Genomic DNA, 114653 nt, shown 5'->3' on the forward strand with positions numbered 1-114653 from the left:
GTTCCGTCGTGACGACCGCGGTGACCGTGGTGGTTTCCGGCGTGACGACAACCGCGGTGAGCGCGGCGGCTTCGGCCGGCGTGACGACAGTCGCGGTGGCGACCGCGGTGGGTTCCGTGGCCGGGACGACCGGGGCGGGCGACCCGGTGGTTTCCACGGGCGTGACGACCGGCACGGCGGTGGTGGCCGATTCCGCGAGGAGCGGGACCGGGACCGCGAGCCGATCAAGCGCCTGCCGATCCCCGAGGAGGTCACGGGCGACGAGATCGACAAGGACGTACGGCAGGAGCTGCAAAGCCTGCCCAAGACGCTCGCGGAGGACGTCGCCAGGAACCTGGTGATGGTCGCGCGGCTGCTCGACGAGGACCCGGAGGCGGCGTACGGCTACTCCAAGGTGGCCCTGCGTCTGGCGTCCCGCGTCGCCGCCGTACGGGAGGCGGGCGGGTTCGCCGCGTACGCCAACCAGAAGTACAGCGAGGCGCTGGCCGAGTTCCGGGCCGCGCGGCGGATGACCGGCTCTGTCGAGCTGTGGCCGGTGATGGCCGACTGCGAGCGCGGGCTCGGCCGGCCGGAGAAGGCGCTGGACATGGCGGGCGCCCCCGAGGTGCACAAGCTGGACAAGGCCGGTCAGGTCGAGATGCGGCTCGTCGCGGCCGGCGCCCGGCGGGACATGGGGCAACTGGAGGCGGCCATCGTGACGCTGCAGAGCCCCGAGCTGGCCTCCAACTCCGTGCAGCCCTGGACCCCCCGTCTGCGGTACGCCTACGCCGACGCGCTGCTGGCCGCCGGCCGGGAACGGGAGGCGCGGGAGTGGTTCGCCAAGGCCGTGGAGTCCGACCGGGACGGCAGCACGGACGCCTCCGACCGGCTCGCCGAGCTGGACGGCGTGGAGTTCATGGACGCCCTTGACGAGCATGAGGGTGACAGCGACGTAGCGAGCTCTTCCGCCGACGACGCGGACGAGAACGAGAACGAGAAGGCCGACGCCGACGGCGAGGGCGAGAAGGACTGACGTCCGTCACATGACGACGAAGGGGCGGGACCGGCACACGGTCCCGCCCCTTCGTCGTGCCGTGTCACAGGTCCAGCGCGCGCAGTACCAGGCCCGAGGCCGGCTTCGGGCCGAAGGACGTCGACTTGCGGGGCATCGTGACGCCCTGCTGGGCCAGCTCGCGGACGACCTCCTCGCGGACCGGGTGCATCAGTACGGCCGTACCGCCGTCGCGTTCCGCCTTCGCGACGGTCGCCGCCGTGTCGTGGATGTAGGAGATGTGGGCGGCGGAGTCGTCCGGGACGTGCCAGACGTGGGCGAGGAGCGTGGCGTGCAGGACCGTGGCGTCCAGGGTGCGCCAGGCCTCGGGCCGGTCGGTGGGGACCGTGCGTGCCAGCAGGCCGGGGTCCGGCCGGTCGACGAGGTGGAACGCGCCGTCACCGGCGAGCAGGAAGGCGTTGCTCGCCTCGGCTTCCCTCGCAAGGGCGTCCATGGAATCTGCCAGCGGCGTGTCGAGACGGCGGACACGGAAGTGGCCGTCCAGGGCGGACACGGCGTCGCGCACCGGGAGGTCGTGCAGCAGACGGTGGATGGCGCGGACACGCAGTGGGTAGCGGGCCGTGTCGACCAGGAGGACGAGGCCGTGGTCCCAGGGGCTGGGGGAGGGGTGCTCCGTGCGGAGCGTGCGGTAGGTCGCCCAGCGGTGGTGGCCGTCGGCGATGAGGGCCTGGTGCCGGGCCAGCTCGGACCGGACGCGGTCCAGCTCGGCGGGGTCGGTCACCGACCACAGGCGGTGGCGGAAGCCGTCCTCCGTGGTCGTCGCGAGAAGCGGCGGCCGCTCGGCGGTGCGTTCCACGAGAGTGCTCGTGGCCGTCGTGGCGCCGTCGCCGCGGTAGGTGAGGAGCAGGGGTTCGAGGTTCGCCGAGGTGGCACGCATGAGCGCCGCGCGGTCGGCGACGACGTGCGGCATGACGTCCTCGTGCGGCAGGACGACCTGCTCCGAGGGGTCCGACACGCGCAGGGCGCCGATGATGCCGCGTTGCAGCATGCCCGCGCCGTCGCGTTGTTCGTAGACGTACAGACCCGGTTCGGGATCGGCGGTCAGGACGCCCTCGGCCATCCAGCGCCGCAGGGTGCGGGCGGCCTGGTCGTTGCGCGCCTCGGGCGTGGCGGCCTGGGGCAGGATCAGACGGACGATGTTGTGCGGGTCGGCCGACTCGAGGTGGAGCAGGCCGTCGGGGCGGACCACGACGTCGTAGGGCGGGGACGTCACGGCGGCCAGGCCGCCAACCCGGTCCGGGTCGTAGCGGAGGCCTCGGAACGGGGTGAGTTCCAGGCCCCGGCGCGCCGTTGCTTCCGGGTGACCTGCAGTGTTCATCCCGGCATCGTACGTGTGTCAGTGGCATGGGGGATGATCGGGGGAAAGCCGTCGAACGAGGAGCGATGCCACATGAGCCGGAGCGTCAGGACGAGGCCCGAGGGCAGTGGGCGGGGCCTGAGCGAGGCGTACGACACGGCGCTGCTCGACCTGGACGGCGTGGTGTACGCCGGGGGAAAGGCGATCGCTCACGCGGTCGACTCGCTCACCACGGCACACGCGGGCGGCATGCGTCTGGCGTACGTCACGAACAACGCGCTCCGGACTCCCGAAACGGTGGCCGAGCACCTGACCGAGCTGGGCATACCGACGGGTGCCGACGACGTCATCACGTCGGCGCAGGCGGTGGCCCGGCTGATCGCCGAGCAGGTGCCGTCGGGCGCGCGGGTGCTGGTGATCGGCGGCGACGGGCTGCGGGTGGCGCTGCGCGAGCGCGGCCTGGAGCCGGTGGAGTCGGCGGAGGACGATCCGGCGGCGGTGGTGCAGGGGTTCGGCGGGCCGGAGCTGCCGTGGGGGCGATTCGCGGAGGCCTGTTACGCGATCGCGCGCGGCGTGCCCTGGTACGCCTCCAACACCGACCTGACGATCCCGGGCGCCCGGGGCATCGCACCGGGCAACGGGGCGGCGGTGGAGGTCGTACGGATCGCCACCGGCGCCGATCCGCAGGTCGCGGGGAAGCCGTTGCCTCCCATGCACCGCGAGACGATCCTGCGGACCGGCGCGCAGCGGCCGTTGGTGGTGGGCGACCGGCTGGACACGGACATCGAGGGCGCGTTCAACGGGGAGGTCGACTCGCTGCTCGTCCTGACCGGCGTGACCGACGGGGCACAGCTGCTGGCGGCGCCGCCGCGGCACCGGCCGACGTATGTCGACGCCGATCTGCGCGGGTTGCTCACCGCGCAACCGGAGGTCACGGGTGAAGGGGACGGGAGCGGAGGATTCCGCTGCGGCGGCTGGAAGGCCACGGCGGGCGAGGAGCGGCTGGAGCTGGAGGGAGACGGCGCGGCGCTCGACGGCCTGCGTGCGCTGTGCGCGGCGGCCTGGACGGCGGGCGGGGAGGCAGGGTGCGAGCTGGACCCGGGGAAGGCGTTGGCGCGACTGGGATTGTGAGCCACCGTGCGGGGAAGGTGCCCTGCCGCGGGCGGAGCGAGAGACGACCCCGAGGGCGCCCTCAGGACGTCGCCAGGGCGCCCCTAGGACATCCCCCAGGGCGTCCTTGGGACTGGGAAGATCCTTGGGATCGTGATCGATTGGCAGGGTAGGCTAACCTAACCGGGTGTTGGTCGACAGTCCCCCCGAACAGCGCGCGGAGACCGCCCCCGCGCCGCCCCCGAAGCGCCGCGTCCTACGTGCCGTCGGGCTGCCCGTCGCCGCGGCTGCCCTGGTGCTCATCGCGTTGACGAGCATCGCGATCGGCGCGAAGGACCTGTCTCTGGCACAGGTCTGGCACGGCCTGTTCCACGACTCGGGCACGTACGGCGACATCGTGGTGGGCGAGCGGCTGTCGCGGACCGTGCTCGGTCTGCTCGCCGGTGCCGCGCTCGGTCTCGCGGGAGCCGTGCTGCAGGCGCTCACCCGCAACCCGCTGGCCGATCCCGGGCTGCTCGGCATCAACGCGGGTGCCTCGGCGGCGGTCGTCACGGCCATCAGCTTCTTCGGCGTCACCTCGCTGACCGGGTACGTGTGGTTCGCCTTCGCGGGCGCGGCGGGGGTCGGCGCGCTGGTCTGGTTCCTGGGCGGCAGCCGGGGGGCCACGCCGGTACGGCTGGTGCTGGCTGGCACCGCGATCAGTGCCGCGCTCTTCGGCTACCTCCAGGCCGTGATGATCATGGACGACGCGGCGCTGGGCAGGATGCGTTTCTGGACGGTGGGGTCGCTCTCGTCGGCGACGAACGGCACCATCAAGGAGGTGCTCCCGTTCTTCGTGGCGGGCACTGTCCTGGCCCTCGCGCTCTCCCGGCCGCTGAACGCCATGGAGATGGGCGACGACACCGCCAGGGCGCTCGGCGCCAACCTGAACCGCACCCGGGCGCTGTCCATGCTCGCCGCGACCGTGCTGTGCGGGGCCGCGACCGCCGCCTGCGGGCCGATCGTGTTCGTCGGGCTGATGGTGCCGCACATCGTCCGCTCCTTCACCGGACCCGACATGCGCTGGATCCTGCCGTACGCGGCGATCCTGTCGCCCGTGCTGCTGCTGGGCGCGGACGTCCTCGGCCGGATCGTCGCCCGGCCCTCGGAGCTCCAGGTCGGCATCGTCACCGCGGTCCTGGGCGGGCCGGTCTTCATCTATCTCGTACGACGGCGGAGGACGGCCCAGCTGTGAAGAACGGGAAAACCGGGAAGGCCGTGAAGGCCACCCGAGCCGTGCGGAGCCCGGGCGGGCTCTCGTTCCGCCTCGACATCCGGACCGTGGCCGTCGTCGTCCTGCTGCTGGCCGTCGCGCTCGCCGCGAGCGTGGTGCTGATCGGCACCGGCGACTTCCCGATACGGGCAGGCGATGTGCTGAAGACCCTGGTCGGCGAGGGCAACGCGGGTCAGGAGTTCATCGTCAACGAACTGCGGCTGCCGCGGGTCCTGGTCGGACTGCTGGTCGGCGCCGCGCTCGGGGTGGGCGGTGCGCTGTTCCAGGCCATCTCGCGCAACCCGCTCGGCAGTCCGGACGTGCTCGGCCTCGGGCAGGGCGCGACGGCCGGCGCCCTCACGATGATCGTCCTGTTCTCCGGCAGCTCGGCCCAGGTCACCGTCGGTGCCCTCGTGGGCGGCCTGGTGACCGGCCTCGCCATCTATCTGCTCGCCTGGAAGCGAGGCGTGCACGGTTACCGACTGGTCCTGGTCGGTATCGGTATGTCCGCGATCGTCACGGCGGTCAACGGTTACCTGCTCACCCGGGCCGACATCGTCGACGCCTCCCGCGCCGTCGTGTGGATGACCGGTTCCCTCAACGGCCGCGACTGGGACCACGTCTGGCCCCTGCTCGCGCTGTGCGCCGTGCTCGTTCCGCTCGTTCTCACCAACGGGCGGGCGCTGCGGATGATGGAGATGGGCGACGACATCTCGTACGCCCTCGGAGTACGTGTCGAGCGCGTGCGGGCGCTGCTCATGGTGGCCGCCGTGCTGCTCACCGCCGCCGCCACGGCCGCCGCGGGGCCGGTCAGCTTCGTCGCGCTCACCGCGCCGCAGCTCGCCCGGCGCCTGACCCGTTCGCCGGGTCCCAACCTGCTGCCGTCCCTCTGCATGGGCGCCGCCCTGCTGGTCAGCGCCGACTGGATCTCGCAGCGGGCCTTCGGCGCCGACCAGTTGCCCGTCGGTGTGGTCACCGGCGTCCTCGGCGGCGTCTACCTGCTGTGGCTGCTGGTCACCGAGCGGAAGGCGGGCCGGATATGAGCGCCGGAACGGGTGTCCGCAGCGGGCTGAACAACCAAAGGAGCAACGTGAACCGCCTGACCGCCGAGAACGTCACCCTCGCCTACGACCAGCGTGTCATCGCGGAGAAGCTGTCGGTGGAGATACCCGACAACTCCTTCACCGTGATCGTCGGCCCGAACGCGTGCGGCAAGTCCACCCTGCTGCGGGCCCTGTCGCGGATGCTCAAGCCCACCCATGGCCGCGTGCTGCTGGACGGGTCGGTCATCCAGTCGATGCCCGCCAAGCATGTCGCGCGGACCCTGGGCCTGCTGCCGCAGTCGTCCATCGCGCCCGACGGCATCACCGTCGGCGACCTCGTCGGCCGGGGCCGCTACCCGCACCAGGGGATCCTGCGCCAGTGGTCGACCGAGGACGAGCGGGTCGTCCAGGAGTCGATGGCCCAGACCGGCATCTCCGACCTGGCCGAGCGCTACGTCGACGAGCTCTCCGGCGGTCAGCGCCAGCGCGTGTGGATCGCCATGGCGCTCGCCCAGCAGACCCCGCTGCTGCTGCTCGACGAGCCGACGACGTACCTGGACATCCAGCACCAGATCGACGTCCTCGACCTGTGCGCGGAACTCCACGAGGAGCAGGGCCGCACGCTCGTGGCCGTCCTGCACGACCTCAACCACGCCGCCCGCTACGCCACTCACCTCATCGCCCTGCGCGACGGCGAGATCATCGCCGAGGGCGCGCCGAAGGACATCGTCACGGCCGGACTCGTCGAGCGCGTCTTCGGGCTGCGCTGCCAGGTCATCGACGACCCGGAGACGGGTACGCCGCTGGTGGTGCCGGCCGCGCGCAAGGCACGGGGCGCGGGCGACTCCCGGCTCGAGAAAGCGGGCCGGCAGGCGGGTGAGAAGGTGTCGGCTACAGAAGCTTCCTGAGGCGGAAAAGGTCACGCAGGCCCGCCTCCAGCTTCACCCGGCCCGAACCCCAGGCCTTGGCGAAGTTCAGCTCGCCGTCGACCAGGGCCACCAGATCGTCGCCGGTCATCGCCAGCCTGATCTCGGCCTTCTCGCGCGGCGGCCCCTCGAGGGTCTCGCGTACGTCGATGCGGCCGTCCGCCATGCGTCCGGCGAAGGTCACGTCCAGGTCGGTGATGTGACAGCTCACCGAGCGGTCCAGCTCGGTGGCCGACCGCGCGTCCCCTTCGGCACCCCGCATGTTGTCCGAGAGCTTTTCGAGTGCGGCGCGGCACTCCTCAGTCGTCGCCATCGGGACCGACCGTACCCCAGCCGTACGCGGTAGCGTCGGGGCATGAGCGACCCCGTACCGGAGCCCCAGGAGGCACAGGAGGCGCGCCCGGCGTACGAGCCAGCCGCGCCCGCCCCCCTGGGCGTTCCACGCGCCCCCACCGGAAACGCCGAGGTGGACGCCCGGCTGGCGCGGCTGGCAGACGCCGACCACCTGGCCACGGACGGACATGTCGAGGTGTACGAGGATGTACACCGGGGGCTGCGTGACGCGCTCACCGCGCTCGACGCCCGCCCGGGACCTCCGGGGCCCCCACGACCCCTCGAAAACAGGAGCTGAACCGAACGTGGCAGGAGTCGCACGTCGCCGTCTCGACGCGGAGCTGGTCCGCCGCAAGCTGGCGCGTTCGCGTGAGCACGCCAGCCAGCTGATCGCCGCCGGGCGGGTCGCCGTCGGCAAGACCGTCGCGACCAAGCCCGCCACGCAGGTGGAGACCGCCGCCGCGATCGTCGTGACCACCGACGACAGCGACCCCGACTACGTCTCGCGCGGCGGCCACAAGCTGGCCGGCGCCCTGGCGGCGTTCGTCCCGCAGGGGCTCGTCGTCGAGGGGCGCCGGGCGCTGGACGCCGGCGCCTCCACCGGAGGTTTCACCGACGTACTGCTGCGGTCGGGCGCCGCGCACGTCGTGGCCGTCGACGTCGGATACGGACAACTCGCCTGGTCTCTCCAGCAGGATGAACGCGTCACCGTCAAGGACCGTACGAACGTACGCGAACTGACGCCGGAAGCGATCGACGGGGAGCCCGTGGACCTTGTCGTGGGGGATCTGTCCTTCATCCCGCTAGGACTGGTACTGCCCGCGCTGGTGCGGTGCGCACGGCCGGACGCCGATCTGGTGATGATGGTGAAGCCGCAGTTCGAGGTGGGCAAGGAGCGGCTGGGCAGCGGGGGAGTGGTACGCAGCGCGCAGCTGCGGGCCGAGGCCGTGCGGACAGTCGCCCAGAAGGCCTGGGAGCTGGGACTCGGAGTGGCGGGGGTCACCGCCAGTCCGCTGCCCGGTCCCTCCGGGAACGTCGAGTATTTTCTGTGGCTGCGGGCCGGCGCCGACGTACTGGACCCGGCCGACGTTGACCGTGCAGTGGCGGAGGGGCCGAGTTGACACAGAACCGAGAGCGTACTGTTTTCCTGCTCGCCCACACCGGGCGTCCCGCGGCCATCCGCAGCGCGGAGCTCGTGGTCAAGGGGCTGCTGCTCGCCGGGATCGGCGTGCGCGTCCTGGAGGCCGAGGCACGTGATCTGCCGCTGCCCGACGAGGTGGAGCTGGCCGGGGAGGCCACCACGCAGTGCCTCGACGGGTGCGAGCTGCTCATCGTGCTCGGCGGTGACGGGACGCTGCTGCGCGGCGCGGAGTTCGCCCGCGCCTCCGGGGTCCCGATGCTCGGCGTCAACCTCGGCCGGGTCGGTTTCCTCGCGGAGGCCGAGCGCGACGACCTCGACAAGGTCGTCGACCGGGTGGTGAACCGGGCGTACGAGGTCGAGGAGCGGATGACCGTCGACGTCGCCGTGCACCGCAACGGCGACATCGTGCACACCGACTGGGCGCTGAACGAGGCCGCCGTGCAGAAGGCCGGTGCCGAGAAGCTGCTCGAGGTCGTGCTGGAGATCGACGGCCGGCCGGTGACGGGATTCGGCTGCGACGGCATCGTGCTGTCGACGCCGACCGGGTCGACGGCGTACGCCTTCTCGGCCGGGGGGCCGGTGGTGTGGCCCGAGGTCGAGGCGCTGCTGATGGTGCCGATCAGCGCGCACGCGCTGTTCGCGAAGCCGCTGGTGACCTCGCCGGACTCGGTGCTCGCGGTGGAGGTGCTGCCGCACATTCCGCCGGGGGTGCTGTGGTGCGACGGGCGGCGGACGGTGGAGCTGCCGCCGGGGGCGCGGGTGGAGGTACGGCGGGGGGCGGTGCCGGTGCGGTTGGCGCGGCTGCACCACGCGTCGTTCACGGACCGGCTGGTGGCCAAGTTCGCGTTGCCGGTGTCCGGGTGGCGGGGGGCGCCGCACTAGCGGACTCGATGGGGTGGTTCGGTACCTCGCGGGCCGCGGGTGCGTCGTGGCTGGTCGCGCCCCGCGGCGCAGCCGCCATCAGCACAGTCCCGCACCCCTGAGGGCGTGCGCTCCCCGGGTGACACAGGCGGCCTGTGTGCGCTTCCCCGCTCGGACCTCGTATGGTCGTGTCCGTGCTTGAGGAGATGCGGATACGGTCGCTCGGAGTCATCGACGACGCCGTGGTCGAGCTGTCGCCCGGGTTCACCGCTGTCACCGGTGAGACGGGTGCCGGCAAGACGATGGTGGTCACCAGCCTGGGCCTGCTGCTGGGCGGACGCGCGGACGCGGCGCTCGTGCGGATCGGGGCGAAGAACGCGGTCGTCGAGGGACGGATCGCCGTGCCCGGGGACGCCGCGGTCGCCGTCCGGGCCGAGGAGGCCGGGGCCGAGCTGGACGACGGGGTGCTGCTGATCAGCCGTACCGTTTCCGCCGAGGGGCGGTCGCGCGCGCACCTGGGCGGGCGGTCGGTGCCCGTGGGGGTACTCGCCGAGCTGGCCGACGAACTGGTGGCCGTGCACGGGCAGACCGACCAGCAGGGCCTGCTCAAACTGTCCCGGCAGCGGCAGGCGCTGGACCGGTACGCGGGTGACGCGGTCGCCGGTCCGCTCGCCAAGTACGCCGGGGCCTACCGGCGGCTGCGGGCCGTCGCCACGGAGCTGGACGAGATCACCACGCGCGCGCGTGAGCGGGCCCAGGAGGCCGATCTGCTGCGCTACGGCCTCGACGAGGTCTCGGCGGTCGAGCCGCGCCCCGGCGAGGACGCCGAGCTGGCGGAGGAGGCGGAGCGGCTGGGCCACGCCGAGGCGCTCGCCTCGGCGGCCACGGCCGCTCACGCCGCCCTGGCGGGCAATCCGGAGGACCCCGAGAGCGTGGACGCGGCGACGCTCGTCGCGGGCGCTCAGCGGGCCCTGGACGCCGTGCGGTCGCACGACCCGGCGCTGGCCGCGCTCGCCGAGCGGATCGGCGAGGTCGGGATCCTGCTGCGCGACGTGGCCGGGGAGCTGGCGGGGTACGCCGACGACCTGGACGCCGACCCGCTGCGACTCTCGGCGGTCGAGGAGCGCCGGGCCGCGCTCACCGCGCTGACGCGGAAGTACGGCGAGGACGTCAGCGCCGTACTGAGCTGGGCCGAGCGGAGCGCCGCGCGGGTGACCGAGCTGGACGGCGACGACGAGCGGATCGGTGAGCTGACCGCCGAGCGGGACGCGCTCAGGGCGGAGCTGGGCGGGCTGGCGCAGGCACTGACGGACGCGCGCACGGAGGCTGCGGAGCGGTTCGCCGCCGCGGTGACCGCCGAGCTGGCCTCGCTCGCGATGCCCCACGCGCGCGTGTCGTTCGCGATCCGGCAGGCCGAGGATCCGGAGGGCGTGGAGGTCGGTGGACGCACGGTCGCGTACGGGCCGTCGGGCGCCGACGAGGTCGAGCTGCTGCTCGCCCCGCATCCGGGCACGCCGGCGCGACCGATCGCCAAGGGTGCGTCCGGCGGTGAGCTGTCGCGCGTGATGCTGGCCGTGGAGGTCGTGTTCGCGGGTACGGACCCGGTGCCGACGTACCTCTTCGACGAGGTCGACGCGGGTGTCGGCGGCAAGGCGGCGGTGGAGATCGGGCGGCGCCTGGCGCGGCTCGCGAAGAGCGCGCAGGTCGTGGTCGTCACGCATCTTCCGCAGGTGGCCGCGTTCGCCGACCGGCAGCTGCTGGTGGAGAAGACGAGCGACGGGTCGGTCACCCGGTCCGGCGTGAAGGTGCTGGAGGGCGAGGAACGGATCCGGGAGCTGTCCCGGATGCTGGCCGGCCAGGAGGACTCGGAGACGGCCCGGGCCCACGCGGAGGAACTGCTCGAGACGGCCAGGGCGGACGCGTAGGGGTCCGGTCCGGCCACGACACGGTGGCCGGAGCGGAACCGCCCGGCCCACCGGAACCGCCGCCCGGGCGGGCGCGACGCCGCGACGTTCGGTGCCGCCCCAGGTGCTCCGTGCGGGCCAGGCGCTTCGTGGGGGTCAGGTGCTCCGCGCGGCCCTTCGGCCGCCGACCAGGACGGCGGGGGCCCAGGCTGCTTGCGCGTGCCGGCGGCTCGGCGCTCCGCGGCGGGCCGCGATCGGTGGGCCCAGCGGGTTCCTCGGCGGTGCGGTGCCGTGCGGGCGTCCGGTGTAATGCCGTGCGGGCGTTCGGGGGAGGGCACTCGCCGGGGTCCCGTAGGGTGGCCCGATGATCGAGCGCGCCCGACGGACCGGCACCTCCTTCGTCCTCGCCGCCGCCCTCGCGCGGACCGGCCTGACCGCGCTGCGCGCCACGGCGCCGGGCCGCCGGGACCGCTGGGAGCGCGAGAACCAAGCCGGACGGACCGTGGACCTCTGCGCCGGACCCGCGTGCGCCGTGGCGGTGGCGGTGGGGACGGCGCGGGTACGGCCCGCCGCCGGCTTCGCCGTGCTCGCCGCCGGTGTCTGCGGGGCCTACGACGACGCGGTGGGCGCCGGGGATCCCCGGCGCGGGTTCCGGGCGCATCTGTCGGCACTGCGCAACGGTGAGGTCACCAGCGGGGCGGTGAAGCTGCTCGGCATCTCCGCGGCCGGGCTCGCCGCCGGCGCGGTGCTGAAGGAACGGCCGCTGGACAAGGTGCTCGCGGGCGTCGTCATCGCCGGGGCCGCGCATCTCGTCAACCTCGTGGACGTACGCCCGGGTCGGGCGGGTGTGTCGGTCCTCGCGCTCGGGGCTCCGGGGCTGCTGCGCGGGGGCCCCGGAGCGGAGGCGGCGGCCGCCGCCATGGGGTCCGCGTCGGCCGTACTGCCCGACGACCTCGCCGGGCGCACGATGCTCGGTGACACGGGAGCGCACGCACTGGGCGCGGCCCTCGGCGTCGCGGTGGTGGCCGGGAACGGCCGGGTGGGGCTCGCCGCGCACACTGTGGCACTCGTGGCCGCGGCGGTGTACGGGGAGAAGGTGAGCGAGGCGGCACGATCACTCGTGTGAGTGAACTGGCCCTGTCCCGTTGCCCGACGGCCCCCTTTCGTGAGGGTCATCGTTCCCGGAACACCCGTACGGCCTGGCATCCTTGACGGAGCAGCACGCCGGAAACCGCGCGGCGCGCCCTCTCCGCACCATCCTTCTGTACGTTCTTCGTGACCGTCCCCCGCCGAACCAGGAGTCCCCGGCCACGTGACCCCCGTGAGCAGCCACTCGCCGCACGGCCAGTCGCCGCTGCGCACCGTACAGGTGCTGGGCGGCGGCAACGCCGGCAGCAGCGCGCACGTGCGCTCCCTGGCCGCGGGGCTCGTCGCACGGGGCGTGAAGGTGACGGTGTGCGCCCCCTCCGATGCGGAACGCACCTACGACTTCACGGGTGCCGGAGCAGGCCACGTGCACGTGCCGCGCAGCAGTGATCCCGTCTCCGTGGCCGCGCTGCGCGCGGTGTGCACGGACGCCGACCTGGTGCACGCGCACGGGCTGCACGCCTCCTTCCGCGCCGCGCTGGCCCTCGGCGGACGGCGGGTCCGCACTCCGCTCGTCGTCACCTGGCACGACCGGGTCCACGCCGAAGGAGCGCGCGCCCAACTGCTGCGCGTGCTGGAGCGACGGGTGATGAAGGCCGCCACCGTGGTGCTCGGCGCCACCTCCGAACTGGTCGACCGGGCACGGCGGACCGGCGCGCGGGACGCCCGGCTCGGCCCCGTCGCGCTCCCCGCCCGACCGTGCCGACCGGCCGAGCCCGACGACCCGGACCCGCGCCGCCCCAAGATCCGGGCCGAACTCGGCGCCATCGCCCGCCCGTTGCTGATCTCGGTCGGTTCCCTGGAGCGGCACCGGGGGTACGACGTCCTGCTCGACGCCGCGCGCGCGTGGCGCCGCCTCGACCCGGTCCCCCTGGTCGTCGTCGCCGGGGAGGGCCCCCTGCGCGGGGAGTTGCAGCGACGGATCGAGGACGAGGAGCTGCCGGTGGTGCTCATCGGCAGCCGTGACGACATCACCGACCTGCTGGGGGCGGCCGACCTGGCCCTGCTGCCCGCTCGCCGGGAGGCGCGCTCCGTCCTCGCCCAGGAGGCCCTGCACGCACGCGTGCCGCTCGTCGCGAGCGAGGTGGGCGGCGTTCCCGAACTCGTCGGCGGCGCCGCCGAACTGGTCCCGCCGGGGGACGCGGAGGCACTCGCCGACGCCGTCGTCCGGCTGCTCGACGACCCCGGACGGCGCGACAGGCTGCGGGACGAGGGCGTACGGCAGGCGGCCACCTGGCCGACCGAGGACGAGACCGTCGCCCAGGTCCTCAGTGTCTACGACGAGTTGACGCAGCCCACGCCGCTGCTCTGAGCGCGCTGCTCCGGCGTGCTCTTCTCACGGCACGTGGCGGCGCGCCCGCAGGGCCAGGCTCAACGCCAGGACGGTCTGCGGATCGTCGAGATCCGTGCCCAGCAACTCCCCGATCCTCGCCAGCCGGTTGTACAGCGTCTGCCGGTTGAGGTGGAGTTCGCGCGCCGTCTCCGCCTTGCGGCCCGCGTGCGCCAGATACGTCTGGAGGGTGGGGAGCAGAGAGGGCTTGGAGCGGTGGTCGTGGTCGCGCAGGGGGCCGATCGCCCGGTCCACGAAGGCCGCGAGATCCGGATGGTCGCGCAGCCGCCACAGCAGCAGGTCGATGTCGAGACGCCGGGCGTCGTACCAGGGCCGGTCGGTGAGGCCCTGGGCCGCGGTCGCCGTCTCCGCCGCGTGTCTGAGGCCCGCCGACGCCGCCGCCCAGCCGCCGGCCACCCCGACGACCACGACGGGCGGCTGCGCCCCCGGCTGTCGCATGCCGGCCCGCTCCGCGCCCGCCCGCAGTGCCGCCGCGACCCGGTCCGCGACCGCGGCCCGCTCCGACTCCGTACGCAGGCCCAGCAAGAGCGGCACCCGCCCCTCCACCGGCCGTACGCCCAGCAGGACGGGCACCCCGACCGACGCGAGCTCCTCGGCGACCGCGCGCGCCAGCACCGCCCAGCCGCCGCCGGCGGGGGACAGGGCGTCACCGAGGCGCATCACCACGGGGAGCAGCGGGCTGCCGCCCGGCTTGAAGCCCAGGACGCGGGCCTGCGCCGGGGCGTCCTGCGCCGTGATCCGGCCCTCGGCGAGATCGGTGAGGAAGTCGCCGCGCCCACGCGCCGCCAGTTCCTCCTCCTGCCGTGCCTGCATCAGCACCACGGCGAGGATGCCGGCCGCCCGCTCCGCCGCCATCCGGTGCACCGGCGCGAGCGGGGACCGTACGGGCAGCAGGACGAGCCGTGCGCGTACCGACCCGGCGCCCGGGCCGCCGCCGGGCACGTCCACCAGGACCGAGCCCGCCGGCGGCGGGGCGTCCTTGTGCGGGCCGCGCAGCCCTTCCCACACCTGGAGCGGGTCCGCGCCCTGGGGGCCGGAGCCGGCGGCGTACAGCAGGCGGCCGTCGGTGGTCTCCAGGAAGACCGGGTTGTCGCCGAAGTCGGCCAGGATGCCGAGCACCTGGGGCACCCCGCCGCCGCCGAGGAGAGCCTCCGTGCAGCGGCGGTGCACCTCCTCGGCCCGCTGGAGCAGCGCGTAGTGGCCGTTGACGATCTCGGTGTGGATCTCCTCGGTGACCGTCACGAACGGCACCTCGCGGTGCAGCTGGACCAGGGGCAGTCCGGCCGCGCGGGCCGTGTCCACGAGGGCCGCGGGAAGTCTCGCGAAACGCGGGCCGAGTTCCATGACGAGGGCCGCGATGCCGCGCTCGGCGAGGGTGCGGACGAACGCGCGCTGTTCGGCGGGGCGGGTGCCGAGGCCGTAGCCCGTGGTGAGGAGGAGTTCGCCGCCCTTGAGGAGGGAGGCGATGTTGGGGACCTCGCCGGCGTGCACCCAGCGCACGGTGCGGTGCAGGCGGTCGGCGCCGGCGAGGATCTCCGGCAGGCCGCTGCGGAGGCCGGGGAGCTCCAGGGCGCGCTGCACGGTGATCCCCGAGGGTGGGGGTGCGCTGGGGGTGGTCATGCAGCGGACGGTACCCGCGGGGTGGGGGCGGGGGGGGGGGGGGGGGGGGGGCGCCCCCCCCCCCCCCCCCCCCCCCCCCCGTCGGCCGCGAGGAGTCAGCGCAGGAAGGGGTCCACCGCGATCGCCAGGAACAGCACCGACACGTAGGTGATCGACCAGTGGAAGAGCCGCATCTCCTTGAGCTTGCCGCCCGTCACCTCGGCCTTGGCGCGGTTCTGCAGCCCGTGCGCCTCCCACAGCCACATGCCGCCGGCCGCCAGGGCGACCGCCGTGTAGAACCAGCCGGTGTAGCCCAGCGGCTGCAGCAGCAGCGACACGGCGACCATCACCCAGCTGTAGATGACGATCTGGCGGGCGACGACCTTGTTGGAGGCGATGACCGGGAGCATCGGCACGCCGACGCGCGCGTAGTCCTCCTTGACCTTCATGGACAGCGGCCAGTAGTGCGGCGGCGTCCAGAAGAACATCACCCCGAACAGGATGACCGGCGCCCAGGACATCGAGTTGGTCACGGCCGACCAGCCGATGAGCACCGGCAGGCAGCCGGCGATACCGCCCCAGACGATGTTCTGCGAGGTGCGGCGCTTGAGGATCATCGTGTAGACGACCACATAGAAGAGGAGAGCGCCGAGCGAGAGCCAGGCCGACAGCCAGTTGACGGTGAGACCGAACAGCAGGGTCGAGACGACGGCCAGGGTGATGCCGAAGACGAGGCACTCGACCGGACTGACCATGCCGGTCACCAGCGGGCGCTGCGAGGTCCGGTCCATCAGCGCGTCGATGTCGCGGTCGATGTACATGTTCAGCGCGTTGGCGCCGCCGGCGGACAGGTAACCGCCGACACAGGTCAGCAGCACCAGCTTCAGATCGGGAACACCTTGTTCGGCGAGGAACATCACCGGAACGGTGGTGATCAGCAAAAGCTCGATGATCCGCGGCTTGGTCAACGCCACGAACGCCTTGACACGGGCCCCGAACGGCCGGTGACTCGGGCTCTGGTTCGTCCCGATAACCCCCGCAGGACGGGATTCAACGGCCGTCACGCACACCCCTGACAGAGACATCCCAGCAAGCCCGACCGTGTGAAGTGGCGGTAAAGGCTCGCGCGTACCACGCCACTTTAGACGTTGCCCGTACTTCGGCCTTCGTGGGGGTGGGGTCGTGTTGGGAGAGGTGCTCCGACGTGCGTTCGGGGAGTCGATTGAGCAGTCAGATGAGCGGCTCCGTATTCACTTGCCGAATGCGGTTTCGCCCAGTCGGGAGGCGGATCGACAAGAGTCCCGGCAGTCTTGTTTCCAGCGGAAAAACGCACGTACTTACGGGGGTAGGCTCGGCCATGGCCGGCCGACTCACGGACGCGCCGGCAGCCGGTGGGCGCAGCACGCGCACCGGCATCCGACATGTGGAGAGGAGCCCTGACTCAGGGTGAGCACCAAGCCGACCACCACAGACCTCGAGTGGACCGAACTGGACCAGCGGGCCGTGGACACCGCCCGCGTCCTGGCCGCCGATGCCGTACAGAAGGTTGGCAACGGCCATCCGGGTACGGCGATGAGCCTGGCGCCCGCCGCCTACACCCTCTTCCAGAAGGTGATGCGGCACGACCCCGCCGACGCGAACTGGGTCGGACGCGACCGTTTCGTGCTGTCCGCCGGCCATTCGTCCCTGACTCTCTACACCCAGCTCTACCTGGCCGGCTTCGGTCTGGAGCTGGCGGACCTCGAGTCCTTCCGCACGTGGGGCTCCAAGACCCCCGGGCACCCGGAGTACGGCCACACCACGGGCGTGGAGACGACGACCGGCCCGCTGGGCCAGGGTGTCGCCAACGCGGTGGGCATGGCGATGGCCGCCCGCTACGAGCGCGGCCTGTTCGACCCGGAGGCCGCCGAGGGCGAGTCCCCGTTCGACCACTTCGTCTACTGCGTCGCCGGTGACGGCTGCCTCCAGGAGGGCATCTCCGCCGAGGCCTCCTCCCTCGCGGGCCACCAGAAGCTCGGCAACCTGGTCCTGCTGTGGGACGACAACCACATCTCCATCGAGGGCGACACCGAGACCGCCGTCTCCGAGGACACCTGCAAGCGGTACGAGGCGTACGGCTGGCACGTGCAGCGCGTCGCCCCGAAGCCGGACGGCGACCTGGACCCGAACGCGCTCTACGACGCGATCGAGGCGGCGAAGAAGGTCACGGACAAGCCGTCCTTCATCGCCATGCGCTCGATCATCGCCTGGCCCGCCCCGAACGCGCAGAACACCGAGGCCGCGCACGGCTCGGCGCTCGGCGACGACGAGGTCGCGGCGACCAAGCGGGTCCTGGGCTTCGACCCGGAGAAGACCTTCGAGGTCTCCGACGAGGTCATCGGCCACACCCGCAAGGCTCTGGAGAAGGGCCGGGCGGCCCGCGCCGTGTGGGAGAAGACCTTCCAGCAGTGGCGGGACAACCACCCCGACCGCGCCGCCGAGTACGAGCGCGTCGCCAGGGGCGAGCTGCCCAAGGGCTGGGAGGAGAAGATCCCGGTCTTCGAGACGGGCAAGGGTGTCGCCACCCGTGCCGCGTCCGGCAAGATCCTCCAGGCGCTCGGCGCGGTCGTCCCGGAGCTGTGGGGCGGCTCGGCCGACCTGGCCGGCTCGAACAACACGACGATCGACAAGACGTCGTCCTTCCTCCCGGCGGACAACCCGCTGCCGGAGGCGGACCCGTACGGCCGCACGATTCACTTCGGCATCCGCGAGCACGCGATGGCCGCCGAGATGAACGGCATCGCGCTGCACGGCAACACCCGCGTCTACGGCGGCACCTTCCTGGTGTTCTCCGACTACATGCGCAACGCGGTGCGGCTGTCGGCGCTGATGCACCTGCCGGTGACGTACGTGTGGACGCACGACTCCATCGGTCTGGGCGAGGACGGCCCGACCCACCAGCCCGTCGAGCACCTCGCCTCGCTGCGCGCCATCCCGGGCCTGAACGTGGTCCGCCCGGCGGACGCCAACGAGACGGCCATCGCCTGGCGCGAGATCCTCGGGCGCTGGACGAAGGAGTTCGGCAAGGGCCAGCCGCACGGTCTGGCGCTGACCCGCCAGGGCGTGCCGACGTACGAGGCCAACGAGGACGCGGCCAAGGGCGGCTACGTCCTGTTCGAGGCCGACGGCGGCGACGCCGAGGTCGTCCTGATCGCCACCGGCTCCGAGGTGCACGTCGCCGTCGAGGCGCGCGAGCGGCTCCAGGCCGACGGCGTGCCGACGCGTGTGGTGTCCATGCCGTGCGTCGAGTGGTTCGAGCAGCAGGACCAGGGGTACCGGGACAGCGTCCTGCCCCCGTCCGTGAGGGCCCGTGTCGCGGTGGAGGCCGGGATCGGTCTCACCTGGCACAAGTACGTCGGGGACGCCGGCCGCATCGTTTCCCTGGAGCACTTCGGTGCCTCGGCGGACGGCAAGGTGCTCTTCCGCGAGTTCGGCTTCACCGCCGAGAACGTCGCATCCGCCGCCCGGGAATCGCTGACCGCAGCTCAGCGCTGACGCTCGTACACGACACGTAGGAGATGCATTTTCCATGACAGACGCACTCAAGCGCCTCTCCGATGAAGGCGTCGCGATCTGGCTGGACGACCTGTCGCGCAAGCGCATCACGTCCGGCAACCTCGCCGAGCTGATCGACCAGCAGCACGTCGTGGGCGTCACCACCAACCCGTCGATCTTCCAGAAGGCGATCTCGCAGGGCGACGGCTACGACCAGCAGCTCTCCGACCTCGCCTTCCGCAAGGTCACGGTCGAAGAGGCGATCCGCATGATCACCACGGCGGACGTCCGCGACGCCGCCGACATCCTGCGCCCCGTCTTCGACGCCACCGGCGGCAAGGACGGCCGGGTCTCCATCGAGGTGGACCCGCGTCTCGCGCACAACACCAAGGCGACGGTCGCCGAGGCCAAGCAGCTGGCCTGGCTGGTGGACCGGCCCAACACGCTGATCAAGATCCCGGCGACCGAGGCCGGTATCCCGGCGATCGCCGAGACCATCCGCCTGGGCATCAGCGTCAACGTCACGCTGATCTTCTCGCTGGAGCGCTACCGCCTGGTCATGGACGCCTTCCTGACCGGTCTGGAGAAGGCCAGGGAGCGCGGCCTGGACCTCTCCGAGATCCACTCGGTGGCGTCCTTCTTCGTGTCCCGCGTGGACACCGAGATCGACAAGCGCATCGACGCGCTCGGCACCGACGCCGCCAAGGCGCTGCGCGGCAAGGCCGCCGTCGCCAACGCCCGCCTCGCCTACCAGGCGTACGAGGAGATCTTCTCCTCCGACCGCTGGAACGCCCTGGAGAAGGCCGGCGCCAACAAGCAGCGTCCGCTGTGGGCCTCCACCGGTGTGAAGGACAAGGCGTACAGCGACACCATGTACGTCACCGACCTGGTCGCGCCGAACACGGTCAACACCATGCCGGAGGCGACGCTGTTCGCCACCGAGGACCACGGCGAGATCACCGGCGACACGGTCGCCGGCACCTACGAGCAGGCCCGCGCCGACCTCGACGCGGTCGAGAAGCTCGGGATCGGCTACGACGAGGTGGTCCGGCTGCTGGAGAAGGAGGGCGTCGACAAGTTCGAGGACTCCTGGACGGACCTGCTGAAGTCGACCGAGGCGGAGCTGAAGCGCCTCGCCCCCTCGGAGGGCTAAGACATTGTCAAGCAGCAACCCGCTGCGTGACCCCGCAGACCGACGGCTCCCGCGTATCGCGGGGCCGTCGGGTCTGGTCATTTTCGGCGTCACCGGTGACCTCTCCCGCAAGAAGCTCATGCCCGCCGTGTACGACCTCGCCAACCGGGGTCTGCTGCCGCCGGGCTTCTCTCTTGTCGGCTTCGCCCGCCGCGACTGGGAGCACGAGGACTTCGCCCAGGTCGTGCACGACGCCGTCAAGGAACACTCCCGTACGCCGTTCCGCGAGGAGGTCTGGCAGCAGCTCATCCAGGGGATGCGCTTCGTCCAGGGCACCTTCGACGACGACGACGCCTTCGAACGGCTGCGCGGCACCATCGAGGAGCTGGACAAGGCGCAGGGTACGGGCGGCAACTTCGCCTTCTACCTCTCGGTGCCGCCGAAGTCCTTCCCCGTGGTCATCAAGCAGCTGAAGAAGCACGGCCTCGCCGACCAGTCGAGCGGCTCCTGGCGCCGCGCGGTGATCGAGAAGCCGTTCGGCCACGACCTGAGGTCGGCCGAGGAACTCAACCGGATCGTCCACGAGGTCTTCGCCCCGGACCAGGTCTTCCGCATCGACCACTACCTGGGCAAGGAGACCGTCCAGAACATCCTGGCGCTGCGCTTCGCCAACACGATGTTCGAGCCGATCTGGAACCGCTCCTACGTCGACCACATACAGGTGACGATGGCCGAGGACATCGGCATCGGCGGCCGGGCCGGCTACTACGACGGCATCGGCGCCGCCCGTGACGTCATCCAGAACCACCTGCTCCAGCTGCTCGCGCTGACCGCCATGGAGGAGCCCGCCTCCTTCGACGCGGACGCGCTGGCCGCGGAGAAGACCAAGGTGCTCGGCGCGGTCCGCCTCCCCAAGGACCTGGGCCGGGACACCGTGCGCGGCCAGTACGCGGCCGGGTGGCAGGGCGGCGCGAAGGCCGTCGGCTACCTCGAAGAGGACGGCATCGACCCGAAGTCGAAGACCGACACCTACGCCGCGATCAAGGTGGGCATCGACAACCGCCGCTGGGCGGGTGTCCCCTTCTACCTGCGCACCGGCAAGCGCCTCGGCCGCCGCGTCACCGAGATCGCGGTCGTCTTCCAGCGGGCCCCGCACTCCCCCTTCGACTCCACGGCCACCGAGGAACTCGGCTCGAACGCGATCGTCATCCGCGTCCAGCCCGACGAGGGCGTCACCGTCCGCTTCGGCTCCAAGGTGCCGGGCACGTCGATGGAGATCCGGGACGTGTCCATGGACTTCGCCTACGGCGAGTCCTTCACGGAGTCCAGCCCCGAGGCGTACGAGCGCCTCATCCTGGACGTGCTGCTCGGCGACGCCAACCTCTTCCCGCGCACCGAGGAGGTCGAGCTGTCCTGGAAGATCCTCGACCCGATCGAGGAGTACTGGGACGAGCACGGCACCCCGGCCCAGTACGCGGCCGGCACCTGGGGACCCGTCGAGGCGGACCACATGCTCGAGCGAGACGGACGGAGCTGGCGCCGGCCATGAAGACAGACCTCACGGACACCACGGCCAGCAAGATCAACAAGGCGCTGGTGCTGGGACGCCGGGCCATCGGCACCCCGGCCATCGGCATGGTGCTCACCCTGGTCATCGTCACCGACGAGGAGAACGCCTACGACGCGCTGAAGGCCGCGAGCGACGCCGCGCACGAGCACCCCTCGCGCACGCTCGTGGTCATCAAGCGCGTCTCGCGCTCGCCCCGGGACCGTACGAAGTCCCGGCTGGACGCCGAGGTACGCCTCGGCGCCGACGCGGGCACCGGCGAGACGATCGTGCTGCGGCTGTACGGCGACGTCGTCGACCACGCCCAGTCGGTGGTCCTGCCGCTGCTGCTGCCGGACGCGCCGGTGGTGGTGTGGTGGCCGGTGAACGCGCCGCTGAACCCGGCCGGGGACCCGCTGGGCGCGCTGGCCCAGCGCAGGGTCACCGACACCTACGCCTGCGAGGAGCCGGTACGGGAGCTGGCCGCTCGCGCCGACGCCTACGCGCCGGGCGACACCGACCTGTCCTGGACCCGCATCACGCCGTGGCGCTCGATGCTGGCCGCGGCCCTGGACCAGGTCGACTGCAAGGTGCAGGCGGTCGAGGTGGAGGGCGAGGAGTACAACCCGAGCTGCGAGCTGCTCGCGATGTGGCTCGCGGACCGGCTGGGCGTCCCGGTGCAGCGCTCGGCGTCGAGCGGCCCGGGTCTGACGGCGGTCCGCATGGAGACCGACTGCGGCCCCGTCGTCCTGGACCGGGCCGACGGCTCGCTGGCGAACCTGTCCATCCAGGGCCAGCCGGCCCGCGCGGTGGCGCTCAAGCGCCGCGAGACGGCCGAACTGATCGCGGAGGAGCTGCGGCGCCTCGACCCGGACGACACGTACGCCTCGGCGCTGCGGTACGGGGTGAACCGGCTGAACGCGCCGGATTCCCCGGACGCGCCGGCCAAAGGGAACTCCTCCGGTGGCGGGGCCGTCGCGGCTCCCGTCGAAACGGCTGCGAAGGCTCCCGCGAAGGACGCGGCGCAGGAGAAGACACCGGTGAGGAAGGCGGCGGCCAAGTGAGCACTCCCCAGCTGGTCGTGCACCGCGACAAGGAGCTGATGGCCGAGGCCGCGGCGGCCCGGCTGATCACGAGGATCGTGGACGCGCAGGCCTCCCGGGGCAGCGCGTCCGTGGTCCTGACCGGTGGCCGCAACGGCAACGGCCTGCTCGCGGCGCTCGCCGGGTCCCCGGCCCGGGACGCGATCGACTGGACCCGCCTGGACCTGTGGTGGGGCGACGAGCGCTTCCTGCCCGAGGGCGACCCGGAGCGCAACGTCACCCAGGCGCGCGAGGCGCTGCTCGACTCGGTGCCGCTGGACCCGGAGCGGGTGCACGCGATGCCGGCGTCGGACGGCCCGCACGGCTCGGACGTGGAGGCGGCGGCCGCCGCGTACGCGCGGGAGCTGGCCGAGGCGTCCGTTCCCGAGAACCACGCCGCGGTGCCGTCCTTCGACGTCCTGCTGCTGGGCGTCGGCCCGGACACGCACGTGGCGTCGCTCTTCCCGGAGCTGCCCGCGGTCCGCGAGACGGACCGTACGGTGGTCGGCGTCCGCGGCGCGCCCAAGCCGCCGCCGACCCGGGTGACGCTCACCCTCCCGGCGATCCGCGCCGCCCGCGAGGTGTGGCTCCTGGCGGCCGGCGAGGACAAGGCGGAGGCGGCGGCCATCGCGCTGTCGGGCGCGGGCGAGATCCAGGCACCGGCGGCGGGGGCACAGGGCCGCGCCCGGACCCTGTGGCTGCTGGACTCGGCGGCGGCTTCGCAGCTGCCGCGTTCGCTGTATCCGCCGGCGTCGGCCTGACCGGTCCATGGCGGCGGCCTGACCGGGACGTGGCGTCGGCCTGACCGGGACGTGGCGTCGGCCTGACCGGGACGTGGCGTCGGCCTGATCGGCCCGTGGGACGGGAGAGGGGCGGGGCGGTGGGGGCTTGTCGCCCCTGCCGCCCCGCCCCTCTCCCGTCGCTCACTCCCGCCCGCGCAGCTCCCGGTAGGCGGCGACGAGCGCCCGCGTGGAGGCGTCCAGGCCGGGGACCTCGGCGCCGTCGGTGAGGGCGGGTTCGACGCGCTTGGCGAGGACCTTGCCCAGTTCGACGCCCCACTGGTCGAAGGAGTCGATGTTCCACACCGCGCCCTGGACGAACACCTTGTGCTCGTAGAGGGCGACGAGCTGTCCGAGCACCGACGGGGTCAGCTCTCGGGCGAGGATCGTGGTCGTCGGGTGATCGCCCTTGAACGTCTTGTGCGGGACCAGCTCCTCCGGGACTCCCTCGGCCCGCACCTCGTCCGGCGTCTTGCCGAAGGCGAGCGCCTGGGTCTGCGCGAAGAAGTTGGCCATCAGCAGGTCGTGCTGGGCCTTCAGCTCGTCACTCAGCTCGGCCACCGGCCGGGCGAAGCCGATGAAGTCCGCCGGGATGAGCTTGGTGCCCTGGTGGATCAACTGGTAATACGCGTGCTGCCCGTTGGTGCCGGGTGTGCCCCAGACCACGGGGCCGGTCTGCCAGTCGACCTCGCGCCCGTCGCGGTCGACGTACTTGCCGTTGGACTCCATGTCGAGCTGCTGGAGGTACGCGGTGAACCTCGACAGGTAGTGCGAGTACGGCAGCACCGCGTGCGACTGGGCGCCCAGGAAGTTGCCGTACCAGATGCCCAGCAGACCCATCAGCAGCGGGACGTTGGACTCGGCGGGGGCGGTGCGGAAGTGCTCGTCGACGAGGTGGAAGCCGTCCAGCATCTCCCGGAAGCGGTCCGGGCCGATGGCGATCATCAGGGCCAGGCCGATCGCCGAGTCGTACGAGTAGCGACCGCCGACCCAGTCCCAGAACTCGAACATGTTGGCCGTGTCGATGCCGAAGGCGGCGACCTTCTCCGCGTTCGTCGACAGGGCGACGAAGTGCTTGGCGACGGCCTTCTCGTCACCGAGGGCGTTCAGCAGCCAGGTCCGGGCGGAAGTGGCGTTGGTGACCGTCTCGATGGTGGTGAAGGTCTTGGAGGCGATGACGAACAGCGTCTCGGCCGGATCCAGGCCGTGGGTGGCCTCGTGCAGGTCGGCGCCGTCGACATTGGAGACGAAACGGACCGTCAACTCGCGGTCGGTGAAGGCGCGCAGCGCCTCGTAGGCCATGGCGGGGCCCAGGTCGGAGCCGCCGATGCCGATGTTGACGACGTTCCTGATGCGTTTGCCGGTGTGGCCCTGCCACTGTCCGGAGCGGACGCGCTCGGCGAAGCCGGTCATCTTGTCGAGCACCGCGTGCACCTTGGGCACGACGTTCTCGCCGTCGACCTCGATCACCGCGTCGCGCGGGGCGCGCAGCGCGGTGTGCAGCACCGCCCGGTCCTCGGTGGTGTTGATCTTCTCGCCCCGGAACATGGCGTCGCGCAGGGGGAAGACCTCGGTGGCGGCGGCCAGTTCGCGCAGCAGCCGCAGCGTCTCGTCGGTGACGAGGTGCTTGGAGTAGTCGACGTACAGGTCTCCCACCCGGAGCGTGCGGCCGGTGCCGCGACCCGGGTCGGCGGCGAACAGCTCGCGCAGCCGCACCTCGCCGAGCTCCTCTCGGTGCTTGGCCAGCGCGGTCCATTCGGCCATCTGGTTGAGCCTCGTACGGCCGTCTTCGTTCATGTCGGACTTCAGCCTTCTTCCTTAGGTGTCCCAGCTGTCCCGGCTGTTCCAACCTAATTGATCAGCGCTGAGGAAGACCGAGGCGGCCTGGAGGAGGCTGAACTAGATCTCGCCCCGCAGTTTGGCGAGCGCCTCGGCGAGGATGGCCTCGCCGTCCGCGTCGCTGCGACGCTCGCGCACGTACGCGAGGTGGGTCTTGTAGGGCTCGGTGCGCGGCGGGTCCGGTGGATTGTCCCGGTCCTGCCCGGCGGGAAAGCCGCAGCGCGTGCAGTCCCAGGTGTCCGGGACCTGTGCGTCGCTCGCGAAGCTCGGCTGCGTCTCGTGTCCGTTGGAGCACCAGAAGGCGATGCGCAGACGCGGCGCGGACTCGCCACGCTCGGCCTCGCCCATCGGCCCCGCCCCGACCCGGCTTCCCCGGATCGCGTTGCCACTTGCCACGGTCGTAACTCCCTGCGTGATGGTGCCGCAAAGCGAGTCGGCGTTCGCTTCGCTGCGAGCGCCTCAGTCTACGTAAGGCCCAACGCGCGTCCAGTGGTTGGAGTTACAAGCTCCACTGCTCAGACGCAAGCCCCATGATAGGCGGCGCCGTGGGGCGCGTACCGAACATGGGGCTTTACGTGCTGAAGTGCGGGGTGTGTCAGTTGTTCGCCTTCATCAGAAGGCCGAGCACCATGATGCACGCGAACCAGAGCAGACCGACCACGACGGTGATCCGGTCGAGGTTGCGCTCGGCGACCGAGGAGCCGCCGACGGACGACTGCATGCCGCCACCGAACATGTCGGAGAGGCCGCCGCCCTTCCCCTTGTGCATCAGCACCAGCAGCATCAGCAGCAGGCTGAAGACGATCAGGGCGATCGAGAACCCCAAAACCACGGCTGGACCAACTTCCTCGGATTCGGATGAACGACGGGGGCACGGTGACAGTGGGCCACCATGCCCCCGCAAGGGTACGACGTATCGCCGCTAGCGCATACTCACTGGTCGACCTGCTGGTCGATCTCCGTGTCGGGCTACTGGTCGCGGAAGCGGACGATCTTGACGAACTCGTCCGAGTCCAGCGAGGCGCCGCCGACCAGCGCGCCGTCGATGTCGGCCTGCGACATGATCTCGGCGACGTTGCCGGACTTGACCGAGCCGCCGTACTGGATGCGGACCTTGTCGGCCAGCTCCTGCGAGTACAGGTCGGCGAGCTTGCCGCGGACGGCCGCGCAGACCTCCTGGGCGTCCTCGGCGCCGCAGACCTTGCCGGTGCCGATGGCCCACACGGGCTCGTAGGCGATCACGACGGTCTCGGCCTGCTCGGCGGGGACGTCCTTCAGGCCGCCCTCGACCTGGGCGAGGGTGTGGGCGACGTGGTTGCCCGCCTCACGGACGTCCAGCTCCTCGCCGACGCACAGGATCGGGGTCAGGCCGTGCTTGTAGGCGGCCTTGACCTTGGCGTTCACCAGTTCGTCGGTCTCGGCGTGGTACTGCCGGCGCTCGGAGTGGCCGATCGCGACGTAGGCGCAGCGCAGCTTGGCCAGCATCGGGCCGGAGATCTCGCCGGTGTAGGCGCCGCCGTCGTGGGCGGAGATGTCCTGGGCGCCGTACTTGATCTTCAACTTGTCGTGCTCGACCAGGGTCTGCACCGAGCGCAGGTCGGTGAAGGGGACGAGGACGGCGACCTCGACGGCGTCGTAGTCCTTGTCCGCCAGGGCGAAGGCGAGCTTCTGGACTTGGGCGATGGCCTCGAGGTGGTTGAGGTTCATCTTCCAGTTGCCCGCCATCAGCGGCGTGCGGGTGGTCATCGGGGTCAGTCCTCCAGTGCGGCGAGGCCGGGGAGCGTCTTGCCCTCGAGGTATTCGAGGGAGGCGCCGCCGCCGGTCGAGATGTGGCCGAATGCGTTCTCGTCGAAGCCGAGGGTGCGGACGGCCGCGGCGGAGTCGCCACCGCCGACCACGGTGAAGCCGTCGGTGTCGACGAGGGCCTGGGCGACCGCCTTGGTGCCCTCGGCGTAGTCGGGGTGCTCGAAGACGCCCATGGGGCCGTTCCAGAAGACGGTGGCGGCGTCGGCGAGCTTCGATGCGTACAGCTTGCGGGTCTCCGGACCGATGTCCAGACCCTCCTGGTCGGCCGGGATGGCGTCCGCGGCGACGGTGGCGGGGTTGGCCGGGGCCTTGGTCTTCAGGTCCGGGAACTCCGGCGCGACCAGGACGTCGACGGGAAGGACCAGCTCGACGCCGTTCTTCTCCGCGCGCTCCATGTACTCCTTCACGGTCGGGACCTGGTCCTCCTGGAGGAGGGAGATGCCGACCTCGTGGCCCTGGGCCTTGAGGAAGGTGTACGCCATGCCGCCGCCGATGAGGAGCCGGTCGGCCCTGCCGAGCAGCTGGTCGATGACGGCGAGCTTGTCGGAGACCTTGGCGCCGCCGAGGGCGACGACGTAGGGGCGCTTGACGTCGTCGGTGAGCTTCCTCAGGACGCCGACCTCGGTGGCGATGAGGTGGCCGGCGTAGTGCGGAAGCCTCTTCGGCAGGTCGAAGACCGAGGCGTGCTTGCGGTGCACGGCCCCGAAGCCGTCGCCGACGTAGACGTCCGCGAGGCCGGCCAGCTTGTCGGCGAAGGCGGCGCGCTCGGTGTCGTCCTTGCTGGTCTCGCCCGCGTTGAAGCGCAGGTTCTCGATGACCGCGACCCGGCCGTCGGCGAGGCCGGCCACCGTGGACTCGGCGGCGGTGCCGACCGTGTCCTCGGCGAAGGCGACGCCGGCGCCGAGCAGTTCACCGAGGCGGGCGGCGGCCGGGGCGAGGGAGAAGACCGGGTCCGGGGCGCCCTTGGGGCGGCCCAGGTGCGAGGCGACGATCACGCGCGCGCCCGCGTCGGCCAGGGCCTTGACGGTGGGCACCACGGCGCGGATGCGGCCGTCGTCGGTGATGGTGGTGCCGTCCAGCGGCACGTTCAGGTCGGCGCGGACGAAGACGCGCTTGCCCGCGACGCCTTCGGAGAGCAGTTCGTCGATCGTCTTCATGCAGAGAGCTCCTGGGTTCTCGTGATCGCTCGTGATCCTACGAGGGCTGGTCGCTGCGGACGCGACGCAGGGCTCGGGCAGCGCGGCCTTGCGCTGCCCGAGCCCTGCCACCGCATCGCGGTGCCTGCTGAGTCCGAGTCGATCAGAGCTGGTTGCCGATGAAGACCGTGAGGTCGACGAGGCGGTTCGAGTAGCCCCACTCGTTGTCGTACCAGCCGATGACCTTCACGCTCTTGCCGTCCTGGACCATGGTCAGGGACGAGTCGAAGGTGCAGGACGCCGGGGCGTTGACGATGTCCGAGGAGACGATCGCGTCCTCGGTGTACTCCAGGATGCCCTTGAGCTCGCCCTCGGCGGCCTTCTGGAAGGCGGCGTTGACCTCTTCCTTGGTGACCTCGCGGCTGAGCTCCAGGACGAGGTCGGTGACCGAGCCGGTCGGGACCGGGACGCGCATCGCCATGCCGTCCAGCTTGCCCTTGAGCTGCGGGAGGACCAGCGCGGTGGCCTTGGCGGCACCCGTGGTGGTCGGGATGATGTTCTCCGCGGCGGCACGGGCGCGGCGCAGGTCCTTGTGCGGGAAGTCCAGGATGCGCTGGTCGTTCGTGTACGCGTGCACCGTCGTCATCAGGCCCTTGACGATGCCGAAGTTCTCGTCGAGGACCTTGGCCATCGGCGCCACGCAGTTGGTGGTGCAGGAGGCGTTGGAGATGACGTGGTGGTTCGCCGGGTCGTACGAGTCCTGGTTGACGCCCATCACGATGGTGACGTCCTCGTCCTTGGCCGGAGCCGAGATGAGGACCTTCTTGGCACCGCCGGCGATGTGCTTCTCGGCGTCGGCCTTCTTCGTGAAGATGCCGGTCGACTCGATGACGATATCGACACCCAGCTCGCCCCACGGGATGTCCGCGGGGTTGCGCTCGGCGAGGACCTTGACGGTCTTGTCACCGACGGTGATGGTGTCCTCGGTGTGCGAGACCTCCTGCTTGAGGCGGCCGAGGATGGTGTCGTACTTCAGCAGATGTGCGGTGGTCGCGGTGTCACCCAGGTCGTTGACAGCCACGATCTCGATGTCTGCACCCTGCTCCAGCAGCGCGCGGAAGTAGTTACGACCGATGCGGCCAAAGCCGTTGATGCCTACGCGGATCGTCACGAACCGATCTCCTCGTTGGTACGCCGGCCCGATGTGCCGGCGAGCTGTATTTGGGATGTCCCCGACCACCTCCGACCCTACCTCTCCGAGGCGTCGGGGGTGACATCGAGACGCCCCATACCCGGCAGGGCGGTCCGTACCCGCCAGTAGGGGTACGGACCGCCCTGGAACACGGGGACCGGTCACCCGATTTGGCTACACCGTGTCAGTCCCCGGCAGGCCCGGATTCACTCGTCCAGGGCACGCAGCGCCTGCCGGAGCAGAGCCGCCCGGGCGGCCGGCTCGGTCAGGTGCTCCAGGCCGAAGCCCAGCAGGACCGTGTCGTCCGTGGTGACCGCGCCGTACGTCCGGAACAGGGTCCCGGTGCGGGTCCAGTCCTTCAGTACGGCGGGGCTGCCCTCGGGCGGCCCGGAGACCCGCCAGGCGCCGAGCGCGGTCTCGAAGCCCTCGGTCGCGGTCGCCGTACCGCCGACGACCAGCGACGCCTCGTCGGCGAGGACGCCGCGTCCGCCGCTGCCGGGGTCGGTGACGTAGGCGATCGACACCTCGACGGACTTCCCGGCGTAGGCGCTCAGGTCGAACTCGGCCTGCCGCCAGCCCCCGGAGGAGCCGGTGAGGCTGTTCCACCGCCCGCTCGTCCCGGTCGCGGCGCAGCCGCCGTCGGACAGGGTCAGGTAGTGCTCCAGCCAGGGGTGTTCGCCCAGGTAGAACCCGGCCGCGCACTCCGCGGGCACGGCCGTGCCGGTGGCGCCGCCCGTCTCGGGGAGCGTGGTCCAGTCGTCGGCGCCGGGGGTGTGCGCCTCGACCAGGACGTGGTCGTAGCCGCGCTCGGTGTCCCACAGCAGCTGGGTGCGGAGCGTGGGCCGGTCGGCGGCGCCGACGCCGGTGAGGTCGACCGTGCGGGTGAGCCGCTTGTACGCGTCGTCGGTGTGGACGGCGGCGGCCATCCACTCCCCCGCGTACGGCCCGTACGGATTGACCGTCCCCGGGAACTCGCCGGCGCCCGCGCTCGCGAACTGCGGGTAGCTGCCGGCGGGCAGCTGGTCCGAGGTGACGCTGTAGGTGCCGGCGGCGTCCAGCGGGTTGCCGGGGGCGTCGCCGAGCGCGCCGGTGGTCCCGTCGAGCTTGCCGGACCCGGTGAATCCGGTGGCCCCGGGGGTCGACGTACGGGTGTAGGCGCCCAGGTAGTACTGGCTGAAGTCGTCGGACATGGTGCCGCCGCCGAGGTCGACGCTGCCGCCGGCCCGCTCGCCCGCCTCGATCAGCCGGCCGCCCTCGTTGAGGAAGGCGCGCAGCTGGAGCTGGGTGGCGTTGCCGGGCACCGCGGCACCGGTGTGGTGGACGACCGTGTGGAAGTGGCCGAGGACGCCGAGCGCGTCGGGCGTGCCCTGGGTGGCGACGTCCCAGACGGCCGCGCGCCTGCCGTTGGCCTCGAGGGCGTCCACGTACGTCTGTGCCTGCGTGGCCTTGGCGCCCTCCTCGGCGACGACGAGGACGTCCGCGCGGGGCCGCTCGGCGATCGTGTACGTGAAGTGCTCGCTCTCGGTCCGCCTGCCCTGCTTCGTCTCGCCGCTGAACCAGACCTCGACCCGGTCACCGCGGTCGCCGTCCTTGACCTTGGCGCGGTACTCGTCGAAGTAGAGGTTGTCCTCGCCGCCGTACGTCTCACCGCCCCGCCAGGGCCGCAGCTTCATGTCGTGGACGCGTCCGCCGTTGACGCGGTACTTCAGCTCCTTGTCCCGCACCGACTCGCGTACGACGACGGAGACCTCCTGGTCGGCGCCTCGTGAGTAGGAGGTGGTGAAGGGGGCCGGGGTGAAGTCGGCGGCCTCCAGGCCGACCGCGGAGGACGGCCGGTCGGGGTGGGCGGCGCTCTCGGCGACGGAGAGCGCGAAGGGGATGTTCTTCGCGAACTCCCGCTGGATCAGTTTCTCGTCGTCGGGGAAGTTGAAGCCCGACCGGCAGTCGCGCGGGTCCCACTCGTCGTCGGGGTCCTGCTCGGAGATGGTCTGGCAGGTCGACATCTCCGGGGTGAACATCGCCATGCCGTTGACGTTGGCCGCGTGGCCGTCCGCCTCGCCGTTGGTGGTGTACAGCTCCGAGGAGACCTGGGGGTGGTAGCCGGGGATCGCGGAGTTGTCGGGGGTGCCGGCGAGCGCCTCGTACAGGACGTCGTCCGGGGTGTCCGTGGCCACCTGCCAGCCGACCCCGTAGAGGAGGAGTTCGGCGGCGGAGTGGTAGTTGATGCCGTACGTGAAGCCGATCCGCTTCTGGAGGGCGTCCAGGGCCTTGGTCTCGGGCTCGGAGTTCGGACCGGCGCCCCGGTAGGTCTGGCTGGTGGGGTTGGGGGACGAGCCCTCGTCGTCGTAGCCCCACTTGTAGGCGAAGTTGCGGTTGAGGTCGACGCCGTCGCCGGTGCCGATGGCGCCGTCACCGTTGTTGTCGCGCAGGTTCTTGCGCCACAGGCGGTTGTCGGTGTTCTCGAACGTGTAGTCGTAGCCGTCGGGGTTGGCCGACAGGAGGAACCACAGTTCGGTGGAGTCGACCAGCTTCTTGATCCGCCGGTCCTCGTCGTACTTGTCCAGGTAGTGGTGCATCAGCCGCCGGGTCATCTCCGGGGTGATCCACTCGCGCGCGTGCTGGTTGGACATGTAGAGGACGGCGGGCTTGGAGCCGTCCTTCGACTTCTTCGCGTGCCCGGTCATCTTGAGCGCGAGGATGTCCTGGCCGTTCACCGTCTTGCCGATGGAGACGACCTTGGTGAGGCGGGGGTTCTCCCGCGCGGTGCGGAGGATCTCCTCCTTGAGGCCGCCGCTGCCGCTGTACGGGCGGAAGACGCCGTCGGCGGCGCTCTTCACGCGTTTCTCGGCCCGGGTGGAGAGGGTGTGCTCGGTGAGGTCGAGTCCCTGTTTCTCCAGTTTCCCGGCCTGCTGGTCGGTGAGGTAGCCCTCGACGGTGGCCGTGCCCTTGTCGGGGACCCGCTCACCGAGTTCGTGGCCGTCCTGGCCGGCGGCCAGCAGCAGGGGTACCTGCTCCTGGGTCACGTCGGTGCGGAAGACCTTCACCTCGTCGGCGTCCGCGGTGGCGGAGCCGGCGGGCTGTGCCTGGGCGATGGGTGCGAAGCTCGCTCCGCCGATCAGGAGCGCGCCGACGGCGAGGATCGATCTCGCTCTTCGTCTCATGAACCCCCCTAGGAGAGGCCTGTCCGACAGGCCTGGGTTCGCCACAGCAGCGAACAGATGCCAGGCTCATGACAGCTCATGATCGAGTCAAGAGCGCCGCAAGGACACGCGAAAGCCGGTGCCGGTCACCCAAGTGGGCGCCCGCACCGGCTTGTTACGGCCCTTGTGCGACGGGCCGGCGCGGCGTTCGGCCGACTGACGGGACCGGCAGGCGGGACCGCAGGCGGGGCGGGCGGAGGAGGCCGGCCGGCCGGGCCGACCGACGGGGCCGGCCGATGGGGGCAGCCGACGGGGTCAGCCGACGAGGTTGTCCTCCAGCTCCTCGCTGAGGTTGGCGTCCGTGCCGGGGATGCCGAGGTCCGAGGCCCGCTTGTCGGCCATGGCCAGCAGACGGCGGATACGGCCCGCGACGGCGTCCTTGGTCAGCGGCGGGTCGGCGAGGGCGCCCAGCTCCTCCAGGGATGCCTGCTTGTGCTCCATGCGGAGCCGGCCCGCGGCGGCGAGGTGCTCGGGCACGTCGTCGGCGAGGATCTCCAGGGCACGCTGGACCCGGGCACCGGCGGCGACGGCCGCGCGGGCCGAGCGGCGCAGGTTGGCGTCGTCGAAGTTGGCCAGCCGGTTGGCGGTGGCACGGACCTCCCGCCGCAGCCGCCGCTCCTCCCAGGCCAGCACCGCGTCGTGGGCGCCGAGCCGGGTGAGCAGGGCGCCGATCGCGTCGCCGTCACGGACGACGACGCGGTCCACACCGCGCACCTCGCGCGCCTTGGCCGGGATCGACAGCCGGCGGGCGGCGCCGACCAGCGCGAGCGCCGCCTCGGGGCCCGGGCAGGTCACCTCCAGGGAGGAGGAGCGGCCCGGCTCGGTGAGGGAGCCGTGCGCCAGGAAGGCCCCGCGCCAGGCCGCCTCCGCGTCGCAGGTGGCCCCCGAGACCACCTGCGGCGGCAGGCCGCGGATCGGGCGGCCCCGGCCGTCCACCAGGCCGGTCTGGCGGGCGAGCTGGTCACCTCCCGCGACCACCCGGACGACGAAGCGCGAGCCGCGGCGCAGCCCGCCCGGCGCCATCACGATCAGCTCGGAACTGTGGCCGAAGATCTCCAGGATGTCCTGCTTGAGCCGCCGGGCCGCCCTCGCGACGTCCAGCTCCGCCTCGATCACAATGCGCCCGCTCACCAGGTGGAGGCCGCCGGCGAACCGCAGAAGGGCGGAGACCTCCGCCTTTCTGCAGCAGGTCCGGGTGACGGGGAGCCGGGAGATCTCATCCTTCACCGCTGCCGTCATCGCCATGGGCCGATCCTTCCATGCATCCGAAAAATACGGTCGTACGCGGCGGCCAGCAGCTCCGGGTCGTGCCTCGGGGTCCCGTCGGTCCGGGCGACCGGAGCCAGTTCGACCGCGGCGCCGAACCGTTTCGCGGCGTCGGCGAGCGAGTCACGGTCGGGCACGGCGGCCTCGTCGGCCAGCACCACGTCCAGGGCGAGTTTAGGGGCGTGTCGTCCCAAAACCTCCAAATGACGCTGCGGGGAGAAGCCCTCGGTTTCTCCGGGTTGCGGAGCGAGGTTCAGGGAGAGCACCCGGCGGGCCTTCGTCTCGACGAGCGCGTCCAGCAGATCGGGCACGAGCAGGTGCGGAATGACCGAGGAGAACCAGGAGCCGGGGCCGAGCACCACCCAGTCCGCGTCCAGGACGGCCTCGACCGCCTCGGGGACGGCGGGCGGGTCGTTCGGCACCAGGTGCACGGACTGCACCTCGCCGGGCGTGAGCGCCACGGTCGCCTGCCCGCGCACGGTGTCCACCTCGTCGGGCCGGTCCGGGTCGTGCCCCCTGACCAGAGCCTGGAGCTCCAGCGGCACGGCGGACATGGGCAGCACGCGCCCGTGCGCGCCGAGCAGCTTGCCCACCAGGTCGAGGGCCTGGACGTGGTCCCCGAGCTGCTCCCACAGGGCGACGATCAGCAGATTGCCGACCGCGTGTTCGTGCAGGTCGCCCTGGGACTGGAAGCGGTGCTGGATGACGCGGGCCCAGGTCTGGCCCCAGTCGTCGTCGCCGCACAGCGCGGCCAGCGCCTTGCGCAGGTCGCCGGGCGGCAGGACGCCCAGCTCGTCGCGCAGGCGCCCGCTGGAGCCGCCGTCGTCGGCCACGGTGACGACGGCGGTGAGGTCGCCGGTGATCCGGCGCAGTGCGGCGAGCGAGGCGGACAGGCCCATGCCGCCGCCGAGGGCGACGACCTTGGGCTGGGTGCCCCGGCGGCGCGGCTTGCCGCCGCGCGCCTGTTCGGGCCGGACGGCGCGGGCCTCGGCGGGTCTGCCGCCGCGCCCCTCGGGCACCACCCGGCGCAGCCTGCTCAGCCGCGGAGTACGTCCTGTCATTCCCGTCCCATGTCCCGGTGGACGACCACCGTCTCCACGCCCTCGGCGACGAGCCGGGCGGCGAGCCTCTCCGACATGGCCACGGACCGGTGCTTGCCGCCGGTGCAGCCGACGGCGACGGTCACATAGCGCTTGCCCTCCCGACGGTAGCCCGCGGCGATCATCTGGAGCAGCTCGGTGTAGCGGTCGAGGAACTCCTTGGCCCCGGGCTGGTTGAGGACGTACGAGGACACCTCCTCGTTCAGGCCGGTGAACGGGCGCAGCTCCGGGACCCAGTGCGGGTTGGGCAGGAAGCGCATGTCCACGACCAGGTCGGCGTCGACCGGGAGGCCGTACTTGAAGCCGAAGGACATGACAGTGGCCCGCAGCTCGGGCTCCTCCTCGCCGGCGAACTGGGCGTCCATCTTGGCGCGCAGCTCGTGCACGTTGAGACTGGACGTGTCGATCACCAGGTCGGCGTCGCCGCGCAGCTCGCGCAGCAGCTCCCGCTCAGCCGCTATGCCGTCGACGATGCGGCCGTCGCCCTGGAGGGGGTGCGGGCGGCGCACCGACTCGAAGCGCCGTACCAGTGCGTCGTCGGAGGACTCCAGGAAGACGATCCGCCGGGTGACCCCGCGGGCGTCGAGGTCGGCGAGGGATTCGCGCAGGTTGTCGAAGAAGCGCCGGCCGCGGACGTCGACGACGACCGCGATCCGCGCCACGTTGCCCTGCGAGCGGGCGCCGAGCTCCACCATGGTGGGGATCAGCGCGGGCGGAAGGTTGTCGACGACGAACCAGCCCAGGTCCTCCAGACACTTGGCGGCCGTCGAGCGGCCGGCCCCGGACATGCCGGAGATGATCACCAGCTCGGGGATGGCCGCCTCGTGCGCCCCGGCTGTTTCCTTGCCCGTACTCACCTGTGCTCCGTTGTCCTGGCGTCGTTCGGAAGCGGCCGTCTGCCGGCCCGCCTCGTCCTCGCCGGTCGTGCCGTGGGCCTGTTCTCGCCCCGCTGTGGGCTGTGTCGCGTGCTCGGTCATCTCTCCTGCCCCCGTCGTTCGTCCGGGGTGCCCGCGGACACGGGCTCCCCCGGGGCATCCGCCGTCGTCCCGGGTGCCCCGTCCTCGTCATCCATGATCTCTCCGGTCGCCGTGTTCACGGCGGGCGCGGCCGGGGTGGCCCGGGCGAGCGCCACGGCCACGGTCTCGGCCGTCTTGCGGCCTATGCCGGGCACCTCGCAGATCTGGTCGATCGTCGCGGACCGCAGTCTCTTCACCGAACCGAAGTGCTTGATCAGTGCCTGCTTGCGGGTCTCCCCCAGGCCGGGCACGTCGTCCAGCGGACTGGAGCGGAAGCGCTTGGCGCGCTTGGCGCGCTGGTAGGTGATCGCGAAGCGGTGCGCCTCGTCGCGGACCCGCTGCAGCAGGTACAGGCCCTCGCTGGTGCGGGGCAGGACGACCGGGTCGTCCTCGCGGGGCAGCCAGACCTCCTCCAGGCGCTTGGCGAGTCCGCAGACGGCGATGTCGTCGATGCCCAGCTCGTCCAGGGCCCGCTGGGCCGCCGCGACCTGCGGCTGTCCGCCGTCGACGACGACGAGCTGTGGCGGGTAGGCGAAGCGCTTGGGACGGCCGTCGTCGTCCTTCAGCGCCGGGCCGTCCGTGAGCTGCTCGTCTCCGCCCGCTTCCGTCCCGTCCGTCCCGTCCTCCCCGTCGGCCCACTCGCCGGTCTTCTCCTTCTCGGCGAGGTAGCGGCGGAAGCGGCGGGTGATGACCTCGTGCATGGAACGGACGTCGTCCTGTCCGGCGAAGCCCTTGATCTGGAAACGCCGGTATTCGCTCTTCCGGGCCAGTCCGTCCTCGAAGACCACCATGGAGGCCACGACGTCGTCGCCCTGGAGGTGCGAGATGTCGTAGCACTCGATCCTGAGCGGGGCGCTGTCCAGGCCGAGGGCGTCGGCGACCTCCTCCAGCGCGCGCGAGCGCGTCGTCAGGTCGGAGGCGCGCTTGGTCTTGTGCAGGACGAGCGCCTGCTGGGCGTTGCGCTGCACGGTCTCCATCAGCGCCTTCTTGTCGCCGCGCTGCGGGATGCGCAGCGACACGCCCGACCCCCGGCGCTCCGTCAGCCACTGCTGGACCGGCTCCACCGGGTCGGGCAGGGCGGGGACCAGGACCTCCTTGGGGACGGCGTCCCCGGTCTCCTCGCCGTACAGCTGCTGGAGGGCGTGCTCGACGAGGGCGCCGGTGGTGATCTCCTCCACCTTGTCCGTGACCCAGCCGCGCTGGCCGCGCACGCGTCCGCCGCGCACGTGGAAGATCTGGACGGCCGCCTCCAGCTCGTCCTCGGCGACCGCGATCAGGTCGGCGTCGGTCGCGTCGGCGAGCACGACCGCGCTCTTCTCCATGGCCTTCTTGAGGGCCCCGATGTCGTCGCGCAGGCGCGCCGCCCGCTCGTACTCCATGTCCTCGGCCGCCTCGGCCATCTGCCGTTCCAGGCGGCGCAGGTAGGCGCCGGTACGCCCGGCCATGAAGTCGCAGAACTCGTCGGCCAGGTCCCGGTGGTCGTCCGGGGAGATGCGCCCGACGCAGGGCGCCGAGCACTTGCCGATGTAGCCGAGCAGGCAGGGGCGGCCGGTACGGGCGGCGTTCTTGAAGACGCCGGCGGAGCAGGTGCGCACCGGGAAGACGCGCAGCAGGAGGTCGACCGTGTCGCGGATCGCCCAGGCGTGTCCGTACGGCCCGAAGTACCGCACGCCCTTCTTCTTGTGGCCGCGCATCACCTGTACGCGCGGGAACTCCTCGTTCATCGTCACCGCGAGGTAGGGATAGCTCTTGTCGTCGCGGTACTTCACGTTGAACCGGGGGTCGTACTCCTTGATCCAGGAGTACTCCAGCTGTAGTGCCTCGACCTCCGTGGACACCACGGTCCACTCCACGGACGCGGCCGTGGTGACCATGGTGCGGGTGCGGGGGTGGAGGTTCGCCAGGTCCTGGAAGTAGTTGGCCAGGCGCTGGCGCAGGCTCTTCGCCTTTCCGACGTAGATCACCCTGCGGTGCTCGTCGCGGAACCTGTACACCCCCGGGGAGTCCGGGATCTCTCCCGGCCTGGGGCGGTAGCTGGAGGGGTCGGCCATGACTCACACCCTACTGGCGGGGACCGACACTCCGGCGGGCTGTGGACGACGGGCCGGCGACCCTGTGGACAACCCGTCACGGGGGCAGGTGGACGACCGGTCGCACGAGCCGGTGGACGACCGCCCGCAGGGGCCGGGGAGAGACGGTCCGGGGCCGGTCGGTCACGCGGGGTGCCCTCGGGGCGGTGGACCGGTGCGTTCTCGGCCAGGAGCGCGTCACGGTCGGGCTTCAGGTGTTGTCGGGACTTGGTCAACACGCTTCAATGCGGGGGAACTCGGGGCCATGAAGCGCGGCGTTCGGATGTGAAGACCCCTGCGCCGCGACCGGGGGCGGCTCCGGTTGATCCGCGTCGAACGGTCTGACCAGCCGTCGTGAACTTCACAGAAAGGCCCCCTGCATGCCGCACGCCACACAACCCCTGGACGTCGCCACCGCGGAACTCGACTCGGTCCTGCGCGGTGGCCCCTTCCACGTGGCCCTGCGCGCCGCGATCGCGGCGCGCGGACTGCCACTGCAGCGCGTGCAGCACCATCTGTCACGCCACGGTGTGAAGGTGGGCGTCACGAGCCTGAGCTACTGGCAGCAGGGCGCCCGGCGTCCCCAGCGCCCGGAGTCGCTGCGGGCCGTACGGGCACTGGAGGAGATACTCCAGCTGCCCGAGGAGTCGCTGATACGTCTGCTCGCGGAGGCCGACGAGGGCACCGCGGTCCGACCGCCCGCGGCCCGCTCCTATCGCGCCCACGTGGCGGCCTCGGGCGTCCTGGACAGGCTCCTGGCCGAGCTGGACCACCCGTCGTCGGACGGCGGGGTGCACACCCTCGGTCACCACGAGCGGGTCCGGATCGGGCCGCGCCGCGAGCTCGCGGGCCGCGAGTCGCACCACATCGTCCGCGCCCACCGCGACGGCGTCGACCGCTTCGTCGCCGTCCACCGAGGTGACGCGGGATGCGCTCCCGCGCGGATGGCCGTCCACGCGTTGGAGAACTGCCGCACGGGGCGCGTCCGCACCCACGACGACACCGGCGTGCTCGTGACCGAGCTGCTCTTCGACACGCGTCTGCGGGCCGGGGACACCCACCTCTTCCGCTACGGCGTCGAGGACGGCACGGCGGGGGCGTCGCACGAGTACGTCCGGGGGTTCGGTTCGGCGGGCGGGCAGTACGCGCTCCAGGTGCGGTTCGACTCCGCCGCCCTGCCGGCGCGCTGCCACCGGTTCACGCAGCACTCGCCGGCGGCACCGCGCGGCGGCCGGCAGGAGCTGACCCTCAGCGGGCAGCACCACTCGGTACACCTGGTGGAGCCGCGGGTGCGGTCGGGAATGCTGGGGATCGGGTGGGACTGGGACTGAACGGGCGGCCTAGGCCGAAGAGCGGGGCCGGCCGGTCAGGTTCCTGGGCTCGCGACGATCCGGCCCTGCTTCACCTCGACCGGCAGTTCGATGAGCGGCACGGTGGCGGGGGCGCGCAGTGCCTCGCCGGTCCGGGCGTCGAACTCGCTGCCGTGACAGGAGCAGACGAGCTTCGTCCCCTCCAGCTTCTTGATGGGGCACCCCGCGTGCGTGCAGACCGTGCTGAACGCCTTCAGGGCGCCCTCGTCGTCCCGGCTGACCACCACGTTCTGGTCCCGGTAGAGCTTGGTCGCGCCCTTGGCGACCTCGCCGTCCGTTCCCAGGTCGACGGGTGCGGTCGGCCTGGCCGGCGCGGCGCCGTCGTCACCCGGTGAGCAGGCGGCCAGACCGAGTCCGGCGACGGGTGTGAGGGCCGCCGAGCGCAGGACGGTACGGCGGCTCGGAACGGGGCGGCCGGGCATGGGGACTCCACTGTTCAGGGGGCGTGCGGGGCGACGATATCCGGCGCTCGCGGGCGGCCGGCGGGGTGGGTGTCGGGTCTGTCGCCGAGGGGGAGAACGCGACGGGACGGACGTAGGCGTTTGCCCGAGCGTTTACGTCCCCCTCCCGATGGGATACGGTCCCCGCCAGTGCCCGCGAACCGATGCGGGGCAGTGCGCGGCAGCAGGCGCCCAGGCCGTCCGGCTGCCGCTGGAACGCCTCGCCGGACCGGCCGGCGCGGACCGCGCGGCTGCCCTGCGCCTTCGTTCACCGCACGCCCCCGGCGGCTGCCCGAGCAGGCCCGGCAACCGGAGCAGCCCCAGCAAACCCCGCACAGGCATGCGAAAGGACCCTCCCGTGATCGTCGTCGCCGGTGAGGCACTGATCGACCTGGTACCGCAGGGCACGGGTGCCCTGGCCGCGCTGCGGCCGGCGCTCGGCGGCGGTCCGTACAACACGGCCGTCGCCCTGGGCCGCCTCGGCTCCCCCGCCGCCTTCTGCTCCCGGGTGTCGCACGACGCCTTCGGTGAGGCGCTGCTCGACCGGCTGAGTGAGGCCGGTGTGGACGTCTCGCCGGTGCAGCGCGGGGCCGAGCCGACGACACTCGCCGTGGCCTCGGTGGACGCGGACGGCTCGGCCGCTTACTCCTTCTACGTGGACGGGACCGCGGACCGGCTGTTCTCGTTGCCCGCCACGCTGCCGTCCCGCACCCGGGCGGTCTCCTTCGGGACCTGCTCCATGGTGCTGGAGCCGGGTGCGAGCGCGTACGAGGAGCTGCTGCGCGAGACGGCGGCGCGGGGGGTGTTCACGGCGCTGGACCCCAACATCCGGGCCGGGCTGATCCCGGAGCCGGACGCCTACCGGGCCCGGTTCCGGAGCTGGCTGCCGTCGGTGTCGCTGCTGAAGCTGTCCGCCGAGGACGCCGAGTGGCTCGGTGGCACGCCCCGGGAGTGGCTGGCGGCAGGACCGGCGGCGGTCGTGGTCACCCGGGGTGGGGCGGGGCTGACGGCGTACACCCGTGAGGGGGGCGAGTACGCGGTGCCGGGCGAGGCGGTCGACGTGGTGGACACGATCGGCGCGGGTGACACGGTGAACGCGGCGCTGTTGCACGGCCTCGCGGTACGGGACGCCCTCGGTCACGATGCGGTCGCCGCTCTGGGGGCGGAGGGCTGGGCTGAGCTGCTGGGCTTCGCCGCCCGGGCCGCGGCGGTCACCTGTTCGCGGGCGGGCGCGGAGCCGCCGTACGCCCACGAGGTCGCCTTCTGAACACCGACGTCGGCTGAGAACGAACGGCTGAACGCCGGCGGCGTCGGCTCCGGCCTGGGTGGTCGGTCTGCCGTCCGTACGGCCCCCGGGCCGTACGGGCGTACGGGACGACGGCCGACGCGCCGGGCCCCAGGGATGATCCCGTGGGGCCCGGCGCGGCTCCGTTTCAGGCCTTGCTCGTCCGCGCCGTCTTCTTCGCGGCGGGCTTGGTGGCCTTCTTTGCCGTCTTCGTGGCGGTCTTCTTCGCGGCCGTGCCGGTGACCGCCTTGGTGGCGGTCTTCTTGGCGGTGGCCTTGGCCGCCACCGTCTTCGCCGCCTTGCGCGGGGTCTTCACCGTGGCCGCCTCGCTGATCCGGTCGGCGCCGAGGACGTCCTGAAGGAACTTGCCGGTGTGGCTGGCGGGGACCCCCGCCACCTGCTCGGGCGTGCCCTCCGCGACCACCAGGCCACCGCCGGCACCGCCCTCGGGGCCCATGTCGACGACCCAGTCGGCGGTCTTGATCACGTCGAGGTTGTGCTCGATGACGATGACCGTGTTGCCCTTGTCGACCAGGCCGGACAGGACGGTCAGCAGCTTGCTGATGTCCTCGAAGTGCAGACCGGTGGTCGGCTCGTCCAGGACGTAGACCGTGCGCCCGGTGGAGCGGCGCTGAAGCTCGCTGGCGAGCTTGACGCGCTGGGCCTCGCCGCCGGACAGGGTGGTCGCGGACTGGCCGAGCCGTACGTAGCCGAGGCCGACGTCCTTCAGCGTCTTCATGTGCCGGGAGATGGCGGGGACCGCCTCGAAGAAGTCGGTCGCCTCCTCGATCGGCATGTCCAGGACGTCGGCGATGGACTTGCCCTTGTAGTGGACCTCCAGGGTCTCCCGGTTGTACCGGGCGCCGTGGCAGACCTCGCACGGGACGTAGACGTCCGGGAGGAAGTTCATCTCGATCTTGATCGTGCCGTCGCCCGCGCAGTTCTCGCAGCGGCCGCCCTTGACGTTGAAGGAGAACCGGCCGGGCATGTAGCCGCGGACCTTCGCCTCGGTCGTCTCGGCGAACAGCTTGCGGACGTGGTCGAAGACGCCGGTGTACGTCGCCGGGTTCGACCGCGGGGTGCGGCCGATGGGCGACTGGTCGACGTGGACGACCTTGTCGACGAGGTCGTCGCCGTCCACGCGCGTGTGGCGGCCGGGCACGCTCCGGGCGCCGTTCAGCTCGCGCGCCAGGTGCGTGTACAGGATGTCGTTGACCAGGGTCGACTTGCCGGAGCCGGAGACGCCGGTGACGGCCGTGAAGACGCCCAGCGGGAAGGACACGTCGATGTCCTGGAGGTTGTTCTCGCGCGCGCCGTGCACGGTGAGCTGCCGGGAGGGGTCGCGCGGGCGCCGGATGTCGGGCAGCGGGATGGCCTTCTTGCCGGACAGGTACAGGCCGGTCTGCGACTCGGCGTTGTCGAGCAGCTCCTTGAGGGAGCCGCTGTGCACCACCTTGCCGCCGTGCTCGCCGGCACCGGGGCCGATGTCGACGATCCAGTCGGCGACCTTGATGGTGTCCTCGTCGTGCTCGACGACGATGAGGGTGTTGCCCATGTCGCGGAGCCGGACGAGTGTCTCGATCAGCCGGTGGTTGTCGCGCTGGTGCAGGCCGATGGACGGCTCGTCGAGCACGTACAGCACGCCGACGAGTCCGGAGCCGATCTGGGTGGCCAGGCGGATGCGCTGGGCCTCGCCGCCGGAGAGGGTGCCGGCCGCGCGGTTCAGCGAGAGGTAGTCCAGGCCGACGTCGACCAGGAACCGCAGCCGCTCGTTGACCTCCTTCAGCACGCGCTCGGCGATCTTCTTGTCGCGGGCGCTGAGCTTCAGCTCGCCCAGGAAGTCCGCGCAGTCGCTGATGGACATCGCCGAGACCTCGGCGATCGACTTGCCCATGACGGTGACCGCGAGGACGAGCGGCTTCAGCCGCGTGCCCTCACAGGTGGGGCAGGGCACCTCGCGCATGTAGCCCTCGAAGCGCTCGCGGCTGGCGTCGCTCTCGGCCTCGCTGTGCCGGCGCTTGACGAAGGGGATCGCGCCCTCGAAGGCCGTGGTGTACCGACGCTCGCGTCCGTACCGGTTGCGGTAGCGGACCTCGACCTGGGTCTTGTGGCCGTACAGCAGGGCCTTGCGGGCGCGCAGCGGCAGGCCGGCGAAGGGGATGTCCGTCCTGAAGCCCAGGGCGTCCGCGAGGGCACCGATGAGGCGGCCGAAGTAGTCCTTGGTGTGCCCGTGCGACCAGGGGTGGATGGCGCCCTCGTCGAGGGACTTGTCCTCGTCGGGGACGATCAGCTCCGGGTCGACCTCCATGCGGGTGCCGATGCCGGAGCAGTCGGGGCAGGCGCCGAAGGGCGAGTTGAAGGAGAAGGAGCGGGGCTCCAGCTCCTCGAAGGACAGGTCGTCGTACGGGCAGTACAGGTGCTCCGAGTACATGCGCTCGCGCTCGGGGTCGTCCTCGGGGAGGTCGACGAAGTCGAGCACGACCATCCCGCCGGACAGGCCGAGGGCGGTCTCCACGGAGTCGGTGAGGCGGCGCTTGGCGGAGTCCTTCACCGTGAGGCGGTCGACGACCACCTCGATGGTGTGCTTCTCCTGCTTCTTCAGCGTGGGCGGGGTGGACAGCTGGATGGTCTCGCCGTCCACCCGCGCGCGGGAGTAGCCCTTGGTCTGGAGGTCGGCGAAGAGGTCGACGAACTCGCCCTTGCGCTCGCGCACCAGCGGCGACAGCACCTGGAAGCGGCTGCCCTCCGGCAGCTCCAGGACCTTGTCGACGATGGCCTGCGGCGACTGGCGCGTGATCGGCCGGGCGCACTGGGGGCAGTGCGGCTTGCCGATGCGGGCGAAGAGCAGGCGCAGGTAGTCGTAGACCTCGGTGATGGTGCCGACCGTGGAGCGCGGGTTGCGCGAGGTCGACTTCTGGTCGATGGAGACCGCCGGGGAGAGGCCCTCGATGAAGTCGACGTCCGGCTTGTCCATCTGGCCGAGGAACTGCCGGGCGTAGGACGAGAGCGACTCCACGTAGCGCCGCTGGCCCTCGGCGAAGATGGTGTCGAAGGCCAGGGAGGACTTGCCCGACCCGGACAGGCCCGTGAAGACGATGAGCGAGTCACGAGGCAGGTCGAGCGAGACGTTCTTCAGGTTGTGCTCGCGCGCGCCACGGACGATGAGACGGTCGGCCACGCCGGTCCGCACCTTTCTTGAGAGAAGTGACAGGGGCGAGGCCCCCGTCTTTCTCAGACTAGGGGGAGCCACTGACAACGCCGGTCGGATTCACCGGTTGTCAACAAACCCCGACTCCCCAGCATGCCCGACGCCGCGTCCGACCATATAGCACGCGCATTCGATTTACGGGCGTCGTCCGCCACCTTCACCCGAAGGTGTGACGCGGTCTAGGGTCGGCACCATGATTGATCACGCGCGTGACCTGGCCTCTGTACGTGACGCGACCGAGCGGCTGCTCAGCGCGGTCGGGAAACTGGACAACGCGTCCGTGACGGAGTCGTCACGGCTTCCCGGCTGGACGCGCGGCCACGTCCTCGCCCACCTCGCCCGCAACGCGGACGCCCTCGTGAACGTCTTCGAGGGACGCCCCATGTACGTCTCCGGCGAGGCCCGGGACGCCGACATCGAGCGGGACGCCCCGCGCCCACTGGACGCCCAGCTCGCCGACGTGCGCGAGAGCGCGGCCCGGTTGCAGGACGCCTGGGCCGTGCCCGGGGACTGGTCGCGCACGGTGGAGCTGCGCAACGGGATCACCGACGCGGCCTCGCGAGTACCGTTCCGGCGATGGGTTGAGGTGGAGCTGCACCACGTGGACCTGGGCATCGGATACGAGCTGGAGGACCTTCCGGCGGAGTTCACGGAGCGGGAGAGCGAATTCCTGGCCGCCCGGTTCGCCGGGCACCCCGATGTGCCGCCCACCCGGCTCACGGACGGCACGCGCGCGTGGAGCACGGGCCGGGAGGCGAGCGCCCCGGAGGTGACCGTCACCGGTCGCCCGGCCGACCTGCTCGGCTGGCTCGCCGGGCGACGCGAGGGGACCGCACTGTCGGCACAGGGCGGCCCGCTGCCGTCGCTGCCGCCGCTGTAGCCCGGGGACGGCGGTCTGCGGACCCGCCAACCCCCTAGGCTGGCGGTCATGACGTACAGCGGAGAGGTGCGGGTCGGCGGCCCCGCCGACGTGCACGAGCTCAAGGACCTGATGATCACCAAGGTCGCGGTCGGCCCGATGGACAACAACGCCTACCTGCTGCGCTGCCGGGCCACCGACGAGCAGCTGCTGATCGACGCCGCCAACGAGGCGCACTCGCTGCTCGGCACGATCGGTGACGGCGGCATCGCGTCCGTCGTCACCACCCACCGGCACGGTGACCACTGGCAGGCGCTCGCCGACGTCGTCGCGGCCACCGGCGCCCGCACCTACGCGGGCCGGCACGACGCCGAGGGCATCCCCGTGCCCACCGACGTCCTCGTCGACGACGGCGACACCATCCGGGTGGGGCAGGTGGAGCTCACCGCGCGCCACCTGGTCGGGCACACGCCGGGCTCCATCGCCCTGGTGTACGACGACCCGCACGGGCACCCCCATGTGTTCACCGGGGACTGTCTCTTCCCGGGCGGTGTGGGCAACACACACGACGACCCGGAGGCGTTCGCGAGCCTGCTCCACGACGTGGAGACCAGGGTCTTCGACGTACTCCCGGACGAGACATGGGTGTATCCGGGCCACGGCAGCGACACCACGCTCGGCGCGGAACGGCCGCACCTGCCGGAGTGGCGCGCACGCGGCTGGTGAACGCCGGGCGCACGCCGCACGCGCGCCAGGACCCGGGCGCACACCGCCCGCGTCCTGGCGCGCGCCCCGTGTGAGGGGTTCGCACACACCGGTGCGCGCTGCCGCACGTACGCCCGGCGCGGTCATTTGGGCGCGGCCCCGCGCGGGACGACGGTTCCTGGGCGGCCCGGGCCGCCGGCCCTCCGGCACCCCCCCCTCGGCCGGCGGCCCCGGCTTCTCAGGCCCGGGCCCGTCCCTCCCCGGCCAGCGCCGCGATCCGCTCCACCCCGAACACGTACCCCTGCACTCCGCATCCGGCGATGACGCCGTCGGCGCGCTGCGACACGTAGGAGTGGTGCCGGAACGACTCCCGCTGGTGGATGTTGGAGATGTGGACCTCCACCACCGGCAGCCCGTCGCAGGTGTTGAGCGCGTCGAGGACGGCGACGGAGGTGTGCGAGTAGGCGGCGGGGTTGATCACGATCCCGCAGTGGTTCAGCCGGGCCTCGTGGATCCAGTCGACGAGTTCCCCCTCGTGGTTGGACTGCCGGAAGTCCACCGTGCCACCGTGTGCCGCCGCCGCCTTGGCGCAGAGGGTCTCGACGTCGGCGAGGGTGTCGGAGCCGTAGATCTCCGGCTGACGCTGACCCAGCAGGTTCAGGTTGGGGCCGTTGAGGATCATGATCGGGGCGTTGGCCAGGTTGCGGGGCACGGTTCCTCCGGTCCGTTCGGGGCGCGGCGGCCGTTGCGCGTCCGCCGCTCGGACCCCGGTTTATCACGGTGCGCCGGCCACCCGGCCGGCCGTACCCTCCCGCCATGACTCCGATCACGTACCCGTCCAAGCCCTCGCCCGGCGACCGTGTCGCGGTGATATCCCCCTCCGCCGGGCTGCCGGGACTCTTCCCGCTCCCCTTCGAGTTGGGCCTGGAGCGGCTGCGCGAGGAGTTCGGGCTGGAGCCGGTGGAGTATCCGGCCACCCGGAGGATGGGGTCGACGCCCGCCGAGCGGGCCGCCGACATCCACGCGGCCTTCGCCGACCCCGGGATCAGGGCCGTGATCGCGTCGATCGGCGGCGACGACCAGATCACCGTGCTGCCGCTGCTGGACCGGGAGCTGATCCGGGCCAGCCCGAAGCCGTTCTTCGGCATGAGCGACAACACCAACCTGCTCGCCTACCTGCGCAACACGGGCATCGTCGGCTACCACGGCGCGAGCGTGATGGTGGAGCTGGGGCGTCCCGTCGCCATGCACCCGCAGACCGCCGACTCCCTGCGCGCGGCGCTGTTCACCTCGGGCCCGTACGAGCTGCGGCCCGCCGAACGCTGGAACGACGTCGACCGCGACTGGGCCGACCCGGCGACCTTCGACGAGGAGCCCGGGAGCCGGCCCGGGTCGGGCTGGTCCTGGGTGAACGCCGACCGGGTGGTCGAGGGACGGACTTGGGGCGGCTGTCTGGAGATCCTCGCCGGGCTGCTGATGGCCGACGTCGAGATCGCGCGCGACCCGGCGCAGTACGACGGTGACGTGCTGATTCTGGAGACCTCCGAGGAGATGCCGAGCGCGCAGGAGGTCTTCCGCACCCTGCGCACCATGGGCGAGCGCGGGCTGCTGGGCCGCTTCTCCGCGTTGCTGATGGCCCGCGCGAAGACGTGGTCCTTCGAGCGCCCCACCAGCCCCGAGGAGGGCGCCCGGTACGCGGCGGAGCAGCGCGAGGCGGTCCTTCGGGCGATGCGGGCCTACGCTCCCGGGGCCACGATCGTCTTCGACGTGGACTTCGGTCACACCGATCCGCAGGTGGTCCTCCCGTACGGGGGCACCGTACGGGTCGACGGACCCTCCCGGCGCGTCACCGTCACGTACTGACGCTCCCGCGCGCCTACGGGTTGACGGCGAGTTCCAGATACGCCGCGAACAGCACCAGGTGGACGCCTCCCTGCAGGGGCGTGGCGCGGCCCGGCACAACCGTCAGTGAGGCCACCACCACGGTCAGGGCGAGCAGCACCATGTGGGTGGAGCCGAGGCCGAGGACCAGCGGTCCGGAGAGCCACACGGAGGCCAGGGCGACCGCCGGGATGGTCAGGCCGATGCTGGCCATCGCCGAGCCGAGCGCGAGGTTCAGGCTGGTCTGGACACGGTCGCGGCGCGCGGTGCGCACGGCGGCGATGGTCTCGGGGAGCAGGACCAGCAGGGCGATGATGACGCCGACGACGGCGTGCGGCAGCCCGGCGCCCGCCACTCCGTCCTCGATGGTGGGCGAGACCCCCTTCGCCAGTCCGACCACACCGATCAGGGCGAGGGCGAGCAGTCCCAGGCTGATCAGGGCGGTGCGGGCGGACGGCGCGTGGGCGTGGTCCTCGGCGGTGATCACTTCGCCCTGGCGGGTGATCGGGAGGAAGTAGTCGCGGTGCCGCACCGTGAGGGTCGCGATGAACAGACCGTAGAGGACCAGCGAGGAGAGCGCGGCGAAGGTCAGCTGGACGGTGGAGAACTCCGGGCCGGGCGCGCTGGTGGTGAACGTCGGCAGCACCAGGCTGAGCGTGGCCAGCGTCGCGACCGTCGCGAGGGCCGCGCCGGTGCCCTCCGGGTTGAACACCGCGGTGCCGTGCCGCAGGGAGGCGACCAGCAGACTGAGGCCGACCACGCCGTTGCAGGTGATCATCACGGCCGCGAAGACGGTGTCCCTGGCCAGCGTCGCGCTCTTGTCGCCGCCGTCCGCCATGAGGGTCACGATGAGCGCGACCTCGATGACCGTGACGGCGACGGCGAGGACCAGGGAGCCGAAGGGTTCCCCGACCCGGTGGGCGACCACCTCGGCGTGGTGCACGGCGGCCAGTACGGCCATCGCGAGGACGATCGTCAACAGCGCGACGACCGCGCCGGGCAGATCACGGCCCCAGGTCAAGGCCAGCAGCACGACCGCGGCCACGGGCGTGACGGTCGTCCACTGTGTGATGAGCGTCCCGGGACGAGTGACCATGCGGAGATCGTCGCAGAGGGCGATGGGCCCCGCATTCTCTGTCACACCGGCCGTAGAACGCGTTCACTTTCGCCATGGAGCGTACGCGGGGAGCGGCGGGCGGCTCTCTTCGCCGCCCGCCGCTCCCTGTGGTCTGTCACGTCGACCTGGAGGTCGTACGCGGTCAGGCTTCGATGCTGTCCTTCGGAGCGTCGTCGTCCTTGATGGCCGCCGCTTCGGCCTCGGCCTGCTTCTTGGAGGCGCGGAGGCTGGTGATCGTGGTGACGATCAGGACGCCGCAGATCACACCGAGCGAGACCGGGATGCTGATCTCGGGGACGTGGACACCGGACTCGTGCAGGGCGTGCAGCACCAGCTTGACGCCGATGAAGCCCAGGATGACCGACAGGCCGTAGGAGAGGTGCACCAGCTTCCTCAGCAGACCGCCGAGGAGGAAGTACAGCTGTCGCAGACCCATCAGGGCGAACGCGTTGGCCGTGAACACGATGTACGGGTCCTGGGTCAGGCCGAAGATCGCCGGGATGGAGTCGAGGGCGAAGAGCACGTCGGTGGTGCCGATCGCGAGCATCACGACCAGCATCGGGGTCATGATGCGCTTGCCGTTCTCCTCGATCCACAGCTTGGTGCCGTGGTATCGGTCGGCGACGCCGAAGCGGCGCTCGGCTGCCTTGAGCAGCTTGTTCTCCTCGAACTCCTCGTCGTCCTCGTCGGCCCGCGCCTCCTGGATGAGCTTCCAGGCGGTGTAGATGAGGAAGGCCCCGAAGATGTAGAAGACCCAGGAGAAGTTGGCGATGATCGCGGCGCCCGCCGCGATGAAGATGGTCCTGAGGACCAGGGCCACGAGGACACCCACCAGGAGCACTCGCTGCTGGTACTGCGTGGGCACCGCGAACTTCGCCATGATCAGGATGAAGACGAAGAGGTTGTCCACGCTCAGGGACTTCTCGGTGATGTAGCCCGCGAAGAACTCGCCGCCGGGCTGGCCGCCACCGAAGACCAGCAGGCCTACTCCGAAGAGGCCCGCCAGGGCGATCCAGACGGCCGTCCAGATCCCGGCTTCCTTGATCGATACGTCGTGCGGCTTGCGGCCGATGAAGAAATCGGCGCCGATCAGGGCAGCGAGGCCCACGACGGTCAGGACCCACAGGGTCACAGAAACTTCCACTACTACGCCTCCGGCAGTACGTCACACGGCAAATGTCAGCGTCGTCGCTGCCGGAGGTCTCTTCCACCCGGGTCCGGGACGCGTGACGCGTTCGGATTCCGCGGGCCGACGCCCCGGGATCTGGCCTGATCCGTATTGACGGGGACGCCGCACAGACAGGGAGTACTCCCCTCCGTATGGACGACAGTACCCCATTCCCCAAGGGATGGTAAAGAGATTCGCAAATTACGCTCAAAAGCGCAGGTCGGAGATGGTCACCGCTTCCCCGGACGGCGGGCTGCCGCGACCTGGGCGAGCACCTGCTGAAGCACCTGGCTGCCGGGCGGCACGAGCGGGGGCTCGTACGTCCAGGCATGCCCGACCCACGGGTCGGCGAGGTGGTCGTCGGCCACCGGCGTCAGCCGGAGCAGCGAGCGCCACAGGGGGTCGAGCAGCGGCCCGTACCCGGCGGACTCCTCACGGTCGGCGACCATCATCAGGTGCACGCCCACGGCCGGCCCCTCGTCGGCGAGGTAGCGCAGCTGGTTCACCGCGCGGTCGTCGAAGCCGTGCGGGAAGTCGTTGACGATCAGGAGCTGCTGGGACGTGTCGAGACCGGGCGGGAGCGCGTCGGGAGCGCCTCCGCGCAACGCCATCTGCACCAGGTCGACGCGCTGGGTGAGGCGGGCGAGTACGTCCGCCGTCCCGGCGGCCCCCAGCGCGGGCGGGGCCGCGAGCACACCGCTGTGCACCAGTGGTGCCAGTCCCCGCGTGCCCGATCCGGCCGGATCGATGACATGCACGGTGAACTCGCCCGCCGGATGGACGGCGAGCAGCCTGGCCGCGTGCGCGACCGCGGTCTCCAGGCCCAGCCGCCGCACCTCGTGGGAGTCGGTGAACGAGCCGTCGAGCGAGGTGGAACGCCCGCTGTCGATCCACAGGCCGCGCTCCAGCGGCAGCCTGGCCAGCAGCGGGATGCTGATGCGGGGCGACTCGGGCAGATGGAGATCGCCCAGCCGCAGGGCCATGGGGGTCTCCATGGGCACGCGGTAGGCGTGCCAGACGGGGTTGTCCCAGCGCGCGCAGGCCGCCGGCAGGGCCGGCTCGACCACGTCCGCCTCGGCGGCGAGCTGAGCGACGTCCCGGTCCAGGACCTCCTGGGCCTGGGAGACGAGCTGGGCGTGCCGGGCGCGCGCGGCCTCCCGGGCGGCGTCGCCCTGGCCGCCGATCCGGCTGCGCGGGTCGGACAGGACCTGGTCGAGTTCCTTCTCCATGCGCGAGTCGGCGAAGTCGACGGCGCTCCGGTAGGCGGCCGTGGTGCGCGCCAGGTCCTCGAACATGCCCCACACCTGGTTGTAGAGCCGCTCCTCCATGGACCAGCCGGTGGCATCGCCCGCGACCGGCCGGGCGGGCTGCCCGGGTGCGGCCGGAGGCGCGGTCGGCGGGGGCGGAGGCGGAGCGGCGTTCCGCCGGCGTGGGTGGCTGTAGTCGATCGGGCCGCTGCCGGCGGGCGCGGACGGCTGCCCGGTGGTGCCGGAGCCCTCCGGTCCGCCGGGGTACGGCTGCGGCGTGCCGTGCTGCCCCGGGGCTCCGGGCGCGCGCGGGTCGGAGCCGCCCTGCGGGTCGTACGGGGACGCCGGGGGTACGGGGTCGGTGGCGCCCTGAGGTGCGGCGGCGCCGTGGTCCGGACCGTGCGCCGGGGCGGCGGTCTGCCGGGAGCGGTTGCCGTCGGGCGTACGGGCCCCTGGAGCCGGGGGCGCCGGCAGGGAACGGGCCAGGCCGCCTGCCACCGCCTCCTGGATGTTCCCGGCGAGCTGGTGGGCCTGGGGCAGGTTCTGGTCGGTGAGGAGCTCGGCGAGGCCGCCCGCGTAGCCCTGGCCGACGGCGCGCACCTTCCAGTCGCCCTGGCGCCGGTAGAGCTCCAGAGCGACGACTGCGGACTCGGCCTCCAGACCGGTGATGGTGTAGCTGGCGACCTCGCTGCCGTCGAGGCCGGTGACGGCGACGAAGGGGGCGGGGACAGCCCCGAAACGGGCCGGCCCCTGCCCTCCGGCGGGCAGGGCGAGCAGCACACTGACGCGGTGCACGGCGTCCGGCACGGCTTCCAGGTCCACCGCGAGGCGGTGCTCGGCGGCTGCCTGTCGGGAGACCTCCAGCCCCGGCAGGATGGGTGTGCCCGGGTGGGCCACCCATGCGGCGCCGTGGACCTCGCCGTTCTCGTCGCCGAGTGTGGCTCCGGCCACGATCGGCGTGCCGGCCGAGACCCGGATCTCGAGACGGGCCCGGGGAAGCGGGTGGTTCTGTCCCCGCGTGAGCTCGGCCGTCATCGCCTTTCCCCCTGTGTCACTCGTGCGTCACTCGTGATGTGCCGTGCGGTGCCCGTCCGGCCTGCTCCCGGGACCGGCCGGTCGGTGGCGGTCCGCTACAGGACCGGCAGGATCGCCGGCATCAGGTCCTGGAAGGTACGGCCGTTGGCGGGGGAGCCGATGGCGGTCATCGACCAGCCCTGGCCCACCCGGTGCACCTTCGCCATGATCTGGGCCGTGTAGGCGCCACCGCCGGCCAGCGTGTAGCGGGCGAGCTCGTCGCCGTTGGTCTCGTCGACCAGGCGGCAGAAGGCGTTCTGCACCTCCTGGAAGGTCTGGCCGGTGAAGGAGTTCACGGTGAAGACGATCTGGTCGATGTGGACCGGGACACGCTGCAGGTCGACGAGGATCGCCTCGTCGTCACCGCCCTGACCGACACCGCCGACGAGGTTGTCACCGGTGTGGCGCACCGAGCCGTCGTCGCTCACCAGGTGGCGGAAGAAGACGACGTCGACCGGCTGCTTGTCCGCGAACAGGACGGCCGAGGCGTCCAGGTCGACCTCGCGGGTGCGCGAGCCGAACAGGCCGCGCCGGGGAGCCGCCTGCCAGCCGAGGCCCATGCGCACCGACGTCAGGCTGCCGCCGTCGTTCTTCTGCAGACTGATGGCCTGACCCTTGGTCATGTTGACGGTCACGCGCTGATCCCCTCTTCGGACTGTCCCCTGTTGCCGCGGTCCCCGCGGTTGACCAGAACCCTACGCAGGGGCACTGACAGCGCCCCACCCCGGTCCGCACTTTGTGTCGTTCTTGCAACACAGCGCGTGCTCGGGCGGGCCGTCAGGCCAGGCCGGCCTCCTTCATCTGACGCAGTTCCTTCTTCATCTCGGAGACCTCGTCACGCAGCCGGGCCGCGATCTCGAACTGGAGGTCCGCGGCGGCCGTCCGCATACGGGTGGTGAGGTCCTCGATCTGTTCGGCGAGCTCCGCCGCGGGGCGGTCGGTCACCGCCGTCTCCTTCGCCCTGCCCTTGGCCGCCCTCGTCCCGGCCGCCGCCCGGCCGCCGAGGGCGGGCACCGGAGCCTTGGCGCCCTTGCCGTCCGGCGACTGGCGGTAGCCCGAGCCGAGCAGCCGCTCGGTGTCGACGTCCTCGCGGGCGATCTGGGCCACGATGTCGTTGATCTTCTTGCGGAGCGGCTGCGGATCGACGCCGTTCGCCTTGTTGTACGCGACCTGCTTCTCGCGGCGGCGGTTGGTCTCGTCGATCGCCCTCTCCATCGCCGGCGTGATCTGGTCGGCGTACATGTGGACCTGCCCGGAGACATTGCGCGCCGCGCGGCCGATGGTCTGGATCAGGGAGGTGCCGGAGCGCAGGAAGCCCTGCTTGTCGGCGTCGAGGATCGCCACCAGGGAGACCTCCGGCAGGTCGAGGCCCTCCCTGAGCAGGTTGATGCCGACCAGGACGTCGTACTCGCCGGCCCGCAGCTCACGCAGGAGTTCGACGCGGCGCAGGGTGTCGACGTCGCTGTGCAGGTAGCGGACCTGGATGCCGAGCTCGAGGAAGTAGTCGGTGAGGTCCTCGGCCATCTTCTTGGTGAGGGTGGTGACCAGGACGCGCTCGTCCTTCTCGGTCCGCTTGCGGATCTCGTGCACCAGGTCGTCGATCTGGCCCTCGGTGGGCTTGACGACGACCTCCGGGTCGACGAGGCCGGTGGGGCGGATGATCTGCTCCACGGCGCCGTCCGAACGGGAGAGCTCGTAGGCGCCCGGGGTCGCCGACAGGTACACGGTCTGCCCGATGCGTCCCTGGAACTCCTCCCACTTCAGCGGGCGGTTGTCCAGCGCGGAGGGCAGCCGGAAGCCGTGGTCGACGAGGGTCCGCTTGCGCGAGGCGTCCCCCTCGTACATGGCGCCGATCTGCGGCACGGTGACGTGCGATTCGTCGATGACGAGCAGGAAGTCGTCCGGGAAGTAGTCCAGCAGGGTGTTCGGCGGGGAGCCGGGCAGGCGGCCGTCGAAGTGCATGGAGTAGTTCTCCACGCCGGAGCAGGAGCCGATCTGGCGGAGCATCTCGAGGTCGTACGTCGTGCGCATCCGCAGTCGCTGGGCCTCCAGGAGCTTGCCCTGCTGCTCCAGCTCGGTCAGGCGCTCCGCCAGCTCCTTCTCGATGTCGCCCACGGCCCGCTCCAGGCGCTCGGGGCCCGCGACGTAGTGGGAGGCGGGGAAGACGTACAGCTGCTGGTCGTCGCTGATAATCTCGCCGGTGACCGGGTGCAGCGTCGACAGGGCCTCGATCTCGTCACCGAACATCTCGATGCGGACCGCGAGCTCCTCGTAGACCGGGAAGATCTCGATGGTGTCGCCGCGCACCCGGAAGGTGCCGCGGGCGAAGGCCATGTCGTTGCGCGTGTACTGGATGTCCACGAAGCGGCGCAGCAGCTCGTCCCGGTCGTGCTCCTCGCCCACCCGGAGCGGGACCATGCGGTCCACGTACTCCTGCGGGGTGCCGAGGCCGTAGATGCAGGAGACGGAGGCGACCACGACGACGTCACGGCGGGTGAGCAGTGAGTTGGTCGCCGAGTGGCGCAGGCGCTCCACCTCCTCGTTGATCGAGGAGTCCTTCTCGATGTAGGTGTCCGACTGCGGGACGTACGCCTCGGGCTGGTAGTAGTCGTAGTACGAGACGAAGTACTCGACGGCGTTGTTCGGCAGCAGCTCGCGGAACTCGTTGGCCAGCTGGGCGGCCAGTGTCTTGTTCGGCGCCATCACGAGGGTGGGGCGCTGGAGCTTCTCGATCATCCACGCGGTGGTGGCGGACTTGCCGGTGCCGGTCGCGCCGAGCAGGACGACGTCCTTCTCGCCTGCTTCGACACGCCGGGCGAGCTCGGCGATGGCCGCCGGCTGGTCGCCGTTCGGCTGGTAGGGGCTGACGACCTCGAAGGGCGCCACCGTGCGTTCGATCTGGGAAACGGGCCGCATGGGTTCCACCGTACGACCCCGCACTGACAACGGGCCCGGATCAGCGGTTCTGCGGGGTGCGGGAGCGCCGGTGGACGAGGGGGCGGCGCGTGTGGTGCCCGGGGTGGTGCACCGGGTGGCGGACCGCGCGCGGGGCCTCGGTGTGGGCGGGGACGCCCGGCTTCCGCTCGACGGGGACTGTGGCGGGCTGCCCCATGACCATCAGCGGGTCGAACATGACCACCACTCCGGCCAGGAGCAGGAAGGCGAGGGGGCCGATCAGCATGGGGGCGAGCAGTTCGGCGGGAGAGCCCCCGGTGGAGGGGTCGGCGGTGCCGTGGAGGTGGACCTCGATGGCTGCCATGCCCGTGTAGTGCATGCCGGTGACCGCCAGCCCCATGACCAGGCTGGCGCCCACGCTCCACAGGAAACCGCGGACCTGTCCGGCCGCCCACAGCGCGGCGGTGGCGGCGGCCATGGCTATGACGACGGACACGGCGACGGTGAACGTGTTGTACGTCAGCTGCCCGTCCAGGCGCATTCCGGCCATGCCCAGGTAGTGCATCGAGGCGATGCCCAGGCCGGTGATGGTGCCGCCGGTGAACAGGGCCGTCCCCCGCGCGCCCCGGTAGCCGACGATGAAGATCCCGATGCCCACCATGACGATGGCGACGGCCAGGCTGGCGAAGGTCATCAGCCAGTCGTAGCGGACCGGCGTGTGTTCGATCGTGAACCCCATCATCGCGATGAAGTGCATGGTCCAGATGCCGGAGCCGATCGCCGCCGAGCCGAGGGCGAGCCACCCTGGGCGCCAGGAGCGGGTGACCCGCATGGACCTGGTGGTGCAGCGCAGCCCGAGGGCACCGCCGAGGCAGGCCATGAGATAGGCCACCAGCGGTGTGACGAGTCCGTAGTTGAATCCCTCGACCGTGCCTTGCATGTGCGGCTGCCCTTCCGCTTCCTTACGCCCCGGTTACGTCCCGGAATTTGCTGGTGTGCACCCCCTACCAGAACCGCGTGAACGGTCAGGGTCGAGGCAGAGAGTATGACTCCCACCGGAATGGTCGAACGATTCTCCGGCAAAGAATCACGGGTTTGCCCCACTTGTGCGGTCCCGGTGAGCGGAGTTGAGCAACTCCATTAAGCCTGTGGTCATTCTGCACCCCTCTTCTGTTGACTCTCTGGTGTCACAGTGGTGCTGTCCGTGATCGATCGACGCGAGGAGTACGCATGCACGTGCGCGCAGTTGCCGTCACGACCACCGCACTTCTGGGAGTCGCCCTGCTCGCTCCGCTCTCGCACGCCCGGGACACCCGGAGCGGCGACGACGGGCCCTCGGTCGTCGCCCACAGGGGCGCTTCCGGGTACGCGCCGGAGAACACGCTGGCCGCCGTCGACAAGGCGGCCGAGCTGGGCATCCGCTGGGTGGAGAACGACGTCCAGCGCACCAGGGACGGCGAACTCGTCGTCCTCCACGACGACAGCCTGCGCCGTACGACGAACGTGGAGGAGGTCTTTCCCGACCGGTCGCCCTGGAAGGTGAAGGACTTCACCGCCGCGGAGGTCGCGCGGCTGGACGCGGGGAGCTGGTTCGGTTCCGAGTACGCGGGCGCGCGCGTGCCGACACTGGAGCAGTACGTGGACCGCGTGGAGCACAACCACCAGAAGCTGCTGCTGGAGCTGAAGAACCCCCGGCTGTACCCGGGCATCGAGCAGCAGACCCTCAAGGTCCTCGCCAACGAGGGCTGGCTCGACCGGCGGCATGTGGCGGCCCGGCTGGTCGTGCAGAGTTTCAGCGCGGACAGTGTCCGTACCGTCCACGAGCTCGAGCCGGCCGTGAGGACCGGGTTCCTCGGCGCGCCTCCCGTGTCGGACCTGCCCGAGTACGCCGAGTTCACCGACCAGATCAACCCGTCGTACGGTTCCCTCTCCAGGAGCTACGTCTCCTCGGTCCACGCCTTCACGGGACCGCACGGCAGGCCGCTGGAGGTCTTCACCTGGACCGTCGACTCGGCTGACACCGCCCGGCGGGCCGCCGGGTACGACGTCGACGGCATCATCACCAACAAGCCCGACGTGGTGCGGGAGGCCGTGGAGGAGGACGGGGACCGGGAGGAGGAGCACGCCGGCCGGTGACCCGTTGTCAGTGGCCGGCCGTACCGTGGGCGCATGGACAGCCATGGGGAGTACGAACAGCGGGTGGTGTGGACCGTCGTCGGCACCGGCATCGGTCCGCTGCTGCTGGCCGCCACCCGCGACGGTCTGGTCAACGTCGTGTTCCACGCCACCGACGCCGCGCGCGACAAGGCGCTCGAAGGGCTCGCGGCCCGGCTCGGCACGGAGCCCGTCGAGGCGCCCGGCTCCCCTCTGCTGACCGAGGCGATACGGCAGGTGGAGGCGTACTTCGCGGGCGGCCGGCGTGACTTCGACCTGCCGCTGGACTGGTCGCTGATCTCCGGCTTCAACCGGCAGGTGCTGCGCGAGCTGGCATCGGGCGTCCCCTACGGCTCGGTCGTCGGCTACGGCGACCTCGCCGTCCGGGTCGGCCGGCCGGGCGCCGCCCAGGCGGTGGGCATGGCCATGGGGGCCAATCCGCTGCCGGTCGTCGTGCCGTGCCACCGGGTGGTGGAGAGCGACGGCGGCATCGGCGGGTTCGGGGGCGGTCTGGACACCAAGCGGCGGCTGCTCGCCCTGGAGGGCGTGCTGCCCGAGCCATTGTTCTGAGGGGCCGGCCGCACGCGTCGGCCGGGCGGCCGCGTGTGCCGAGTGGCGGGGCGGCCGGGCGGTGCCGGGCAGCGGGGCGGCCTCGTGCGGCGGGTGCCCGGGCGGTGCCGGGCCGGGCTACTCGTAGTGCCGTGCCTCGAAGATGTTTCCGTCCGGGTCGCCGAAGTAGAAGCTGCGCCGGGCCGCGCCGCGGGCGCCGTAGGCGTCGTACGAGAGTTCCGAGACCGGAACCGACTGCTCCTCCAGGCGGGTGCGCAGTGCCTCGAAGTCGTGCCGTGACAGTGACACGCAGACGTGGTTGACGGGATGGCCCGCGCTGCCGTCGGCGCCGGGGACCACTCGCATGCGTTCCGCCATGGAGTGCGGTGCGAGGTCGAGAATGGTCTCCTCGTTGAGGCGCACGGAGGGGAAGCTCACGGTCCCCGCGGCGTACTCGGTGACCCGCAGGGGCTCCAGTCCCAGGGTCTTCTCGTAGAAGCCGGCCGCGGCGACCGGGTCGCGCACCCAGAGGACGACATGGTCGAGACGTGTCGTGTTGTCCGTCATGGCTGCCAGCCTCGTGCCCTCCCCGCAGCTCCGCAAGAGTCCGGCAGGGACTCGGCGAGGGTTTGGCCCGGTCCCCCGCCCGCCAGGGATGAGGGAGGACCGACGGACAGGAGGCAGGCCCGTGATGCTGATGGTGTCGGAAGAGGTACGGGCGGCGATCGACGCGCGTCACCCCGTGGTGGCGCTGGAGTCCACGATCATCGCGCACGGGCTGCCGCGCCCGCGCAATCTGCTGGTGGCACGGGAGCTGGAGGAGACGGTGCGGCGGGAGGGCGCCGTACCGGCGACCATCGCCGTGCTGGACGGACGACCCCATGTCGGCCTGGACAAGGAGCAGCTGGAGCGGGTCGCGAACGAGGACGGCATCCGCAAGCTGGGCCACCGCGACCTGCCGCTCGCGGTGGCCGCCGGCGCGAGCGGCGCGACCACCGTGTCGGCCACCGCCCTGCTGGCGGCCCTGGCGGGCGTACGGGTGTTCGCGACCGGCGGGCTCGGTGGCGTGCACCGCGAGTGGACGGTGACGCAGGACGAGTCGGCGGATCCGGGCCTGCTGGCACGCACCCGGATCACGGTCGTCTGCGCGGGCGTGAAGTCCATCCTGGACGTGCCGGCGACCCTGCAACGGCTGGAGACCCTGGGCGTCGCGGTGGCCGGTTACGGTACGGACCGCTTCCCCGGCTTCTACCTGTCCGACTCGGGCCATCCGGTGGACTGGACGCTGGACACCCCGGAGCAGGTGGCGACGGTCATGCGGGCGCAGGACGCGCTCGGTGGGCCGCGGTCCGCCCTCGTGGTCGCCAACCCCGTCCCCGAGGAGGAGCAGCTCGACCCCGCGCTGCACGGGCGGGTGCTCGCCGACGCGCTGCACGCGTGCGAGGAGGAGCGGGTCACGGGCCAGGCGGTCACCCCGTTCCTGCTCGACTACCTGGTACGGCACACCGACGGTGCCTCGCTGAGCGCCAACCTGGCGGCCGTGCGCGGGAACGTGCGGCTGGCGGCGCGCGTGGCGGCGGCCTGGACCGGGGCGTGACCGCGGAGCCGGGCGGCGCGCTGCTGGTCGTCGGGGATGTCGTCACGGACGTCGTCGCCCGGCACCGGGGACCGCTGGCCGCCGGCACGGACACGGCCGCCTCGATCCGCCGGCTGCCCGGCGGGGCGGGTGCCAACGTGGCCTGCTGGGCCGCCTACGGAGGGTGCGGTGACGTACGGATGCTGGGGCGGGTCGGCGCCGACGCGGCGGCCTGGCACGAGCGGGAGCTGGCCGCCCATGGCGTGCGTCCTGTCCTGGTCGTCGACCCGGAGGCGCCGACGGGGACGGTGATCTGCCTGGTCGACACGGGTGACTCGGCCGAGCGGACGTTCCTGACGGACAGCGGGGCGTCGCTGCGGATCGGGCCCGGCGACTGGTCGGACGGGCTGCTGGACGGTGTGGCCCGGCTGCACCTGTCGGGCTACCTCCTGTTCTCGGAGCCGAGCCGCGCTCTGGTGCCGGTCGCCCTGGCGGCGGCACGCGCGCGTGGAGTGCCGGTCAGCCTGGACCCGGCGTCGGCGGGTTTCCTCACCGGGCTGGGCGTCGGCCGTTTCCTGGACCTGGTCGCGGGAGTGGACGTCCTGCTGCCCAGCCGTGACGAGGCGTGCCTGCTCACCGGGTTGCCCGACCCCGCGGACGCGGCGGCGAAACTGAGCCGGCACGTCCCGCTGGTGATCGCCAAGCAGGGCGCGGAGGGTGCCTTGGTGGCCCGGTCCGGCGCCGTGTGCGCGCGTGTCCCCGCCGCTCCGGCGTCGCCGCGGGACAGTACGGGCGCCGGTGACGCCTTCACCGGCGCGTTCCTCGCCGCGCTGCTCGCGGGCGCGGGGCCCGAGGAGGCGGCGGCCGCGGGGTGCGGGGCGGGAGCGAGGGCGGTCGAACGGGTGGGCGGGAGACCTCCACGGGCGGCTGTCTGACGGCCGGCCGGCGGCCGACCGGGCAGGTGGGCGCGTGGGAGGGGGCATGGACGACGACACGGCAGGCCCCTCCTCTACGGCTTGCGCCCCCACGCCGAGATCATCGGAGCCGTCGCGAGGTCCATGCCGCCGGACGCGACGTTCGCCAGGTGGCGGTCGATGTCCTCGTGCGTGGCCGCCCCGGCGCCGACCAGCTGGTCGCGGACCTGACGGACCGTCGCGGACTCCAGTGCGGCGCACGCGGATGAGGTGACCGGGAAGTAGGCGTCGGCCTCCACCCGGCGCAGTCCGGCCTCCCGGAGCAGACGCGGGAGCCGGCGGCCGTAGGAGAGATCGGCGCCCCGGTGGGCCAGCAGCTGGCGGAGGCCGTGCCGCAGCCGGTTCGCCAACTGCTGTTCGGGGCCGTGCTCGTCGGGGCAGAGCAGGGGCTGCAGCGCGGGATCGGCGTCCTCGACCAGGAGGCGGCCACCCGGTCGCAGGGACCGGACCATCGACCTCAGCGCCCGTTCCCGGTCCGGCACGTGGACGAGCACGAGCCGGGCGTGCACCAGGTCGAAGCCCTCCCCCGGCGGTTCCTCCGCGCCCACGTCGTGCACGCGCACCTCGACCGGGTGCCGGCCGGCCGGAGCGACCCGCGAGGTGTCGATGTCAGTCGCGAGCACCCTGCCGGTCCGCCCCACCGTCTTGGCCAGCCAGGACACCACCGAGGTGCCTCCGGCACCGACCTCCCAGCAGCGCCAGCCGGGTCCGACGCCGAGCGCCTTGAGGTACCGGAACGTCGTGGGGTCGAAGAGGGTGGCGAAGGCGTCGAAGCGCTCCGCCGCCTCGGCCCGCCGGTTGTCGAGGAGGTATCCGTCGGTTCGCGTCATACGCGGATCATCCCAGTTGTCCGGCTTGCCCGAAGTGGTCGACGCTCCGGCGCGCGACGTTGCCGCGGAGACGGCCGGGAACCGCGCCGGCGATACGGCCACGGCTCGTCCGTACGCATGACAGCCGTCGGACAGCCGTCTGACAGCCACGGCCAGCGGACAGCCGTCTGACAGCCGTCGCCCGCGTCAGCGACCGGCCGGGTCGCGCACGCGGGGGCAGCGGTGGGCGAAGGAGCCGCCCGCCGGGCGCGTCAGCCGTTCCACGCGGGATGCCGTGGATCGTCGGCGCGCACCAGGACGTCCGCGGTACCCAAGGGATCGCTCTCCTCCTCGTAGCGGTCGAAGGCGGGGAGGGTCCAGTGCTCGGCCTCGGGGGTGCGGCGGCGCAGTGCTCCGGAGCCGAGGACGACGTGGACGCTCAGGTCGAGGGGGAACCAGTGGCGCAGCAGGAAGGGACCGTGCAGCAGCAGCGCACCGCCGGGCGGGAGGTGGACGTAGGCGCTGCGGGTGGCACGGTCGGTGACCGGGTCCCACAGGTCGGGCAGGACGCGCCCGTCGCCACCCGGCCCGAGGGGGTCGAAGACCTCGCGCCACAGGGCGCCGGTGTCGTGCCAGCCGTTGTAGTAGGACTCGGCGTCCTGATGCCCGTACTCGAGGCGGAGGGAGGCGGGGCGCAGGAAGCCCTCCGTCCCGACGACGAGGGAGGGCCGGCCGCGGACGCTCAGCGCGGCGGAGACCCGGTCCGCGAGGTCGCCGGGGCGGGCGGCCGGGGCACCGTCGAAGGCGACGCGCGGCCAGGCACCGCCGTCGGCGGGTTCGAGGTCGAGCAGGCGATCGGCGAGCAGGTCGCCGAGCCGGTCCCAGGTGATCGCTTTCAGTCGCACCCGCCCATCATGCGTCAGCCGCCGGCCCGCCCGCCTGGACGCTCGCGTATGCGCTCGCGCCCATCGGCCATGGTCACCGTGCCCGTACGGAGGTTGACTTGGAGTGATCGAGGGCCGACGGTGCCGAGCGGGCATCGAAGCGACGGGTGGGAGCTGACACGATGATCGACGGACCGTACTTCGTGCTGACGGTGCTGGGAGTGCTCGGGACCGGACTGACGGCGGGCGTCTTCTGCGCGTTCTCGACCTTCGTCATGCGAGGGCTCGCGGCGCTGCCGCCCGCGCAGGGGGTCGCCGCGATGAACGCGGTCAACACCGCCGCGGTGCGGCCGGCCTTCATGCTCGTGTTCCTCGGGACGTCGGTGGTGGCCGCGGTGATCGCCGTGGTGACGTTCGTACGGTGGCCGCAGGGGGCCGCGGTGGAGCTGCTGCTGGGCAGCGCGCTGTTCCTGTCCGGGTCGTTCGGGGTGACCGCTGCCGCCAACGTGCCGCGCAACTCCGCGCTGCTCCGGCTGGATCCCGGCTCCGCGGAGGCGGCCGTGCACTGGTCCTCGTACGTGCGCGAGTGGACGGCGTGGAACCACGTCCGCACGGCTGCCTCGGCCGCGGCGGCGGTGGCGTACGTGCTGGCCCTCGCCTGAGCGTGCGGACGGCGTCGCGGTCCTGGCGCGGTGGGCGAGAGGCGGGCCCGCCGACCGGGACGGGGTGAGCGGCGGGCCGTCCGGCGCCCCGTCAACGGCTCACGGTTTACGGGCCACCGCCCCGTACCCCGGAATGACCCCGTCCTCCTGCCCGGCGACCGGCTCGCCCAGTTCCGGGTGCCACAGGTGGGGCACCTGGACGCCGGGCTCGACCAGGTCGAGGCCGGTGAAGAAGCGGGCGAACTCCTCGCGTGAGCGCAGGGCCAGGGTGACACCGGCGGCCCTGAGCTTCTCGGTGGCCGCCCGCGACTCCTCGGGAGTGAAGTCGGCCGTCGCGTGGGTCATCACCAGATGGCTGCCACACGGCAGCGCCGACAGCAGCCGGCCGACCAGGTCGTGCGCACCGTCCTCGTCGGAGACGAAGTGCAGCAGCGCGACCAGGGACAGCGCGACGGGCCGGTCGAAGTCCAGGATCTTCCTGGCACCGTCCAGGATGGCGTCCGGGTCCCTGACGTCGGCCTGGAGGTACTCGGTCGCCCCCTCGGGAGTTCCCCGCAACAGGGCCGCCGCGTGGGCCAGCACGATGGGGTCGTTGTCGCAGTAGACGACGCGGACGTCGGGCGCGGTCTCCTGGGCGACCTGGTGGAGGTTGGGCTCGGTCGGGATGCCGGTACCGACGTCCAGGAACTGCCGTACGCCCCGGCCCGCGAGCCAGCGGGTGGCGCGGTGCATGAAGGCGCGGTTGACCCGCGCCATCACCGGCACCCTCGGGTCGAGGGTGAGCATCTGCCGGCCCATCGCCTCGTCGACCGGGTAGTTGTCCTTGCCACCGAGATACCAGTCGTACATCCGCGCGGGGTGCGGCCTACTCGTGTCGATCTCGGCGTGGTGCTGCCCGGTCATGACGAGCTCCAAGGTGTTGAGTTCTGCCCTGGCAACGGGTGACGGCGACGGACGGTGCGGGTGAGTGGGTGGGTGGGTGGGTGAGTGGGAGATGACTGGTGGGGGCTGACTGGTGGTGCTGACTGAAGGTGACGACTGGTGGTGACGCGGTGGGTGATCGACTCAGTGCCAAACAGCTTAGAAAACAAGCATCAACAGAGCGCGTGTTTCAGGACAGCAGGAAGTCCGCCTCTCCCGCCTTCGCCCCCTCGATGAAGGCCGTCATCTCGGCGGGGGTGTAGATCAGCGCCGGCCCGTCGGGATCGGTGGACTGCCGGACCGCGATCCGGCCGTCGGCGAGCTTCATCGCCTCCAGGCAGTTGCCCCCGTTGCCGCCGCTCCACGGCTTGTGCCAGCCCTCGCTGCCCAGCTCCCGGGCGGGCATGCCGTTGTAGATCCGTTCGTTGTGGAGCCGCTCGACGCGGTTGTACGGCGAGCGCTGGGGTTGGATGCGGTTCATTCACAGCTCCTTGCGGAGATCCCGGAGGATCTCCTTCGTGCGATGTGCCGTGGCGGCCTGCGCCGCCATGCGGTCCATGACCTCGAGGTGGGTCGCCACCTCGGCGCGCGCGTCGAGGTAGACGGCGCCGGTCAGGTACTCGCTGTAGACCATGTCCGGCAGTTCCGGCATGGCGAATCGGAACAGCACGAAGGGCCCGTACGTGCCCGGGTGCGGCCCGTTGGAGAACGGGGCGACCTGGAGCGTCACGTTGGGCAGCTTCGTGGCTTCGAGCAGCCTGTCGATCTGGGCGCGCATCACCTCCGAGCCCCCCACGGGGCGTCGCAGAGCGGTCTCGTCCATCACGACCCACAGCCTGGGCGCGTCCTCGCGGGTGAGGAGTTCCTGGCGCTGCATGCGCAGGTCGACGTGGCGTTCGATGTCGTCGGGCCGGGTCTGTCCGATGGCTCCCGAGCGCAGCACCCCGCGCGCGTAGTCCTCCGTCTGCAGCACTCCGGGGACGAAGTGGGGCTCGTAGGAGCGGATGAGGGAGGCCGCGCCCTCCAGGCTGACGTACATGGAGAACCAGCCCGGCAGGATGTCGTGGAAGCGTTGCCACCATCCGGGCTGGTTGGCGTCCTCCGCCAGCTGGACGAAGGCGTCGGCCTCCTCGTCGTCGATGCCGTAGGCCTTCAGCAGGAGCTGGAGGTACGGGATCTTGAGGGCGACCTCGGCCATCTCCATCCGGCGGACCGTGGCGGGGGCGACGCGCAGGATGCGGGCGGCTTCCTCGCGCTTGAGACCGGCGCGTTCACGCAGGTCCAGCAGGCGCCGGCCGAGGACGACCTGGCCGACCGTCGGCGCGGACCGCGGCTCGCTCACCGCCCACCTCCTGAAGAGTCCCGAAAGAGTCCTGACGCGTCTTTGTGCGGACAGCCCGGCGGCGCCATTCGAAGGCCTGTTCGAGAACCTGATCGGGCTCCCGGCGGTCTGAAGTGGCGCCGCTCGACGTGCTGTTGCCAGCAGTGTGCCACGGCCGTCCAGACCGTCACACAGCACTCTGCATTTTTCAGAGTGACACTTGCCAAGTGTTCACGGCGGGGCGATAGTGGCAAGCGTGATTCCGTCCGCGCCCTTAGGAACAGACGCCACCGCGGGCTCCCTGGGCCTCGGTGCCGCCATGGGAGCCGGCCCTTCGGGGGCCGCCGCCGCCGAGCGCCGGTTCCGTTTCGAGCTGTCCGCCCATCCGGGCTCCCCCGCGCAGGCCAGACGCCTGACACGCGCCCGGCTGAACGGCTGGTCGGTGTGCGAGGACACCTGCGACACCGCGGCCCTGGTCGTCTCCGAGCTGGTGACCAACGCGATCGTGCACACCGCGAGCAGACACATAGTGTGCGAGCTGCACGACGGCGCCGACCTGGTCCGTATAGCCGTACGCGACGAGGGCTGCGCCCCCGGCAAGCCCCACCCCTCGGCCGGCCAACAGCCCGACGACGAGCACGGCAGAGGGCTGCTCCTCGTCGACGCCCTGTGCCACGCCTGGGGCGCCCACGAACACGGCCCCGGACTGCTGGTCTGGGCCGAGCTGCCACGCAAGGCCGACGGGCCGCGCGATCCGTCGGAGCCCCACAACGACCTGGGCTGGGGCGCCCGCCCGAAGCCCGGCCCCGCCGACGGGCCGGGTGACGACGGCGAGGCGGAGGGACGCCCCGTCCAGGCGCGCCGCGGAACGGGGACCGAATGGCCATGAAGGCTGCTTTTCGCATACGACCGCTCGGCCTGGACACACTCCTCCGCCTCCAGCGCGGACTGCGCGCCCCCGGGACGCTCCGGCGGCTGCCCGTGCCGGACGGGATGACGGCCCCGCTGGGCTGCGACGCCGTGGCGGTGCCCGCCCGCTTCGGCCCCCTGGTGCTGCCCCGGCTGCCGCGCGTGGGCTGCGTCTACGCCGACGACGCGCACTGGTGGTGGATCGTCCCGTCCGACTCCGACTACGCCCTGGAGTGGCCCGCCCCCGCGCGGTACGCCACGGGCGCGGTCCTCCCCGACGCCCCGGACGTCCCCGGGCTCATCCACCGTCCGGACGGCACGGTTCCGTACACCCCGCCGATCCCGCTCTACCTGGCACTGTGCCGGCTGACGGACACGACGCCCACCTGGTCGCGGCCGGTGAGCGCGTAGGCACCGCCGCGCTCAGGCTGCCGCGCCGCCGACGGCGTCGCCGCGGACGATGACCAGGAACATGTCCGTGGCGAGGTCCATCACGACCTCGGCGGGCAGGCCCTCCAGACGCCGCGCGTTCGCGAACTCCTCCGCCGGCCAGGATCCTCGCGGTCCACCGGCGGGAAAGCGTTCGAGCACCGTTCGCCCGTTCACCCCGCACCTCCATGTAGCGCTGTACTCGTAGAGTTAAACGCCAACCATGGAGCGAACACCTCGCGCGGTGATGGTACTGAGACATAGTTGACACTCGTTCACCGCAAAGTGTGAGCGGCACCTCAGCCGTTCGGACCCTTTCGCTACGGTGTGTGTCAGTCCTCGTACTCGTCGTGGTAGCGGATGTTCTCGCTGCCCGCCGGCGCGCCGAGGGCTGACGCGCGCCCCTCCGGTTTCTCCCACTGCTCCTGCCGGCCGAGCGCGGTCAGATCGAGCAGGGTGGTGGTCGAGCCGATTCCGTCGAGGCCGCGCTCGTACGTCGAGTAGGTGTGGAACACCCGGTCGCGGTCCCGCAGGAAGCAGCTCAGGCCCGGCCTCTCGACGAGCTCGCCCTCGTGCTCGAGGGTCGCCTCGAAGTCGGTGTTGAAGTCACTGACGTACGACGAGTACCAGGGCAGCGTCCAGCCCATCCGCGCCTTGAACGGCAGGATCCTCGGGTACGGCGCCCTGGAGACGGCCGCGAACGACGTACCGCGGGCCCTCAGATGCGCGAGGTGCCCGATCTGGTCCAGGAACGCCGAGCAGCTGCGGCACCCGGCGTCCCACTCGGGCGCGAACATGAAGTGGTAGACGACGAGCTGGTCGCGTCCCTCGAAGAGGTCGAGCAGCGTGGCCTTGCCGTCGCCGCCCTCGAACACGTACTCCTTGTCGACCTCCACCATGGGCAGCCCGCGCCGCTCGGCGTTGAGCGCGTCACGCGCGTGTGTGACCGCCTTCTCCTTGACCAGCAGGGCCTCGCGCGCCGCGCGCCAGTCCGCGCGGGTGACGATCTCGGGTAGCGACATGGGTCCAGCTCCTCCTGTGCGGCGTGCGGCGTGCCGGGTGCGGCGTGCGATCGGTTCCGTCGGGGTGGTGACCGACGGACGGAGCGGAACTCATCGCGGCCCGGCAAGATTCTTTTCGGGTGCGCGCCGGGAAGCCGCTGACCTGGATGTTCAGGTGTCGTACGACGCCCGGGCGCCGTGCTCGCGGTACTTCTGGACACGCCGGCCGTGACCGCGGTCGGTCAGGGCGGGCAGCCGCTCCCCCAGTTCCCGCACCACCGCGGGGACGTCGAGGGTCAGCAGCTCGCGGTCCCGCATGAGGACACGCCCGTCGACGATCGTCGTGCGCACGTCGGCGGACCGGGCGCTGTGCACGAGGGTGGCGGCCAGGTCGTGCACGGGCTGGGTGTGCGGTCCGGTGAGGTCGACCAGGACGAGGTCGGCCCGCCACCCCGGCGCGATGCGGCCGACGGTGTCGCGGAGCCCGACCGCGTCGGCGCTCTGCAGCGTCGCGTGGTGCAGCGCCTGGCGGGCGGTCAGCCACCGCGGGTCGCCCTCGGTGGACTTCTGGATCAGCGATGTGAGCGCCATCGACTCCCACACGTCCAGGGAGTTGTTGGAGGCGGCACCGTCCGTGGCGAGCCCCACGGGGACACCGATGTCGCGCAGGGCGCGCACGGGCGTGGTGGTGGGCCAGGCGAACTTGAGGTAGCCGCGGGGCGCGGTCGCCACGGCCGTACGGCCGCCCGCGCGCGCGAGGAGCGGCAGATCGGCCTCGCCGATGCCGGTTCCGTGCGCGATGAGCACGTCGGTGTCGAGGATGCCGGTGCGCTCCAGGACCTCGATGGGGGTGACGCCGTGCCGGGCGAGACTGGCGTCGGTCTGGTCGCGGTTCTCGGCGGCGTGCAGGTGCACGGGCAGGCCGTGGTCCCGGGCGAGACCGGCGGTGGCGGCGAGGTCGGCGTCGGTCACGGTGTAGGGGGCGTGCGGGGCGAGGGCGGTCGTGATGCGGCCGCCGGCGGTGTCGCGGTGGCGCAGCGCGAAGTCGAGTGACGCCTCCCGTCCTCGCGGCCCCTGCGAGGAGAAGTACGCCTGCCCCAGCAGCGCCCGCATCCCGCACTCGGCGACCACGGCGGCGACGGCGTCCATGGCGAAGTAGTGGTCCGCGAACGTCGTCACTCCCGCGCGGATCATCTCGGCGCAGGCGAGCCGGGCACCCAGCTCCACGTCCCGTTCGGTGAGGTTGGACTCGACGGGCCAGACGACGTCGTCGAACCACTCCTCGGTGGGCAGGTCCTCGGCGAGTCCGCGCAGGGCGACCATCGGCGCGTGCGTGTGGCAGTTGATCAGCCCGGGGAGGGCGACCTGGCCGCGTGCGTCGACGCGGTCGACGGCGGGGAGTCCGTCCACGGCGGCGGCGCTCGTCACGGAATCGACGACTCCGTCCCGTACGACGACGGCCGCGTCCTCCTGGAAGCCGATCCGTTCCCGGTCGTCGTGCACGAGTACGGTGCAGCCGGTGACGACGAGATCGGCGGGCTTCTCATGGCTCTCATGGCTCTCATGGGAAGAAGGCGTCATCACGCCAACGTAGGGCGCCGGTCCACGCGTGCGCGCCGCTCGCCGAGTTCGCTCCGCAGTTCGGCGAGCCGTTCGGTGTGACGGGGCGTGAGCCGGCCGGTGTCGTCGAGGTGCACGGCGCACGCGGTGGTGGTGTCCACGAGCCGTTCGAGGACCGCGGCGACCTCGTCCGCGCCCTCGGAGTGCCGGGCGAGGGAAGGAAGTTCGGCGGCGGCGAGGGCGATGGCGGCGCGGGCCTCGGCGAGCGTGCGGTAGGCCTCGCGGCGCAGCGTCCACCGGATGGCGCGGTCGTCGGACTCGCTGAGGACGTGGGCGAGGTAGGCGTGCGCGGCGGTGTCGGCGGCACCGATCCGGGCGCGGATCCCGCCACCCCGCTGCCCCGGCATCGGCAGATGCCCGACGACCAGCACGATCGCGCAGGCCAGCAGCGTCTCCCCGATGCGGCTGACGGAGGCCTGGGGCTCGCCGCCCACCATGACCAGCGCGAGGACGAGGACGGTGACGACGGTGGTCTGAGCGGCGAAATGCCGCGCGGCGACCGGCACCAGGGCACCGCAGACGCCGACGAGCACGACCAGCCCCTCCGGCCGGGGCAGCACGGCGGCGAACCCGGCGAAGAGGAGCGCCCCGAGGACGGTCCCGGCGGCCCGGCACAGCACCCGGGACACGAGGGGGCCGAGGTCGGGCTTGACGAGGAAGACGGCGGTGGCGGGCAGCCAGTACCAGTGCTGGTGGGCCCCGTACCAGTGGCCGTGGTGCAGTACCTGGGCGACGGCGGCGCTGGTCCCGAAGCACAGGCCGACGCGCATCCCGTACTCCCGTCCGCCGGCGCCGAGGACGGTGCGTGCCAGAAAGGCGGCCGGCCGCCTGCGGGTGTGCAGGTCCCGGCCCCGGCCCCGGTCGAAGGCCTCCGCGGCGTGCAGGAGGGCGTCGTCGAGGGCGCGCAGGGCGGGGTCGGTGCGACTGGGGGCGGGCAGTGGCCCGGCCGGGAAGTTGCCGCGGACGGCCGCGGCGAGCCGCCGGGGTCCCTCGCCGGCCCGTGCCGGCACGGGCCGCTCCGCCCAGGCGAGCGCGGTCGCGGCCTCGCCGAGGGGCAGCGCGGCGGCGTACTGGGCGTGCAGCCGCCGTTCGGCCGCGGAGGAGGCGTGGCGCCGCAGCCGGGGTCCGGCGAGCGCGTCCTGCGCGTGGTCGAGGGCGGCGGTGAGCGCGGCCCGGCGGGCGACGGCGTGTTCCGTACCGACCGCGTCCAGGAGCGCGGCGACGGCGTCATAGACGGCGGCGACGGCCGCCCGCTCCCCGTCGAAGCGGAAACCGAAGCGGGAGTCGAGGCGGTGGTCGCCGGTGAGGGAGCCGGGTGTGGGCAGGACCAGCCGCAGCGCGAGCAGCCATCCGGCACCGGTGAGGAAGGCCAGCACGCTCTGCCACCCGGGGTCGGGCAACGGCATACCGGCCCCGACGGCACTGGTGACCAGCAACTGCGTCCCGGTCCCGGACGCCACGGCTCCGACGGCGCTGACACCTCCGGCGACCAGCCCGAGCCCCGTCAGCAGCAGGGTCAGCGGTACGGCTGCGAGGTGCTGCCCGGCGTACGTCCCGACGAGCAGCCCGACGGCCCCGGCGAGCGCGGGCACGCCGATGCGCCGCACGGAGGTGCGGCGGCTGCCCGGCCGGTCGTTGATGCCGGCCAGCATGGCGGCGATGGCGGCGGCGACCCCGAGGGAGGCCCGGTCGGCCAGTACGGCGACGAGCAGCAGCGGCCCGCCGGCCAGCGTGCCCCGGATCACCGCGCTCCAGGGAACGGGTCCGCGCTGGGCTCTCAGGGCGTGGGCGAGCCAGGGCGGGAGGGAGAGGGCGGTACGACGGGCGGTGCGAAGCACGGGGCGCGGGCTCCTGTCGTCTGGTCGAGGGCGGAGTGAGCCTTCGGGCGACGGTGGCCGGGCTGTGGAGCGGGTGCGGGTGGTGTCAACGGTAGAGGAGCTACTCGAAGGGACGGGAACGCGTGTGTTTCGCGGACGTGACGATCTTCCGTGCCGCGCGTCCCGTCTCTTCGCCGCCTTCGCCGGGCGGGTCCTGCGACGGGTGGTGCCTTGGGACGAGTGCCCTGCGACGAGTGCCCTGGTACGGGTGCTGCCCTCGCCTACTGGTGCCGGGCTGTCCGTACGGCTCGGTCGAGCAGCGTCTCGCATTCCGTGATCGCACGTGCCAGGCTGCCCGGTTCCGGTGTCAGGCCCGTCAGCAGCGGGTCGATCCCGTCCAGCCCGGCCCGTTCGACCATCCCCTTCTCGTTGGTGACCCACTCCCCGCGCGCCGCCAGTACCGCGTGCGCCGTCTGCGTCGTGGCGAGGGCGATCGCGCCGGCGACCTGGGTGAGGGCGCCCTTGGGCGCGTGGCCGGCCCTGGCGTAGGCGAGGGTGGCGGTGGCCGCTTCGTACCAGCGGTCGGGGGCGGTGGTGCGCAGGGCCCGCGGGTAGGCGGGGCGGGGCAGTTCGCCGCGCAGCACCTCGTTGATCGCCAGCTCCGCGACGACCAGGTACGTCGGGATGCCCGCCAGATGGAACATCAGCGGCTCGACACCGAAGCGTCCCGCATCCGCCCGCGCCGCCTCGTGTTCCACCACGTCGAGGTCGCGGTAGTGCAGGTCGACCCGGCGTTCGTCGATCGTCAGCCAGGCGCCCCCGTTGAAGACGCCGCCGCCCCATGCGCCGATCTCGCAGACCTCCCCCGCCCAGCCGAGGGCACGGAGATCGTCCGGGTCGAAGGCGCCCCGGTAGTAGACCGCCAGGTCCCAGTCGCTGTCGGGGCCGTGAGTGCCCTGGGCCCGGGAGCCGCCGAGGGTGACCGCCCGGACGGTGGGGAGGGCGGCGAGCCGGTCGGCGGTCGTGTCGAGGAAGGCCTGCTCCGTGAGGGTGGGCACTGCGTCGGTCTCCTGGCGGTGGGACTGCGTGACGGGCACCGGAAGCCTAGGGAGACCGGTCGTGGACCGCGAGGGGAATTCGGATGGCGGGCAGTCCGGACGCGGCGCAATGGGGGGATACGGGGCGGGCACATGGGGATGCGGGGAAATTCGGATGCGGAGACGGTCCGGGGAACGGACGATCGGGAGACCGCCGTTCACCGTCTCAGGAGCCCTCGTGATCCAGCGCGTCACCGTGCCCGGCCTGTTCCCGCCGCCCACCTACTCCCATGCCTCCGTCGTCGAGGCCGGGACGAGGCTGGCTTTCCTCGCCGGGTCCGTACCCCTCGACACGGAGGGGAAGCTGGTCGGCGAGGGCGATCCGGTCCGTCAGGCCGAGCAGGTGATCGCGAACCTCACCGAGCAGTTGCGTGCCGTCGGGAGCGAGCTGAGGCACGTGCTCGCGACCGACGTGTACGTGGTGAGCGGTGAGCCCGCCGCGCTGTCCGCCGTCTGGGACGTCGTCGAGGCGTCCGGGCTCAGTACCGGCCCGCATTCCTCGACGCTCCTCGGGGTGAGCTGCCTCGGATATCCGGGGCAGCTGGTGGAGATCACGGCGACGGCGGTCGTTCCGGAGGAGATACGTCCGTGAGCCGGGAGGGAAGCGGCGTGGTCGTCCTGCGGCGGGCGGTGACCACCGACGCCGGTGCGGCTGCCGGCGTCTGGCTGCGGTCCTTCGCCACCGCGCTGCCGACCGTGGTCCGGCCACGCACCGACGAAGAGGTCCAGGACTACTTCCGTCACGTGCTGGTGCCCCTGCGGGAGACATGGGTGGCGGAGGCGGCCGACCGTGCCGTCGTCGGCGTGATGGTGCTGGAGGAGGGGGAGCTGTCGCAGTTGTATCTCGCCCCGGACTGGCGCGGGCGCGGGGTCGGGGACCGGTTCGTCGCGCTGGCCAAGGATCGCAGGCCGGAGGGGCTCTCGCTGTGGACCTTCCAGGTCAACACACCCGCGCACCGCTTCTACGAGCGGCACGGTTTCACGGCCGTGGAGTGGACGGACGGCGCCGGGAACGAGGAGCGGGAGCCGGACGTGCGGTACGTGTGGCGGCCTTAGGGCGCGGACACGGACCCGGACGCGGCCGACCTCAGGTACCGACCTCGTATCCGACCTCGTATCCGAGGATCAGCTCGTTGTCCGGCCAGGCGTGAGCGCCGTCGGCTCGGGACGCTCACCTCCCTCTACCGGGTGGGCAGACCCGCCGTCTGGGCCGCGGTGCGCAGGACCTCACGGAGCATCTCGGGGGTGAGCCGGCCGGTGAACGTGTTGCGCTGACTGACGTGGAAGCAGCCGAAGAGGTCCAGGCCGGCCCCGTCCGGGGCGTCCAGTGTGACGTGGGCGCCGTGTGCGAAGGCGGGGCGGGGGCGGGGCACCGGCCAGCCCGCCTCGGCGAACGCGGGCAGCGCCGCCTGCCAGCCGAAGGCGCCGAGGACCACCACGGCCCGCAGCGTCGGCCGCAGCAGGCCCAGCTCCTGAACGAGCCAGGAGCGACAGGTGTCGCGCTCGGCGGGGGTGGGCTTGTTGGCGGGCGGGGCGCAGTGCACGGGCGAGGTGATGCGCACGCCGTACAGTTCCAGGCCGTCGTCGGCGGAGACCGCGGTGGGCTGCGAGGCGAGACCCACGTCGTACAGCGCCTGGTACAGCACGTCTCCGGAGCGGTCGCCGGTGAACATCCGGCCGGTGCGGTTGCCGCCGTGGGCGGCGGGGGCGAGCCCGACGATCAGCAGACGCGCGTCCGGCGGGCCGAAGCCCGGCACCGGCCGGCCCCAGTACGTCCAGTCGGCGAAGGCCGCCCGCTTGGTACGGGCCACCTCCTCCCGCCAGTCGACCAGCCGCGGACAGGCCCGGCAGCCCGCGATCCGCTGGTCGAGTACGGAGAGGCCGGTGGTGTCCATGCCTCCACCGTAAGGCCGTCCAGCACCGGGGCGCCGTGCGCCTGCCGGTGCCGTCCCGCTCCCGCTCCCGCTCCCGCTCCCGCCCCGTTCCCGTCCCGCCTCGCCTCGTCCCGTCCCGTCCTGGCGGCAGCCGCGCCGCGAGTTGTTCAGGGGTACGGAGCATGTTCCTGAACAACCGGTTGGGTGCTGGACTCGGTGCAGCGGGGCACCGACCGACCCTCCTCGACTCCGAACGCACCGGTGCCGTGCTCGGGCTCGGGCTCGGGCTCGGGCTCGGGCTCGGGCTCGGGCGGCGCGGAACTCCCCCGCCGTACCACCTCCGATCGACCGAAGGACGATGACGTGAACCGTATCCACCGACTGACAGCCGCCGCCCCCGTGAACCCCGCCGGTGCGGCGCGCCGGCGGACCGCGACGGCTGCCGTGACGCTGGCCATGGCGGGCACACTCGGGTTCGGCGCGATGACGCCGGTGGCGTCGGCCGCCAACGGACCCTGTTACGACGGGCGGTGCACGACCACCGTGTCGGCGCCCAGGACCATCAAGGTCGACAGCCGCACGTTCGGTTTCGGGAAGCTGAAGATCACGAGCATCAGCTCCCGGTCCGTGAGGATGTCGGCCGCCGACGGGCGTCTCGGCGGCAGCTCCAGCCCGGGCGGCACCGTCCAGTTCAACAACCTGAAGGTCTGGGTGAAGTCGGTCTCCGGCAAGAAGGCCACACTTCAGCTGTTCCCCACGCGGTACTGAGCCTGTCGTCGAGCCCCGGCGTCCCGGCGCGCGCCGGGACGCCGGGACGCCGGACATCAGACGCGCCCGCCCGCCTCGGTCGCCGCCGGAAAAGGGAGTCCCGTTCGCCTGGCCGGGCGGTTAAGGTCGAGCCATGGCTTCCGAGCATGACGAGGGCGGGAACGGCGGGACGGCCGACCACCCACAGGACACGGGCGGGGACGGCGCCGCTGCCTCCGCCCAGTCTCCGGACCCGAAGACCGCCTCCGCGATCGCCGCCGCCGAGGCGGCCGGGCCGAAGAGCGGCGAGAGCGTCCGCGTGGACAGCTGGATCTGGGCCGTCCGTCTCATCAAGACCCGCTCCCTCGGCGCGACCGCCTGCCGGGGCGGCCATGTCCGGGTGAACGGCGAGCGCGTGAAGCCCGCGTACTCGCTGCGCGTCGGCGACGAGGTGCGCCTGCGGCAGGAGGGCGGGGAACGCGTCGTCGTCGTGAAGCGGCTGATCCGCAAGCGCGTCGGTGCCCCGGTCGCCGCGCAGTGCTACATCGACAACTCCCCGCCTCCCCCGCCCCGCGAGGCCGTCGCTCCGGCCGGCATCCGCGACCGCGGCGCCGGCCGCCCGACCAAGCGCGACCGCCGGGAGCTGGAGCGCCTGCGCGGACTGGAGAGCCTGAGCCGCGCCCGGAGGGATGCCGAGACCAAGCCCTGAGACCATGGGCCACCCTCGTGCCCTGCCGGCCGCGTCGACGGCGACGTCGATGGCAGGGCAGGCGGTCAGGCGCGTCGTCCCGGTCGTACCAGTCGGAACAGCTCCTCGTTGTGCCTGCGGCGGGCCCAGGCGACGAGCAGGAGCGGCACCATCAGGATGAGCGGTGTCGCCGCCTGCTCTCCGTCGAAGTAGGTGAGCTGGACGACGAACGCGCCCACCATCAGCGCGCTCAGCGCGGCCCCCGCCGCCGACTGCAGCACCGGGATCACCAGGGCGATCGCTCCCGCCAGCTCGAGGACACCGATCGTGTACATGCCCGCGCTGCCCCAGCCCATCTCGGCGAAGGTGTCGGCCGCCGAGGAATGCGCGATCAACTTGGGAAGGGCACTCGCGACGGCGAAGAACAGCGCGAGGAGCACCTGCACCGCGCGCAGGGCGATCCGGGCGCCACGCCCGCGGGACGGCGCGACGGAAGTCACGGAGGTGACTGAAGCGGCGGGAGCGGCGGGAGCGGAGGTATCGGCCACGGGAACTCCTGAACTGAGCGGTCAGTGATGCTGTCGGGGATACAGACCGCTCTCCGGCCCGGAACTCATCGCCGATGCCCTATCTTCCGTTCAGGGGGATCGCCCTCACCCAGGTCCCGTCGTCGGTCAGGTACCGGTCCACCCCGAGTCCCGCCTCCCTCAGTGCCTCCTCGAACTGCTGCCTGCTCAGCGGCCTGGCCCGGAAGGTCTGCGTCCAGACCGCGTCCGGGAACTCGTACTCCGCCCGTACCGAGTTGACGCCGTCCCCGACCGGTTCCGACGACACGATCCGCACGGTGAAACCGCTGGGGTCCACCCGCTCACGCGGCAGGTTCGTGTGGTAGTCCTCGCCCTCCCGTTGGATCAGTACACAGCCGTCCTGCGCGACATGCCGGGCGCAGGTGCGCAGCAGCCCCCGTCTCACCTCGACGTCGCCGGCGTGGACGAGGAACGACGCCAGCATCACCACGTCGAAGCTCTCGCCCAGGTCGAGGTCCTCGATCGGGCTGCGTATGGTCCGTGCCCCGCGCACGTGCTCCAGCATCTCGGCGGACTCGTCCACCGCGGTGACGGCGAAGCCCCGCTCCAGCAGCGGGTGGGTCATGCGCCCCACGCCGCTGCCCAGCTCGAGGACGCGCGCGCCCGCGGGCGCCGCGGCGGCGACGACGTCCGGCTCGGCTCCGGCGGGCAGCCGTGAATAGAGCTCGACCGCGCAGCCGTCCGGGGTGATCGCTCCGGGCCCCGTCCCCTGGTGTCCCTCTCGCATTCTCAGCTCCATGCCCGTCCAACGGACCGCTCTCGCACGCCCGTTCCCATCCGGGATCAGTTCACCTGATCGGGTGACCTCACGCCGGTCGGCCCGGGCCCGGGAGGATCAGTACAGGAGCCGGCCCTCAGAACGGGAGCCAGCCGCGTCCGATGTACCAGTGGCCGCCCGCCCGCAGATGGTCCCCGACGGCCCGCTCCACCGAGGTGCGGCGCGGCAGTTCCTCGACCGGCAGACGGGAGTTCCCGAAGACGAAGCGGATCGGCTCCTCGTCGGCCGGCTCGGTGTCCTCGCGCGTCACCCGGAAGCGTTCCTGGAAACGGACGATGTTGGAGTCCGCGGCCAGGTACCTCTTCAGCTGCGGGTCGAGAAGCCAGGAGTGGCACATCGCGGCTCGGTACGGCTCCTCGGGGAAGTGCCGGGGGAAGAACTGCCTGGCGAGCGTGAGCGAGCGGTCGCAGGCGGCCGGTGTCAGCGGCCCGCGGTAGTCCGGGATGTGCAGGTTCACACAGGGCTCGTCCGGCTCCGCGTCCAGCCCGGCCGCCCGCAGCACCGGCGCCGTGCGCTGCCCGACCGTGGCCCGCTCGAACTGCAGCCGCCCCAGTTGGTACAGCTCTCCCCGGAAGTGGTGCGTCAGCCACTGCGGGGCCCGCACCCCGCCCTTGCCGTGCCGCCTGCGGTGGCTCGCCATGTTCCGCCCCAGGTCGGCCAGGGTGTGCCGGGTGACCTCGGCCGCCACGCCGCGCTCCCGGTGGTACGCGCGCGTGTACGGCAGCGCCGCGACGAACACGTACGCGGCGAAGTACGCCCCCAGCGTCTGTGGAGCCTGGGCGATACGCTCCCCGAACCGCCGCACGCCCTCCCTGTCGCCGGTCACCTCGCCGAAGTCCCGCACCAGTTCCTGGACGCACTCCTCCAGCAGCCGCGTCACTCCGGCGTCGCGCGTCACCGCCCCGCTCAGTCGCACCAGAGCGTTGATGTCCTCGTGCGGCACCGCCAGGTCGAGCAGTACCTCGGGCAGGTCGTCGGGGTCCGGCAGGACGGGTCCGTCCGGCAGGGCGGGTCGGTCCACTGGCACGGCTGGGTCCCCCTCGTCGTCTCCCTGACCGTCAGAAGAAGAAGCGCGCCTCAGGAGTCGAACCGCGCCTGCTGCAGGTACTCCGGATTCGGGTCGAGAGCCGCCGCCAGCCGGAAGTGGCGCCTGGCCTGGTCGGGGCACCCACGACGCTCATAGGTGCGGGCGAGCGCGAAGTGCGCGAACGCGTTGTCCGGCTCACGCTCCAGGACGATGGTGAACTCCAGCTCGGCCGGTCTCAGTTGCGCCGCCGCGAAGAACGCACGCGCGCGCAGCAGCCGCGCGGCGGTACTCTCCGGATGCGTGGCGATGACCCCATCGAGCAGTTTCACCGCGCCCTGCGGGTCCCGTGCCGCGAGCAGTTGCTCAGCGGCACGGAAGTCGATGACATCCGTCTCCGGCGTACGTCCGGTCGAACCACTGGTCTCGGGCACGGCAGAGTCCTTCCCTCACTCGAAGGGATCAACGCCCGCGCGTGGACGGCTATTCCGACGGCGGCCCCGACGGCTGGGGCCGGGGCGTTCAGCGCGACGCGTGCGCTCTGCGGCTCAGCTCGCCCCACACCTCTTGCACGCGGGTCCGCAGTTCGTCCAGTGGTACGTCGTTGTCGATGACCACGTCCGCGATCCGCCGCCGCTGCTCCCGCGTCGCCTGGGCGGCCATCCGCGCGCGTGCGTCCGGTTCGGTCATGCCGCGCAGCCGTACCAGCCGGTCGAGCTGGGTGGCGGGGTCGGCGTCCACGACGACCACGACGTCGTACAGCGGTGCCAGGCCGTTCTCCGTGAGCAGGGGGACGTCGTGGACGACGACGGCGTCCTCGGCGGCGGCCTCCTCGAGGGCGCGGGAGCGGGCGCCGACCAGGGGGTGCACGATGGAGTTCAGCACGGCCAGTCTCTCCGGGTCGGCGAACACGAGGGAGCCGAGTCTCGGCCGGTCCAGGCTGCCGTCCCCGGTGAGCACGTCCTCACCGAACGCCTCCACGACCGCGGCGAGCCCCGGAGTACCCGGCGCGACGACCTCGCGCGCGATCCGGTCCGCGTCGATCAGTACGGCGCCGTACTCGACGAGCAGCCGTGACACCTCGCTCTTGCCGGCGCCGATTCCACCGGTCAGGCCAACCTTCAGCATGAGCGGAAGCTTAGGGCCTGCCGGTGCGCCGACCGGTGCCGCCCCGTCCCGCGGGGCGACGGGGCTCTCCCCCGGCCGTCGGAGGTCTGCCCCCGGACCGGCGGGGTTCTCCCCTGTGCCGGCGGGCGGCGTCAGCCGTCGCCCTCCCGCTCCGCCAGGAACCGTTCGAACTCGCGGCCGATCTCGTCCGCCGACGGGATCTCGACGGGCTCGGCGAGCATGTTGCCGCGGGTCTCGGCGCCCGCGGCGGCGTCGTACTGGTGCTCCAGGCCCTGGATGAGGGCGGTCAGTTCCTCGTCGCCCTCCTGGATCTGCCGGTCGATCTCGGTCTGGGTGCGGTGGGCGTCCGTGCGCAGGGAGTGCGCGACGCCCGGCAGGACCAGGCCGGTCGCCGCGGTGATCGACTCCAGGACGGTCAGTGCCGCGTCCGGGTACGGGGAGCGCGCGATGTAGTGCGGGACGTGCGCGGCGACACCCAGCACCTCGTGGCCGGCCTGCATGAGCCGGTACTCGACGAGCGCCTCGGCGCTGCCGGGGACCTGCGCCTCCTCGAAGGGGCTGCGGTGGCCCGGCACCAGGTCGGTGCGGTTGCCGTGCGGGGTGATGCCGACGGGGCGGGTGTGCGGGACGCCCATGGGGATGCCGTGGAAGCTGACGGAGAGACGGACCCCGAGCCGCTCGACGATCTGCTGTACGGCCGCGGCGAAGCGCTCCCACTCGACGTCCGGCTCGGGGCCGGAGAGCAGCAGGAACGGTGCTCCGGTGGCGTCCTGGACGACCCGCACCTCGATGGTGGGTTCCTCGTAGTCCGTCCAGGAGTCCTGCTTGAAGGTCAGCAGCGGCCGACGCGCCCGGTAGTCCACGAGCCGGTCGTGGTCGAAGCGGGCGACGACCTGGTGGGGCAGCGAGTCGAGCACCTGGTCGACGATCTGGTCGCCGGTCTCGCCGGCGTCGATGTATCCGTCGAAGTGGTAGAGCATGACCAGTCCGGCCGACTCCTGGGCGAGTGCCATGTCGACGACGGCCAAGCCCTTCGGCTCCCATGCGTACAAACCCTGCGGATCAAGCACAGTGACCGCTCCCCTCCTCGTGTTCCTACCGGACAACAAGGGCCCTGGCCCGGGCATTCCCCGCGCGCTCCCCGAACGGACGGACGGGCGGCGGCTGTGAACACGCCGAGGGCCCGCACCCCGGGAAGGGTACGGGCCCTCGGTTCACGAGCTGGCGCTCGATGAGGAGCTCCTGCTCAGCCTGCGGTCAGCTCTGGCCGCCGGCCAGCTTCTCGCGCAGCGCGGCCAGCGCCTCGTCCGACGCCAGGGCGCCGGAGTTGTCGCCGCCCTCGGAGGAGTACGAGCCGCCGCCGCCACCGCCGCCGCCACCGCTGGACGCGGCCGGAGCCGCACCCGCCGTGTCGACGCCTTCGGCAGCGGCCTTCTCGTCCGCCTCGCGGGACTTGATGACCTGCGCCTGGTGCTGCTCGAAGCGGGTCTGCGCCTCGGCGTACTGGGTCTCCCACGCCTCGCGCTGGGTCTCGTAGCCCTCGAGCCAGTCGTTGGTCTCGGGGTCGAAGCCCTCGGGGTAGATGTAGTTGCCCTGGTCGTCGTACGACGCGGCCATGCCGTACAGGGTCGGGTCGAACTCGACCACCGACGGGTCGGCACCGAAGGCCTCGTTGGCCTGCTTCAGCGAGAGGCTGATGCGACGGCGCTCGAGGTCGATGTCGATGACCTTGACGAAGATCTCGTCGTTGACCTGGACGACCTGCTCCGGGATCTCCACGTGGCGCTCGGCCAGCTCGGAGATGTGGACCAGACCCTCGATGCCCTCGTCCACGCGGACGAACGCACCGAACGGCACCAGCTTCGTGACCTTGCCGGGCACGACCTGGCCGATCTGGTGGGTGCGGGCGAACTGCTGCCACGGGTCTTCCTGGGTCGCCTTCAGCGACAGGGAGACACGCTCGCGGTCCATGTCGACGTCGAGAACCTCGACGGTGACCTCCTGGCCGACCTCGACAACCTCGGAGGGGTGGTCGATGTGCTTCCAGGACAGCTCGGAGACGTGCACCAGGCCGTCGACGCCACCCAGGTCCACGAAGGCACCGAAGTTGACGATCGAGGAGACGACGCCGGAACGGACCTGACCCTTCTGGAGGGTCGTGAGGAACGTCTGGCGGACCTCGGACTGGGTCTGCTCGAGCCAGGCACGGCGGGACAGGACCACGTTGTTGCGGTTCTTGTCCAGCTCGATGATCTTCGCCTCGAGCTCCTTGCCCACGTAGGGCTGGAGGTCGCGGACACGGCGCATCTCGACCAGGGAGGCCGGGAGGAAGCCGCGGAGGCCGATGTCGAGGATGAGACCACCCTTGACGACCTCGATGACGGTACCGGTGACGATGCCGTCCTCTTCCTTGATCTTCTCGATCGTGCCCCAGGCCCGCTCGTACTGGGCGCGCTTCTTCGAGAGGATCAGGCGGCCTTCCTTGTCCTCCTTCTGGAGAACAAGGGCCTCGATCTCGTCACCGACGGCGACGACCTCGTTGGGGTCGACGTCGTGCTTGATCGAGAGCTCGCGGCTCGGGATGACACCTTCGGTCTTGTAACCGATGTCGAGCAGGACCTCGTCCCGGTCGACCTTCACGATGACGCCGTCGACGATGTCGCCGTCGTTGAAGTACTTGATCGTTTCGTCGATCGCGGCGAGGAAGGCTTCCTCGTTACCGATGTCGTTGACCGCAACCTGCGGGGTGGTGGCGGTGGTCTCGGTGCTGCTCGTCATGTGGGAAAGGGCTCCGGTACGGACATTGAAGTCGTAGGTACTGCTTACGCCGGGAGCCCGTTTCGCTCTGCCGAAGCCGGACAGCCAAGGAAGCGTCACCGAAACCAGGGGTGACACCTCGAGAACCGAGGGGACATACAACAGATGCGAGCGCGACCTGCTACGTCTGAGGTGCGCAGGCCCGCAGCGCAACTTGTAGCATACGGGGGCAGCCGGGCAGGGTCAATGCGCGAAGCCGCACACCCGGGGCGGATCACCGCATACCCGGCACAAAAGCCGTCTCCCGAGGCCACGCGGACCCCCGTACGGCCCTTGCGTGACACGCGGGGCAGGCGGCACGGAAGAGCCCGCAGACTAATACCAGGGAGCCGGTCATCCAAGAGCCCGAGACGTCCGAAGCCACAGGGGCCGAGCCCGAAGCCACCCGGCGTGCCGCCGGTGTCACGGAGAGCTCCCGCGCCAACCGCGGCTGGTGGGACCGGAACGCGGACGAGTACCAGGTCGAGCACGGCACCTTCCTCGGCGACGACCGCTTCGTGTGGTGCCCCGAGGGTCTGGACGAGGTGGAGGCCGAGCTGCTCGGCCCGCCGGAGGAGCTGAAGGGCAAGGACGTCCTGGAGATCGGCGCCGGCGCCGCCCAGTGCTCGCGCTGGCTGACCGCCCAGGGCGCCCGTCCGGTGGCCCTGGACCTCTCCCACCGCCAGCTCCAGCACGCCCTGCGCATCGGCGGCGCCGTCCCCCTGGTCTGCGCCGACGCCGCCGTGCTGCCCTTCGCGGACGGCTCCTTCGACCTCGCCTGCTCGGCGTACGGGGCGCTGCCCTTCGTCGCCGACCCGCGACTGGTACTGCGGGAGGTGCGCCGGGTGCTGCGGCCGGGTGGCCGCTTCGTCTTCTCCGTCACGCACCCGGTGCGCTGGGCGTTCCCGGACGAGCCGGGCCCGGAGGGGCTGTCGGTGTCCGCCTCCTACTTCGACCGCACGCCGTACGTCGAGCAGGACGACGAAGGCCTCGCGGTGTACGTCGAGCACCACAGGACGCTCGGCGACCGCGTCCGTGACGTCGTGACGTCGGGGTTCCGGCTGGTGGACCTGGTGGAGCCGGAGTGGCCGGAGTGGAACACCTCCGAATGGGGCGGCTGGTCGCCGCTGCGCGGGCATCTCATCCCGGGCACGGCGATCTTCGTGTGCGAGCGCGACTGAGTCCACGTCGTCCACGTCCTCCTGCGTGCGTACGCGCGCAGGAGAACGGCTTCACCGACACCACCCGCGGGCACACGCGCGTGGAGGGTGGTTTCGCCGGCGTACGACACTGGGGGCGTGATCCGCTACGACGCCCTGGACGCCCTGCCCGTACGCGGTGCCCTGCCCGCGCTGCACGAGGCCCTGGAGGAACACGGCACCGCGGTGCTGGTCGCGCCGCCCGGCACCGGCAAGACGACGCTGGTGCCGCTCGTCCTGGCCGGTCTGCTGGGCGAGGGCCCCGCGCGGCGTGTGGTCGTGGCCGAGCCGCGGCGGATCGCGGCGCGGGCGGCGGCCCGGCGCATGGCGTGGCTGCTGGGTGAGAAGCCCGGCGCGAGCGTCGGGTACACCGTGCGCGGTGAGCGGGTCGTGGGGCGGCACACGCGCGTGGAGGTCGTCACGACCGGTGTGCTGTTGCAGCGGCTCCAGCGGGACCAGGAGCTGACGGGCGTCGACGTGGTGGTGCTCGACGAGTGCCACGAGCGGCATCTGGACGCGGACACGACGGCGGCGTTCCTGTGGGACGTGCGGCAGACGCTGCGGCCGGAGCTGCGGCTGGTGGCCGCGTCGGCGACGACCGACGCGCAGGGCTGGGCCCGGCTGCTGGGCGGGGCGCCGGTCGTCGAGGCACAGGGCGTGTCGCACCCCGTGGAGGTGGTGTGGGCCCCGCCGGCGCGTCCGGTACGGCCGCCGCACGGGATGCGGGTGGACCCTGCCCTGCTCGCGCACGTGGCGTCGGTGGTACGGCGGGCGCTGGCGGAGCGGGACGGGGACGTGCTGTGCTTCCTGCCGGGCGTCGGGGAGATCACCCGGGTCGCCGGACAGCTGGGAAGTCCCGTCGGCGTCGACGTGCTCCAGGTGCACGGGCGGGCACCGGCGGCCGTGCAGGACGCGGTGCTGGTCCCCGGGTCGCGGCGCCGGGTGGTGCTGGCGACCGCGGTGGCCGAGTCGTCGCTGACGGTCCCGGGCGTGCGGGTGGTCGTGGACGCGGGGCTGGCTCGGGAGCCTCGGGTGGACCACGCGCGCGGGCTGAGCGCCCTGACGACGGTCCGCGCCTCGCGGGCGGCGGCACGGCAGCGGGCCGGGCGGGCGGGGCGGGAGGCACCGGGCGCGGTGTACCGCTGCTGGGCGGAGGCGGAGGACGCCCGTCTGCCGCGGTTCCCGGCGCCGGAGATCAAGGTGGCCGACCTGACCGCGTTCGCGCTCCAGGCGGCCTGCTGGGGTGACCCTGACGCGTCCGGGCTGGCGCTGCTCGATCCGCCGCCGGGCGGGGCGATGGCGGCGGCCCGGTCGGTTCTGACGGCCGTGGGCGCGGTGGACTCCGCCGGCCGCGCCACCGCGCGGGGCGTGCGTCTGGCCCGCCTGGGCCTGCATCCGCGGCTGGGGCGGGCACTGCTCGACGCGGGCGCGTCGCGCGCGGTGGTCGAGGTGGTCGCTCTGCTCAGTGAGGAGCCGCCCCGGGAGTACGGGGACGACCTGGCGTCCGCGCTGCGGGCCGCCCGGCGCGCGGGTGACGCCTACGGAACGCGGTGGCGCAGCGAGGTGCGGCGGCTGCGGGGCGCCGTGGAGGAGGAAGGGAACGGCCGGCGGACACGGGGCCTCACGGAGGACGCTCTCGCCGGACTGGTGGCCGCTCTCGCCTTTCCCGAGCGGGTGGCCCGGAAGGACGGCGGTTCGTATCTGATGGTCTCCGGCACCCGGGCCGAGCTGCCGGAGGCATCGGCGCTGCGCGGCGCCCCGTGGATCGCGGTCGCCGTGGCCGACCGGCCCGTGGGGAAGGGGCACGCGCGCGTGCAGCTCGGGGCGGCCGTCGACGAGGCGACGGCCCGGCTCGCGGCGGGGGCACTACTGGAGCGGCGGGAGGAGGTGCACTGGGGCGACGGCGACGTCGTGGCCCGGCGTGTCGACCGGCTCGGGGCCGTGGAGCTCGCCGCGCGCTCACTCCCCGCCGCCGACCCCGGTCTCGTACGGAGCGCGCTGCTGGAGGGGCTGCGGCAGGAAGGGCTCGGGTTGCTGCGCTGGCCGGCCGACGCGGACGTACTGCGCAAGCGGCTCGCCTTTCTGCGGCGGCGGCTCGGCGAGCCCTGGCCGGACGTCGGTGACGAAGCGCTGCACGCGCGCGTGGACGAGTGGCTGGAACCCGAGCTGGGCCGGGCCCGGCGGCGGGCCGACCTGGCCCGGATCGACGCCGGGCAGGCATTGGCGCGGCTGCTGCCCTGGGCCCACGGCGAGGCGGCACGGCTCGACGAACTCGCCCCGGAGCGGATCGTCGTCCCCAGTGGGTCCAGGATCCGGATCGACTACGGCGACCCCGGCCGGCCGGTCCTGGCGGTGAAGCTGCAGGAGATGTTCGGGCTCCAGCACACGCCCGAGATCGCCGGGGTGCCGCTCCTCGTCCATCTCCTCTCCCCCGCCGGCCGTCCGGCCGCGGTCACCGCCGACCTGGCCTCCTTCTGGAAGGACGGCTACAAGGGCGTACGGGCGGAGCTGCGCGGCCGGTATCCGAAGCATCCGTGGCCCGAGGATCCGGCCACGGCGGAGCCGACGCGGCACACGAAGGCGCGGCTCGCGAAGTAGTGAGGAGTGGCGGAGGGACGAAGTGGCGGTGGCGGAGGGACGAAGTGACCGAGTGGCTCAGTGACTGAGTGGCCGAGCGGCTCGGTGCACGAGGGCGCCCCGCCGCCGAAGCGGTGGGGCGCCCTCGGGTGTCCGGGCAGCGGTCGGGTCTACGCGCCGGGCTCGGTCGACGGCTCCGTGGACGCGCCGGGCGAGGCGTCGGTGGACGGGGCCGGTGACGGCTCCGTCTCGGCCTCGGCGACCTTCAGCCGGACGTCGAGCGTGGCGCCGCCCGCCGTGGTGAGGCGGAGCACGAACGTGCCGGTGGTGTCGTCCGCGTACAGCTTCGGCAGCGTCAGCAGGCCCTTGGCGTCGGTCCTCAGGCCGGTCAGGGTGCGGACCGCCTTGCCGTCGGCGTCCTTGAAGAAGGGGCCCTTGTCGTTCTCGGCCGGGTCGAGCACCGACTTGACGAGCGTGGCGGTGACGGCGACCTTGTCCGCGGCGGCGCCCTTGTGCGTGGCCTTCACCGCGACCCGGTCGGCGAACGCGCCGCCCGGCGTACAGGTCAGGGCGCTGTCGCCGGTGCGCGCGAGGGCGTCGGCGACGCGTTCGGTGACGGTGGCCCTGTAGTCCAGGCCGGCGACGGCGCGGCCGACGACGGTGGCGCGCACGGTGAACCCGCCGGTCTTCTCACCCGCCACCAGCGCGGGCGCGACGGCCACTCCGGCGGCGTTGGTGGTGACCGCGGCGAACTTCTCGCCGCCGGCGAAGGTGGCGTCCGTGTCGCCCAGGACGGTGAAGCGGATCCGTACCTTGCCGACGGCCTTTCCGGCCTTGGTCTCGGCGCGGGTGCTGATCTTCTTGGTGAACGTGTCGCCCGCGATCGCGGTGAGCCCCGTGGCGCCGGCGTTCTCCAGGTGGTGCACCGTGTCGGTCGGGGTCGGGGTCGGGGTCTCCGGCGGCGTCTCCGGGTCCGCCGGTTCGGTCGGGCGGGGGCTCGGGGAGCCGGTGCCCGGGTCCGACGGCTTGGTGGGATCGGCGGGCGCGCTGGGCTCGGTGGGCTTGTCCGGCTTCCCGGGGCCGGGCGGCCGCGTGCCCGGGGCCTGGGGGCCGGTGCTCGCGCCGGTTCCGCCGGGCGAGGGGCTGGGCCCGGTCACGTCGGTGTCGTCGTCGCTGCGGTCCACGGGCAGGGTGCCGGTGCCGTCCGGGATCTCGTGGGTGCCCTTGCGGTAGTGCTCCAGCCACGACAGGACCGTGCGCAGGTAGTCCTGCGAGTTGTTGTAGCTGAGGATCGCCCTGTTGAGGTCGGCCTGCGTGGACAGGTCCCAGCCGAAGCGGCACAGGTAGTGGCCGGCGGCGAGCGCGGCGTCGTAGATGTTGTTGGGGTCTTCCTTGCCGTCACCGTTGCCGTCGCGGCTCGCCCACGCCCAGGTGGAGGGGATGAACTGCATGGGGCCGACGGCGTTGTCGTAGTCGCTGTTGCCGTCGTGGACGCCGTTGTCGGTGTCCTTGATGAGCGCGAAGCCGTTGCCGTCGAGCTGCGGGCCGATGATCGGGCTGGTGGTGGTGCCGTCGGCGGTGACGCGACCGCCGCGGGCCTGGCCCGACTCCACCTTGCCGATGGCCGCGAGGAGTTGCCAGGGCAGGTTGCAGCCGGGCTTGGACTGGCGCAGCGCCGACTCGGCCTTCTTGTAGGCGTCGAGGACGGTCGCGGGGATGCCCGCCTCGGACGTGCCCCGGGAGGCGGGGGTGCCGATGGTGGGTGCGGGGCTCGGGCTCTTGAGCGGCGGCAGGTCCGTGTAGTACGGCGAGTTGCCGGTGGCGCTCTCCGAGGGCGGCGTGTCGGACGCGGGCGCGTTGTCGGCGGTGGTCTGTCTGCCGTGGGAGTCGGCCGTCACGTTGGGAGCCTGGGACGCGGACAGGGCCGCGACCGCGACCGCCGCCACGGTGGTGGTGACCGCCGCCTTGCGGAGTCTCCTGTCGAAGTGCGCCGCCATAGAGTGAATCCCTCCCGTGGACGCCCGCGCGTCCGTCTCCGTCGGCCCTCGGCTGTCTCGCCCGTGGTACCCGCCCTGTTGTGACGACCGGTCCGGGGCGATGGTTGCACCGCAACTTTCCGGGCGTGTTGTTCGTCTGTTCGACCAGTACGGTGCCGCAGGCGACCCTACGACAACTTGCTTTGCGCGGGCACCCGTTCGTGCCCGATTTTCACCAGTTGGCCATATGAGGAGTTTCGTTGCCCTTCACGCTCAGTCATGCGGCCGCCGTGCTGCCCGCCGTACGGGGCGACGGCACCGGCCGGGGACGGCTGGTCCCGGCCGTGCTGGTGGCCGGGACCTTCGCGCCCGACATGACCTACTACGCGGCGAGTTTCCTGTCCGGGGCGATGGAGTTCGGCGATGTCACGCACTCCTTCCCGGGCGTCTTCACCATCGATGTGATCATCGCGTGGGCGCTGGTGGGGCTGTGGCTGCTGGTCCGCGAACCGCTCGTGGCCCTGCTGCCGCGGACCCGGCAGGGACGCGCCGCCGCCCTGCTGCGCTGCGGGACCGCCCGCGCGCGCGTGCGGCCGTCCCTCGTGGCGCGGTGGTACGTGTCGGCGGTGCTGGGGGCGCTGACACACGTGGTGTGGGACGCGTTCACGCACCTCGACCGCTGGGGGATGCGGGTCTTCCCCGCCCTCGGCCGGGAGATCGCGGGCTCGCCGCTCTACTGGTACCTCCAGTACGGCGGTTCCGCGGTGGCCGCGGTCGTCATCGCCGTGTTCCTGGCGCGGGCGCTGCGCCGGACGCCCCGGACGGAGCCACTGGGTGTCCCGGTCCTCTCGGTACGGGACCGGTGGTGGGCCGGGGCGCTGCTGGGCGGCTGTGCGGTGGCCGGGGCGGTGAGGCGGGCGACCCGGTGGTGGGACTACTGGGGAGAGGTCGCCAAGCCCTGGGAGCTGATCCCGACGGTGTGCTTCGGAGCGGGTGCCGGACTCGCCCCGGGGCTGCTGCTGTACGCCGTGGCGGTCAGGGTGCGGCGCCCGGCTCCGGCCCCCGGAAGCCCGGGAGGTGTCGGTACGGAGCCGGACCGCCGGGTCCTCCGCTGAGGGGGTCGGCGGGCGCGACGAACACGGTGAAGGTGTGGGCGGGGCGTGACCGCGGCAGCAGTGTGAGGGCGAGCGCCAGGTAGCCGCGGGCCAGGTCGGCCCACAGGCTCCAGGCGGGCGTCTCGCGCGAGGTGGCCGCGGTCGGCTCCCGGTGGGCGAGTCTGCGGCGGAGGTCTGCCGCGGTGCGGCGCAGGGCCGTCGTGACAGTGGCGGGGATGCGGCCGGTACTTGCTCCCGGCGCGACGACCGGGACTCGTAGGAGTGGCACGCGGGCGGGTCCGTCTGTGCTTGCCCGTGCCGGTGTCGTCCGGTGGTGGAGCATGCGTATACCCATGCCCGCATCCTCACGGGAGACAGGAGCGGGGGCGTTTCCGCGGGGGCCACCTGAGTGACGGGCCCCGCGGTGCGGGCGGGGGCGTCCGGGCGTGGGCCGGGTGGTGACGGTGCCCCGTGCCCATCCCCCTGCCCCGCGCCCGTCATCCCCCCTGCCCCGTGCCCCGGCCTGGCGAGTACGCCCGCGTGGGCCCCGAGGACGGCGCGAGCCCGAAGACACGCCGCCGATCCCCGGCCCCGTACCGCCGGCGGCCGCCGGCCGCCGGCCGCCCAGAGGCTAGTGCGCCGCCGACTCCCAGTCCGGGCCCGCGCCCACCGAGACGCCCAGGGGAACCCTGAGCCGCACCGCGTCCGCCATCTCACGGCGGACGAGTTCCTCCGCCGCCGCGCGCTCGCCGGGGGCGATCTCCAGGACGATTTCGTCGTGGACCTGGAGCAGTATCCGGGACCCCAGGCCGGCCTCGCGCAGCGCCTTGTCCACGTTGAGCATGGCGATCTTGACGATGTCGGCCGCGGTGCCCTGGATCGGGGCGTTCAGCGCCATGCGCTCGGCCGCCTCGCGACGCTGGCGGTTGTCGCTGTTGAGGTCGGGCAGGTAGCGGCGGCGGCCGAAGAGGGTCGCCGTGTAGCCCGTCGCCCGTGCCTCGTCGACGACGCGGCGCAGATAGTCCCGTACGCCGCCGAACCGCTCGAAGTAGGCGTCCATCAGACCGCGGGCCTCGGCGGCCTCGATGTTGAGCTGCTGGGAGAGGCCGAACGCCGACAGGCCGTACGCCAGGCCGTACGACATGGCCTTGATCTTGCGGCGCATCTCCGCGTCGACGGCGGACTGCTCGACGGAGAAGACCTGCGCGGCGGCGGTGGTGTGCAGGTCCTCGCCCGAGGTGAACGCCTCGGTCAGGCCCTCGTCCTCGGACAGGTGGGCCATCACCCGCAGCTCGATCTGGCTGTAGTCGGCCGTCATCAGGGACTCGAAGCCCTCGCCGACGACGAAGCCGCGGCGGATCGCACGGCCCTCGTCCGTGCGGACCGGGATGTTCTGCAGGTTCGGGTCCGTGGACGAGAGGCGGCCGGTCGCGGCGACCGTCTGGTTGAACGTGGTGTGGATGCGGCCGTCCGCGGCGATCGTCTTGATCAGGCCCTCGACCGTGACGCGCAGCTTGGCCTGCTCCCGGTGACGGAGCATGATCACCGGCAGTTCGTTCTCGGTCTGGGCCGCGAGCCAGGCCAGGGCGTCGGCGTCGGTGGTGTAACCGGTCTTGGTCTTCTTGGTCTTGGGCAGATTCAGCTCGCCGAAGAGGACTTCCTGGAGCTGCTTGGGCGAGCCCAGGTTGAACTCGTGTCCGGCCGCGGCGTGCGCCTCCTTCACCGCCTGCTGCACGGCGCCCGCGAACATCTGCTCCATGGCCTCCAGGTGGGCCCGGTCGGCCGCGATGCCGTGCCGCTCCATGCGGGCCAGCAGCGCGGACGTGGGCAGCTCCATGTCACGCAGCAGGTCCGCGGCGCCGACGTCGGCCAGGCGGCCCTCGAAGGCCTCGCCCAGATCGAGGATCGCGCGGGCCTGCACCATCAGCGCCTCGGCCTCGGCGCCCTCGTCCGCGCCGAAGGCCAGCTGGCCGTCGGCCGCGGCGGCGGGGGCCAGCTCGCGGTGCAGGTACTCCAGGGACAGCGCGTCCAGGTCGAAGGAGCGGCGGCCCGGCTTGACCAGGTACGCGGCGAGCGCGGTGTCCATGCCCACACCGGCGACGCTCCAGCCGTGCTCGGCGAAGACGCGCATCGCGCCCTTGGCGTTGTGGAAGACCTTCGGCCGGTCCGCGTCGGACAGCCAGTCGGCGAACGCCGTCTCGTCGGCCTCGTCCAGCTCGGACGGGTCGAACCAGGCGGCCTTCCCGTCGGCCGCGGCGAGCGCGACCTCGGCGACCGAACCGGTGCCCAGCGCCCAGGCGTCGACCGTGGCGACACCGAGGGGCCGCGTGCCGTGCTCGGCGAGCCAGCCGGCCAGCTCGCCCGTGCCCAGCACCGTGCCGTCCAGCTCCACGCCGTCCGCCACGACCGGCGTCTCCTCGGCCTCCTCGGCGCCGGGATCGACGGCGAAGAGCCGCTCCCGCAGGGAGGGATTGCGGATCTCCAGGGTGTCCAGGATCATCGCGACGCCCTTGCGGTCGTACGCGGGCCGCTCCAGCTCGGTGACCGTCCTCGGCAGCTCGACCCGCCGCTCCAGCTCGGTGAGCCGGCGGTTGAGCTTGACGGACTCCAGGTGGTCGCGCAGATTCTGCCCGGCCTTGCCCTTGACCTCGTCGACGCGCTCGACCAGTTCCGCGAACGACCCGAACTGGTTGATCCACTTCGCGGCCGTCTTCTCGCCGACACCCGGGATACCCGGCAGGTTGTCGGACGGGTCGCCGCGCAGCGCGGCGAAGTCGGGGTACTGGGCGGGGGTCAGTCCGTACTTCTCGAAGACCTTCTCCGGCGTGAACCGGGTCAGCTCGGAGACACCCTTGGTCGGATACAGGACCGTGGTGTGCTCACTGACCAGCTGGAAGGAGTCCCGGTCGCCGGTGACGATCAGCACGTCGAAGCCCTCGGCCTCGGCCTGCGTGGCGAGCGTGGCGATCACGTCGTCCGCCTCGAAGCCCTCGACGGCGAAACGGGAGACGTGCATCGCGTCGAGAAGCTCGCCGATCAGCTGGACCTGGCCCTTGAACTCGTCCGGGGTCTTGGAGCGGTTCGCCTTGTACTCCGTGAACTCCTCGGACCGCCAGGTCTTGCGGGACACGTCGAACGCCACCGCGAAGTGCGTGGGCGTCTCGTCACGCAGCGTGTTGGCCAGCATCGACGCGAAGCCGTAGATCGCATTGGTCGGCTGGCCCGTCGCGGTCGTGAAATTCTCCGCGGGCAGCGCGAAGAACGCGCGGTACGCCAGTGAGTGCCCGTCCATGAGCATCAGGCGCGGACGGCCGCCGCCGGAGGTGCTGTCGGTCTTCTTCGCTGCTGTCTTGGCCACGTCCCCGATCCTGCCACGGACCACTGACACTCCGCCCCGCGCTCACCCGGGGCACGGGCGCGGCCCTCCCGCGCCGCGGACACCTCACAGCCGGCCGCTCGGTTCCGCGCCCCTTCAGGGCCTCACCCCTCCAGAGCCCGGCTCCGGCCCGGCGGCACAGGACCGGCCCCGCACCCGTCGCGGCCACCGCCACCGGGCCCGGCCCGCCCGGCCGTCCTCGGTGCCGGCGGGGCGTGCGAGGATCGGAGACGTACCTCACACGTGTACGCGAAGGAGCGCGCGATGGCCACCAAGCCGCCCAAGGGTGATCCGGTTCAGGACGCGCCGCAGGTCACAGCCCCCCAGCACGCGGCGGCGGGCATCCCGGCCATCGGCCACACCCTGCGCATGGCGCAGCGGCAGATGGGCGTGAGGCGGACCGCGCTGACCCTGCTGAGCGTCAACCAGAAGGACGGCTTCGACTGCCCGGGGTGCGCCTGGCCGGAGCCGGAGCACCGGCACAAGGCGGAGTTCTGCGAGAACGGCGCGAAGGCCGTGGCCGAGGAGGCCACCCTGCGCCGGGTCACCCCGGAGTTCTTCGCCGCGCACCCCGTCACCGACCTCGCGACCCGCAGCGGCTACTGGCTGGGCCAGCAGGGCCGGCTCACGCACCCGGTGTACCTCCCCGAGGGCGGCGAGCACTACGAACCGATCACCTGGGAACGCGCCTTCGACATCGTCGCCGAGGAGATCGCCGCCCTGGACTCACCCGACGAGTCGGTCTTCTACACCTCCGGCCGCACCAGCAACGAGGCCGCCTTCCTCTACCAGCTCTTCGCACGCGAGCTCGGCACCAACAACCTGCCGGACTGCTCCAACATGTGCCACGAGTCGTCCGGCTCCGCCCTCGGCGAGACCATCGGCGTGGGCAAGGGCAGCGTCCTCCTGGAGGACCTCCACAAGTCCGACCTGATCATCGTGGCCGGCCAGAACCCGGGCACCAACCACCCGCGCATGCTCTCCGCCCTGGAGCGGGCCAAGGCCAACGGCGCGAAGATCATCAGTGTCAATCCGCTGCCCGAAGCCGGCCTGGAGCGCTTCAAGAACCCGCAGACCCCCAAAGGGCTCACCGCGGGCGCCGCGCTCACCGACCTGTTCCTGCAGATCCGCCTCGGCGGCGACCAGGCCCTGTTCCGGCTCCTCAACAAGCTGATCCTCGAGACCGAGGGCGCGGTCGACGAGGCCTTCGTCGAGGAACACACCCACGGCTACGAGGACTTCGCCGAGGCCGCCCGCGCCGCCGACTGGGACGAGACGCTCACCGCGACCGGCCTCACCCGCGCGGAGATCGGGGACGCCCTGCGCATGGTGCTCGCCTCCAAGCGCACCATCGTGTGCTGGGCGATGGGCCTGACCCAGCACAAGCACTCCGTGCCCACCATCCGCGAGGTCGTCAACTTCCTCCTCCTGCGCGGCAACATCGGCCGCCCGGGCGCCGGAGTCTGCCCGGTACGCGGCCACTCCAACGTGCAGGGCGACCGCACCATGGGCATCTTCGAGCGCCCCGCGCCCGCCTTCCTGGACGCCCTGGAGAGGGAGTTCGGCTTCGCCCCGCCGCGCGAGCACGGCTACGACGTCGTACGCGCCATCCGCGCGCTGCGCGACGGCGAGGCCAAGGTCTTCTTCGCCATGGGCGGCAACTTCGTCGCCGCCTCCCCCGACACCGAGGTCACCGAGGCGGCCATGCGCCGCGCCCGCCTGACCGTGCACGTGTCGACGAAGCTGAACCGCTCGCACGCCGTCACCGGCGCGCGTGCGCTGATCCTGCCGACGCTGGGCCGTACGGAGCGCGATCTCCAGAGCGGCGGCGAGCAGTTCGTCACCGTCGAGGACTCCATGGGCATGGTGCACGCCTCCCGCGGCCGGCTGGAGCCCGCGAGCACGCGGCTGCTGTCCGAGCCGGCGATCGTGTGCCGGCTGGCACGCCGCGTACTGGGCGCGGACAGCCGCACGCCGTGGGAGGAGTTCGAGAAGGACTACGCGACGATCCGCGACCGCATCGCCCGCGTCATCCCCGGCTTCGAGGACTTCAACGCGCGCGTGGCGCACCCCGGGGGCTTCGCCCTCCCCCACGCCCCGCGCGACGAGCGCCGCTTCCCGACGGCCACCGGCAAGGCCAACTTCACCGCCGCGCCGATCGAGTACCCGGAACTGCCCGAGGGGCGGCTGCTGCTCCAGACGCTGCGCTCGCACGACCAGTACAACACCACGATCTACGGCCTGGACGACCGCTACCGGGGCATCAGGAACGGCCGCCGGGTCGTCCTGGTCAACCCGGAGGACGCCCGGACGCTGAACGTCCGGGACGGCTCGTACGTCGACCTGGTCAGCGAGTGGAAGGACGGGGTGGAGCGGCGGGCGCCCGGTTTCCGCGTCGTGCACTATCCGACGGCCCGGGGCTGTGCGGCGGCGTACTACCCGGAGACCAACGTCCTGGTGCCGCTGGACGCCACGGCGGACACCAGTAACACCCCGGCCAGCAAGTCCGTCGTCGTCCGTCTGGAACAATCGGCGACCGACTGAGCGTTTGCTCAGTCGAGCCGCCGGCCGCACCGGGCCGGCCGGCGAGTCAGGCAGACGGAGCAACGAACGGAGCCGGCCCATGGGCGAGCAGCAGCAGGTGCAGTTCCCGCAGGAGGTCATCGACGAGTACGCCGCGTTCGGCGTCGACCTGCCCGCGCTCTTCTCCGCCGGGCACCTCGGGACGCGCATGGGCGTCCAGATCGTCGAGGCATCGGCCGACCGTGTCGTCGGCACCATGCCGGTGGAGGGCAACACCCAGCCGTACGGACTGCTGCACGGCGGCGCCTCGGCGGTCCTGGCCGAGACGCTCGGCTCGGTCGGCTCGATGCTGCACGGCGGAAGCTCCAAGATCGCCGTCGGCGTCGACCTGAACTGCACCCATCACCGCGGGGCCCGCTCCGGTCTGGTCACCGGGGTGGCCACACCGGTGCACCGGGGCCGGTCGACGGCGACGTACGAGATCGTGATCAGCGACGAGCAGGACCGGCGGGTGTGCACCGCCCGGCTGACCTGCCTGCTGCGGGACGTGAACCCCGGCGACGGGGCGCCGGCCGGCACGACGGGCTGAGCGGCGTACCGCCGGGCGTGAAACCGCCCCCGGCCGCCCCACCGTCCCCGGCCGCCTCGTCGTCCCCGGTCACCGGGTCCCTCCCGGCCACGGCCATTGCCGCCGGCGGCCCGGCGCTCTAGCGTCGGGGCATGGGACGGGGAGGGGCCCCCAGGCCGGGGGCGGCGGCTCGGCGGTTCCGGTTCACGCCCGCACGCGTCTTCACGCCCGCACGCGTCGCGCCCGCGCACGCCACGCACGGACGGCGCACGCCCGCACGCGTCGCGCCCGCGCCGGCCGTGTTCGCGCTGGGGCTGGCGGCCGCGGCCCTGGCGACAGCCTGCGGCGGCGCCGGTACCGACGGGGCCGGTTCCGCCGCCGCCACCGAAGCGACCGCACCGGCGGCGGTCCGACGAACGCCGTCCCCGGCGCAGTCGTGCACGAGCGCCGTCGGCTACTGGGCACGCCACGTGCTGCGCGGCGGCGAGCCCTACGGCGACTACCAGTCGATGGGGCTGTCCAACCGCCAGTACGACATCCTGCGGGAGGTCCTCGGCGCCGCGCGGGCCACGCGGCGCGACCAGGGCGTCCGGGCCGCCGAGGAGCTGACCGACCGCCAGGTGCGGGCGGCGTGCGCCGAACAGTACCGCGTGGGCGGTCCGAGCGACGGCCCGTGGCAGTGAGCGGCACCGGGCCCGTCGAGCCGGGCGAGGGCACGCGTGCCCGGGACGCCTCGGACGCGCCCCGGCCACGCGTCCGGCCACGCGGACGTATCGCCCGGCGCTACGACCGCCACCGGCGGACCGTCCTCACGGCCGCCGCGGCCCTCGTCGTCCTGGCGGGCGGCGGCCACCTGTACGCCGACCGGCCGCGGCAACCGCCGCCTCCCCCACCGCCACCCGCCTCCCAGTCGGTCGACCTCGACTACCTGGACGCGGTGCCCGGCCCCGGCGGCACCGAGCCCGGCGGCTTCAGCTTCGCGGTGCGGCTGAGCGTACGGTCCGGGCCGCCCGTCACCGTGACGGGACTGACCCAGCCCTACGCCGGTCTCTCGATGACATCGTCACCCGCGGCACCTTTCCAGACAAAAACGCATTCCGCCCGCAAGATCATCCTCACGGTACGGGTGACGGAATGCGATAAAACACCGCGGAACCCCGGACTCCCTTTCCTGGATGTAACGCTGCGTAATACGGATGCAATAGAGGCCCACAGTTTCATCCTCGGACCACGCTATGCACAGCACCTCTCACATGCCCTGGAGGCCATCTGCGACAACGATTCCCGGTAATCACCAAAACGCCTCAGACGCCTGAACACGGACCGCCGGTCCTGCGGGTTCTCAGCATGCGGACAGGGCGAATCGGCCGGAATTCCGCCCTTCTTCCCAACCAGTACCGCTCTGCATTACCCCGTGTCATAACAAGAGCGTCACAGCATGAGTCAGACCCTCCTCCACATTCCCCACACCCGCTTAGAGTCACGGCCAGTCACCGCGCCGTCCGATAGTCACTTCGGCCCAGCGCTCGACTCGGCCGCCTCCACGGGGAAGCGGCTGTGCCAGGGAAAGGACTGATCGTGCGTCAACGTTCGCTCATCTCCATCACCGCTGCTCTGGCGGCGGGAGCGCTCACCCTCACCGCCTGCGGTTCACGCGACGACGACGGCGGCTCGGACTCCGGCAACGGCGGCGGTGGCACCACCGTCGTCATCGGCGTCGACGCCCCGCTGACCGGCGACCTGTCCGCGCTGGGCCTCGGCATCAAGAACTCGGCGGACCTCGCGGCGAAAACCGCCAACAAGGACAAGCACGTCGAGGGCATCACCTTCAAGGTCGAGGCCCTCGACGACCAGGGCCAGCCCTCCGTGGGCCAGCAGAACGCCACCCAGCTCGTCGCCAACGACGACGTCCTCGGCGTCGTCGGACCACTGAACTCCTCGGTCGGCGAGTCCATGCAGCAGGTCTTCGAGTCCGGCAACATAGCCCTGGTCTCCCCGGCCAACACCGGCCCCTCGCTGACCCAGGGCCCCGACTGGCGAACAGAGAAGAAGCGCCAGTTCAAGACCTACTTCCGCACCGCGACCACCGACGCCATCCAGGGTCCGTTCGCCGCGCAGTACGTCTTCAACGACTTCAAGAAGAAAAAAGCCTTCGTCATCGACGACAAGAAGACCTACGGCGCCGGCCTCGCCGGCACCTTCACCGACGAGTTCAAGAAGCTCGGCGGCCAGGTAGTCGGTACGGAGCACATCAACCCGGACACCAAGGACTTCTCCGCGGTCGCCACCAAGGTCAAGAACTCGGGCGCCGACGTCGTCTACTACGGCGGCGAATACCCGCAGGCCGGCCCGCTCAGCAAGCAGATCAAGAGCACCGGCGCCAAAATCCCGCTGGTCGGCGGTGACGGCATCTACAGCGCCGACTTCATCAAGCTCGCCGGCACCAGCGGCACCGGTGACCTGGCCACCTCCGTCGGCGCGCCCGTCGAGGAACTGCCCTCCGCCAAGGAATTCGTCGCCAACTACAAGGCCGCGGGCTACAAGGAGCCCTTCGAGGCCTACGGCGGCTACTCCTACGACTCCGCCTGGGCCATCATCGAGGCCGTCAAGACGGTCGTCGAGAAGAACGACGGCAAGCTCCCCGACGACGCCCGAGGCCAGGTCGTCGAGGCCATGCAGAACGTCTCCTTCGACGGAGTGACCGGCAAGGTCTCCTTCGACGAGTTCGGTGACGCCACCAACAAGCAGCTGACCGTCTACGCCGTCGAGAACGGCGACTGGAAGGCCGTGAAGTCCGGCACCTACACCGGCTGAGTCGTCCGACGAGACACCCGCACCACCCAAGAGCCGCGCGGGGCGCTTTCCACCGGCGCCCCGCGCGGACTCACACCCGGCCACATCCGTCGAACATCCGAACCTCTCGGAGGACATGCGGTGAACGAACTGCCGCAGCAGCTGGTCAACGGCCTGCTACTGGGATCCATGTACGGGCTGATCGCCATTGGCTACACGATGGTCTACGGCATCGTCCAGCTCATCAACTTCGCCCACGGCGAGATCTTCATGACCGGCGCCTTCGGCGCGCTCACGGTCTACATCTACATCCTGCCCGACGGCACCTCCATGCTGATCGCCCTGCCCCTGATGATCCTCGGCGCAGTGATCGTCTCGGTGACCGTCGCCATCGGGGCTGAACGTTTCGCCTACCGCCCCCTGCGCGGTGGCCCCCGCCTCGCCCCGCTCATCACCGCCATCGGCCTCTCCCTCGCCCTCCAACAGGCGATCTGGGCCTGGTACCCCGACGCGAAGTCCGCCCGCACCTTCCCCCAGATCGAGGGCGGCCCCTTCCACATCGGCGACGTCACCCTGCAGACCGGCAGCATCTTCCTCCTCATCGCCGCCCCCGTCAGCATGGCCTTCCTCGGCTACTTCGTCATGAAAACCCGCACCGGACGCGGCATGCAGGCCACCGCCCAAGACCCCGACACCGCCAAACTGATGGGCGTCAACACCGACCGCATCATCGTGATCGCGTTCGCCCTCGGCGCCGTCTTCGCCGCCATCGGCGGAGTCGCCTACGGCCTGGAATACGGCCACGTCGACTTCAAAATGGGCTTCATCCTCGGACTGAAGGCCTTCACCGCAGCCGTCCTCGGCGGCATCGGCAACATCTACGGCGCCATGATCGGCGGCGTCGTCCTCGGCATCGCCGAAACCCTGGCCACCGCCTACATCGGCGACATACCCGGCCTCGGCCAGTTCGGCAGCCAGTCCTGGGCAGACGTCTGGGCCTTCATCCTCCTCATCCTTGTGCTGTTGCTCAGGCCACAAGGCCTGCTCGGCGAGCGCGTCGCGGACAGGGCGTGACACCGATGACCACACAAACCACCAAGAACACCCCCACCACCCCCGCCACCAGCGCGGCGACCGGCCTCATCGGCATCCCACCCCACCTCGGACGCGCCCTCGCCACCGGCGGCGGCCTCCTCACCATCGTCTCCACCTTCCTCGCCTGGACCTGGACCGCCGCCTTCCCCGGCGACCTCACCGTCTACGGCTACCCGGGCGGCCTCCAGATCCTCGTCCTCATCGGCGGCGCCCTCACCACCCTCTTCGGCCTCTCCTCCTACGGCGTCAAAGGCCTCCGCTGGCTCACCCCCGCCGGCTCCGACGCCGCACTGAGATTCGCCGCACTCGCCACCTTCGCGACCACCTGGTACACCGTCCTCGCCATCAGCCTCCAGCTCGGCGGCCTGGTCAACCTCGAACCCGGCGCCTACATCGCGGCGACCATCACCCTCGTAACCCTCCTCGGCGCCCTCGCGCTCCCCTTCGAACGCCCCGCACCCGACCCCATCGACCCCGACGAGACCGGCTGGAACCTCACCAAACACCGCGCCGGCCACGGCTGGCAGACCGTCAAAGCCGCCTTCGCCGCCGACGAACCCGGCCCCGTACGCGCCCTGCCCTCCTACCTCGAGATCCTCATCATCGTCGCGGTCCTCACCGTCTGCCTCACCGTCTTCACCTACGGCATCGGCACCGAATACGACGAACTCTTCGTCGGCTTCCTCATCACGGCCGGACTCGGCTTCGCAGCCGCCCACAAGGCCGGGCTCATCCGCCAGGCCACCCAGATCACCGCACGGCACCAGACCATCACCATCTGGGGCGCCTTCGTCGCCGCGGCACTGTTCCCCTTCACCCAGACCGACGACCAGTACGCCACCATCGGCGTCTACATCCTGATCTTCGCCACCGTCGCCCTGGGCCTCAACATCGTCGTCGGCCTCGCCGGCCTCCTCGACCTCGGCTACGTCGCCTTCCTCGGCGTCGGCGCCTACGCCGCGGCCCTGGTCTCCGGCTCACCCAGCTCCCCCTTCGGCGTCCACTTCCCCTTCTGGGCCGCCGTCCTGGTCGGCGCCGCCGCCTCACTGATCTTCGGCGTACTCATCGGCGCCCCGACCCTGCGGCTCCGCGGCGACTACCTCGCCATCGTGACCCTCGGCTTCGGAGAGATCTTCCGCATCGCCGTCCTCAACATGGACGGCACCTCCGGACCCGACATCACCAACGGCTCCAACGGCATCTCGGCCGTACCGGACCTCAAAATCCTCGGATTCGACCTCGGCGCCCAGCACGACATCCTCGGCATCACCATCGGCCGGTTCGCCAACTACTTCTTCCTGATGCTGATCATCACCGCCGTCGTCGTCCTCGTCTTCCGACGCAGCAGCGACTCCCGCATCGGCCGGGCCTGGGTCGCCATCCGCGAGGACGAGACCGCCGCCCTCGCCATGGGCATCAACGGCTTCCGCGTCAAACTCATCGCGTTCGCCGTGGGCGCCGCCCTCGCCGGCCTCGCCGGCACCGTCCAGGCACACGTCACCTACACCGTCACCCCCGAGCAGTACCTCTTCGCCGGTACGACACCACCCAACTCCGCGTTCCTGCTCGCCGCCGTCGTCCTCGGCGGCATGGGCACCATCGGCGGGCCCCTCCTCGGCGCCGCCCTGCTCTTCCTCATCCCCAACAAGCTCCAGTTCCTCGGCGACTACCAGCTCCTCGCCTTCGGACTCGCGCTCGTCCTGCTCATGCGGTTCCGCCCCGAAGGCCTCATCCCCAACCGGCGCCGCCAACTGGAATTCCACGACAAGGCCGAAGCGCCCACAGTCCTGAGCAAGACAGGGGCCTGACCACCATGACCACCGACACCACCACCAAGGACACCACCCCGGGCGCCCCCACCCCCGGCACCACCGTCCTCGACGCACGCGGCGTCACCATGCGCTTCGGCGGACTCACCGCCGTCAACGGCGTCGACCTCACCGTCAACAGCGGCGAGATCGTCGGCCTCATCGGCCCCAACGGCGCCGGAAAAACCACCTTCTTCAACTGCCTGACAGGCCTGTACACACCCACCGAGGGCGAAGTCCGCTACAAAGGCCAAGTACTGCCCGCCAAGTCCTTCAAGGTCACGGCCGCCGGCATCGCCCGAACCTTCCAGAACATCCGGCTCTTCGCCAACATGACAGTCCTGGAAAACGTCCTCGTCGGCCGCCACACCCGCACCAAGGAAGGCTTCTGGTCAGCCGTCCTGCGCGGCCCCGGCTTCCACAAGGCCGAGGCCACCTCCCGCGAACGCGCCATGGAACTCCTGGAGTTCGTCGGCCTCGCCGAAAAGGCCGAACACCTCTCACGGAACCTGCCCTACGGCGAACAACGCAAGCTGGAAATCGCCCGCGCCCTCGCCAGCGAACCGGGCCTGCTCCTCCTGGACGAACCCACGGCAGGCATGAACCCCCAGGAGACACGAGCCACCGAGGAACTCGTCTTCGCCATCCGCGACATGGGCATCGCCGTCCTCGTCATCGAGCACGACATGCGCTTCATCTTCAACCTCTGCGACCGCGTCGCCGTCCTCGTACAAGGCGAAAAACTCATCGAAGGCGACAGCGCGACCGTCCAGGGCGACGAACGAGTCATCGCCGCCTACCTCGGCGAACCCCTCGCCAACGACCCCGGCGCCGCGGAAGCGGCCGAAGTGGAAGCCGCCGAGGCCCACGCCCAGGCCGACACCACCACGAACACCGCGGCCGGCAAGGAGAACGACCGATGACCGCACTCCTCGAGGTCGAGGACCTCCGCGTCGCCTACGGCAAAATCGAAGCCGTCAAAGGCATCTCGTTCAAAGTCGACGCCGGCGAAGTCGTCACCCTCATCGGCACCAACGGCGCCGGCAAAACCACCACCCTGCGCACCCTCTCCGGCCTCCTCAAACCAGTCGGCGGACAGATCAAATTCGGCGGCAAGTCACTCAAAAAGATCCCCGCACACCAAATCGTCTCCCTGGGACTCGCCCACTCCCCCGAGGGCCGGCACATCTTCCCCCGCATGACCATCGAGGACAACCTCCGCCTCGGCGCCTTCCTCCGCAACGACAAACCAGGCATCGAGAAAGACATCCAACGCGCCTACGACCTCTTCCCCATCCTCGGCGAACGCCGAAAGCAAGCCGCGGGCACCCTCTCCGGCGGCGAACAGCAAATGCTCGCCATGGGCCGCGCCCTGATGTCCCAGCCCAAACTGCTCATGCTCGACGAACCCTCCATGGGCCTCTCACCGATCATGATGCAGAAGATCATGACGACCGTCGCCGAGCTGAAATCCCAGGGCACCACCATCCTGCTCGTCGAACAGAACGCCCAGGCCGCCCTCTCCCTCGCCGACCACGGCCACGTCATGGAAGTCGGCAACATCGTCCTGTCCGGCAGCGGCCAAGACCTCCTCCACGACGAATCGGTCCGCAAGGCCTACCTCGGCGAGGACTGAGCCGACACCGACACGCGTACGACGAGGCCCGCGCCCCCACCGGGGACGCGGGCCTCACGCACCACACCGGGCTCAGCCCTTGGACGCCTTCTTCTCCTCCGCGTCCTCGATGACCGCCTCAGCCACCTGCTGCATCGACATCCGCCGATCCATCGACGTCTTCTGAATCCACCGGAACGCCGCCGGCTCGGTAAGGCCGTACTCCGTCTGCAACACCGACTTCGCCCGGTCCACCAGCTTCCGCGTCTCCAGCCGCAGACTCAGGTCCGCGACCTCCTTCTCCAACGCCTTCAGCTCCGTGAACCGCGAAACCGCCATCTCGATCGCCGGCACGACATCACTCTTGCTGAACGGCTTCACCAGATACGCCATCGCCCCGGCGTCCCGCGCCCGCTCCACCAGATCCCGCTGCGAGAACGCGGTCAGCATCAGCACCGGCGCGATACCCTCCTCAGCGATCTTCTCCGCCGCCGAGATGCCGTCCAGCTTGGGCATCTTCACGTCCAGGATCACCAGGTCCGGCCGGTGCTCCCGGGCCAGCTCCACGGCACGCTCACCGTCACCGGCCTCACCGACGACTGAGTAGCCCTCCTCCTCCAGCATCTCTTTGAGATCGAGTCGGATCAGCGCCTCGTCCTCGGCGATGACGACACGGGTCGTCAGCGGAGGAACGTGCGACTTGTCGTCTTCGGGCACGTCTACGGGCTGGGGCGACTCGGGGGCGGTCACGTAAGGCTCCTCGTTCAGGGCAGGGGTACTGCTGACAAGAGCCTACCTAGCTGCGGTAAGGTGTACGCGCGGAGGGTCAGGGGAAACCTTTGATTTCGCGGGCCCCGGTAGCCCAATTGGCAGCAGGCAATGGATTCAAAACCCATACAGTGTCGGTTCGAGTCCGACCCGGGGCACTTTCCTTGGATCCCAAGGTTGCTACAACAAGCGGATGTCCACGTTCTCGTGAACATCCGCTTTTTGCTGCGCGTCGCAGCTTCCCCGCGTACAGAGTGGCCCGTATGTACGACCTCAGCACGCGCAAGCGTGCGCTCGCCCTCGTGGCCCAAGGCCGCAGTCTGAATTCAGTGAGCCGGGAGACAGGCATCTCCCGGGCTGCGATCCGGGCTTGGCTCGAACGCCTGGCGCCGCTGCCCCGCATGGATCCCGCGGACCCCGGGCCGCCCGCATGCGAGCGGTCCTACTCCTACCTTCTGGGTTTGTACCTGGGCGACGGCTGCATCAGTGCTCATCCCCGTGGAACGGGCTACTACCTGCGCATCGCTTGCGCCAACGCATGGCCCGGACTCATCCGGCAATGTCAGGAGGCCATCACGCGGGTACGCCCCGGTTTGGGCGTGTACGCGTTACGGAAGGAGGGCTACAACATGGTGACCAGCTACTCACGCCACTGGCCCACCCTGTTCCCACAACACGGACCCGGGAAGAAGCACGAGCGAAGGATCACCCTCGCACCGTGGCAGCAGGCGATCGTGGACTCCTACCCCTGGGAGTTCGTTCGCGGACTCATCCACTCCGACGGCTGTCGCATTACCAACTGGACGACCCGTTTGGTTGCCGGTGAGTACAAGCGTTACGAATATCCCCGGTATTTCTTCACCAACACGTCGACCGACATCATCAGGCTCTTCACGGCCGCTCTCGATCGCGTCGGCGTCGAGTGGAAGTCACTCAATCAAAGCCGCGCGGCTGTCACGATCTCCGTCGCCCGCAAAGCCTCCGTAGCCCTTATGGACGCCCACGTCGGGCCCAAGTACTGACGGCCGGTCTACTGGGGACTGTCGTCCTCCCCGATGTGGTGCACCCGCACCAGATTCGTCGTGCCCGAGACACCGGGCGGTGAACCGGCCGTGATGACCACGACGTCGCCCTTCTCGCAGCGTCCGTAGCGGGTCAGGAGCTCGTCCACCTGGTCGACCATCGCGTCCGTGGAGTCCACGTGGGGGCCGCAGAAGGTCTCCACGCCCCAGGTCATGCTCAGCTGGGAGCGGGTCGCCGGTTCGGGGGTGAAGGCGAGCAGGGGGATGGGTGAGCGGTAGCGGGAGAGGCGGCGGACGGTGTCGCCTGACTGGGTGAAGGCGACGAGGAACTTCGCGCCGAGGAAGTCGCCGATCTCGGCTGCCGCGCGGGCGACCGCGCCGCCCTGGGTGCGGGGTTTGTTGCGGTCGGTGAGGGCGGGGAGGCCCTTGGCGAGGATGTCCTCCTCGGCCGCTTCGACGATGCGGGCCATGGTGCGCACCGTTTCGATGGGGTGTTTGCCGACGCTGGTCTCGCCGGAGAGCATGACGGCGTCGGTGCCGTCGATGACGGCGTTGGCGACGTCGGAGGCTTCCGCGCGGGTGGGGCGGGCGTTGTCGATCATCGAGTCGAGCATCTGGGTGGCGACGATGACGGGTTTGGCGTTGCGTTTGGCGAGTTTGATGGCGCGCTTTTGGACGATGGGGACCTGTTCGAGGGGCATTTCGACGCCGAGGTCGCCGCGGGCGACCATGATGCCGTCGAAGGCGGCGACGATGTCGTCGATGTTCTCGACGGCCTGGGGTTTTTCGACCTTGGCGATGACGGGGAGTCGGCGGCCTTCTTCGTCCATGATGCGGTGGACGTCCTGGATGTCGCGGCCGCTGCGGACGAAGGAGAGGGCGATGACGTCGAAGCCGGCGTGCAGGGCCCAGCGGAGGTCGGCTTCGTCTTTTTTGGAGAGGGCGGGGACGGAGACGGCGACGCCGGGGAGGTTGAGGCCTTTGTGGTCGGAGACCATGCCGCCTTCGATGACCTCGGTGTGGACGCGGGGGCCGTCGATGTCGGTGACCTGGAGGCAGACTTTGCCGTCGTCGACGAGGATGCGTTCGCCGGGGGTGACGTCGGTGGCGAGGCCGGCGTAGGTGGTGCCGCAGGTGTGGCGGTCGCCGGTGGTGCCTTCTTCGACGGTGATGGTGAAGGTGTCGCCGCGTTCAAGGAGTACGGGGCCTTCGGTGAAGTGGCCGAGTCGGATCTTCGGGCCCTGAAGGTCGGCGAGGGTGCCGACGCTGCGGCCGGTTTCGTCGGAGGCCTTGCGGACGTGGTGGTATCGCTCTTCGTGTTCGGCGTGGGTGCCGTGGCTGAAGTTGAAGCGGGCGATGTCCATTCCGGCGTCGATCAGGTCTTTGATCTGGTCGTACGTGTCGGTGGCGGGCCCAAGTGTGCAGACGATCTTTGCTCGGCGCATGGTTCGAGCCTATGACTTACCGGCGGGTAGCGAATGGGCCACGCATGTCCACTCAACAACCTTTGAGTAAAGGGTTATTGACAAGAATTGAATATGTGCACCGGTCTGCTCCGATGAGCATTTCATCCGCCTGCCACCCTTGGTAGGCGGCATGTCCAGGACAGAATCTACGCGCATTGCCACTGTTCGCGGGAGGGTGTGCCGGTGTTCTGAGCCGGGTCGCTCCGGGGCTGTCAGGTTCCTTCCGTCAGTGGGGTGAGTGCGCGGTGGTGGCGTGCGGTGGGGATCTGGGGCAGTCCGTCCGGCAGGCCGAAGGTGGTGTAGGCGGTGCGGTTCGGCAGTGGGTACGGGTGGCGTCCGGTGAGGTCGTTGAGGATGGTGGCGCTGCGCCAGGCGGCCAGGCCGAGGTCGGGGGCGCCGACGCCGTGGGTGTGTGTTTCGGCGTTCTGGACGTAGACGGAGCCGGTGACGCAGGGGTCGAGGACGAGGCGGAAGTGTTCGTCGACGCGGGGGCGTTCGCGGTTGTCGCGGCGCATGTAGGGGTCGAGGCCGGCGAGGATGCGGCCGAGGGGGCGTTCGCGGTAGCCGGTGGCGAGGACGACGGCGTCGGTGGTGAGGCGGGTGCGGGTTTTCTGCTGGGTGTGTTCGAGGTGGAGTTCGATCTGGGTGGTGGAGAGGCGGCCGGCGGTGCGGACGTGGACGCCGGGGGTGAGGACGGTGTCGGGCCAGTCGCCGTCGAGGGTGCGTCGGTAGAGCTCGTCGTGGATGGCGGCGGCGGTGTCGGCGTCGATGCCTTTGTGCAGTTGCCATTGGGCGGTGATGAGCCGGTCGCGGACGGGTTCGGTGAGGGTGTGGAAGTAGTGGGTGTAGTCGGGGGTGAAGTGTTCGAGGCCGAGTTTTGAGTACTCCATGGGGGCGAAGGCTTCGGTGCGGCCGAGCCAGTGGAGTTTCTCGTGGCCGGTGGGGCGGTGGCGGAGCAGGTCGAGGAAGATCTCCGCGCCGGACTGGCCGGTGCCGATGACGGTGATGTGGTCGGCGTCGAGGAGTGTTCCGCGGTGGTCGAGGTAGTGGGCGGCGTGGATGACGGGGACGCCGGGGGCGTCGGCGAGGGGTTTGAGCGGGTCGGGGATGTGGGGTTCGGTGCCGATGCCGAGGGCGACGTTCCTGGTGTAGGTGCGGCCGAGGGCTTCGGCTTCTCCGGTGGTGTCGAGTTGGGTGTAGTCGACTTCGAAGAGGCCGCGTTCGGGGTTCCAGCGGACGGCGTCGACCTGGTGGTGGAAGCGGAGGGTGGGGAGGTTTTCGGCGACCCAGCGGCAGTACGCGTCGTATTCGGCGCGTTGGATGTGGAAGCGTTCGGCGAAGTAGAAGGGGAAGAGGCGTTCTCGGGTCTTGAGGTGGTTGAGGAAGGTCCAGGGGCTGGCCGGGTCGGCGAGGGTGACGAGGTCGGCGAGGAAGGGGACTTGGACGCGGGCGCCGTCGATGAGCAGGCCGGGGTGCCAGTGGAAGGCGGGGCGCTGGTCGTAGAAGACGGTGTCGAGGTTGGTGAGGGGGTCGGCGAGGGCGGCGAGGGAGAGGTTGAAGGGGCCGATGCCGATGCCGACGAGGTCGCGGGGGGTGTGGGTGTTCATCGTGGGGTGTGTCCTTCGACGAGGGTGAGGAGGGTGGCCAGGTCGTCGGGTCGGGTGTGGGGGTTGAGGAGGGTTGCCTTGAGCCAGAGGCGGCCGTCGGCGTGGGCGCGGCCGAGTACGGCGTGGCCGGTGGTGAGCAGGGTGCGGCGGAGGGTGGCGACGTCGTGGTCGGTGGTGTGGGTGGGGCGGAAGAGGACGGTGCTGATGGTGGGTGGGGCGTGTAGTTCGAAGGCGGGGTGGTGGTGGATGAGGGTGGCGAGTCGGTCGGCGTGTGCGCAGACTTCGTCGACGAGGGTGCCGAGTCCGGTGCGGCCGAGGGTTTTGAGGGTGACGGCGATTTTGAGGATGTCGGGGCGGCGGCTGGTGCGTGGTGAGCGGCCGAGGAGGTCGGGGAGTCCGGCGTCGGTGTCGTCGTCGGCGTTGAGGTAGTGGGTGTGGTGGTGGAGTGCGGTGAGGTCGTGGGGGTTCTTCACCGTGAGGAGGCCGGCGGCGATGGGTTGCCAGCCGAGTTTGTGCAGGTCGATGGTGATGGTGTGGGCGGCTTCCAGTCCGGCGAGTTTGGGGCGGTGGCGGTCGCTGAAGAGGAGGCCGGCGCCGTAGGCGGCGTCGATGTGGAGGCGGGCGCCGTGGGTGGTGCAGCGGTCGGCGATTTCGGGCAGGGGGTCGATGAGGCCGGCGTCGGTGGTGCCGGCGGTGGCGATGACGAGGTGTGGTCCGGGGATCTGGGTGAGGGCTTCGTCGAGGGCGGCGGGGTCGAGGGTGCCGGCGGGGGCGGGGACGGTGACGGGTTCGGGCAGTCCGAGGAGCCAGGCGGCGCGGGGTACGGAGTGGTGGGCGTTGGCTCCGTGGATGAGCCGGAGGCCGGGACCGTGGGTTTCGCGGGCGAGCAGGGTGGCGAGTTGGTTGGATTCGGTGCCGCCGGTGGTGACGAGGGCGTCGGTGGCGCCGGTTTCGCGGGCGAGGGCGCGGGTGACGAGGGTTTCGAGTGCGGAGGCGGCGGGTGCTTGGTCCCAGGAGTCGAGGGAGGGGTTGAGGGCGCTGGCGGCGAGGTCGGCGGCGGTGGCGACGGCGAGGGGTGGGCCGTGCAGGTGGGCGGCGCAGAGGGGGTGGGCGGGGTCGGCGGCGCCTTCGGCGAGTGCGGTGACCAGGGTGCGGAGTGCGTCGGGGTCGCCGTGGTCGGGGAGGATGTCGCCGGCCGCGTCGGTGAGGCGGGCGGTGACGGTGTCCGGGCCGCCCGCGGGTAGCGGGCCCTGGCGTGTGGCCGCGCCGGTGTGCAGTGCGTCGAGCACGGTGTCGAGCAGGGGTCGCAGGGCGTCGGGGCCGTGCGGGCCCGAGGCGAGGGGCGGCAGGCCCATGGGCTGTCCTCCGGGCGCGTTTCGTCGGGGGGCGCGGTGCCTCGTTGTGGGGCGGCGGCCGGGTGACGGGTGGGCGGGGAGTTCCAGCTTGTACGTGGATGTGCGTGTACGCCCGGACAGCTCAAGATCACTACCCGAAAGGGGTATGCCGGCGGCCGGTCCCGGGTGGGGGCCGGCCGCGTGGGGGTCAGTGCGTGTGGGTGTCCGCCTCTCGTACCCGTAGGGCGCGGGCGAGGTCGTCGAGCTGGTCGGCGAGTTTGCGGCGCAGGGCGGGGGTCGGGTCGGCGTCGGTGAGGCATTGCCGGCCGAGGCGCAGGTTGTCGGCGTCGACGGCGTGGGCGGGGAAGGCCCAGCGGCCCGCGGCGTCGGCGATGGCGGGGCCGCGGCGGGCGGCGACGGCGACGGCTTCGGCGTAGTAGCGGGGTACGTAGTCGTGGACGAGGTCGGTCTGTTCGGGTTGCCAGAAGCCCTTGGCGGTGGCGGTGAACAGGTAGGTGGAGAGGTCGTCGGTGGCGAACATGGTTTCCCAGGCGCGGCTCTTGGCCTCGGGGTCGGGCAGTGCGGCGCGGCAGCGGGCGGCGCCTTCCTGGCCGGTGTCGCTGGGGTCGCGTTGGAGTTCGGCGGTGATGGCCCTGTCGTCGGTGGCGCCGAGGACGGCGAGGCGGGTGAGGATGCGCCAGCGCAGTTCGGGGTCGAGTTCGGGGCCGCCGGGGACGGTGCCGTCGGCGAGCCAGGCGGCGATGGTGTCGGGGTGGGCGGCGGTGGCGACGCGGTGGCGTACGGCGATGAGGCGTAGTCCGGGGTGGTCGCCGTCCTCGGTGCGGCGGATGAGGTCGCGGCACAGGTCGGTGAGGGTGGTCAGGGCGGCGGGCCGCTGCTCGGGGGTGGCGTAGCGGTCGGCGGCCTGGGTGGTGGCGAAGGTGAGGACGCCGTCGACGAGGGCGAGGTCGGTCTCGTGGGGGAGGTGGGTGCGGGCGATGTCGAGGTAGGTGGTGGCGGGGAGTTCGCCGTCGCGGACGGCGTCCCTGAGGGCGTTCCAGACGACGGCCCGGGTGAGGGGGTCGGGGAGGCCGGAGAGGGCTGCGCGGATGGTTCGGGTGGAGTCGGTGTCGAAGCGGATTTTGGCGTAGCTCAGGTCGCCGTCGTTGAGGACGGCGAGTGCGGGGCGTTTGCCGATGGGCCGGGGTTCGGTCTGGGGGACGTCGAGGTCGAGGCGTTCGCGCAGGGTGAGGCGGCGTTCGTCGGTGAGGTCCTGGTCGTAGAGGCCGACGGCGATGCGGTGGGGGCGGGTGCCGGTGTGGTCGACGGTGAGTGCGCGGGTGCCGTTGTCGCCGGTGATGTGGGGGGTGAGGGTGTCGACTCCGGTGGTGCGCAGCCAGGTGTCGGCCCAGGCGTGGACGTCGCGGTCGGTGGCGGCGGCGAGGGAGTCGATGAGGTCGGCGAGGGTGGCGTTGGCGAACTTGTGCCTTTCGAAGTGGGTGTTGATGCCGGCGAGGAAGTCCTTTTCGCCGAGCCAGGTGACGAGCTGGCGCAGGGCGGAGGCGCCCTTGGCGTAGGAGATGCCGTCGAAGTTGAGGAGGGCGGAGGCGGTGTCCTGGACGTTTTCGGGGGCGACGGGGTGGGTGGAGGGGCGTTGGTCGGCGTCGTAGCCCCAGGGTTTGCGGGTGACGCCGAAGTCGGTCCAGGTGTCGGTGAAGCGGGTGGCTTCGGCGACGATCTGGTAGCCCATGTATTCGGCGAAGGACTCGTTGAGCCAGATGTCGTCCCACCACCTGAGGGTGACGAGGTCGCCGAACCACATGTGGGCCATCTCGTGGGCGATGACCATGGCGCGGGTCTGTCGCTGGGTGTCGGTGACGGCGGAGCGGAAGACGAATTCGTCGCGGAAGGTGACCAGGCCCGGGTTCTCCATGGCGCCGGCGTTGAACTCGGGGACGAAGGCCTGGTCGTAGGAGTCGAAGGGGTAGGGCTCGGTGAACTTCTCGTGGTAGCGGTCGAAGCAGGCGCGGGTGACGTCGAGGAGTTCGTCGGCGTCGGCGTCGAGGTGGGGGGCGAGGGAGCGGCGGCAGTGGATGCCGAAGGGCAGGCCGCGGTGTTCGGTGCGTAGGGAGTGCCAGGGGCCGGCGGCGACGGCGACGAGGTAGGTGGAGATCGGCGGTGTGGTGGCGGCCTTCCAGTGGCCGTCGCCGGTGTGTTCGGTGATGCCGTTGGCGAGGACGGTCCAGCCGTGGGGTGCGGTGACGGTGAGGTCGAAGGTGGCTTTCAGGTCGGGTTGGTCGAAGGCGGCGTAGACGCGTTGGACGTCGTCCAGGAACAGCTGGGTGTAGACGTAGGTCTCGTTGTCGGTGGGGTCGGTGAAGCGGTGCATGCCCTCGCCGGTGCTGGAGTAGCGCATGGCCGCTTCGACGCGCAGTTCGTGCTCGCCGGGGGTGAGGTTCTTCAGTGCCAGCCGGTTCTCGTCCAGGGTGGCCGGGTCGAGGGGGTGTCCGTCCAGGGTGGCGGTGCGCAGCTCGGCGGGCTTGATCTCGACGAAGGTGTCCGTGGTGTCCGTGTCGCCGCGTACGGTGAAGCGGATGACGGTGTGGGAGTCGAAGGTGTCGTCTCCACGGGTCAGGTCGAGGTCGATCGCGTAGTGGTGGACGTCGAGGAGCCGGGCTCGGGTCTGCGCTTCGTCGCGCGTCAGTACGGACATGCACGACATGCTGCCTGATGCGGTGGGCAGGGCACAGAGGCGGATCGGTACGCGGGGTTTGTCCGGGTCGCCGTGGTGGCCGGCGTGCTCTCCGGCGCGCGCCCCCGTGGGTGGGGGCGCGGGCGCGCGGGGGTGTTCAGCCGGAGGTGGTGGTGGTGGTGTCGTTGCCGTTGTTCTCCGCGATGCGCTCGTGGTGGTGGATCACTTCGGCGATGATGAAGTTGAGGAACTTCTCGGCGAACGCCGGGTCCAGTTTGGCGCTCTCGGCGAGGGTGCGCAGCCGGTCGATCTGCTTGGCCTCGCGGGCCGGGTCGGCGGGCGGCAGTTGGTGGCGGGCCTTGAGGTGGCCTACCTGCTGGGTGCATTTGAAGCGTTCGGCGAGCATGTGGACGACGGCCGCGTCGATGTTGTCGATACTGTCCCGCAGCCGGGTCAGTTCCTCGCGGACGGCGGGGTCGACGGCACCGGTACCGGTGTTGCTGGTGGTCATGACCGTCCACCCTACGGGCGGGTCGGGGGCCGTCGCAGACTGTCTCAGGCGCTGAACGTCCCGGTGGCCGGGCTCTGCTCGTACAGTGGGAGGAGGCTTCGGGCGTCTTGGGGGTCGGGCGTGGCGAACGGCGGACCGGTCGAGCACGGTTTCCCGCATCTGGAGACGGTGCGGGCGGCCGTCACCGCGCTGTACAGACGGTTGTCGTACGACACGGTGCGGACGTTCTCGGCCAGTGTGGTGCCGGCCGATGTGGCGTTCTGTGACACCGACGACCTGTATCTGGGCGCGCAGCGGGTGGCGCGGGAGCTGGTGCGTCACTACCGGCTGCCCGATGCCCGGATGATCGTCTCGTTCCGGGAGATGACGCATGCGGCGAGTGTGGAGCTGGCGGCGGGGCCCGAGTACTTCGTCGAGTTGAACGACCGGTTCCGCACGCATCGCCGGGATATCGGCGCGGCCCTGGCGCACGAGGTGATGCACGTGTATCTGCATCGGCTCGGTCTGTCTTTCGCCGGTATCCGGGACAACGAGATCCTGACGGACACGGCGACGACGTATCTGGGTGCGGGCTGGCTGCTGCTGGACGCCTATCGGGAGGACGCGGCGTCGTCGCAGAAGCTGGGGTATCTGACGCCGGAGGAGTTCGGGTACGTGCTGGCGAAGCGGGCGTTGGTGTTCGGTGAGGATCCGTCGGTGTGGTTCACCAGTCCGCAGGCCTACACGGCGTATGTGAAGGGTATGGAGCGGGCCCGCCGGGACGAGCGGCAGCCGCCGCTCACGGCGGCCGGCTGGGCGGGCCGCCGCCGTTATGCCCGGGACCGCCGTCATGCTCAGGATCCGCACGCCGGGGCGGTCCTGGCGGCGGGCGGGCCGTATTCGTTCACTCCGGGTGGGCGGGAGCCGCTGCGGGTGTCGTTTCCCTGTCCGACGTGTCACCAGCGGATCAGGGTGCCGGTGCGGGGGCGGGTGCGGGCGCGGTGCGGGTTGTGCGGGTCGGTGCTGGAGTGCGACACGTAGGCCGGTGCGTGGGCCGGGTGAGCGGTGCTTCAATGCCCCGATGACGGAGGCGATATGACGGAGATGATCAGGGAGCCCTGGGGGCTCAGTGTGTTCGGTGCGGGCAGTGTGCGGGTGGAGCCGCAGTTGGTGCGGGTGAGGCTGGCGGTGGACGTGCTGGAGCCGGTGCCGGACCGGGCTTTCCAGGAGGCGGGCGCAGCCGTGTCGCGACTGCGTGAGGTGTTGCGCCGGCACGGGGTGGCGGACGCCTCGGTCTCGGGCTCCCGGCTCCGGCTCAGCTCGGAGTACGACGGCTACGGTGGTGAGCGGACGTTCGCCGGCTATCGCTGCCAGGCTTCGTACGCCGTGGAGTCCGGGGCGCTGGACGGCCTCCAGCAGTTGATCGTGGACGCGGTCGACGCGGGCGCGCACCGGATCGACGATGTCGAGTTCGACGTGCACGACAAGCCGGCGATGCGCGACGAGGCGCGCCGCAGGGCGGTGGCCGCCGCCCGGCGCAAGGCGGAGGTGTACACGGAGGCGGCGGGTGTGCGGCTGGGCGCGGTGGTGCACATCCAGGACGTGGACGCCGAGTCCTTCGTGCAGTACCGCGGTCACGGCCGTGGGGGTGGGGGCGGTGGTTCGGCCGGTGATCTGGCGCCGGGGATGGTGGAGGTGTCGGCGGGTGTGGTGCTGGGGTACGCGCTGACGCGCTGACCCGGCACCGGGTTCGCGTCGGCCCGCCGCCGGGTTCAGGAAGGCCGCACGATGCCCTGGGCGCGTGCGGCCACCAGCCACTTGGGGAATTCGCCCACCAGCCGGTCGTACAGCTCGGTGTCGGTCAGCTTCTTCGGGTCGCGTCCGGCGTGGAAGAAGCCGGCGTTGTCGACGACCCGTGTGCCGGGGACCGCGAGGTCGTCGAGTGTGCGCAGGTATTCGAACTGGCGGCTGTCCGGGTCGCCGAAGCCGACGAACTGCCAGAACAGGGGCAGTGGTGCCGCCTTGCACAGGTACCGCTGGGCGGCGAGCCGGTTGACGGGGCCGCCGTCGGTCTGGAAGACGACCAGGGCGGGGTGGCGGGCGCCGCTGTCGAGGTAGTGGTCGATGACGGCGTCCATGGCCAGGTGGTAGCTGGTCCTGCCCATGTGTCCGAGGCCGGCCACGATCCGGTCGATCCGTCCCCGGTGGTCGGTGAGGGCGATGTCGGTGACGGCGTCGACGTCCGTGGAGAAGAACACCACCGGTACGGTGCCGTCGTCGTCGAGGTGGGCGGACAGCCCGAGCACCCGGTCGGCGAGCGCCTGCACGCTGCCGTCCTTGTAGTAGGGCTTCATCGACCCGGAGTAGTCGACGACGAGGTAGACCGCCGCCCGGGTCTCCCCCAGTGCGTGCTTGGTCAGCGACGCCCCGGCGCTCTTGTACAGGCCGGCCAGCGCGGGCGCCGTCTCCTGGATCTTGGTGAGACTGATCGCGGCCATGTGGACTCCCCCGTCACCCCTGGACTTGCGTCATCTGGCTGTTGAGGTTACGGCACCGCGGACCCCGCCTCTCGGCTCGTCCACCGGCATTCGCTATTTTGTTCGCCGCCGTCCCCACCGGCTCACCGTCCGTCCAGCCCCGAGGAGCCGGCCGTGGATTCCGAGTCCACCGTCACCACCTGCTACCGCCATCCCGCGGTGGAGTGCCATGTCCGCTGCACCCGCTGCGAGCGCCGCATCTGCCCCGACTGCATGCGCGAGGCGTCCGTGGGTCACCACTGCCCCGAGTGCGTGAAGGAGGGGGCGCGGTCGGTCCGGCAGGCCCGGACGATCGTCGGCGGGCGGGTCTCGACGACGCCTGTGGTGACGTACGGGCTGATCGGGCTGAACGTGCTCGCGTACCTGGCGGAGGTGGTGCGGCCGGAGATCGTGGACCGGTTCGCCATGGTCGGTGCGCGGCTGGTCGGTCCGGACGGTGGCCACTACGTCTACCAGCACGTGCTTCCGGGTGGCTTCCGCGCGGAGGGGGTCGTCGCCGGCGAGTGGGAGCGGATGATCACCAGCTCCTTCCTCCATCTGCAACCCACCGAGGGCACGTTCGGTGTGCTGCACATCGTGATGAACATGGTCGCTCTGTGGCAACTGGGGCGTGCGGTGGAGCCGATGCTCGGCCGCGTGCGTCATGCCGTGCTGTACTTGCTGTCGTCGCTCGGCGGTTCGACTCTCGAACTGCTGCTCACCGATCCCGGTCAGTTCTCGGTCGGCGCCTCCGGCGGGATCTTCGGGCTGGGAGCCGCCTACTACGTACTGGCCCGCCGGGTCGGCGCGGACATGGCATCCGTCAACC

100 protein-coding genes and 1 tRNA gene (1 of these 101 running past the window's edge) are annotated in these 114653 nt (G+C 71.5%); 49 read left to right on the plus strand and 52 right to left on the minus strand.

Features of this window, described 5'->3' with window-relative positions; translation table 11 throughout:
* The first annotated feature begins 232 nt into the window (after positions 1-232).
* Positions 233-1012: a hypothetical protein gene (locus tag ACH4NX_RS07260; protein WP_351402332.1), complete on the plus strand. Its 780-nt coding sequence runs from the start codon at positions 233-235 to the stop codon at positions 1010-1012.
* Between the two features lie 64 nt (positions 1013-1076).
* On the opposite strand, the gene ACH4NX_RS07265 is transcribed toward ACH4NX_RS07260, so the two are convergent.
* A complete protein-coding gene (locus tag ACH4NX_RS07265; protein WP_398127822.1) occupies positions 1077-2369 on the minus strand; it encodes a DUF1015 domain-containing protein in 1293 nt (430 codons plus the stop codon).
* 72 nt (positions 2370-2441) lie between these two features.
* Here ACH4NX_RS07265 and ACH4NX_RS07270 point away from each other — a divergent pair, with 72 nt between their 5' ends.
* The 4 genes from ACH4NX_RS07270 to ACH4NX_RS07285 all read left to right on the plus strand — a co-directional run bounded on the left by ACH4NX_RS07270 (position 2442) and on the right by ACH4NX_RS07285 (position 6661).
* On the plus strand, positions 2442-3479 hold the full coding sequence (locus ACH4NX_RS07270; RefSeq protein ID WP_398127823.1) for an HAD-IIA family hydrolase: 1038 nt from the start codon (positions 2442-2444) through the stop codon (positions 3477-3479).
* 166 nt (positions 3480-3645) lie between these two features.
* Complete coding sequence (locus ACH4NX_RS07275) at positions 3646-4692, plus strand: iron chelate uptake ABC transporter family permease subunit (protein WP_351402311.1); 1047 nt, start codon at positions 3646-3648, stop codon at positions 4690-4692.
* Positions 4689-5753 carry a FecCD family ABC transporter permease gene (locus ACH4NX_RS07280; RefSeq protein ID WP_398127824.1) on the plus strand — a complete coding sequence of 355 codons (1065 nt, stop codon included), beginning with the start codon at positions 4689-4691 and terminating at the stop codon, positions 5751-5753. The genes ACH4NX_RS07275 and ACH4NX_RS07280 overlap by 4 nt, the downstream gene beginning before the upstream one ends.
* The gene (locus tag ACH4NX_RS07285) at positions 5750-6661 is read left to right on the plus strand and encodes an ABC transporter ATP-binding protein (RefSeq protein ID WP_398127825.1); all 912 of its coding nucleotides are present in this window, start codon (positions 5750-5752) and stop codon (positions 6659-6661) included. The genes ACH4NX_RS07280 and ACH4NX_RS07285 overlap by 4 nt, the downstream gene beginning before the upstream one ends.
* Here the strand turns inward: ACH4NX_RS07285 and ACH4NX_RS07290 are convergent.
* Positions 6645-6992: an SCP2 sterol-binding domain-containing protein gene (locus ACH4NX_RS07290; RefSeq protein WP_351402315.1), complete on the minus strand. Its 348-nt coding sequence runs from the start codon at positions 6990-6992 to the stop codon at positions 6645-6647. The genes ACH4NX_RS07285 and ACH4NX_RS07290 overlap by 17 nt on opposite strands.
* Positions 6993-7034: 42 nt before the next feature.
* Here ACH4NX_RS07290 and ACH4NX_RS07295 point away from each other — a divergent pair, with 42 nt between their 5' ends.
* The 6 genes from ACH4NX_RS07295 (at position 7035) to ACH4NX_RS07320 (ending at position 13376) form a co-directional block, all read left to right on the plus strand.
* Positions 7035-7310 carry a hypothetical protein gene (locus ACH4NX_RS07295; protein WP_351402317.1) on the plus strand — a complete coding sequence of 92 codons (276 nt, stop codon included), beginning with the start codon at positions 7035-7037 and terminating at the stop codon, positions 7308-7310.
* A 7-nt stretch (positions 7311-7317) separates the two neighbouring features.
* Positions 7318-8133 (plus strand): hemolysin, encoded by an 816-nt coding sequence (locus ACH4NX_RS07300; protein WP_351402319.1) that lies wholly within the window; start codon positions 7318-7320, stop codon positions 8131-8133.
* Complete coding sequence (locus ACH4NX_RS07305) at positions 8130-9035, plus strand: NAD kinase (RefSeq protein WP_398127826.1); 906 nt, start codon at positions 8130-8132, stop codon at positions 9033-9035. The genes ACH4NX_RS07300 and ACH4NX_RS07305 overlap by 4 nt, the downstream gene beginning before the upstream one ends.
* 161 nt (positions 9036-9196) lie before the next feature.
* Positions 9197-10939 (plus strand): DNA repair protein RecN, encoded by a 1743-nt coding sequence (gene recN, locus ACH4NX_RS07310; RefSeq protein ID WP_351402323.1) that lies wholly within the window; start codon positions 9197-9199, stop codon positions 10937-10939.
* A 343-nt stretch (positions 10940-11282) separates the two neighbouring features.
* Positions 11283-12044 (plus strand): hypothetical protein, encoded by a 762-nt coding sequence (locus ACH4NX_RS07315; RefSeq protein WP_398127827.1) that lies wholly within the window; start codon positions 11283-11285, stop codon positions 12042-12044.
* Between the two features lie 186 nt (positions 12045-12230).
* Complete coding sequence (locus ACH4NX_RS07320) at positions 12231-13376, plus strand: glycosyltransferase family 4 protein (protein WP_398127828.1); 1146 nt, start codon at positions 12231-12233, stop codon at positions 13374-13376.
* 24 nt (positions 13377-13400) lie between these two features.
* On the opposite strand, the gene ACH4NX_RS07325 is transcribed toward ACH4NX_RS07320, so the two are convergent.
* Together ACH4NX_RS07325 and ACH4NX_RS07330 are read right to left on the minus strand one after the other, a co-directional pair.
* Entirely contained in the window at positions 13401-15035 is a 1635-nt protein-coding gene (locus tag ACH4NX_RS07325) for a PucR family transcriptional regulator (RefSeq protein WP_351402330.1), read from the minus strand.
* Between the two features lie 95 nt (positions 15036-15130).
* Positions 15131-16099: a heme o synthase gene (locus ACH4NX_RS07330; protein WP_398127679.1), complete on the minus strand. Its 969-nt coding sequence runs from the start codon at positions 16097-16099 to the stop codon at positions 15131-15133.
* A 361-nt stretch (positions 16100-16460) separates the two neighbouring features.
* Between ACH4NX_RS07330 and tkt the strand changes: the two genes are divergently transcribed.
* The 5 genes from tkt to pgl are packed head-to-tail and all read left to right on the plus strand — an operon-like array spanning position 16461 to position 23069.
* Positions 16461-18548 carry a transketolase gene (gene tkt / locus ACH4NX_RS07335; protein WP_398127680.1) on the plus strand — a complete coding sequence of 696 codons (2088 nt, stop codon included), beginning with the start codon at positions 16461-16463 and terminating at the stop codon, positions 18546-18548.
* A 34-nt stretch (positions 18549-18582) separates the two neighbouring features.
* Complete coding sequence (gene tal / locus ACH4NX_RS07340; protein ID WP_398127681.1) at positions 18583-19701, plus strand: transaldolase; 1119 nt, start codon at positions 18583-18585, stop codon at positions 19699-19701.
* A gap of 4 nt (positions 19702-19705) precedes the next feature.
* On the plus strand, positions 19706-21229 hold the full coding sequence (gene zwf, locus ACH4NX_RS07345) for a glucose-6-phosphate dehydrogenase (RefSeq protein WP_351399093.1): 1524 nt from the start codon (positions 19706-19708) through the stop codon (positions 21227-21229).
* Positions 21226-22290, plus strand: a complete 1065-nt coding sequence (opcA, locus tag ACH4NX_RS07350) for a glucose-6-phosphate dehydrogenase assembly protein OpcA (RefSeq protein ID WP_398127682.1) — start codon at positions 21226-21228, stop codon at positions 22288-22290. The genes zwf and opcA overlap by 4 nt, the downstream gene beginning before the upstream one ends.
* Positions 22287-23069, plus strand: a complete 783-nt coding sequence (pgl, locus tag ACH4NX_RS07355) for a 6-phosphogluconolactonase (RefSeq protein ID WP_351399089.1) — start codon at positions 22287-22289, stop codon at positions 23067-23069. Before opcA ends, pgl begins: the two co-directional genes overlap by 4 nt.
* Before the next feature lie 162 nt (positions 23070-23231).
* Here pgl and pgi read toward each other — a convergent pair whose 3' ends face one another.
* From pgi to uvrC, 11 genes are all read right to left on the minus strand, one after another.
* Complete coding sequence (pgi, locus tag ACH4NX_RS07360) at positions 23232-24884, minus strand: glucose-6-phosphate isomerase (RefSeq protein ID WP_351399087.1); 1653 nt, start codon at positions 24882-24884, stop codon at positions 23232-23234.
* Positions 24885-24986: 102 nt separating this feature from the next.
* The gene (locus tag ACH4NX_RS07365) at positions 24987-25322 is read right to left on the minus strand and encodes an RNA polymerase-binding protein RbpA (protein WP_351399085.1); all 336 of its coding nucleotides are present in this window, start codon (positions 25320-25322) and stop codon (positions 24987-24989) included.
* 199 nt (positions 25323-25521) lie between these two features.
* Positions 25522-25758, minus strand: a complete 237-nt coding sequence (gene secG, locus ACH4NX_RS07370) for a preprotein translocase subunit SecG (RefSeq protein ID WP_079160504.1) — start codon at positions 25756-25758, stop codon at positions 25522-25524.
* 137 nt (positions 25759-25895) lie between these two features.
* Positions 25896-26672: a triose-phosphate isomerase gene (gene tpiA / locus ACH4NX_RS07375; protein ID WP_351399082.1), complete on the minus strand. Its 777-nt coding sequence runs from the start codon at positions 26670-26672 to the stop codon at positions 25896-25898.
* A 5-nt stretch (positions 26673-26677) separates the two neighbouring features.
* Positions 26678-27889 carry a phosphoglycerate kinase gene (locus tag ACH4NX_RS07380; protein ID WP_398127683.1) on the minus strand — a complete coding sequence of 404 codons (1212 nt, stop codon included), beginning with the start codon at positions 27887-27889 and terminating at the stop codon, positions 26678-26680.
* A 142-nt stretch (positions 27890-28031) separates the two neighbouring features.
* Positions 28032-29039: a type I glyceraldehyde-3-phosphate dehydrogenase gene (gene gap, locus ACH4NX_RS07385; protein ID WP_279565786.1), complete on the minus strand. Its 1008-nt coding sequence runs from the start codon at positions 29037-29039 to the stop codon at positions 28032-28034.
* A 227-nt stretch (positions 29040-29266) separates the two neighbouring features.
* Entirely contained in the window at positions 29267-32221 is a 2955-nt protein-coding gene (locus ACH4NX_RS07390; RefSeq protein ID WP_398127684.1) for a M14 family zinc carboxypeptidase, read from the minus strand.
* 294 nt (positions 32222-32515) lie between these two features.
* Positions 32516-33505, minus strand: a complete 990-nt coding sequence (gene whiA, locus ACH4NX_RS07395) for a DNA-binding protein WhiA (protein WP_279565784.1) — start codon at positions 33503-33505, stop codon at positions 32516-32518.
* Positions 33496-34587, minus strand: a complete 1092-nt coding sequence (yvcK, locus tag ACH4NX_RS07400) for a uridine diphosphate-N-acetylglucosamine-binding protein YvcK (RefSeq protein WP_351399075.1) — start codon at positions 34585-34587, stop codon at positions 33496-33498. The genes whiA and yvcK overlap by 10 nt, the downstream gene beginning before the upstream one ends.
* Positions 34584-35603: an RNase adapter RapZ gene (gene rapZ / locus ACH4NX_RS07405; RefSeq protein ID WP_351399072.1), complete on the minus strand. Its 1020-nt coding sequence runs from the start codon at positions 35601-35603 to the stop codon at positions 34584-34586. Before rapZ ends, yvcK begins: the two co-directional genes overlap by 4 nt.
* A complete protein-coding gene (uvrC, locus tag ACH4NX_RS07410; protein ID WP_351399070.1) occupies positions 35600-37693 on the minus strand; it encodes an excinuclease ABC subunit UvrC in 2094 nt (697 codons plus the stop codon). The genes rapZ and uvrC overlap by 4 nt, the downstream gene beginning before the upstream one ends.
* A 398-nt stretch (positions 37694-38091) precedes the next feature.
* On the opposite strand from uvrC, the gene ACH4NX_RS07415 reads away from it, so the two are divergent.
* Complete coding sequence (locus ACH4NX_RS07415; protein WP_351399066.1) at positions 38092-39042, plus strand: hypothetical protein; 951 nt, start codon at positions 38092-38094, stop codon at positions 39040-39042.
* Between the two features lie 35 nt (positions 39043-39077).
* Here the strand turns inward: ACH4NX_RS07415 and ACH4NX_RS07420 are convergent, their stop codons facing one another.
* Positions 39078-39503, minus strand: coding sequence for a Rieske 2Fe-2S domain-containing protein (locus ACH4NX_RS07420; RefSeq protein ID WP_398127685.1), 426 nt, complete (start codon positions 39501-39503; stop codon positions 39078-39080).
* Between the two features lie 376 nt (positions 39504-39879).
* Between ACH4NX_RS07420 and ACH4NX_RS07425 the strand changes: the two genes are divergently transcribed.
* Positions 39880-40788 carry a carbohydrate kinase gene (locus ACH4NX_RS07425; RefSeq protein ID WP_351399062.1) on the plus strand — a complete coding sequence of 303 codons (909 nt, stop codon included), beginning with the start codon at positions 39880-39882 and terminating at the stop codon, positions 40786-40788.
* A 166-nt stretch (positions 40789-40954) separates the two neighbouring features.
* Here ACH4NX_RS07425 and uvrA read toward each other — a convergent pair whose 3' ends face one another.
* Positions 40955-43984, minus strand: coding sequence for an excinuclease ABC subunit UvrA (gene uvrA / locus ACH4NX_RS07430; protein ID WP_351399060.1), 3030 nt, complete (start codon positions 43982-43984; stop codon positions 40955-40957).
* Positions 43985-44207: 223 nt separating this feature from the next.
* Between uvrA and ACH4NX_RS07435 the strand changes: the two genes are divergently transcribed.
* Entirely contained in the window at positions 44208-44894 is a 687-nt protein-coding gene (locus tag ACH4NX_RS07435) for a maleylpyruvate isomerase family mycothiol-dependent enzyme (protein ID WP_398127686.1), read from the plus strand.
* Positions 44895-44942: 48 nt separating this feature from the next.
* Positions 44943-45599 carry an MBL fold metallo-hydrolase gene (locus ACH4NX_RS07440; protein ID WP_351399056.1) on the plus strand — a complete coding sequence of 219 codons (657 nt, stop codon included), beginning with the start codon at positions 44943-44945 and terminating at the stop codon, positions 45597-45599.
* 217 nt (positions 45600-45816) lie between these two features.
* Here ACH4NX_RS07440 and aroQ read toward each other — a convergent pair whose 3' ends face one another.
* Complete coding sequence (gene aroQ / locus ACH4NX_RS07445) at positions 45817-46290, minus strand: type II 3-dehydroquinate dehydratase (RefSeq protein WP_398127687.1); 474 nt, start codon at positions 46288-46290, stop codon at positions 45817-45819.
* 104 nt (positions 46291-46394) lie between these two features.
* Here aroQ and ACH4NX_RS07450 point away from each other — a divergent pair, with 104 nt between their 5' ends.
* A complete protein-coding gene (locus ACH4NX_RS07450) occupies positions 46395-47441 on the plus strand; it encodes a S66 peptidase family protein (RefSeq protein WP_398127688.1) in 1047 nt (348 codons plus the stop codon).
* A gap of 13 nt (positions 47442-47454) precedes the next feature.
* On the opposite strand, the gene ACH4NX_RS07455 is transcribed toward ACH4NX_RS07450, so the two are convergent.
* From ACH4NX_RS07455 to ACH4NX_RS07480, 6 genes are all read right to left on the minus strand, one after another.
* Entirely contained in the window at positions 47455-48555 is a 1101-nt protein-coding gene (locus tag ACH4NX_RS07455) for a calcium:proton antiporter (RefSeq protein ID WP_398127689.1), read from the minus strand.
* 163 nt (positions 48556-48718) lie between these two features.
* Entirely contained in the window at positions 48719-49720 is a 1002-nt protein-coding gene (locus tag ACH4NX_RS07460) for a TerC/Alx family metal homeostasis membrane protein (protein ID WP_351399047.1), read from the minus strand.
* Positions 49721-49974: 254 nt separating this feature from the next.
* A complete protein-coding gene (locus tag ACH4NX_RS07465; protein ID WP_398127690.1) occupies positions 49975-52026 on the minus strand; it encodes a TerD family protein in 2052 nt (683 codons plus the stop codon).
* A 95-nt stretch (positions 52027-52121) separates the two neighbouring features.
* On the minus strand, positions 52122-52700 hold the full coding sequence (locus ACH4NX_RS07470) for a TerD family protein (RefSeq protein ID WP_351399043.1): 579 nt from the start codon (positions 52698-52700) through the stop codon (positions 52122-52124).
* Between the two features lie 142 nt (positions 52701-52842).
* The gene (uvrB, locus tag ACH4NX_RS07475) at positions 52843-54981 is read right to left on the minus strand and encodes an excinuclease ABC subunit UvrB (protein ID WP_398127691.1); all 2139 of its coding nucleotides are present in this window, start codon (positions 54979-54981) and stop codon (positions 52843-52845) included.
* Between the two features lie 40 nt (positions 54982-55021).
* Positions 55022-55900: an MHYT domain-containing protein gene (locus ACH4NX_RS07480; RefSeq protein ID WP_398127692.1), complete on the minus strand. Its 879-nt coding sequence runs from the start codon at positions 55898-55900 to the stop codon at positions 55022-55024.
* A 290-nt stretch (positions 55901-56190) separates the two neighbouring features.
* Between ACH4NX_RS07480 and ACH4NX_RS07485 the strand changes: the two genes are divergently transcribed.
* Positions 56191-57096 carry a glycerophosphodiester phosphodiesterase family protein gene (locus ACH4NX_RS07485; protein ID WP_351399038.1) on the plus strand — a complete coding sequence of 302 codons (906 nt, stop codon included), beginning with the start codon at positions 56191-56193 and terminating at the stop codon, positions 57094-57096.
* A 33-nt stretch (positions 57097-57129) separates the two neighbouring features.
* On the plus strand, positions 57130-57684 hold the full coding sequence (locus ACH4NX_RS07490; protein WP_351399036.1) for a methylated-DNA--[protein]-cysteine S-methyltransferase: 555 nt from the start codon (positions 57130-57132) through the stop codon (positions 57682-57684).
* 117 nt (positions 57685-57801) lie between these two features.
* On the opposite strand, the gene ACH4NX_RS07495 is transcribed toward ACH4NX_RS07490, so the two are convergent.
* Positions 57802-58230, minus strand: a complete 429-nt coding sequence (locus ACH4NX_RS07495) for a VOC family protein (RefSeq protein WP_351399034.1) — start codon at positions 58228-58230, stop codon at positions 57802-57804.
* Between the two features lie 121 nt (positions 58231-58351).
* On the opposite strand from ACH4NX_RS07495, the gene ACH4NX_RS07500 reads away from it, so the two are divergent.
* Positions 58352-59260 carry a pseudouridine-5'-phosphate glycosidase gene (locus ACH4NX_RS07500; RefSeq protein ID WP_398127693.1) on the plus strand — a complete coding sequence of 303 codons (909 nt, stop codon included), beginning with the start codon at positions 58352-58354 and terminating at the stop codon, positions 59258-59260.
* On the plus strand, positions 59257-60174 hold the full coding sequence (locus tag ACH4NX_RS07505) for a PfkB family carbohydrate kinase (RefSeq protein WP_351399030.1): 918 nt from the start codon (positions 59257-59259) through the stop codon (positions 60172-60174). The genes ACH4NX_RS07500 and ACH4NX_RS07505 overlap by 4 nt, the downstream gene beginning before the upstream one ends.
* A 74-nt stretch (positions 60175-60248) precedes the next feature.
* On the opposite strand, the gene ACH4NX_RS07510 is transcribed toward ACH4NX_RS07505, so the two are convergent.
* Positions 60249-61043: a methyltransferase domain-containing protein gene (locus ACH4NX_RS07510; protein WP_351399028.1), complete on the minus strand. Its 795-nt coding sequence runs from the start codon at positions 61041-61043 to the stop codon at positions 60249-60251.
* A gap of 251 nt (positions 61044-61294) precedes the next feature.
* Positions 61295-61927, minus strand: a complete 633-nt coding sequence (locus ACH4NX_RS07515) for a uridine kinase (protein ID WP_398127694.1) — start codon at positions 61925-61927, stop codon at positions 61295-61297.
* Between the two features lie 161 nt (positions 61928-62088).
* On the opposite strand from ACH4NX_RS07515, the gene ACH4NX_RS07520 reads away from it, so the two are divergent.
* Complete coding sequence (locus ACH4NX_RS07520) at positions 62089-62568, plus strand: anthrone oxygenase family protein (RefSeq protein ID WP_351399024.1); 480 nt, start codon at positions 62089-62091, stop codon at positions 62566-62568.
* A gap of 99 nt (positions 62569-62667) precedes the next feature.
* Here the strand turns inward: ACH4NX_RS07520 and ACH4NX_RS07525 are convergent, their stop codons facing one another.
* From ACH4NX_RS07525 to ACH4NX_RS07535, 3 genes are all read right to left on the minus strand, one after another.
* Positions 62668-63471 (minus strand): SAM-dependent methyltransferase, encoded by an 804-nt coding sequence (locus tag ACH4NX_RS07525; protein ID WP_351399022.1) that lies wholly within the window; start codon positions 63469-63471, stop codon positions 62668-62670.
* A 208-nt stretch (positions 63472-63679) separates the two neighbouring features.
* The gene (locus ACH4NX_RS07530; protein ID WP_351399019.1) at positions 63680-63970 is read right to left on the minus strand and encodes a DUF397 domain-containing protein; all 291 of its coding nucleotides are present in this window, start codon (positions 63968-63970) and stop codon (positions 63680-63682) included.
* Entirely contained in the window at positions 63971-64831 is an 861-nt protein-coding gene (locus ACH4NX_RS07535) for a helix-turn-helix transcriptional regulator (RefSeq protein ID WP_351399017.1), read from the minus strand.
* Positions 64832-65057: 226 nt separating this feature from the next.
* Here ACH4NX_RS07535 and ACH4NX_RS07540 point away from each other — a divergent pair, with 226 nt between their 5' ends.
* Both ACH4NX_RS07540 and ACH4NX_RS07545 read left to right on the plus strand, forming a co-directional pair.
* Positions 65058-65699 (plus strand): ATP-binding protein, encoded by a 642-nt coding sequence (locus tag ACH4NX_RS07540; protein ID WP_351399015.1) that lies wholly within the window; start codon positions 65058-65060, stop codon positions 65697-65699.
* The gene (locus tag ACH4NX_RS07545; protein WP_398127695.1) at positions 65696-66130 is read left to right on the plus strand and encodes a hypothetical protein; all 435 of its coding nucleotides are present in this window, start codon (positions 65696-65698) and stop codon (positions 66128-66130) included. The genes ACH4NX_RS07540 and ACH4NX_RS07545 overlap by 4 nt, the downstream gene beginning before the upstream one ends.
* Positions 66131-66142: 12 nt before the next feature.
* On the opposite strand, the gene ACH4NX_RS07550 is transcribed toward ACH4NX_RS07545, so the two are convergent.
* From ACH4NX_RS07550 to ACH4NX_RS07570, 5 genes are all read right to left on the minus strand, one after another.
* Entirely contained in the window at positions 66143-66325 is a 183-nt protein-coding gene (locus tag ACH4NX_RS07550) for a hypothetical protein (protein WP_279563361.1), read from the minus strand.
* Between the two features lie 155 nt (positions 66326-66480).
* Positions 66481-67170 carry a DUF899 domain-containing protein gene (locus tag ACH4NX_RS07555; protein ID WP_351399010.1) on the minus strand — a complete coding sequence of 230 codons (690 nt, stop codon included), beginning with the start codon at positions 67168-67170 and terminating at the stop codon, positions 66481-66483.
* Positions 67171-67320: 150 nt separating this feature from the next.
* Positions 67321-68730, minus strand: a complete 1410-nt coding sequence (locus ACH4NX_RS07560) for an amidohydrolase (protein WP_398127696.1) — start codon at positions 68728-68730, stop codon at positions 67321-67323.
* Positions 68730-70607: an FUSC family protein gene (locus ACH4NX_RS07565; RefSeq protein ID WP_398127697.1), complete on the minus strand. Its 1878-nt coding sequence runs from the start codon at positions 70605-70607 to the stop codon at positions 68730-68732. The genes ACH4NX_RS07560 and ACH4NX_RS07565 overlap by 1 nt, the downstream gene beginning before the upstream one ends.
* A 260-nt stretch (positions 70608-70867) precedes the next feature.
* A complete protein-coding gene (locus ACH4NX_RS07570) occupies positions 70868-71644 on the minus strand; it encodes a nucleotidyltransferase domain-containing protein (protein WP_398127698.1) in 777 nt (258 codons plus the stop codon).
* A gap of 217 nt (positions 71645-71861) precedes the next feature.
* Between ACH4NX_RS07570 and ACH4NX_RS07575 the strand changes: the two genes are divergently transcribed.
* Together ACH4NX_RS07575 and ACH4NX_RS07580 are read left to right on the plus strand one after the other, a co-directional pair.
* A complete protein-coding gene (locus tag ACH4NX_RS07575) occupies positions 71862-72275 on the plus strand; it encodes a RidA family protein (RefSeq protein WP_351399001.1) in 414 nt (137 codons plus the stop codon).
* Positions 72272-72739, plus strand: a complete 468-nt coding sequence (locus ACH4NX_RS07580; RefSeq protein WP_351398999.1) for a GNAT family N-acetyltransferase — start codon at positions 72272-72274, stop codon at positions 72737-72739. The genes ACH4NX_RS07575 and ACH4NX_RS07580 overlap by 4 nt, the downstream gene beginning before the upstream one ends.
* 125 nt (positions 72740-72864) lie before the next feature.
* On the opposite strand, the gene ACH4NX_RS07585 is transcribed toward ACH4NX_RS07580, so the two are convergent.
* Positions 72865-73578, minus strand: coding sequence for a uracil-DNA glycosylase (locus ACH4NX_RS07585; RefSeq protein ID WP_351398997.1), 714 nt, complete (start codon positions 73576-73578; stop codon positions 72865-72867).
* A 342-nt stretch (positions 73579-73920) separates the two neighbouring features.
* Between ACH4NX_RS07585 and ACH4NX_RS07590 the strand changes: the two genes are divergently transcribed.
* Positions 73921-74325: a hypothetical protein gene (locus ACH4NX_RS07590; RefSeq protein WP_351398995.1), complete on the plus strand. Its 405-nt coding sequence runs from the start codon at positions 73921-73923 to the stop codon at positions 74323-74325.
* A 133-nt stretch (positions 74326-74458) separates the two neighbouring features.
* A complete protein-coding gene (locus tag ACH4NX_RS07595; RefSeq protein ID WP_351398993.1) occupies positions 74459-75013 on the plus strand; it encodes an RNA-binding S4 domain-containing protein in 555 nt (184 codons plus the stop codon).
* A gap of 65 nt (positions 75014-75078) precedes the next feature.
* On the opposite strand, the gene ACH4NX_RS07600 is transcribed toward ACH4NX_RS07595, so the two are convergent.
* The 7 genes from ACH4NX_RS07600 to rpsA form a co-directional block, all read right to left on the minus strand.
* Positions 75079-75492, minus strand: a complete 414-nt coding sequence (locus ACH4NX_RS07600; RefSeq protein WP_398127699.1) for a DoxX family protein — start codon at positions 75490-75492, stop codon at positions 75079-75081.
* Positions 75493-75619: 127 nt separating this feature from the next.
* Positions 75620-76306 carry a class I SAM-dependent methyltransferase gene (locus tag ACH4NX_RS07605; RefSeq protein WP_351398988.1) on the minus strand — a complete coding sequence of 229 codons (687 nt, stop codon included), beginning with the start codon at positions 76304-76306 and terminating at the stop codon, positions 75620-75622.
* A 127-nt stretch (positions 76307-76433) separates the two neighbouring features.
* Entirely contained in the window at positions 76434-77384 is a 951-nt protein-coding gene (locus tag ACH4NX_RS07610; RefSeq protein WP_398127700.1) for an acyltransferase domain-containing protein, read from the minus strand.
* Positions 77385-77434: 50 nt separating this feature from the next.
* Entirely contained in the window at positions 77435-77815 is a 381-nt protein-coding gene (locus ACH4NX_RS07615; RefSeq protein ID WP_345589356.1) for a tetratricopeptide repeat protein, read from the minus strand.
* An 88-nt stretch (positions 77816-77903) separates the two neighbouring features.
* Positions 77904-78509: a dephospho-CoA kinase gene (gene coaE, locus ACH4NX_RS07620; protein WP_351398983.1), complete on the minus strand. Its 606-nt coding sequence runs from the start codon at positions 78507-78509 to the stop codon at positions 77904-77906.
* A gap of 131 nt (positions 78510-78640) precedes the next feature.
* Entirely contained in the window at positions 78641-79579 is a 939-nt protein-coding gene (locus ACH4NX_RS07625) for a PAC2 family protein (RefSeq protein WP_351398981.1), read from the minus strand.
* 187 nt (positions 79580-79766) lie between these two features.
* Positions 79767-81287: a 30S ribosomal protein S1 gene (rpsA, locus tag ACH4NX_RS07630; protein ID WP_351398979.1), complete on the minus strand. Its 1521-nt coding sequence runs from the start codon at positions 81285-81287 to the stop codon at positions 79767-79769.
* A 536-nt stretch (positions 81288-81823) separates the two neighbouring features.
* Here rpsA and ACH4NX_RS07635 point away from each other — a divergent pair.
* Together ACH4NX_RS07635 and hrpB are read left to right on the plus strand one after the other, a co-directional pair.
* Positions 81824-82486, plus strand: coding sequence for a class I SAM-dependent methyltransferase (locus ACH4NX_RS07635; protein ID WP_351398977.1), 663 nt, complete (start codon positions 81824-81826; stop codon positions 82484-82486).
* Between the two features lie 117 nt (positions 82487-82603).
* Entirely contained in the window at positions 82604-85102 is a 2499-nt protein-coding gene (hrpB, locus tag ACH4NX_RS07640) for an ATP-dependent helicase HrpB (RefSeq protein WP_398127701.1), read from the plus strand.
* Between the two features lie 149 nt (positions 85103-85251).
* On the opposite strand, the gene ACH4NX_RS07645 is transcribed toward hrpB, so the two are convergent.
* The gene (locus tag ACH4NX_RS07645; RefSeq protein WP_398127702.1) at positions 85252-87078 is read right to left on the minus strand and encodes a lytic transglycosylase domain-containing protein; all 1827 of its coding nucleotides are present in this window, start codon (positions 87076-87078) and stop codon (positions 85252-85254) included.
* A gap of 239 nt (positions 87079-87317) precedes the next feature.
* On the opposite strand from ACH4NX_RS07645, the gene ACH4NX_RS07650 reads away from it, so the two are divergent.
* Positions 87318-88172, plus strand: a complete 855-nt coding sequence (locus ACH4NX_RS07650; RefSeq protein ID WP_398127703.1) for a DUF4184 family protein — start codon at positions 87318-87320, stop codon at positions 88170-88172.
* Positions 88173-88782: 610 nt separating this feature from the next.
* On the opposite strand, the gene polA is transcribed toward ACH4NX_RS07650, so the two are convergent.
* Positions 88783-91509: a DNA polymerase I gene (gene polA / locus ACH4NX_RS07655; protein ID WP_351391978.1), complete on the minus strand. Its 2727-nt coding sequence runs from the start codon at positions 91507-91509 to the stop codon at positions 88783-88785.
* A 282-nt stretch (positions 91510-91791) separates the two neighbouring features.
* Between polA and ACH4NX_RS07660 the strand changes: the two genes are divergently transcribed.
* The 9 genes from ACH4NX_RS07660 to ACH4NX_RS07700 all read left to right on the plus strand — a co-directional run bounded on the left by ACH4NX_RS07660 (position 91792) and on the right by ACH4NX_RS07700 (position 101950).
* Complete coding sequence (locus ACH4NX_RS07660; RefSeq protein ID WP_398127704.1) at positions 91792-94071, plus strand: FdhF/YdeP family oxidoreductase; 2280 nt, start codon at positions 91792-91794, stop codon at positions 94069-94071.
* 79 nt (positions 94072-94150) lie between these two features.
* The gene (locus ACH4NX_RS07665; RefSeq protein WP_351391983.1) at positions 94151-94639 is read left to right on the plus strand and encodes a hotdog fold thioesterase; all 489 of its coding nucleotides are present in this window, start codon (positions 94151-94153) and stop codon (positions 94637-94639) included.
* A 131-nt stretch (positions 94640-94770) separates the two neighbouring features.
* Positions 94771-95301, plus strand: coding sequence for a hypothetical protein (locus ACH4NX_RS07670; RefSeq protein ID WP_398127705.1), 531 nt, complete (start codon positions 94771-94773; stop codon positions 95299-95301).
* Positions 95298-95909, plus strand: a complete 612-nt coding sequence (locus ACH4NX_RS07675; RefSeq protein ID WP_398127811.1) for a Tat pathway signal sequence domain protein — start codon at positions 95298-95300, stop codon at positions 95907-95909. The genes ACH4NX_RS07670 and ACH4NX_RS07675 overlap by 4 nt, the downstream gene beginning before the upstream one ends.
* 287 nt (positions 95910-96196) lie before the next feature.
* The gene (locus tag ACH4NX_RS07680) at positions 96197-97432 is read left to right on the plus strand and encodes a branched-chain amino acid ABC transporter substrate-binding protein (RefSeq protein WP_398127706.1); all 1236 of its coding nucleotides are present in this window, start codon (positions 96197-96199) and stop codon (positions 97430-97432) included.
* Positions 97433-97552: 120 nt separating this feature from the next.
* Complete coding sequence (locus ACH4NX_RS07685; RefSeq protein ID WP_351391991.1) at positions 97553-98485, plus strand: branched-chain amino acid ABC transporter permease; 933 nt, start codon at positions 97553-97555, stop codon at positions 98483-98485.
* A 5-nt stretch (positions 98486-98490) separates the two neighbouring features.
* Entirely contained in the window at positions 98491-100314 is a 1824-nt protein-coding gene (locus ACH4NX_RS07690) for a branched-chain amino acid ABC transporter permease (protein ID WP_351391994.1), read from the plus strand.
* 5 nt (positions 100315-100319) lie between these two features.
* A complete protein-coding gene (locus tag ACH4NX_RS07695) occupies positions 100320-101237 on the plus strand; it encodes an ABC transporter ATP-binding protein (RefSeq protein WP_351391996.1) in 918 nt (305 codons plus the stop codon).
* A complete protein-coding gene (locus tag ACH4NX_RS07700; protein ID WP_351391999.1) occupies positions 101234-101950 on the plus strand; it encodes an ABC transporter ATP-binding protein in 717 nt (238 codons plus the stop codon). Before ACH4NX_RS07695 ends, ACH4NX_RS07700 begins: the two co-directional genes overlap by 4 nt.
* A 72-nt stretch (positions 101951-102022) precedes the next feature.
* Here ACH4NX_RS07700 and ACH4NX_RS07705 read toward each other — a convergent pair whose 3' ends face one another.
* Complete coding sequence (locus tag ACH4NX_RS07705; RefSeq protein ID WP_398127707.1) at positions 102023-102679, minus strand: ANTAR domain-containing response regulator; 657 nt, start codon at positions 102677-102679, stop codon at positions 102023-102025.
* 101 nt (positions 102680-102780) lie between these two features.
* On the opposite strand from ACH4NX_RS07705, the gene ACH4NX_RS07710 reads away from it, so the two are divergent.
* Both ACH4NX_RS07710 and ACH4NX_RS07715 read left to right on the plus strand, forming a co-directional pair.
* Positions 102781-102855, plus strand: a tRNA-Leu gene (locus ACH4NX_RS07710).
* Positions 102856-102960: 105 nt separating this feature from the next.
* Positions 102961-103719, plus strand: a complete 759-nt coding sequence (locus ACH4NX_RS07715; RefSeq protein WP_398127708.1) for a helix-turn-helix domain-containing protein — start codon at positions 102961-102963, stop codon at positions 103717-103719.
* An 8-nt stretch (positions 103720-103727) separates the two neighbouring features.
* Here the strand turns inward: ACH4NX_RS07715 and pyk are convergent, their stop codons facing one another.
* The 5 genes from pyk to ACH4NX_RS07740 all read right to left on the minus strand — a co-directional run bounded on the left by pyk (position 103728) and on the right by ACH4NX_RS07740 (position 111329).
* A complete protein-coding gene (pyk, locus tag ACH4NX_RS07720) occupies positions 103728-105164 on the minus strand; it encodes a pyruvate kinase (RefSeq protein ID WP_351392008.1) in 1437 nt (478 codons plus the stop codon).
* A 233-nt stretch (positions 105165-105397) separates the two neighbouring features.
* A complete protein-coding gene (locus tag ACH4NX_RS07725; protein ID WP_351392011.1) occupies positions 105398-106792 on the minus strand; it encodes a SidA/IucD/PvdA family monooxygenase in 1395 nt (464 codons plus the stop codon).
* Positions 106789-108147 (minus strand): aminotransferase class V-fold PLP-dependent enzyme, encoded by a 1359-nt coding sequence (locus ACH4NX_RS07730; protein ID WP_351392014.1) that lies wholly within the window; start codon positions 108145-108147, stop codon positions 106789-106791. Before ACH4NX_RS07730 ends, ACH4NX_RS07725 begins: the two co-directional genes overlap by 4 nt.
* Positions 108148-108334: 187 nt before the next feature.
* Positions 108335-110839 (minus strand): aminopeptidase N, encoded by a 2505-nt coding sequence (gene pepN / locus ACH4NX_RS07735; RefSeq protein WP_398127709.1) that lies wholly within the window; start codon positions 110837-110839, stop codon positions 108335-108337.
* Between the two features lie 136 nt (positions 110840-110975).
* Positions 110976-111329, minus strand: a complete 354-nt coding sequence (locus ACH4NX_RS07740; RefSeq protein ID WP_398127710.1) for a chorismate mutase — start codon at positions 111327-111329, stop codon at positions 110976-110978.
* A gap of 120 nt (positions 111330-111449) precedes the next feature.
* On the opposite strand from ACH4NX_RS07740, the gene ACH4NX_RS07745 reads away from it, so the two are divergent.
* Positions 111450-112349 (plus strand): hypothetical protein, encoded by a 900-nt coding sequence (locus ACH4NX_RS07745; RefSeq protein WP_398127711.1) that lies wholly within the window; start codon positions 111450-111452, stop codon positions 112347-112349.
* Positions 112350-112403: 54 nt separating this feature from the next.
* Complete coding sequence (locus tag ACH4NX_RS07750; protein ID WP_351392026.1) at positions 112404-113045, plus strand: SIMPL domain-containing protein; 642 nt, start codon at positions 112404-112406, stop codon at positions 113043-113045.
* Between the two features lie 35 nt (positions 113046-113080).
* Here the strand turns inward: ACH4NX_RS07750 and ACH4NX_RS07755 are convergent, their stop codons facing one another.
* Positions 113081-113806: a VWA domain-containing protein gene (locus ACH4NX_RS07755; RefSeq protein ID WP_351392028.1), complete on the minus strand. Its 726-nt coding sequence runs from the start codon at positions 113804-113806 to the stop codon at positions 113081-113083.
* 153 nt (positions 113807-113959) lie between these two features.
* Here ACH4NX_RS07755 and ACH4NX_RS07760 point away from each other — a divergent pair, with 153 nt between their 5' ends.
* On the plus strand, positions 113960-114653 hold the 5' portion of the coding sequence (locus ACH4NX_RS07760) for a rhomboid family intramembrane serine protease (protein WP_398127712.1). 236 nt of this gene lie beyond the right edge of the window; only the first 694 of its 930 coding nucleotides appear in the window; the start codon lies at positions 113960-113962; its stop codon lies beyond the right edge, outside the window.

It is taken from the genome of Streptomyces sp. NPDC017225 (assembly GCF_044331465.1).
Classification (GTDB): Bacteria; Actinomycetota; Actinomycetes; order Streptomycetales; family Streptomycetaceae; genus Streptomyces.

What these genes read in the sequence shown, in the direction of transcription:
- ACH4NX_RS07265 (WP_398127822.1), bottom strand. Translation starts at nt 2,369, where the DNA reads ATGAACACTGCAGGTCACCCGGAAGCAACGGCGCGCCGGGGCCTGGAA.
- ACH4NX_RS07270 (WP_398127823.1), top strand. Translation starts at nt 2,442, where the DNA reads ATGAGCCGGAGCGTCAGGACGAGGCCCGAGGGCAGTGGGCGGGGCCTG.
- ACH4NX_RS07285 (WP_398127825.1), top strand. Translation starts at nt 5,750, where the DNA reads ATGAGCGCCGGAACGGGTGTCCGCAGCGGGCTGAACAACCAAAGGAGC.
- ACH4NX_RS07290 (WP_351402315.1), bottom strand. Translation starts at nt 6,992, where the DNA reads ATGGCGACGACTGAGGAGTGCCGCGCCGCACTCGAAAAGCTCTCGGAC.
- ACH4NX_RS07295 (WP_351402317.1), top strand. Translation starts at nt 7,035, where the DNA reads ATGAGCGACCCCGTACCGGAGCCCCAGGAGGCACAGGAGGCGCGCCCG.
- recN (WP_351402323.1), top strand. Translation starts at nt 9,197, where the DNA reads ATGGTCGTGTCCGTGCTTGAGGAGATGCGGATACGGTCGCTCGGAGTC.
- ACH4NX_RS07315 (WP_398127827.1), top strand. Translation starts at nt 11,283, where the DNA reads ATGATCGAGCGCGCCCGACGGACCGGCACCTCCTTCGTCCTCGCCGCC.
- ACH4NX_RS07325 (WP_351402330.1), bottom strand. Translation starts at nt 15,035, where the DNA reads ATGACCACCCCCAGCGCACCCCCACCCTCGGGGATCACCGTGCAGCGC.
- ACH4NX_RS07330 (WP_398127679.1), bottom strand. Translation starts at nt 16,099, where the DNA reads ATGTCTCTGTCAGGGGTGTGCGTGACGGCCGTTGAATCCCGTCCTGCG.
- tal (WP_398127681.1), top strand. Translation starts at nt 18,583, where the DNA reads ATGACAGACGCACTCAAGCGCCTCTCCGATGAAGGCGTCGCGATCTGG.
- opcA (WP_398127682.1), top strand. Translation starts at nt 21,226, where the DNA reads ATGAAGACAGACCTCACGGACACCACGGCCAGCAAGATCAACAAGGCG.
- pgi (WP_351399087.1), bottom strand. Translation starts at nt 24,884, where the DNA reads ATGAACGAAGACGGCCGTACGAGGCTCAACCAGATGGCCGAATGGACC.
- tpiA (WP_351399082.1), bottom strand. Translation starts at nt 26,672, where the DNA reads ATGACCACCCGCACGCCGCTGATGGCGGGCAACTGGAAGATGAACCTC.
- ACH4NX_RS07380 (WP_398127683.1), bottom strand. Translation starts at nt 27,889, where the DNA reads ATGAAGACGATCGACGAACTGCTCTCCGAAGGCGTCGCGGGCAAGCGC.
- ACH4NX_RS07390 (WP_398127684.1), bottom strand. Translation starts at nt 32,221, where the DNA reads ATGAGACGAAGAGCGAGATCGATCCTCGCCGTCGGCGCGCTCCTGATC.
- whiA (WP_279565784.1), bottom strand. Translation starts at nt 33,505, where the DNA reads ATGGCGATGACGGCAGCGGTGAAGGATGAGATCTCCCGGCTCCCCGTC.
- yvcK (WP_351399075.1), bottom strand. Translation starts at nt 34,587, where the DNA reads ATGACAGGACGTACTCCGCGGCTGAGCAGGCTGCGCCGGGTGGTGCCC.
- rapZ (WP_351399072.1), bottom strand. Translation starts at nt 35,603, where the DNA reads ATGACCGAGCACGCGACACAGCCCACAGCGGGGCGAGAACAGGCCCAC.
- uvrC (WP_351399070.1), bottom strand. Translation starts at nt 37,693, where the DNA reads ATGGCCGACCCCTCCAGCTACCGCCCCAGGCCGGGAGAGATCCCGGAC.
- ACH4NX_RS07415 (WP_351399066.1), top strand. Translation starts at nt 38,092, where the DNA reads ATGCCGCACGCCACACAACCCCTGGACGTCGCCACCGCGGAACTCGAC.
- ACH4NX_RS07420 (WP_398127685.1), bottom strand. Translation starts at nt 39,503, where the DNA reads ATGCCCGGCCGCCCCGTTCCGAGCCGCCGTACCGTCCTGCGCTCGGCG.
- ACH4NX_RS07435 (WP_398127686.1), top strand. Translation starts at nt 44,208, where the DNA reads ATGATTGATCACGCGCGTGACCTGGCCTCTGTACGTGACGCGACCGAG.
- ACH4NX_RS07440 (WP_351399056.1), top strand. Translation starts at nt 44,943, where the DNA reads ATGACGTACAGCGGAGAGGTGCGGGTCGGCGGCCCCGCCGACGTGCAC.
- ACH4NX_RS07450 (WP_398127688.1), top strand. Translation starts at nt 46,395, where the DNA reads ATGACTCCGATCACGTACCCGTCCAAGCCCTCGCCCGGCGACCGTGTC.
- ACH4NX_RS07455 (WP_398127689.1), bottom strand. Translation starts at nt 48,555, where the DNA reads ATGGTCACTCGTCCCGGGACGCTCATCACACAGTGGACGACCGTCACG.
- ACH4NX_RS07465 (WP_398127690.1), bottom strand. Translation starts at nt 52,026, where the DNA reads ATGACGGCCGAGCTCACGCGGGGACAGAACCACCCGCTTCCCCGGGCC.
- uvrB (WP_398127691.1), bottom strand. Translation starts at nt 54,981, where the DNA reads ATGCGGCCCGTTTCCCAGATCGAACGCACGGTGGCGCCCTTCGAGGTC.
- ACH4NX_RS07480 (WP_398127692.1), bottom strand. Translation starts at nt 55,900, where the DNA reads ATGCAAGGCACGGTCGAGGGATTCAACTACGGACTCGTCACACCGCTG.
- ACH4NX_RS07485 (WP_351399038.1), top strand. Translation starts at nt 56,191, where the DNA reads ATGCACGTGCGCGCAGTTGCCGTCACGACCACCGCACTTCTGGGAGTC.
- ACH4NX_RS07490 (WP_351399036.1), top strand. Translation starts at nt 57,130, where the DNA reads ATGGACAGCCATGGGGAGTACGAACAGCGGGTGGTGTGGACCGTCGTC.
- ACH4NX_RS07495 (WP_351399034.1), bottom strand. Translation starts at nt 58,230, where the DNA reads ATGACGGACAACACGACACGTCTCGACCATGTCGTCCTCTGGGTGCGC.
- ACH4NX_RS07510 (WP_351399028.1), bottom strand. Translation starts at nt 61,043, where the DNA reads ATGACGCGAACCGACGGATACCTCCTCGACAACCGGCGGGCCGAGGCG.
- ACH4NX_RS07520 (WP_351399024.1), top strand. Translation starts at nt 62,089, where the DNA reads ATGATCGACGGACCGTACTTCGTGCTGACGGTGCTGGGAGTGCTCGGG.
- ACH4NX_RS07525 (WP_351399022.1), bottom strand. Translation starts at nt 63,471, where the DNA reads ATGACCGGGCAGCACCACGCCGAGATCGACACGAGTAGGCCGCACCCC.
- ACH4NX_RS07530 (WP_351399019.1), bottom strand. Translation starts at nt 63,970, where the DNA reads ATGAACCGCATCCAACCCCAGCGCTCGCCGTACAACCGCGTCGAGCGG.
- ACH4NX_RS07545 (WP_398127695.1), top strand. Translation starts at nt 65,696, where the DNA reads ATGAAGGCTGCTTTTCGCATACGACCGCTCGGCCTGGACACACTCCTC.
- ACH4NX_RS07555 (WP_351399010.1), bottom strand. Translation starts at nt 67,170, where the DNA reads ATGTCGCTACCCGAGATCGTCACCCGCGCGGACTGGCGCGCGGCGCGC.
- ACH4NX_RS07560 (WP_398127696.1), bottom strand. Translation starts at nt 68,730, where the DNA reads ATGACGCCTTCTTCCCATGAGAGCCATGAGAGCCATGAGAAGCCCGCC.
- ACH4NX_RS07585 (WP_351398997.1), bottom strand. Translation starts at nt 73,578, where the DNA reads ATGGACACCACCGGCCTCTCCGTACTCGACCAGCGGATCGCGGGCTGC.
- ACH4NX_RS07595 (WP_351398993.1), top strand. Translation starts at nt 74,459, where the DNA reads ATGGCTTCCGAGCATGACGAGGGCGGGAACGGCGGGACGGCCGACCAC.
- ACH4NX_RS07605 (WP_351398988.1), bottom strand. Translation starts at nt 76,306, where the DNA reads ATGCGAGAGGGACACCAGGGGACGGGGCCCGGAGCGATCACCCCGGAC.
- coaE (WP_351398983.1), bottom strand. Translation starts at nt 78,509, where the DNA reads ATGCTGAAGGTTGGCCTGACCGGTGGAATCGGCGCCGGCAAGAGCGAG.
- rpsA (WP_351398979.1), bottom strand. Translation starts at nt 81,287, where the DNA reads ATGACGAGCAGCACCGAGACCACCGCCACCACCCCGCAGGTTGCGGTC.
- ACH4NX_RS07645 (WP_398127702.1), bottom strand. Translation starts at nt 87,078, where the DNA reads ATGGCGGCGCACTTCGACAGGAGACTCCGCAAGGCGGCGGTCACCACC.
- ACH4NX_RS07660 (WP_398127704.1), top strand. Translation starts at nt 91,792, where the DNA reads ATGGCCACCAAGCCGCCCAAGGGTGATCCGGTTCAGGACGCGCCGCAG.
- ACH4NX_RS07665 (WP_351391983.1), top strand. Translation starts at nt 94,151, where the DNA reads ATGGGCGAGCAGCAGCAGGTGCAGTTCCCGCAGGAGGTCATCGACGAG.
- ACH4NX_RS07670 (WP_398127705.1), top strand. Translation starts at nt 94,771, where the DNA reads ATGGGACGGGGAGGGGCCCCCAGGCCGGGGGCGGCGGCTCGGCGGTTC.
- ACH4NX_RS07690 (WP_351391994.1), top strand. Translation starts at nt 98,491, where the DNA reads ATGACCACACAAACCACCAAGAACACCCCCACCACCCCCGCCACCAGC.
- ACH4NX_RS07695 (WP_351391996.1), top strand. Translation starts at nt 100,320, where the DNA reads ATGACCACCGACACCACCACCAAGGACACCACCCCGGGCGCCCCCACC.
- ACH4NX_RS07700 (WP_351391999.1), top strand. Translation starts at nt 101,234, where the DNA reads ATGACCGCACTCCTCGAGGTCGAGGACCTCCGCGTCGCCTACGGCAAA.
- ACH4NX_RS07715 (WP_398127708.1), top strand. Translation starts at nt 102,961, where the DNA reads ATGTACGACCTCAGCACGCGCAAGCGTGCGCTCGCCCTCGTGGCCCAA.
- pyk (WP_351392008.1), bottom strand. Translation starts at nt 105,164, where the DNA reads ATGCGCCGAGCAAAGATCGTCTGCACACTTGGGCCCGCCACCGACACG.
- ACH4NX_RS07725 (WP_351392011.1), bottom strand. Translation starts at nt 106,792, where the DNA reads ATGAACACCCACACCCCCCGCGACCTCGTCGGCATCGGCATCGGCCCC.
- ACH4NX_RS07730 (WP_351392014.1), bottom strand. Translation starts at nt 108,147, where the DNA reads ATGGGCCTGCCGCCCCTCGCCTCGGGCCCGCACGGCCCCGACGCCCTG.
- pepN (WP_398127709.1), bottom strand. Translation starts at nt 110,839, where the DNA reads ATGTCCGTACTGACGCGCGACGAAGCGCAGACCCGAGCCCGGCTCCTC.
- ACH4NX_RS07740 (WP_398127710.1), bottom strand. Translation starts at nt 111,329, where the DNA reads ATGACCACCAGCAACACCGGTACCGGTGCCGTCGACCCCGCCGTCCGC.
- ACH4NX_RS07750 (WP_351392026.1), top strand. Translation starts at nt 112,404, where the DNA reads ATGACGGAGATGATCAGGGAGCCCTGGGGGCTCAGTGTGTTCGGTGCG.
- ACH4NX_RS07755 (WP_351392028.1), bottom strand. Translation starts at nt 113,806, where the DNA reads ATGGCCGCGATCAGTCTCACCAAGATCCAGGAGACGGCGCCCGCGCTG.